The organism is Ketobacter sp. (assembly GCF_003671495.1).
Lineage (GTDB): Bacteria > Pseudomonadota > Gammaproteobacteria > Pseudomonadales > Ketobacteraceae > Ketobacter.
Genome location: NZ_RCHN01000043.1, coordinates 57,672 through 173,014, shown reverse-complemented (window position 1 = coordinate 173,014; position 115,343 = coordinate 57,672). Strand labels below are relative to the sequence as shown.

Sequence of the window (115,343 nt, the reverse complement as noted above, 5' to 3'; positions counted from 1 at the left end):
AGTTGATCGTACTGGATGGCTACTGCCCCCACATGGGTGCGGATCTGTCCCAGGGCTATGTGGAGGGCAACTCCCTGCGCTGCGCCATGCACGCCTGGCGCTGGGGTGAAGATGGCGTCTGCGACGATATTCCCTATGCCAAGAAGATTCCCGCCAAAGCCTGCATCAAACCCTGGCCAGTGCTGGAGCGCAACGGCCTGGCCTACGTCTATCACGACCCGGAACACAACCTGCCCATCGCAGACCAGCTGCCGCCGGTGATCGAGGAATACGGCAATGGTGAATGGTCGGACTGGGAGGTGGTCCTGATTCCCATCGAAACCAACTGCCGTGAGCTGGTGGACAACATGGCGGACAAGGCCCACTTCGGCCCGGTGCACGCGTCCGCCGCCCTCAAGTTTGAGAACACCTTCCACCGGCACATGTGTGTGCAGCACATGGAAGGCAAGAGTCCACGCCTGGCTGGCGATTCCATCCTCACCACCACCGCCACCTATTACGGCCCCGCCTACATGATCACCGAGATGAGCGGGGAGATGAACGGCGTTCCGGTGCATTCCAAACTGCTGGTGAGCCACATTCCCACCTCCACCGAAAGCTTCGACCTGCGCTTTGGGGTCATGGTGAAACTGTTTCCCGGCATGAGTCAGGCGGATTCCGATGCCATGGTGCGGGGTTATGTGGAGCTGACCCAGCAGGCGTTTTTTGAAGATGTCCAGTTCTGGCATACCAAAGTGCGGGTGGATAACCCGGTGTTGTGTGATGGCGATGGCCCGATCCACAAACTGCGGCAGTGGTATAACCAGTTTTATGTGGACATCGCGGAGGTGCCGGATACCTGGAACGAGAAGAAGACCTACAGTGTGGATGCGTTCAACCCGATTCCAGAGCAGAAGCTGGCGCAGCCGGTGATTGCCGACGGCACCGAGCACGAAGCGAACACGGCGCTGGAAGCCTGATATGACGAGCGCGTTCTCGACCGCCACCGACGGCGCTGACATTGCAGCCTCAGCATCCCCGGCATCGCCCGCGCTGCGGCTGTTTGCCCTGGTGCTGAAGCTGCTGGGCTTGAGCCTGTGGGGAGTCTATCTGTTGTATCTGCCCAGGCCGCAGTGGTTTCAGTCAGAGGCGGCCCTGAAGCTGGCCGGATTGATTGAGCCGGGTATGATTTTCTACAGTCTGGCCACGGCGGGGGCGGCGTTCTTTGTCTGGGGCTCGCTGGTGGCTGCGACCTGTGCGGGGCAGGGCATCAGCCGCCGGCAATTGCTGCGGGCATCGGCCCTGGGCATGTTGATGCTGGCCCTGATGCGCTTGGGCACTACCCTGTTTCCCCACGGACCGTTCCAGCAACTGCTGGCGTTGCCCATTGCGGAGTTTGTGGTGTTCACCCTGATCGCCCTGTTGCTGCTGCGGGCATCCCGATCATGACCGACGACCTGGTTTTTAACAGTCTGTTGATCGGCGTCTTCGCCAGTGCCCTGCTGACGGTGCTGGTGCTGTTGTTCGTCAATGCGCCCTATGGTCGCCATCAGAGCAGCGGCTGGGGGCCCACCATTCCGGTGCGGCTGGGTTGGGTGCTGATGGAATCCCCCGCCAGTCTGGTGTTCTTGTATTGCTACTTCAGCGGAGCCCGGGCCTTTGAACTGGCGCCCATGATTCTGCTGGTGCTGTGGCAGCTGCATTACCTGCACCGGTCTTTTATCTACCCGTTCCAGATCAAAGTGAAGCCCGGGGCCCGCACCACGGTGCTGGTGATCGCCCTGGGGGCCCTGTATTGCGGCATCAACGGCTATCTGAATGGCACCTACATTACCCACTATGGAACCCATCTGAACCGGGACTGGTTGAGTGATCCACGCTTCGTAATCGGGGTGGGGTTGTTCGGCTTTGGTTATTACCTGAATAAAAAATCCGATCACATGCTGCAGGCATTGCGGCAGCAGCGTCCCGGTGAATACCAGATTCCCTATGGATTCGGTTTCCGCTGGGTGTCCATGCCCAATTATTTAGGGGAGATCATCACCTGGAGTGGTTTTGCCCTGGCCAGTTGGTCGCTGGCGGGCCTTTCCTTTGTAGTGTTCACCATGGCCAACCTGGTGCCGCGGGCGTTGGCGAATCACCGTTGGTATCGGGAAACCTTCACCGATTACCCCAAAGACCGCCGCGCAGTGATTCCCTATATTCTGTAACGGACCTTGCTGCTCAGGTCTCCGGTCTTAACTGATCAGGCCCAGTTCGCGGCCCCGGGCCACCGCCTGGGTGCGGCTGGTGACCGACATCTTTTCATAGATATGGCGGATGTGGGCCTTGGTGGTGGTGAGGGCAATGTGCAGGGTGTCGGCAATGGCCTGGTTGCGGTGGCCCACGGCGATCAGGTTCAGCACTTCCAGCTCGCGGCTGGTGAGCTGTTCCGGCAGGTTCACCAGGGTGGCGTCCCGTTGTTTGAGCAGTGCCTTTTCCCACCAGCCACTGTGGCCGCGGGCCTGCAGTCGTTGCAGGGCAGGTTGCAGAAACCCGCGCCCATCGAACAGCATCTGGTAGTAGCCGGCGGAATCGGCCCATTGAATCGCGCAGTGCAGGGCGTCCGCCGCCAGGTCCACCTCGTCGTAGCGGCAGTGCACCATGGCCATGGTCAATAACGCCCGCACCCGGTTGATCAGGCGGCCGTGGCGGGTGGCCGTTTCCAGCACCAGGTTCAGTTCTTCCAGTGCCGCCTCTTTCCGGTGATCCAGCGCCAGGCAGCGGGCCAGTACAATGCGGTCTTCCTCGTTGGTGTAGCGCCGGTTTTCCCGCAGCCTTTTCTCATTGCGGCGGCACCAGGCCAGGGCCTCTTCCAGTTTGCCTTGCTGCAGCATGATGCTGGCTTCAATCATGCCAGCATTGGGGGACATGGCGGACCAGTGGCTTTGATCCTGCGCCATCTGGCTGGCGGCGGAGCGGGTCAACGCCAGGGCTTCATCCCATTGGCCCTGGGTGGCCTTCAGTACCGCCTGCATAAGGTTGATCAGGGCGCTGTGACCGTTTTCGGCCCCTTCCTGCTGGTGCTGCAGCAACGGTTCGATGGCCTGCTTGGCTTGGTCCAGCTGCCGGGTCTCACGGTAAATCGTGAAATACATGATGTTCTGCCAGCGGTCCAGTTGGTCCTCACACTCCCCGTTGGTTTGTATCCAGTGCCGGACCTGGTTCAGGGTGGCCAGCGCCTTGTGGGTCAAGCCACACTGGAAATACACATGGGAGAGCAAGACCGATACCGACAGCCCGCAGAAGTAGTTTTCCTCGCTGTAGGACGCTTCCATGGATTGCTCCAGGTAAGCGCGGGCGGATTGCTGTTGACCGCTCTGGAACTGTTCCAGCCCCATGGCGAACAGGGTCACCGCGTTGAGCTGCTGGTGCTTGTCGGTGGAATGCTCCATGGCCAGCTCGGACCAGCGGGTGGCTTCCTCGTGCTGGCCGCGGAAGCGGGCGATGTGGGCCCGAAACAGAAATATCTGCATGCGCAGGGCTTCCTGGTCCCGGCCCTGCAGGGAACGGTCCGCCTGATCCAGATAGGGCTCGGCCTCCAGCACCCGCTCGGTGCAGAACAATGTCCAGGCCTTGGTCAGGGCCAGTTTGGGGCGCTGGGTCACCACCGCAACCGGCAACCGGTTCAGCCACCAGTTGAGGGATTCGTTTTTGCCCGCCAGCATGCGGGACACCCCCAGGGTTTCGATCAGATCAGCGGCCTCATCCCACAGCTGGGCCTGCAACAGGCACACAATGGCTTCTTCCTCGTCCCCGGCCTGCACGTACCACTGAGCGGCCTGACGCGGAAACAGGGTGAGGGATTCCGGGATCAGTTGCCGCGCCAGGTTCTGGATGTTTTCCCTGAACAGGTCGTGAAACCGGAACCAGGTGCCGGTGGCATCCAGGGGAATCAAAAACAGGTTGTGTTTGATCAGGTGCTCCAGGCTGTCCTTCACCGGGCATTCCGGGAGCTCCGCCAGGGCCTGTTCGCACAGGGGCAGGCTGAAGCGGCGCAGCTGGGTGACGTGCAGCAGAAACTGCTGGATGGGCTCCGGCTGTCCGGCCAGTACCTCTTCCGCCAGGTAATCCATCATGGACTGGTTGTGTTTTCGTTCCAGCAACGGCTCGGTGGCCTGCTCCCCGCCTTTGAGGCTCAACCCCGCCAGCTGCAGGGCTGCCGCCCAGCCCTCGGTTTGATTGTGCAGCAGGTCGATGCTGTGGGTGTCCAATTGCAGGCTTAACGTGTTCTCCAGAAACTGGCGTGTCTCTGTGGATTGGAAACACAGCTCCTGGGCCTTCACCTCGGTCACCTGCTGCTGCACCCGGCGTCGCGGGATGTGAATCGATGGCTGGTTGCGGGCGGTGATCACCACGTGTAATCCGGCGGGCAGGCGGTCCAGAAACCAGCTTACCTGGCCCAGCACGGTTTCATCCTGAATGCAGTGAAAGTCGTCCAGCACCAGCACATGCAGCGGCCGCCCGCTGGCGGACTGGTCCTGCCAGTGGTTGATCAGGTGCACGATGTGGTCTTCGGGGGCCGCTGTCAGTTCCCCCGGCGGTAACGGTCGCTCCAGGGCAAAGCCCACGTAACGCCAGAAGCGCTGGGGGTCGTTATCCTGGTGATCCAGGGACAGCCAGGAATGGGGGCAGTCCAGCTGATCCAGCCATTGTTTGGCCAGGGTGGTTTTGCCGTATCCAGCGGGGGCGTGGATCAGCGTCATGCGCCCGGGCGCCGGTTGGCCAAGGCGCTGCAACAGCCGCTGCCGGGGTATGGCACCAGCCCGGATTGGGGGGGCATAGAATTTGGTCTTCAGCAACATGGTCAGTCTGATTGACTCTTATTGGCTCTGCTTGTGTCTGTTTTTGTTGTTAGTCAGGGGCAAATTGGACGTCAAAGTCGTCTAACTTGTCCTAAAAGCCAGCCATTGTGGCCGGTTTTTACAAGATTTGGTCTTGAGAAGGAGGATAACGGAAATTAGTGTGACGGTGTGAAACAATTTATTGCAGAAAGCAGGGGCCCTGGCCCCGGGGCAGGCGAGGCCTTACTCTTTGAAGGCCTCGATCAGGTCAGCGATGACGGTGGCGTTCACCATATTCAGCAGGTTATCCATGATGTCGGTGGAACTGGGGACCCAGGGCTTCATCCCGGTGAGGAATTCGGTGCGCTCACTCAGGTAGCGGGCCAGATCCTGTTCAGCCTGTTGCGTATCTTCCTGCTCCAGCATGTTGAAGATGAGTTCCAGGTGTTCCAGCATGATGCGGCCATAGAGTGCGCTTTCGCCGTAGGTGCGCATGGCGTCCACCAGCCCGCCTTTCAGGTCCAGCTCTGACTGGAACTTGGAAACCGCCTTCCGCGCCTGGCGCCGCAGGCTTTCCGCTATGTCCAGGCTTTCTTTCAGATCCATGATGGATACTCCGCTGTTGTCGTCCCTGGGTTAAAGGATAGACCATGCCGTCGCGGCCATCGTAAGTATTTGCCGGCCTGTCAATCTGGCCTGTCTGTCTATACTGAAATGGTCACACTTTCCAAAAGACAGTTGAGGTAGTTTGATGCACGCACTGTTGGCTCCGGGTATTGCCCTGATCTCACGGGTCAGTTTCGCCAAGAAATTCATCCTCATCAGCTTGCTGTTCTACGTACCCCTGATGACCTTCAGCGGCATGATGGTGCGGGATTCCCTGATCGAAATTCATAATGCGGAGCGTGAGCAGGACGGCTTGGCACTGATCGGCGAAATGCTGGCGGTGAAACGACTGCTGGAGCAGCAGCGGGATCTGCGGGTGGTGTCGAACATCCATCGCGAAGCGGCTGTGCGGTCCCTGGAGAACAAGGTGACAGAACAGGCGTTGAACGCCATTGACCAGTTACTTGAGCGTCCGGGCCCGCTGGCCGAGGATGCGGACTTCCGCGCCCGGCTCAGTGAGATTCGCCGGGAAGCCGCGGGTCTGGCGGCGGTGGGTGTCAACAACGAGGAGGGGCCGGAATTCACCTATCTGGCCATGGCTGGCCCAACCGGTAAGCTGCAGACCCTGATCAAAACCGTGTTTGAGACCAGCGGCTTGAACCTGGAAAGCGACAAAAGTGTGCTGGGCATGCTGGACCTGCTGACCCGGCACCTGGCCCGATTGAATGACATCAACAGCCGGCTGCGCGCCATCGGCGCCTATGGCCTGACCTACACCTATCTGGATGGTTACACCCTGGAGGCCCTGGAAAAAGCCCTGGGTAACCTGGACCTGTTCCGCCAGGAGTTTCCGCTGACCTTCGCCAACGCGCTGCCCGGCGCGGCCGGCTCGACGCTGGAGGCGGAATTGGCCAACCTGGAGCAGGTGCTGCAGGCGGAGCGGCGTTTTGTGGATGAGAATGTCCTGCTGGCCACCACCTTTGAGCTGGGCTGGCGCGAGTACTTCGAGCAGCTGACCCAATTCATCCAGCAGCAACAGGTGTTCAGTCAGCTACTGCTGACCGGAGCCGAACTCAAAATTGAAGACAAAAAACGCGCCCTGTGGGCCGGTACAGTGCGGATTGTGGTGGCGTTGGTGGCGTTGTTGCTGATCACCGCCTATGCCTACAGCGCCTTTTATGTGTCCCTCAATGATGCCATCGAGCAGGTGCGCGGTGCAGCGGCGCGGATGGCGGAAGGGGACATGACCGTGCGCCTGGAGCAACGCAGTAATGATGAGATGGGCCGCCTCATCATGCGCTTCAACCTCAGTACCGAGCGGGTGCGGGAGCTGGTGACCCATGTATCCGCCAGTGCCGACCAGGTCACCGAGCTGGCGCAGAACGTGAAAGGCTATTCCCGGGACAGCAGTTCCGGCATGGCGGCGCAAACCCAGCGCACCCAACAGGTGGCGGCGGCCATCAGTGAATTGACCAACACCGTGCAAGGGGTGGCGGACTATTCCAAGCGGGCGGAGGATCTGGTGGCTTCCACCAGTGACAAGGCCCGTCGTGGCAGTGAGCAGGTGGGGGAGACCCTGCGTCAGGTGAACTCGCTGTCTGAGGACATCGGGCTGACCAGCACCACCATCAACGAGTTGGCCCAGGACAGCCAGAAGATCGCCCAGGTGATTGATGAGATCAAATCCATTGCGGCCCAGACCAACCTGTTGGCCCTGAATGCGGCCATTGAGGCTGCCCGCGCCGGTGAACAGGGGCGGGGCTTTGCAGTGGTGGCCGATGAAGTGCGTTCCCTGTCCCAGCGCACCCAGGATTCCACCGGCAATATCGAAGCCATCATCGACAACTTCCTGAAAAAGATCGAGCAGGCGGTGGGCGCCATGGCCCACAGCAGTGAGGTGGCCGCGGGCACGGTGGAGGATTCCCGGGCGGTAGGGGCGGTGTTCGATGAAATCCGGCAGGACCTGGCCAGCGTGGTGGAGATGACCAGCCAGATTGCGCTGTCGGTCAATCAGCAGGCCCAGGTGGCCCATGAAATCGACCAGAACATCCACGACATCCGGGATTCCGGCGATCAGGCCACCCGACAGGCGGAAGCCACCGCCCAGGCCAGCGAGGCAATGGCCCTGGAGGCCAGCCAGCTGAAAAGCATCCTGGGTGCCTTTAAGGTATAAGATACGGTGTGAGCCGGGCCGCTTGAACCGGCTCCCGCTAAAAAATTGTTACAGAAAAAGTTTCCCCAACAGGGCCGGCACCGCAGTCTCCACCTTCAGGATTCTGGGCCCCAGGCTGATGCATGCAAACCCCGCCCGCTGCAGCTGTTCCACTTCATAGGGTATAAAGCCCCCCTCCGGGCCCACCGCCAACAGACAGGGGGCGGTGACCCCGCTGGGGCAGGGGCCGGCGTCCGCCGTGGGGTGGGCAAGCCAGGCCGGTTTGCCCGTCACCAGTGCCGGCAGTTCGTCCTCCACAAACGGCTTGAAACGCTGCCGCAGATGCACCTGGGGTAACACGCTGTCCCGGGCCTGTTCCAGCCCCAGCAGCAAGGTTTCCTGCAGCGCCTGTTGCTGCAGGAACGGTGTCTGCCAATAGCTCTTTTCCACCCGGAAACTGTTGATCAGAAAGATTTCTTTCACCCCCAGGGTGGTACACGCCTGCAGGGTGCGACGTAGCACTTTGGGGCGCGGCAGGGCCAGCAGCAAGGTGACCGGCAGCGGCGGTGGAGGCGGGGTGTCCAGGGTGATATCCAGGGTCACGCTGTTGGTGTCCAGCGTCACCACTCGGGCCATGCCCAGCGGCCCCCCCAGCAACCCCACCCGCAGCCATTCCCCGGGCTTGGGTTTGATCACCGAAACGAGATGATGATGGCGCCGGTCAGCGATCACCAGGCGGCCGCTTGCGGTATTTTGTCCCCACTCCCGGGGGTGGATCAGGATCACATTCATGGCGCGGATTATGGGGCTTCGGGCGGCGAAAATCCAAAGCTGAAAATGGCGGTTAACTGTGGGATAATGGCGGCCCTTTTTGTCCTTGGGGGGGCTTGGGGTGACGTAAAATGCCCGTAAATTCAATAGGGTATTGAGCAGCCTCCATTTCGCATGTCCAGTGACATCCGTGTTGTTTTTCATCAATGTGAATGAGCGTTAAGGTGATTGACTCAGCGGTCGCACGATTGAATAATGCAGCACCCTCAAGATACAGATTTTTAATATCGGCACACAACTCGCTGATCTTAAATAGGTTTTTCTGCTATCCCGGTTTTGGCTTGAGGTGATCCCTCGCCCAAGACAGCTGAAAAGCCGCCAACAGTTCCAGCGATTCAACCAAAGAGCGTGTAACAGCATGGGAATACAGAAGAAGCTTGTTCCATCATTGGAAAACCCCTTTCACGAACCGGAAACCAAAGAATTCAAAATTCCCGGCGAGATTGCCCGGGAACCCGGTATCTATGAAGAATCCCTGAAAGAAGGCTGGGAGATCATGCAGCGTCCCGAGACCGCTGCCGGGGTCAAAGCCATTGAGAAGCAGCATCTGAAAAAACGGATGACTGTGTGGGAACGGATTCGAGTCCTCACCGACAAAGATCCCATCGTGCTGTACCAGAACTGGGGCAAGAACCTGGACGGTGCCTCCATCGTCACCGCCATCGTCAACATCGACGGTCGTGATGTGGCCCTGTACGGCCATGACTTCACCGTCCGCGCCGGCTCCATGGACGCCACCAACGGCCGCAAGCTGGCCAGCCTGATCAAAATGGCCGGTGAGCGGGGCATTCCCCTGATCGGCATGAACGACTCCGCCGGTGCCTTCGTACCGGCCGGTGTGGGTGGCCTGGACGGATACGCCGAAGCCTTCACCGCCCTGCGCAAAATCAGCGGTGTGGTGCCCAGCATCATGTGCATGTTCGGCTATAACGCCGGTGGTGGTGCCTACCTGCCCCGTCAGGGCAGCTTCATGATCCAGCCCCAGGATACCTTCTACGGTCTGACCGGCCCCGGCGTTGTGAAATCGGTGCTGGGCGAAGACGTGACCGCTGACGAGCTGGGTGGCCCCGGTGTTCACGGCCAGTCCGGTGTCACCGATTTTGTGGTGCCCGACGAAGTGTCTGCCCTGCGCAAGGCCAAAGAACTGCTGCGCTACTTCCCGGACAACAACAGCTCCATGGCGCCCTACCTGGAAACCTCCGATCCCCTGGACCGTAAAACCTGGGACGCGGACATCCTGTTCAAGAAGGCCTTCAACTCACCTTCCGGTTACAACACCCCCATTGATATCCGCATCCTGATCCAGCAGATCTGCGATCACGGCGACTACACTGAATTCCAACCCGACCGTGCCCAGAACACCATCTGCGCCTTCGGCCGGATGGGTGGCAACGTGGTGGGCATCGTGGCCAACAACAGTGCGGTGGCCTCCGGCCAGATTGATATCGCGGCGTCTTACAAGAACGCCCGTTTCATCCGCTTCTGTAACGTCTATAACATCCCCGTTGTCTTCATCGAAGACACCACCGGCTTCCTGCCCGGTACCGACCAGGAACGCAACGGTATCGTACAGGCCGGACGCGCCATGCTGGACTCCATCATCGACCTGCGTACGCCCCGCATCCTGCTGATCGTGCGCAACGCCTTCGGTGGCGCCTACGCGGCCTTCAACAGCTACGCCACCGGTGCGGACGTGGTGCTGGCTCTGCCCACCACCCGCCTGGCGGTAATGGGTAACGCCGGTAAAGAGTTCGTTTACAAGAAAGAGCTGGCGGCGGTGCGGGCAGCGGTGAAAGGCAAAATTGCCGAGCGCACTACCCAGTTGCTGGCCGCCGGCGGCACCGAAGCCCAGGCCAAAGAGCAGGCTCAGGTGGAAGTGGCCGAGTGGGTCAAGCAGCAGGAAGCCATGTATAACCAGAAATACGAAAAAGCCCTGATGAACCCGAAAGAGGCCTTGAGCCTGGGTTCCATCTCGCAACTGGTTATGCCGTACGACCTGCGCTCCAGTCTGGCCCAGAATCTCAACTTCCTGTTGCGTCATTATGAAGCCAAGCCCATGGGCGGCGTGCAACGCGAATTCCATTAATCGGCCGCCTGCAAACAGGTAGAAGAGAATTTATAGGATTTAGAAGATGAGCAACGAAAACTACACCAACAATCCTCTGGTGAACAAAGACCGCCGCCGCAAGCCCACCGATTCTGCGTGGGTCAGCCAGTTTGATTGCAGCGATATGAAACCCCTCATCATCTGTCGTGGTCCGATCCGGAAGGAAGTGATGGATGTGTGGGAAGAGATGGGCATTACCGATTACGGTATTCTGCTGTCCGAGAAGGACTCCATCACCTACAACAACGCCCTGGCCCCGGAACTGCGTCAGATTAAAAACCCGGATCGCGTGCACCGGGTGCCCGATTACACCGGTATGGACAAGGATGAGCGTACCCAGCGCATCCAGCAGATCATCAGCATTGCCAAGGAAAACGGACACGACTCCATTTTCGCCGGTTACGGTTTCATGGCGGAAGACGAAGCGCTGGTCAGTGCGCTGGAGAAAGCCGGTTTGAACTTCATTGGCCCCTGCTCCGGCACCGTGCGTGGCGCCGGCGCCAAGGACGAAGCCAAGCGGACTGCGTTGTTGAACGATGTTTCCACCACCCCCGGTATCGACAACCTCACCAGCCTGACCCTGATCCGCAAAGTCGGTGATCGCGCCGGCCTGAAAGCCCTGGCAGCAGAGAAAGGCCTGGACGTAGACGCCGCCAACTGGGAGGAAAGCGTGGCCCTGGAAGACGCCGCCGACGCGGTGCTGAACGCCTCCTATGCCAAATCCATGGACATCATCACCACCGATGAAATCTGCGCCGAGGCGATCACCCGGGTGGCGGAAGTATTCGGTCGTTACCCCGAGAACCGGGTGCGCCTGAAGGCCATCGGCGGCGGTGGCGGTAAAGGCCAGCGTATCCTGCAATCCCCGGCCGCCTTTGAAGGGGATCTGGATGCACGCATCCAGAAAGCGTCCTCCATTGCAGCTGAAAAGCTGATCGAGATCCTGCAGGAAGTGAAAACCACCGGTGTGGGCGACAACAAGAACGTGTTGATCGAGCTGAACATCGAAACCACCCGTCACCAGGAAATCCAGGTGATCGGTAACGGTGAATGGTGCACCACCCTGGGTGCCCGCGACTGTTCCCTGCAGATGCACGAACAGAAACTGCTGGAAATTTCCAACACCAGTGAAATGCTGGAAGAAGCCATTGCGGCTGCAGAAGCGGCCGGCAAAACCGGTGAAGTGGAAGCCCTCAAAACCGATCTGTCCATTCTGCAGCGCATGGAGCAGGAATCCGAGCGCTTCGGGCTGGCGGTGGGCCTGGATTCGGTGTCCACCTTCGAGTGTATCGTGGACAAAGACAGCCACTTCTTCATGGAGATGAACACCCGGATTCAGGTGGAGCACCGTGTTTCCGAACTGTGTTACACCTTGAAGTTTGTGAATCCCGAAGACCCCAACGATTTCCTGCTGGTGGACTCCCTGGTGGAGGCCATGACCCTGTTGGCCCGTCACGGCAAGAAGTTGCCCAAGCCGGAGCGTATCCCCCGTGAGCGCGCGTCGGTGGAAGCCCGTTTGAATGCCACTAATGCGGCGTTGAAACCCCACGCCGGCGGCATCATCGAATACTGGTCCAGCCCCATCGAAAACGAGATCCGTGACGACCAGGGCATCAGCGCCCGTAATCCGGACACCAACCAGTTCATCAAGTATCACCTGGCCGGTGCTTATGACAGTAACATCGCCCTGTTGTTGTCCGTGGGTCAAAACCGCAAGCACAGCTACGAGGAAATGGCGGAGCTGCTGCGTCGTACCAAAATGAGCGGGGAAAACCTGGCCACTAACCTGCAGTTCCATTACGGGCTGGTGCATTGGTTCCTGGCCGAGAACGTACACGCGAAATCCACCACCAAGTTCGTCATGCCCTATCTGACGTTGGTGGGCAAGCTGAAGGCTGCGATCTCCGATTTCGACCTGGAGTACGCCTTTAACCATGCCAAGGGTATCTACAAAAAGCAGATCGCCGAAGCCCACGGTGCCGGCGAAGCGCTGCAATCTGCCATGCAGGCCATTGATGCCGCCATGGAGCGCAAGCACACCCTGTTGCTGCGGGCGCTGGACATCCTGACCCGCGATCCGCACATTTTCTCTGGTTGGGTAAGCCTGAACAAAGCCAACGTGAAGTTCGACGGCGATAAAGTGGTATGGACCCGCAACCCGATCCAGGTGCTGGATGAAACCTACCACTACCTGAACATGGATTACCGTGCTGACCTGCCGGCCGCTGAGTGCATCTGGAAACACGACAACGAGGTGCTGCAGAAAGGCCTGCAATTCTATCGTGACCTGGAGGCCAAGCTGGGCCAGTCCGACTGGGTACAACTGAATGCCCTGCTGGCGGAATCCACCCCACAGGGTGGTCTGGACGCCGATACCTGGACTCAGGTGCAAGCGGCTCACCTGGGCTTCCAGGCGGGTATGGAAGTGGTTTCCGCGCTGCCCAAACTGGCCAATCAGGTGGGCTTCTACGACCTCAAGGTGAACGACGACCTGACCGTCTACATCCCGGAAGAACTGCATGACGAAGCCCTGCAGGGTCGCATGATGAAAGTGTTGGTGCCACCCCCGGCCACCAAAGCGGACGAGATCGTGGCGGTGAGCGGTGGTATGTTCTACGGCCGCGAAGTACCGGGAGCCCCTCCGTTTGTGGAAGAAGGTGCCCATGTGGAAGCCGGTCAGCCCATCTACATCATCGAAGTCATGAAGATGTTCAACAAGGTGGTGGCGCCGTTCGCCTGTACCATCGACAAGATTCTGCTGGAGAACACCGACGGTTCCATCGTCAAGCAGGGGCAACCCCTGTTCAAGGTCACTCCGGATGAGAAAGTCGTGGAACTGGACCCGGCGGTGGAAGCCCAGCGCCGTCGTGATTACACCGATTCCCTGCTGAACGGTTTGATCTGAAGGACCGCTGTTTGATGGATAAGCTCGATCACGTTCGCACCAAGCTCAAGGAGCAAGTGCCCCTGATCACCCATATGGGTATCGACGTGATCTCCTGGGACGGCTCCACTGTCGTGGTGGAGGCGCCCCTGGAGCCGAACCTGAATACCCACGGCACCGCTTTTGGTGGCAGCCTGTATTGCGTCGGCGCCATGACCGGCTGGAGTGCTCTGCACCTGACGTTGATGGACGCCGGGCATCTGCCCAGTGTGTGGTTGGCCAAGGGCGAAGTGGCGTACCTGAAGCCGGTTCGGGGTGTGCTGCGGGCACAAACCACCATCACACCGGAGCAGCGCCAGCAGATCCTGGAGGGTTACGAGGGCAAAGGCCGGGTGAAAACCACCATTGAGGTGGTGATCCATGAAGGGGACGCAGAGGCGGTGCGCATGAGTGCATTGTACGCTGCCATGAAGCAGGACCCTTGAAGGCTGACCGGCTTGCTCTGCGCCCTTCTTGATCTGTGTCCTTATAAACGAGTAAGTGCGCCGATCAAAACCAGTCAGCAGTTCAACAAAAAAGGAAGCCGGTGGCTTCCTTTTTTTGTACAAACTGACACCAAATCTGTCATTGATCTTGTGGAAAAAGAGAGTAATGTTTATACGATACCGGTGGTGACTGTATCCTGCAGCGCCCATCGTGCACCCTGATCATGCCAATAATAAGGAATAATAATGCAACGCTGGTTCTCCTCCCGTCGGGTAATGATCCCGGTTTTCTTCGCCTTGTTTCTGCTCGGTTGTTTTGCCACCCAGGCCCGTTGGATGGCCTATGTGATGGTGAACCCGGATGCCTTGAACGAAGTCCTGTTGGACGCTAACGGCAACGCCGTACACCTGTCGCAACACAGTGATGGGGTTCATATTGCCACCTATGACAACGCTGGGATGGTGATGCTGGAAACCGTCCTCGAGGTGACTCTGTCGGGCATCACTCAGGCTGTGACACTGCCCAATCAGCAATTGTTGCTGGTGGGCCCGACCCTGGCCGGCTCCTGGGTGGTGGACGCCAACCTGCACCAGATAACCCCCTTTGATGTTGCCTCTCTGGCGTTGGGTATGGGGGATCGCCCCATTGGTGGGGTCAGCCCCGTTATGGGCGAGCAGATCGCGGTGTACGGCAGTTTTGAAAACCAGGGTTGGGCCCTGCTGCTGGATTTGGCGACGGCCACCAGCCAGGCGCTGGATGTCACGGCCACCCAGTCCGTGGTGGCGGTGTTCGGATATGAGGGTCTGGTGCTGGAAGTGGCTACCGAATCCGGCCGTCAGGTGATTTCCTTTGGCGCCGACCTGTTGGAATCCGGCCGCTTCACCCTGGGCAGCAACGACGAGTTGATCGGGGATTCCAATGGTCGCCCTGCCTTGTTCAATAAAAACAACCACGATGTGCGGGTGGTGGATTCAACAGGTACCACGCAATGGACTTTTGTGAACAACGAACTGGAACAGGTGGACGGCAAATCCGTGGGCCCCGATGGCAGCATCGTGCTGTGGGGGGATAACGCCAGGATGAACTTGCTGGGGGTGGTGTTCGACAACGTGCACCTGCTGCGCATCGATGCGGATGGCCTTTTGAGCTACCACTATCTTGGTGGCGACAGCATGGTGAACATCGCATACAGCAACGTAAAGCAGTTTGAGAACGGCCTGGTTCAGATCAGCTTTCAGGGCTGGACCGGCGAAGTCAGTGGCCTGCTGCTGGGGTCGAACCTGGGCACGCCGTTTACCGTGACCAAGCGGGTGTATCATGACTTCGTCACGGCCAAGGGCAATAAAACCAAATGGATGCTGGAACCCACACGGGTGGAAACCTACGCGCAATGCGGTTCCCTGTGTGTCAGTATCGTCAGCTCAAATGAAGGCCATTGCGCCAGCCTCGATGTCTTTAACATCGGCGGCACCGACCTGCTGACCCTCAGTCGGGTGTGTGGTTACACCAGTGAGGATGGATTGCCACAAACCAACGTGGTCAAACTCGCCCGCTACTAATCTTCGCCCCATCGGTTTGCCTGCAGGGTCGCTGGATCGATCAGCACCCTGCGTGTTTTAGTCATTATTCTCCCCGCCGTTTGCTGCTAGTGTTGCCCCATACAACAAAACCAATATGAGGTGACACATGGCCAGCGCGTTTCAATCCAATCTGCTGCAGGGCAAAACCGCCCTGATTACCGGTGCCGGAAGCGGGATCAACAAGGGAATCGCCCTGCATTTTGCCCGTCATGGGGCCAAGGTGGTGATGGTGGGGCGGCGCCAGGAAAAACTCGACGCAACCCGCACCGAGATCGAAGCGGCGGGTGGCCAGGCCCTGGGTTGCTCCGCGGATGTCCGCGATTATGCTGCGCTGGCGGCGGCCGCTGACCAGGGTGCAGAGGCCTTTGGGCCGTACGACATTGTGGTGGCCGGGGCAGCCGGCAATTTCATCGCCCCGGCAGCGAGCCTCAGTGCCAACGGCTTTGGCGCGGTGATCGACATTGACCTGAAAGGCACGTTCAATACGTTTCGCGCCTGCAGTGATCATTTCGCAGCCGCCGATGTCAGTCTCATCGCCATTTCAGCGCCCCAGGCGGTCAACCCGATGCCGTTTCAGTCCCATGCCTGCTCGGCCAAGGCGGGAATCGAGATGCTGATCAAAACCCTGGCCATAGAGTGGGGCCCCAGGGGGGTGAGGGTGAACGGATTGTCCCCGGGTTATGTGGAGGACACCGTGGGCGGCAACCTGTTCATGTCGGAAGATGGCGGCGCTACATTGAAGCAGCGGATTCCCCTGCAGCGGGTGACCAATGTGCCGGAAATGGCCGAGATGGCCCTGATGCTGTGTAGCCCGGTGAGTGCCTATATGACGGGGCATGTGATTGCCCTGGATGGCGGTGTGTCCCTGGTGGGTGGGGGTATCTGGCAGAGCTAGGCGGATGCCCCGCGGGCGTAGCGGCGCTCACTGAGACCGGCGTTCACCAGAATCAGCAATAACAGGCACGACAGGCCCACTACGGCGTTCCAACCGCTGTGGGTATAGGCCAACCCGGACAGGGTGATGCCGGCCCAGCCGCCCACGTAATAGAACAGAACGTAGAGGGCGTTGGCCCGGCCCTGTCCACCTGAGAGCTTGCGGTTGATGGCGCCCACCGCGCCGGCGTGCACGGTGAAAAAGCCCGCACACATCAAAATCAGGCCCAGCACAATGGCCCAGGCCGCTGGCAGCAGCAAACAGCCCAGTGCCAGTGCCAGTACCGCGGTGCCCGCCAGCAAGGTGGTGCCGTTGCCCACCCGGTTGGCAATCCGCCCCGCCATGGGCCCCATAAAAATCCCCATGATATAGACCAGGTACACCAGGGTGATCTGTTCCGTGGAAAACCCGAACTGCGGTTCACTGAGGCGGAACGGCAGGTAGTTGAAGGTGGAGGAAAACAGAGCAAAGCCACCGGCACCGCAGGCGAACAGGGCCAGCAAATCCCGCCGCCGCAGCAATTCCATAAAGCCGGTTTTCACCTGTGGACCATGTTGCAACGGGCGCCGGGGTAATGACCACAGTGCCATTGCGCAGGCCACCAGCAGAAACACACCGGCAGAGACAAAGGCGTAGCGCCAGTGCAGCGGCGGGTGAATCCAGCCACCCAGAAGTCGTCCCCCCATTCCGCCCACCACGGTGGCGGAAACGTAATAGCCCATCACCACGTTGAGGCGGGCCGGGGGCAGAGCCTTGGCCAGGTAGGCCGCAATGCAGGTGGTGAGCGCAGGCACGAACAGGCCCTGCAGAAAACGGCCTGCGATCAGCAACCACAGGCTGTTGGTGAGCACGCAGACCAGGCCTCCGAGCAGCATGGCGCCAGTGCCCACGGCAATGATCGGGCGGATGGGCAGGCGGTCCGCCAGTACGCCAAAGGGCAGATTGGCCAGGGCAATGCCCAGCACCACCGCCGACACCGTAAAGGAAACCAGTACGCTGCTGGCGGCAAATTCCTGCTGCAGCACCGGCAACACCGGCTGGGTGATGTAAATGTTGGTGAAGCACGCCGACACCAGCGCGAACACCGCCAACTGCAAGCGCAGTAAGGCTGAATCAGACATGTTTGGGATACCGAGGGCTTTACTACCGGGTGCGCCCGGGAGGGGGTATGCTAGCGCAGATCGTCCGCGCGGGGAATGCGGCAGCGACCCTTCAGCGCTAACTGCTTGATTTATACCGTATCTGCTTTCAGCTAAAGGCGGATTAGGCTACAGTTAGTCCATATTCGGGTTGGAGTGAATTGAATGCAGGTACTGTACCCAGACATCAAACCCTACAAAGAGCACAGTATCATCGTCGACATGCCGCACCGGCTTTATGTGGAAGAGTGCGGTAATCCCAACGGACTGCCGGTGGTGTTCCTGCACGGTGGCCCGGGCGCAGGCTGCGAGGTGTTTCATCGGCGTTTTTTCGATCCGCAGAAATACCGCATCGTGCTGTTCGATCAGCGCGGCTGTGGCCGGTCCACGCCTCACGCCAGCCTGAAGAACAACTGCACCCAGGACCTGGTGCGGGATATGGAAGTGATCCGGGAACACCTGGGCATTGATCAATGGGTGCTGTTCGGGGGGTCCTGGGGTTCCACCCTGGCGCTGTTATACGCCCAGGCTCATCCGGAGCGGGTGCTGGGTATGATCCTGCGGGGTATCTTCCTCTGTCGCCGCAAGGACATCGACTGGTTTTACCGCGAAGGGGCCAACCGCATCTTCCCGGATCATTGGGAGGAGTTACTCAAACCCCTCAAGGGCCAGGCGGAACCGGATGTCCTGACCGGCTATCACCGCTTGCTGAATGGCGAAAACGAATTGCAGCGCATGGCGGCGGCCAAGGCCTGGTCCAGTTGGGAAGGCAGTTGTGCCACCCTGCGCCCCAACCAGAGTGTGCTGGGCCAGTTCACCGATGGCCATACGGCCCTCAGCCTGTCCAAAATCGAAGTGCATTATTTTATTAACAATGCCTTCATCGAAGAAAACCAGATACTCAATAACATGGCAGCGATCCAGGATATTCCCGGCATTATCGTGCACGGTCGCTACGACATGATCTGCCCCATGGATCAGGCGCAGGAGCTGCACCGCAACTGGCTCAACTCCGAACTGAACATCATCCGGGATGCCGGTCATTCCAGCATGGAGCCCGGCATCGTCAATGCCCTGATCAAAGCCACCGACGAAATGGCCCGTAAACAGAACAGTCGTGCCTGATCTCAGCGGGATCAGGTCTCGTTCCCCGCGTTAACCGGTTCACACCTTTTGCCATCCACATTGCGAGCTGTTCCTGGGCATCCTTTACTGACGGAGTAAGGGAGTTCGGTTCAACTAGACAAATTCATATTGGCCAAGTAATTGCTAGTTGCTCCGTAAATGTGCAGTTTAAACGTTAAGGATGTAACCCATGCCTCGAAATACTTTCTTTTCCGCCGTAGTTGCCCTGTTTGTGTGTCTTTTTTCAGTGCAGGCATTTGCCGAAGTGCTCACAATGGGTTCAGCCCTTAATAAGGCCGGTCGTCAACGCATGCTCACCCAGAACATCATGAAGAACTACCTGGCGTTGGGGCTGGATGTGGATGTGGTGCGGGCCCGGGAAGAGCTGGACCGCAGTGTTGCCTTGTTCGAGGAGCAGTTCCAGGAGCTGACCGAGTACGCGCCGTCCAAACAGATCAGCGCTTCCTTGTCTCAGGTGGAAGACCTGTGGTTTGAATACCGCTCTTTGGCCATCGGCAAAGTGAACCGGGAAAACGCAGCAAAAATCATTGATCGCAACAATGCCATTCTGGCGGCCTGTCATCAGGTGGTACTGGATCTGGAGGCGTTTGCCGGCCGTAAGTCTGCCAAGATGGTGAACACCTCCGGCCGTCAGCGCATGCTGTCCCAGCGCATAGCCGCCTATTACTTTGCCCACGCCTGGGGCTTCCGTGATGGTGAGTTCGTGGCAGAATTCGAGAAAGCCAAGCGGGAATACGGAGCGGGCCTGGATACCCTGACCGCATTCGACAACAACACCAACGACATCAACCTGGCGTTGAAGAAAGTGCAAGCCCAGTGGGCATTCTCCAACACCGGTTTTGAACAGCTGGACGATGGCAATTACGTTCCCCATGTGATTTCGGTAACCACCACCGGTATGTTGAAGCGTATGGATGCCATCACCCATCTGTATGAGGATCTGGATGTATCCCTGTCCAGTGGTGCCGTGGCCGCCAACAGCATGGAACACTGATCGCGCTTGATTCTTCCCCGCTGAATCTTCTACGCTTTGCATCCACTACGATGAACAGGGATGCAAAGCGTATGAACCCCCCCAATCTACTGATAACACTTCTGCTGTTGGTCGCGTCACCGCTGTCGGCGGCCGACCGTGGCTGGGATCACCTCAGCTTCAACAACCCTGAGCAGGTAGTGGAGTATTTCAACAGCATCCAGTACACCCTGGCCAATTGGCAGGCCGGCGATCGCAGCGTGCCCAGGGTGTATCTGTCGACCATTCCAGACCGCTGGCGCGCCCATTACGCCGGTGAGCTGTCCACGGCGGACAAAAAGCGTTACTTCTTCTTCATCCTGGCACCCATGGTGTTGCGTGCCAATGAAACCATTGCCCGGCAGCGGGCCTTTGTGGAAGGCATGCAACAGGTGCCACAGTGGACGGACGCCGACACGGCCCAGCTGCGCGCCATTGCGGAAGAATACGGTGTCGCGGCACCGGCTTCACCCGGGGACAGCGCGGCCTTCGCTGCCTTATTGGCACGGGTGGATGTGGTGCCGGCCTCGTTGGCCATGGCCCAGGCGGCAATAGAAAGCGGCTGGGGCACATCGCGCTTTGCCAGTGAGGGGAATGCCTTGTTTGGGCAGTGGACCTGGGGTGAGGGCGCCATCGCACCGGAACGGGTGCGCACCGAGCTGGGCAACTATGGAATCAAGGCGTTCAAAACGCCCTTTGAATCCATCACCGCCTATATGCACAACTTGAACACCCATCAGGCCTATGCAGAACTGCGTCGGATGCGCAGTGCAGCCCGCAGCGCCGGTGAGCCCCTGTCGGGCAAAGCGCTGGCAGCCGGCTTGTTGAAGTATTCGGAGCGTGGCGAGGCCTATGTCAAAGAGCTGCGCGCCTTGATCCGGGTGAACCGGTTAAGCGCGGTGGACCAAGCCTACCTGCGGGATGATAAAGCGGTGGTGCTGGAACCGGTGGGCGACGGCGTATGAAAGGGTTGATCCAACGGGTGTCCGGCGCCAGTGTGAGCGTCGCAGATGAGGCCGTGGGTGAGATTGGTGCCGGGATCTTGCTGCTGCTGGGCGTTGAAAAAGGCGATGATCATGCGCGGGCCGACAAGCTGCTGCACAAAGTGCTGCGCTACCGTATTTTTGAGGATGACAGCGGCCGCATGAACCGCTCCCTGCTGGACGTGGCCGGTGGTCTGTTGGTGGTGTCGCAGTTCACCCTGGTGGCGGACACCGCCAAAGGACTGCGCCCGAGTTTTTCCTCGGGCGCAGATCCGGAGCTGGGCGAAGCTCTTTATGACTATTTTGTGGCTCAGGCCCGGGACCAGGTGAGTGCGCTGGCGAGCGGGCGTTTTGGTGCCGACATGAAAGTCTCACTCACCAACGACGGGCCGGTTACGTTTTTGCTGGAGTCCTAGCAAGGCTGGGTATCAGGTACAGGGCCGACAGCAACGCCAGGCACCATACGATCAGGGGTGCCGCCGCCAGGTCCCAATACAATGAGGCCAAAAGCCCCAGCCAGTACGCAAGGATACCCACGGTCATCGCGGTGAGCAGGCGGTAACGCGAGCAGTTGACGGTGGCCAGGGCGGGAATCACCAGGCTGGCAAACACCAGATACACTCCCACCAGCTGCACGCTGAGGGTGATAATGACGGCAAACAGTGGGTAGAAAATGAATCTGGCGTAGCGTTGTCGTAACAGCAGCCACAATACCGTAGCCGGCAGCAACAGCAGGGCGCTGCTGTACACCTGATCCAGCGTAACCCAGAGGATCTGGCCTGAGAGTAATTCCTTCAGTGATTCGCCCCCATGGGGGTCCCCGGCCAACAGCAACAGCCCCAGCGTCGCCGCCAGGACAAACAACACACCGATGAGTGGCTCTTGGTACCGGCCTAACCTGGATTCAGTGAGGGTTAACAGCAGCGCACCACCGATGGCGGCGGTGCCGGCAATCAATTGTTGCCCCAGGTAGCTGGAAACATCCAGCATGCGCGCCACAATCAAACCGACGCCGGCGATTTGAGCGACCGCAAGATCAATGAAAATAATGCCCCGTTTCACCACTTCAATGCCCAGCGGAACGTGGCTGATGATGATGATCAGCCCGGCGATTAACGCCGGGCCGATGAGCGACCAATCCTGCCAGGACATGATCAGTCTCCCAATGCCTGCAGAAGCAGGGCCAGTGATCGGTCAAACAACGCGGTCAAGCTATTGCTGTGCTCGTCTCCCCCCACGGTAAAAGGCAGGGTGACCACCGGGATGTTCAGTTTATCCGCCAGCCAGCGCGCGGCTTTGTCATCCTGGTAGGCCGCCAGGATGATCAGCTCCGGAGGCTGGGCGGACAGGGTTTGCAGCAGGCGCTTCTGGTCTGCAGCACTGGGTGGTACGCCGGGTTTGGGCTCGATGGTGGCCACTTGCTCCAGTTGTAGCCACTCATTGAAATACAACCAGTCCTCGTGCTGGACCACAATGCGCCGGTTTCTCAGGGGGGCAGCTTCCGATTCCCATTGGCTGATCCGGGCATGCCAGTGGTCCTGGAATTGTTGCAGGCGGCCGGCATACTCAGTGCGCCCCGCCGGGTCCAGCTCAATCAGGCGTTGGCTCAAGGCTTCGGCAATGCGGAGCAGGCGCCGCGGGTCCAGATGGACATGGGGGTTGCCTGCCGCATGGACGTCGCCGTCCGCCCGGTCCAGAACGGTGGGAATGCCCAGGCGTTCCACCTGCATGGCAGCCTCAAAGTAACCGGGCTGGTGCATCTGCACTTTGGCATTGGCGGAGCGCCGCAGCAGCAATGGCAGCCAACCGACTTCCAGTTCGGCACCGGTGCACACCGCCAGGTCCGCCCGCCCCAGCCGGGCGATGAGGGAAGGGCGTGCTTCCACGTGGTGGGGGTCCTGCATGGCGGTGGTGGCGCTGAACACCGACACCCGATCCCCGCCCAGTTGCTGAGTCAACGCTGCCCATTCCGGCTCGCAGGCGAACACCGATAGTTCACCCCGGGCCAATATTGGCGTCAGTAGGGTAATGATGATAATCAGAGTCTGTCGCACGGTTGCCCCCTCAGTAACTGTGGGCGCCGTGGCTGCCCAGGCTCATGGTGTATTGAATTACCCAGAGATCATCGCGGTCTTCGCCCCAATCCCGGTGGTTGTACTGCAAGCGGATGCGGGAGAATTCGCTGGGGGTGTATTCCAGCATGGCGCTTTGGCGGGTAATGGTTTCATCACTGCCCAGTTCGGTTTCCTCCAGAAACTCTTCCAGGTCGATGCCGTTGGCATCGAGTTCGCTGAATTCGTTGTCCGGGGTGATGGCGTCATAGCGCAGGCCGCTGCTCCATTGCGGGTGGAAGCGATAGACGGCCTGCACATAGTAGCCGGATTGCTCGCCGTCGTAATCCGCCTCAAAGTAGTTATCCTCTTCGCTGAAATGGGACAGGGCGGTTTCCTTGCGTTGAAAGTACTCGGCCTGCAACACCAGTTGCTGGCGTCGGGGCTGGCCACCGGGGGCCCACTTGAACACTGCATCCACGCCGATGATGTCCACGTCGCCGTCTTCCATCACCAGTTCAGAGGCATGCTCTTCCTCCTCCCCATGGCCATGGGAATGGCCCTCGCCGCTGCGTTCGTTGAAGCGGGTACTGTAGCCCGAGGCTCCCAGTTGCCAACTGGCGGTCTGGCCCAGGTCATTGCCCAGTTTGATGAACAGGGCTTTGCCGTCATTGCCGTCGTTCTCACCACCGGGGAAGCTGTCGCCCCGGGTCCACTCGGCGCCAACCTCCAGAAAAAAGTCAGCCGGTGCCAGCCAGCGGGCCTGCACACCGTCGTCGTACAGGGTTTTGCCGAACAGCGCGGTATATATGAGCGGAGCGTCGTAGAACGACCAGGCGTGCTCATGCTGGCTGTTCAGGTAGCCGATGCTCGACAGAAAGCGGCCAAACTTGAGGGTGGCGCCGTGGCCCAGTCCCAGGGTTTCCAGATAGGCCTCCTCCAGCTCGACCTCAGTGCTGCCGTCGTGGTCGGCGATCACCAGGCTGGCGCTGCCGTAGAACTGGTCATCCACATTGGCACTGAGGGTCAGTTCGGAATGGCCCAGGCTGAAGCCCTTGGCGGGCAATTCGGATTCGGGGCCCATTTGAAAGCCGGGCAACTCCAGGTCGTCGTGGTATTCGGTATAACGGCCGTCCAGGATCAGGCTGATGGCCGGGTTGAATTCATTGCCGCTGACATAACCGGTTTGCGCCAGGGCGGAAGTTGAAACGAAGGTGGTGGCCAGCGCCAAAACGCGGGCACGATGCAGTGTCATCATGATTAACTCCTGATTGAAAAAGTTCAGTTAGTTGGGAATTGAGTTAATCAGAACCGGGGCGGGCCACGGGCAAGGGGTGGGAGATAGGCTGTGCCTGTCCATTGGGTTGGCGCCAGGTCAGCAATAATCTGGGGAGGGAGAGGGGCTGCGGCGGCATCGAACACCGGTGCCAATGCCCCGGGATTGTGATGGGCCAGTTGCAAGTCGTCGCAGAGTTCGGTGCTGTCATGAAACCAGTGGGTTGCTTCATGGGCGAGCACCTGCATCTGGCTGGCCTGAAGCCAGCCCAGCAGAAGCAGTAACAGCAGTAAAGAACGTTGGCGGATCAGCTTCTGCAGCATAGCCTTTTACGGGTCCACCTTCGCGGGCGCCTTGGTGTCAGGGGCGTCGTCTTCTTCGTCTTCATGTTCTTCGTCCTGATGCCGCGGCTTGCGCTTGATCAGGCGGCCGAACAACAGGCCCAGCTCGAACAACATCCACATGGGGATCGCCAGCATGGACTGGGAGAAGGGGTCCGGCGGGGTCAGCAGCATGCCGAATACAAAGCAAAACAGGATCACATAGGGCCGCTTGGTGCTCAGGTCCTTGACGGTGGTGACGCCGGAAAGGATCAGGATCATGGTGGCGATCGGAATCTCAAAGGCCAGGCCAAAGGCGAAGAACAATTTAAGCGCGATGGACAGGTACTGGGCGATATCCGGTGTCACCGTCACGTTTTCGGGGCTGGCCATGACGAAGAAGTTCATGATCAGGGGGAAAATCACGAAATGGGCAAAGGCTATGCCCGCGTAGAACAGCAGCACGCTCAGCACCAGCAGCGGCAGGGCATAACGGCGCTCATGGGCGTACAGGCCGGGGGCGATAAACCGCCACACCTGACCCAGCACCACCGGCATGGCCAGGAAAAACGCCACCACCAGGGTCAGCTTGAACGGTGCGAAAAAGGTGGAGGTGACATCGGTGGCGATCATGGTGGTGCCTTCCGGCAGTTGATCCCGAATGGGCTTGGCCACCAGTTCATAGATGTCGTTGGCGAAGTAAATCAGACACAGGAATACCACCAGGATCGCCAGCAGGGACTTCATGATGCGATCGCGCAATTCGACCAGATGGCCGATCAGCGTCAGATTGGATTCCGGGGCTGCGGACGGCTGCTCTTTTTTCATGCTTTGGGGGATTCTTGTTTGGGTGCCACGTCCGGAGCGGGCTCGTCGCCCGCATTCAGTTCGGCGCTGGGCTCGGGCTCGGGCTCCGGCATGGGCTCAGCTTCGTTTTCCGGCGCGGTGGGGTTGTGACGGGTGTCCGGGTCGTCATCCGGGGTGCCCGCCAGGTTGCCGCCGATCTGGTTGCCTGGCTGCCAGGGGGACGGTGTGCTTTCCACCTGTTGCTTCAGTTCCTGCAAGGATTTCTGGGCTTCGTCCAGGCCGGACTCATCCAGCTGCTGTTTGATGCGTTGCTGCATCTCGTGCATGTTGACTTCGCGCTCGAATTCCTCCCGCACGCTGGACACCGCGCGCCGGATTTTCCCGATGTAGGCGGTGGTCATGCGCACAGCATGGGGCAGGCGTTCCGGACCCAACACCAACAGGCCCACCACGCCCAGCAGGACCAGCTCAAAAAAGCCAATATCGAACATGAAGCGTCCTCAGTCGATCAGGCCTGGTCTTTTTTCTTTTCGGCAGTGGCGTCGATGACGTCGCCCTGTTGTTTGGTTTCAGCCAGTTTCGCCTGCTCTTCTTTTTTCTCTTCGTCGCTCATGGCTTTTTTGAAGCCCTTGATGGCGCCACCCAGGTCACCGCCCAGGTTACGCAGGCGCTTGGTACCGAAGATCAACAGAATGATCGCCAGTACAATTAACAGTTGCCAAATTCCGATTCCACCAAAACCCATGGGGCTACTCCCGTTCTATTTATTTCGGTTCGCTTTCTCCACCAGCCCTGACAGATCAAAGCGGCGTTCCAGCTCTTGCAAAACATCAGCCGAGGACAAATCCAGCTTGTGCAGCATCACCAGGGTATGGAACCAGAGGTCAGCAGTTTCATAGACGACGTCCTGATACTGCTTGCTGTGTTCAGCGTCTTTGGCCGCCAGCAGGGTTTCGGTGGCTTCCTCGCCCACCTTTTCCAGGATCTTGTTGAGACCCTTCTGATAAAGGCTGGCCACGTAGGAGCTGTCCGCCTGTGCCTGCTTGCGTTCGGTGAGCACTTTGTCCAGTGCAGCTAATGTGTCATTCATATAACATTATATGAGAACAATATTACAAGCATGTAATTTGTTCTGCTTTCCGGTTAAAAATCATCAATCTTGTGACTGGCCCCGCAGCCGGGTCAACAGCAGTGCGCTGCCGATGCCGCCGCTGATCCAGGCACCCAGGGGAATCTGCTGCCAGTCCGGTAACAGATCCGGGTTCAGGCCCCAGCTGAGGCCAAAACCTAATCCGATCAGTCCCAGCAGGGTAATGATGCGGTCCCGCCGCAGGCGCCCCAGGTGACGTTCTTCCACCTGTTGCAGCAATTTCTGCTGGTTCTCACTCAGTTTACGCATTTCCTGCAGCGCATCCCATGCCAATTTCGGCAAATGGGGGATTTGTTCGATGAGGGCAGGGGCGTTGCGTTTTACCGTCTGCATGATGGCGGAGGGCCCGATCTGGTCACGAATCCATTGCTCCAGCAGGGGCCGGCCAATGGCCCAGATGTCCAATTCCGGATACAGCTGGCGGCCCAGGCCCTCCACGTGGATCAGGGTTTTTTCCAGCAGCATGAACTGGGGCAGGGCCTGCATCTCAAAGCGGCGGGCGGTCTGGAACAGGCGGATCAACACCGGGCCGAACTCGATTTCGTGCAGCGGTCGCTCCAGTACCGGCTCCAGCACCGTGCGCAGGGCGTTCTGGAATTCGTGGATCTTGGTGTGTTTGGGCACCCAGCCGGCTTCCACCAGCAGGATGGCGATCTGTTCGTAATCCTTGTCTAGCAGCGCCATCAGCTGCCGCGCCAGCAGGAACCGCTCTTCTTTGTTGAGGGTGCCGACGATGGCGTTGTCCAGAGACAGGTACTGGGGGTTCTGCGGGTCCGCCAGGTTCACCATGACGTTGCCCGGGTGCATGTCCGCGTGGAAAAAATTATCCCGGAAGACCTGGGTGAAGAAGATTTCCACCCCCATTTCAGACAGGTATTCCAGTTTCACCCCCGCGTTCAGCATGGTCTCGGTATCGGATACCGGTACGCCATAGACCCGTTCCATGGTCAGCACCTTGCTGGTGCTTAAATTCCAATGAATATCAGGCACATAGAGCAGGGGTGAGTCATTGAAGTTGCGCCGGAACTGGGCTGAGTTGGCGGCTTCCTGGCCCAGGTCCAGTTCCCCCAGCAGGATATGACGATAGTCTTTCACCACCTGCACCGGGTGGAAACGGCGGGTTTCCGGCACCAGTTTTTCCAGCCAGCGGGCACCGGTGAGCAGCAGCGCCAGGTCCCGCTCCACCAGTTTTTCCAGGCCTGGGCGGATCACTTTGACCACGATCTCGCGGCCGTCTTTCAGGGTGCCGGCGTGCACCTGCGCCACCGAGGCAGAGGCCAGGGGCTTGCGCTCCAGGGAGCCAAACAGATCGCTGATGGAGCCTTTCAGTTCCTGCTCGATGATGTCGAATGCCGCCTGCTCGCCGAAGGGGGGAACGTTGTCCTGCAGGTTGGAGAGATCCTCAATGGCCTCAGCCGGCAGCAGGTCATGGCGGGTGGACAGCAGTTGGCCGAACTTGATGAACACCGGCCCCAGCTGTTCCATGGCCAGGCGGGCCCGGCTCCAGGGGTGGTTGGCGGTGGAAGCACCCCAGGCCGCCGGGTGCAGGCGGATCAGCCATTTCAATGGGCCGGTGGCAGCGTGATCCGGCAGCAGCTCATCCAGGCGATAACGGGCCAGCAGGGTGAAGATGGTGAACAGTCGGGCTAGGCGTCTCAAGGCGTAGGCTCGTTTTCATCAGTAGGTGGATTCAGGCTGTTCTGCAGCCGTTGCAGGCGGGCCTGCAGGCGGTCGGTGTCCTCCCGCAGGTCCTCCACATCGCTTTGGAAGCGCTGGAATTTGCGCGGGGTCAGCACCCATTCCCGCTCTTCGGCGATCAGGTGCCGGGATTGCTGCAGCACGGTTTTGGCGGCACCCCGCAGCCAGCTGAACCCCACCTTCGCCACTTCCGCCACCTGGTGGGCGGCCACATCACCGATCAGGTCCCCCAGGGCGCTTTCCAGATCCAGGTCCAGATCCCGGATGACTTGCAGGAACTGCTGGGCCAGCTGCTGGTCCCCTTCCAGTTCAATACCCAGCCGCATCAGGTCGGCGGGGGTGGCATCCTCGCTGCCAATCTGGCGCAACAGGGCCACAGCGGGCCCGCGGATGGTGACGTCGGGTTCATGATCCCAGTGATTCTGGAAGCTGAGGCGGCGTTTACCCACTTCCATCAGCAGGCTGAAGTCCGGGCGCTGCAGCTCGATGCCCAGGGATTTGCCTTTCAGCCTGGTGAGCTGCAGGCGGGTCACCGGCGCGTAGTACAGGGCTCTGTTGGCGGCCCGCTCCAGTTGCTCGGTGAGGAATATCGGAATCAGGGACTGTCGCTGTGGGTCCATCAGTGTATGCCCATCAGTACTTGAAGCCCCGGTGCAGGGCCACCACGCCTCCGGTGAGGTTGTGGTAATCCACCCGGTCCAGTCCGGCTTTGCGCATCATGTGTTTCAGGGTCTTCTGATCCGGGTGCATGCGGATGGACTCGGCCAGGTAACGGTAACTGTCGGGATCATTGGCCACCAGCTTGCCCATCACCGGCAGAATGCTGAAGGAATAGCGGTCGTAGACTTTCTCAAAGGTGGGATTGGTGGGCTTGGAGAATTCCAGCACCAGCAGTCGGCCACCGGGCTTCAGCACCCGGGTCATGGACTCCAGGGCCTTCTGTTTGTCAGTGACGTTGCGCAATCCGAAGGCGATGGTGATGCAGTCAAAGGTGTTGTCGGCGAAGGGCAGGCACTCGGCGTTGGCCTGCACGTATTCGATATTGCCCGCGTAGCCGTGGTCCAGCAGTTTGTCCCGCCCTACGTTGAGCATGGAGGAATTGATGTCCGACAACACCACCTTGCCCTCATCCCCCACAATGCGGGAAAACTTCATGGTGAGGTCGCCGGTGCCGCCGGCCAGGTCCAGGATGGTATGCCCCGGGCGGGCGCCGCTCATTTCGATGGTAAAGCGTTTCCACAGGCGGTGGATACCCATGGACATCAGGTCGTTCATGATGTCGTACTTGGCGGCAACGGAGTGGAACACTTCGCCTACGTACTTTTGTTTTTGCTCGACCGGGACGTTTTTATAGCCGAAATGAGTGGTTTTTTCGTTGGACATCAGGGGCCTCCAAGTGCGGAGGCTATCTTCGCGGATTAGGCCGCCGGAAGCAAGACCGGCCGGGTTTCCCGCCCAGGCCGCGGCGGCAGGCGCCGGGGGAGGCATCAGGCCGTGATGTCAAGCCAGGATATGAAGGCACCTTTCACAAACGGTGACCTTTAGGGCATGGAAAATTACAGTACAATGGGTATATTCGAGGGCTATCATCGACCCATGAATTTGGGCAAGACAATCAGAATAACAATGAGTTGGCACCATGTTGAGCGACCTGTTTGATACTGTGAATTCGGTGGTGACCGGTGGGGAAAGGTACCTCAGCGCAACCCGGGTGGGGTTTGAGATTGAGCAGTCTTACCGGGCTTATCGCAACCGGTCCGCCGAGCTGTCTCCGTTGGAGCAGCGTAAATTGCTGGCACAGACCCACTACAAAGGGGCCCGCAAGCTGACTCAGCTGTTCCATGACAATGGGGCCATCTGGGTCAAGTTCGGTCAGTTCCTCAGTTCCCGCTCCGATATCCTGCCCATGCAGTATGTGGCGGAGCTGGGCAAGCTGCAGGATGACGCCAAACCGGTGTCGTTCCGGCGCATCGAGGAAGTGCTGGCGCGGGAGTGGGGTTCGGACTGGCGCGACCGCTTTGACCGTTTTGATGAGCAAGCCGTGGCCGCCGCCTCGGTGGCTCAGGTGCACAAAGCTGTACTGAAGAGCGGGGAAACCGTGGCGGTGAAAGTGCAGCTGCCCCATGCCCGCAAACTGTTCCGCCAGGATTCCATGGTTTTTAAAGCCCTGGGTACCTTCGGCGCGCCCCTGATCAGCCAGTTTGACCTCAAGCAGGTGACCGAACAGATCATTACCATGACCATGCAGGAGCTGGATTTTCTGGCGGAAGAGGCCAATCTGCGAAAGTTCTCCGCCTTGCCCCACGCCAACCTGATCTATGTACCCAGGATGCATGAGCAACTCAGTACCAGCCGGGTGTTGGTGACGGAGTGGATCGACGGGACCCGCCTGACGGATTACCTGAACCAGAATCCGGCCCGGGCAGAGGCGCTGCTGCGGGAGTTGCTGAGTTGTTATGTGCAGCAGATCACCCATTTCGGCTGTTATCACGCTGATCCCCACCCGGGCAATTTTCTGGTGATGGCGGATGGCCGGGTGGCGGTGCTGGATTATGGCGCCATCGGTGAGCTGACGCCGGAGGAGACCCAGCATTATGCGGTATTGCTGCAGGTGTTGTTTGGCCGCATACACACCGATCAGCCGCTGGGGGAGTTATTCCGCAAGGCCGGGTTTGTGGCCCGTAACCAGGCGGTGTTTGAAGAGGTGGCCGAACTGGTGCTGAAGGAAAATCTGCGCCGTCATGAAGCCACGGATGTATTGAAAGTGGCGCTGGACAAAATGCGCGATCTGAAAGTGCAGATTCCGGATTCCTTTGTGACAGTGGCCCGGGTGGTTTTGACCTTCGGCGGCTTGCTGAAAACCTATAAGGTGGTGGTGGACTAACTGCGGGAAACGGCGGCCAACTCCGCGCCGCCCTGCGCACCAGTGGGGGCCCCCTCGCCCACGCCGGCAACTGCGATGGCCGGAGCCCGGCGGTCCATAAAAGGCTTTTCCACCAGGGCAAACGCCAACAGGCTGAAGGGCATGGTCAGGGCCAGCAGTGCCAGGAACACCAGCAGGAACCAGTGGTGCTGATACACCAGGTCGGCCCCGTACTCCAGCTTCATCCATCGCGTCCATTGCCACATCAGGATCATGGCCAGCATGTAATGGAACAGGTACATGGAATAGGACAGTTGGGCAAAGGGATACCAGATCCTCGCACCCAGTATTCTCTGTAATGCGTAGCCCAGCCAACCCGGCGCCGAGCACATCAGGATCACCCAGCAGACGGCGATGCCGAACAGATTGCGGTCCAGGATCAACATCAGGCGCGCTGCGATCACCGAATCCCCCAGCCAGTGTTTGTTGCCGTTCACCAGAATGCCGGCCACAGCAATCAGTATGAACACCAGTGTCAGTCCGGCGGCCAATGGCCGGTGCTGGGTGATCCGTTGCAGCAGGGGTTGGTGGTGAACGCTGAGGTAGGCCAGAATCACGCCGCTGATTAAGGTGCCGAAACGGGTATGCAGATTCACATACAGCGTATCGAAATAGTGAAAAATGTTGTCTTTACCAGAGAAAATCGACAGATAGGGCTGATGCCAGAACACCGGGTCACCCATGGCGATGGCCGTGATGATCACGAACGAGGTGATGAACAGGCCGCATAGCCACACCAGGCGATGGCGCGAGGGTAAAATCAGCATGGTCAGCAGGAACGGCAGGAGGATGTAGAACTGCTCCTCCACCGCCAGGGTCCAGGTCCAGGGCATGGACATCCGTTCCAGGGGTAAAAAGTTGTTGATGTAGAGGGCATTGGCCCACAGGGTTTGGGAGAACTTGGGCCCTGCCAACAGAAAAAACACCACGATGGCAAACAGGTACACCGGAGTGAGGCGCAGGTAGCGGCGCCAGTAGAATGCTTTCAGGTTGATGCGCCCGGTTTGCAGCTGCTCCTTGAACAGCATGCGGCCGATCAGAAAACCGCTGATCACGAAGAACACATCGACCGTTTTATCCAAGCCCCAAATCCAGGATAAGTATAGAGGCGTGTCATACACGAACTGGGTAAAGGCGGCTTCAGGCACGAACATGTGCAGCAGGAAAAAGCTGTGATAGAGCAGAATGCCGATGCAGGACAGGGCACGCAAACCATCAATGTGGGCAATATTATTGTTCGGTCGCTTAAACGCACTGGCAACGTTGCGTTTGAAGCTGCTGGCCTTTTCCATGAGCTTGCTTTTGTTTTTCCCAGTTCGGTTGCAGCAGGTCAAATCATGGTAAAGCGGGCCAACGGCCAATGTAAACTGGCTAATCCGGACAAAATGTATGCGTTTGGTGCCTTGGCGTTACAGTTGTTCGATGCCGTGTGTACATATTTCCAGAAGGTAGAACACCAGCATACTGGCACTGAGGCCCGCGCTGCAGACCATCGCCAGACTCCAGGGCCGGGATTTGTGCTCATCCAGGAAATAAAAAATCGGAAAACTGGCAATGAAATAGGTGGCATAGATCAGGGAGCCGAAGGCCAGCATGGCGGGCATGTTGGTGTAGTAAAAACTGCTGGCCATCAGGGGGTTGGCCATGGCTTTGGTTTCCATCCAGGCCCAGGCGTAACCCACCAGCAGCGTCAGCGGCAAAAACAGCAGCCCTTTCAGGGGTAAGCCGGAACTCATCAGGCGGCGTAAGACCAGCACGGCGGTGGTGTGGTAGGTCATGAAGTAGGCGTGGGTATAAAAGTACATGATCACCGGCACCGGCTGGTCGTTGTGGCCCACCAATGCCGGGTCCAGGGTGGTGGTGGCGTTGGGGAAGTGATAGACCATGCCCAGCACATCGAAAAAGTATTCTGAACCGAAATAGTTGCCAAAGACGCTGAAAATGGCGATGTAAAGGTTGGCTTTGAGCCAATAGCTTTGCCGCCAGGGCGTGCCCAGCGCCTTTGGGTAAAGGAACATGGGCAACACCAGCAGCGGCAGTGCCACCGACAGTGAATGCAGCAGCAACGCGGTGTCGCTGAAGGTAGCCTGCCAACCGGTGAACATCATCATCGCCATGGACAGCATCCAGAGGGGACTGTAGGCCAGGAAGAATTTCTCTCCCCAGGCCCGGTCCGGATTGTCGGAAAACCAGCGCGGTTGATTGGAGGACAGGGGCAGCGTGCCCAGGGTGGCGGATGATGGAGTCATGAGTTCACTTCCCTGTGATGGCGATTTTGACCATGGCGATGAAGTTGCGGAATGTTTCCCAGCGGGATAAATCCGGGCGCAGTTTGCGGTGGCCGGGCAGCAGTTCACCCCTGGCCTGACGGTGAATTTTTTCTTTCACCACCGGTTCCAGCAATCCGGCCCCGGCCAATTCAAAGAACAGGGCTTTGGCGTTGCCCAGGTCGAAGAAATCCCGTTGCCACTTCCATTGAAAATTGCCGGCGTATTCAAACCAGCTGCCGCCGATGCCGGAGATTTCGTAATAGGTGCCATCCGGCCGTTTGAAGGGCGCCCGTTGTTTCCAGAATCCGATCACGGTGCCACGTTTCTCATCAATAATGATGTCGTGATACGGGTACTGCCATTCTTCAAAGCCTTTCATCTGATAGCCCAGGGCTATGTCGCAGATCTCCTTGCGGCCGTGGGCCACAAACTCTTCATTGGGGCCGATGTTCCAGCCGTATTCGGCGTCCTCGGTGTACATGGGGCCCAGGTACTTGGTCCAGTTGCCTTCCTGTTCGGCGTCGCGATTGGCCTGCAGCCAGCGCTCCACCATTTCCTCCAGCTCCTGGCGGGTGCAAACGGGGATATTGGTTTCCTGTGCGGTCATGGTGTGGTTCCCTTTTGGTATAAATCTGTTTGTTAAAGGTCAATTGGGTGTGTCATTCGGTTTCGATGCTGAGCGCCTGATTAGGGCAGTGGGCGACGGCCCGCTGTGCCTGTTCCAGATTGCGAAGCAGCGGGGTTTCCTCCACCAGGTGCAGGGTGCTGCTGCTGTCCACCTGGAACAGTTCCGGGGCTTCGCCCATGCACATGGCATGACCCTGGCACAGTTGCCGGTCCACTTTGATACGGAAACGCCCGGGTGCGGGGCTGCTCGCCGGAGTTTGTGACGGGTTCTGTAAAGCGTTGTGTATTGGACAGCCTCCGCCTGGCGCGGGCTCTGCGGTGGTTGCCACGGAGCGTTGCTGCACGCCTGCCCGCAACCGGTAGCGCACCCGGCAGGGGGATTTGGGTTGCACGATCATCTCGCCGTAGTCGTCCACGTAGGTGTGGGGCGGGTCCACCAGTTCGAAATCGTAGCGCCGCAGCAGTACCGCAAAAATGGCTTTGATCTGGAACATGGCAAAGGCGTTGCCGGAACACTTATGCTTGCCACCGCCGAACGGCTGGTACGCCATCAGGTTTTTATCCTGGCTGCGGGGTTGGGTGTAGCGGTCCGGGTCGAATACCTCCGGGTTGTCGAACAGGTGTTGCATGCGGTGGGTCACCGGCGGGCTGGCCCAGACCATGTCGCCTTTGCGAATGGTGTAGTCCTTGAATTGCAGGTCCTCGGCCACCTGGCGCATCAGCACGATCAACGGCGGATGCAGGCGCAGCACTTCCTTCAGGGTGTTTTCCAGTTTGGGGATTTCCCGCAGGCTTTGAAAATTGACCTCGCCATCGATGCCAAACAATTGGTCCAGCTCCTGGCGCACATCGCGCAGGATGTGGGGGTGCTTGAGCAATTCCAGCAACACCCAGGCTGCCGTGCCGGAACTGGTGTGGTGCCCGGCAAAAATAGCGGCCACCAGTATGCCGGTGATTTCATCGGTGCTCAGTTCACTGCCGTCGTCGTAGCGGGTGTCGATCAGCATCTGGAACATGTCGGTGGGTTTTTCCGCTTGTTGTTCCCGCTTGCGAACGATGTCCCGTACCAATTCATGCAAGCGTTGACGCGCTTTGTCCCGCTTGCGGAAGGAGGGCAGCGGCAGGTTGGGAAAACTGTAGGCCAGCGCGTTCACCCCTTTTTCCAGGTCATGGTAGATGGCGGCAAACTCGTCGGTGAGCTCGTAGCGGAACTCCCGCCCCAGCAGGCAATGGCTGGCGGTGTTGATGGTGAGCTGCTTCATGGCCGCCACCAGGTCCACTTCCCCTTCGCTGCCCCACTGGCGCGACAGATCTTCAATTTCGATCAGGATCTTATCCGCGTGGTTGCGCATGGCCTCGCCCCGCAGCGCCGGCATCAACATGCGCAGCTGCTGGTTTTTGCGGTCGATGGGGGCGTCGAACACGATGCCCTCACCGAAGATGGGCGTCATCAGCTTATAGGCGGCGGATTGATCCAGTTGCTCATCACTGGAGCGATAGAACAGGGTGCTGGCTTCATCCCCGGTCAACAGAATCATGCGTTGGTTGAAGATTTTGAACTGGGCGATCTCCCCCAATTCATCGGAGACCCGTTTCATGAACAGAAAAGGATTGCGGGCGAAGGGGACCATGTGCCCCAGCAAGGGCAGTCCGCCGCGCAGGGCCGGTGGCTCTTTGCCTGCCAAGTGATTGTTGTTTAAGGCTTCTACGTCCGCCATAAGCAATACCTCTGTGCCGTGATTCTTGTTATTGGGTACTGCGCTGCTCCCAGCATCGGGTTCGATACTAAACGACTTTACATATACTGTATAGGTGTAAAGTCATAAAAATATTGAAGCCTGGAGAAGGGCAAGAATCGGCAGGCGGCACGGAGTTTGAGGGGAAAGAAAACCGTTGTTGAGGTGTGGGAGGCGGCCGTGACCCTGTACTGAGTGCCGGCCAGGGACACTCAGTACAGGGTTGGCTTGAAGATTTTGAAAGGCTGGTGCTGGCGGGTTGGGTTTATCCGGCCAGATTCAGGGCGGTGATGCTGTCCGCCCGCACCGGCTGCGGGAAGGTCATGTGATCGCGGGTTACATAGGCCGCCATATCCCATTCCCGGATCATCAGTGCCAGGTACCAGACACCCGGGGGAGGAGTCTGCGCCTGCTGTTCATGGTAGAGGTTGCGGTAGCAGTTCTGGCCACTAAGAGGCTGCAGTGAGCAGCCGGCAACCAGGTGGCCGCCAAAAAAGGCGCCGCCCTGATACGGTGCAGGCAGGGCCCACAATTCCAGAGACAGGCTGCCGCTCAGGTTGCCGGGCGTGCGGTTGTTGGCGATCTCGTCGGCGTGCAGAGCAATCCGGTCGTTCACCAGGTTATATCCACTGTGTCCGTTGAGGGAGATTTCCCGAACCGGGCTGGGAATCAGCGCCAGACGGGTCGGCGGTAAAAGCAATTGGTTCGGTGATGGCTCCATGTTGGGCTCCCGGGATTCAAGTGACGGCAGACAGGCTGTCATAGCCGATCAGGGCAGGCGATTATATCCATCTGATGTGAAGATTCTATACTTTTCTGCCTGAATCAACGGTTGGCGATACTTTGTCGTACGCATCGCATGTTATTTCACCTAAGTAGCTGAGCGTGCCAGACGCATGTGTTGTGAATTGGTGGGCCGCGCTTTTTCTCCGCCGGAAAAATCATCTTCTAAACGACTTTACATATTGTGTATATATGTAAAGTGTGTAAGACTCCTTGCCATCGTCATCTTTCGTGCATCGAAGCAGTAGTGGGACAGCCTTATGAAGTCAGCCAAAAACACCAATCCGGATACCCAGCAACGTATCGTCGAGGCCACCGTACGTTGTGTGAAGAAGTGGGGAATCGCCAAGGTGACCCTCAACGACATTGCCAAAGAGGCCGGGGTGACCCGTCCCACTGTGTACAGCTATTTCAGCAATCGCGATGAAGTGGTGCAGTTTGCCATGTTGCAGTCAGCCTACGGTTTTGCCCAGAAGCTGTTGCGACACATCGAAGAGTATGAGTCGCCGGAGGAGCGCACCATTGAGGCGGTGATGTTTGCGCTGAAACGGCTGCCCAACGAACCCTACCTGGAGTTGATGGCCGATTCCGGATTGGCGGACATCATGAATGAAAATGCCCTGCGGGCAGAAGAGGGCAACGAGATACGACGTTCCATTTTCCGCTTGATATTCCGCGGGCTGGACGTTGAGGGTGAAGAGCTGGATGAGATTGTCGAGGTGTCCACCCGTTTTGTGCTGTCGCTGCTGACCGTGAAAAGCGAGAAGAAACGCAGTGACAAGGAGATGCGGGCGTTCCTCTGTCGGCGGCTGTTGCCCGCTCTGGGATTGGACCCCACTGCTGCGGCAGTGGTCAAACTGGTTAAAGGATAATATGGATACGGATGCATACGATTATATTGTAGTGGGAGGTGGTTCAGCAGGTTGTATTGCAGCGGCCCGCCTGGCGCAAGCCAGCTCACACCGGGTGCTGTTGCTGGAAGTGGGTGACCCCGCCAACATCAATCCGGAAACCCTGGCGGCGGATGGCTTTAAAGATGCATTTGCCAATGATCGGGTGATGTGGGATCGCATGAGCACCCGCCAACCGGAGTGCGGCAAACGCTCGCTGTATGTGGGCACCGGCACGGGTATGGGCGGCAGTGGTGCCGTCAACGGCATGGTGTACACCCGCGGTGATCGCCAGGACTTTGAGCAGTGGCCACCGGGATGGCAGTGGGCGGATGTGGCCCCGGCATTCGCTGAAGTGGAAGCCCTGCTCAAACCCCGTCCGCGCCCGGCCAGTGCGTTCACCGATCTGTTTATCCGCGCCGCCGGCAAGCTGGGCTTCAAGCGCAAGGACGGATTAAACGATGGAGACCTGAACGGCACCATCGGTTACAACGACATGAATTACGAAGGCGCGTTTCGGCGCCATTCCTATGCGGCGTTCCTGCGCAACCGGGAGTTGCCCAACCTGACGGTGCTGACCCAGGCCCGTTGCCACAAGATTCTGTTCGAAGACAAGCGCGCCGTGGGAGTGCAATATGAGCGCCATGGCCGCGTTGGCATTGTGCGGGCGCAACAGGAAATCATATTGTGTGCGGGCGCCCTGGAAACCCCCAAGTTGCTGATGCTGTCCGGCATTGGACCCCACTGGCAATTGCAACAACACAACATTCCGGTGGTGCACCGTCTGGACGGCATCGGCCAGAACCTGCAGGATCACCCCAACGTCTGTTTATTCTATCGAGCCAGGAATACCATAGATTTCGGTTATCCGCAGCTCTATGGCTTTCATCATGTGAGCCCGGCTTCCCACTTGCCGGACACGCAGCCGGACACCTGCTTTGTTTTGTTCTCTGCCCCTTCAGCGTTAAAACATTCCATGAAGCGTATGTTGCCCTTGATGCTGCTGCCGGGTGTGCTTTATCGCCAGCGCTGGTTGCGGCGCAGTATTCGAACGTTAATTGAGTGGGCCTTTTTGCTGCCGCCCCTGCAGCACTACGTGGAGCGCATCTACGGCATCGTGGTGATTTTGGGGAAACCTTTGTCCCGCGGATCGGTGACGCTGGCTTCCCGCAACCCGGAAGATCAGGCGCAGATTGATCCGGCCTACTATCGCCACCCTGCAGACCTGCAGACTCTGGTGGCCGGAGTGGAACTGGCGAAGGCCATCGCCCAGCAGAGTGAGATGGTGCAATGGGGTAACCAGGGTCTGGTACGGGCGGTGAACCGTCAGCATCCGCAACAGGTGGCCGACTGGATTAAAGGCGCCACCATGACCACCTTTCATTTTTGCGGCACCTGTGCCATGGGGGAGGACCCAGACAGTCCGGTGGATACCCAGTTACGGGTGAAAGGGGTGGCAGGCCTGCGGGTGGCCGACGCCTCGGTGATGCCGGTGATTCCGGTATCCGCCCTTAACGCCCCCAGCATGATGATCGGTTGGCGGGTGGTGGACTTTATTCTGAAGCCGAAAACATCACAACAACAACCCGAGCAGGAAGGTGCCGCAAAAAAACGTACAGCGCGCACTGGTCCGAAGAATAAGGGAGCCACTAATAAGGCAACCACTAAAAAGGGAAGCACGCCGATATCGGCGGAAGGATAAGGTATGACTGCAGAAGCGCTGATCAAACAACAAAGTGAGCGGCAGACCCAGGGTGCCGAGCCACCCGCGGAGCGGATTGCCTGTGTGAATCCGGCCACCGGAGAAATATTGGGGGAGGTGATGGCCACTCCGCCGGAGCAGGTGGCCCAGTGTGTGGAGCGGGCGCGTGTGGCGCAGCGGCGGTGGGCCCAAAGCTCGTTCAGGCAACGCCGGGCTGTGTTGGGGCATATTCTGGATTACGTGCTGGCCCATGCGGACGAGCTCTGTGACGAGATCGTCAGGGATTCCGGCAAAACCTATGAGAACGCCATGCTGGGGGAAATCCTGCCCATCTGCAACAAACTCAAGTGGACCATGAAGTACGGGGAAAAGTATCTGCAACCGGAAGCCGTTCGCTCCGGCATGCTGATGCACAAGAAAGGCCGTATTGAGTATCACCCGCTGGGTGTGGTGGCCTGCATTATTCCCTGGAATTATCCGCTGCAGAATATCTTGAGTTCGCTGGTGGCGCCCTTGATGGCGGGCAATGGGGTGGTGTTGAAGGCGTCAGAGATGGTGGCCTGGTCCAGTGCCCGTTTTCAACGCATCACTGACCAGGCGCTGGAGAAAGAAGGTTTCTCCAAAGACCTGGTGCAGATCATCAACGGCTATGGAGCGACCGGTGCGGCACTGGTCCGGGGTGGTGTGCAGAAAGTGCTGTTTATCGGCTCGGTCAACAATGGCCGCCGCATCATCGAAGGCAGCGCTGAGCATTTGACACCGGTGGTGATGGAGTTGGGCGGCAAGGATCCATTTATTGTCTGCCCCGATGCCGATATGGAGCGGGCAGTGCATTCGGCCTTGGGGGGCACCTTTATCAACCTGGGGCAGAACTGCATCGCCTCTGAGCGCATTCTGGTGTTCGATACAGTGTACGACCGTTTTGTGGCGCAATTGTCGCAGCAGGCTGCCGGACTGCGCCAGGGCGTGCCGGATCGCAACGGCTCAGTGGATGTGGGGGCGATTACCTCCCCACACCAGATCGCCCTCATCGATCGGCTGGTGTCCGCGGCATTACAACAGGGCGCGCGAGCGCTCGTCGGTGGCCAGATCAAGCCCATGGGCAACGGCCAGTTTTATCCACCCACTATTCTGGTGGATGTGACACCGGACATGGAAATCGCTTACAGCGAGGTGTTCGGGCCGGTGATGCTGATCTTCAAAGTGCGGGATGAGGCGGAGGCGGTGGCCCTGGCCAATGCAACGGAGTTTGGTTTGCACTCCACGGTGATGAGCAATGACCGGGCGCAGGCGGAGCGCATCGCAACGCAACTGGAGGCGGGGGCAACCTGCATCAACGACTTCGGGCTTTGTTACCTGAATCAGGATCTGCCGTTCGGGGGCGTCAAGTACTCCGGCTTTGGCCGTATGAATGGGCGGGATGGGTTGCGCGCCTACACCAACCAGAAAGCGGTGCTGACCGACCGCTTTGGCTTCGGCGTGCCACCCAAACTGTTTCCGGTCAAGCCCGGTGATTATGACAAGGGCCGGGAAACCGTACGCCTGTTGTTTTCCAGAAGCGTGCGTCAGCGCCTGCGCAGTCTGTGCAGCCTGGTGTGGCTGGCACTGAAAAAATAAGAAGGAGGGAACGGCAATGACCATGGGATTTTTTATCGCACTCGGCTGCATTCTGGTATTCGATGGCGTGGTAATGGCTTTTTTTGCCTGGGCGGTGCACTCACCCCGCTTTGCCCGCTATCGAATCCGGACACCGGACCGGCAGCGCATCAGCAACGGGCGCAAGGCCGTTAATATTGCGCTCAATGCCCTGTTGGCACTGTCATTCTTTGCTTTTGTATTTGTGTATTTCGGTGACAATCTGATTGCGGCCGAGTCCGTGCCCGGTGTGATGATCTTCGGCGAGGTGTTGGCCTCTTTGATGCTGTACGATTTCATGTATTACTTTCTGCATCGGGGTATGCATCATCCGAAGTTCATGAAATACGTGCATGGGGTGCATCATTATGTGCGCTTTCCCACGTCGGCGGAAAGCATCTTTCTGCACCCGGTGGAGAACATCGCGGGCCTGGGGTTGTTGTGCATTGCCATTGCCATCGTGGGGCCCATCAGCGCAGTGTCGTTCCTGATGGTGTTCTTTATTCATCACGTGGCCAATATTCTGGTGCATTCCAATCTGGTGCTGCCGCATCCGGCGTTCAAGCTTTTTAATTTCTGGGCCATCAAGCATGACATTCATCATGGCAAGCACCTGAACCGGAATTATGCGTCCATCTTTCCCTTCTGGGATCAGATGTTCGGCACCTACGCCTAATGAATGCTGATACAAAACCTGTAAATAAAACCCTGATAATAAGAAGAGAGCAGCCATGGACAAGCGAAATATTCTGGTGACGGGCGGTTGCGGATTTATCGGCAGCAACCTGGTGAACGGTTTGGTGGACGCGGGTCACCGGGTGACGGTGCTGGATTTCGGTGGCAAACCCTTTCGCGATGATGTGACGTTTCTGAACATCAATATCTGTGACCGGGATGCCGTGATCAAGGCCTGTGAAGGTATGGACACCATCGTACACAATGCCTCTATCGTGCACACCAAACACAATCAGGAATCCATCATCTGGGATGTGAATTACAAGGGCAGTTTGCATGTGATGGAAGCCTGTCGTGTGCATGCCATTCCACGCCTGGTGTACATCAGTTCCGCCAGTGCCGTCTACGAAGGGGAAGACATCGCCAACGGGGATGAAACCCTGCCCTATTCCTCCATCTCGCAGGCGCCCTATGCCGACAGTAAAATTCAGGCGGAGAAGGAGATACTCGCCTTCAGTGGCACCACGGTAACACAATGCTGTGCCATTCGCCCCCATGTGGTGTTTGGCGCTGGCGATAATCGTTTCATGCCGGCCATTCTGCAAAAGGCCCAGGAAGGTAAACTGAAACGGGCCATCGGCAATCGGGACAAACTGTCGGATTTCACCTATGTGTCCAACCTGGTGGATGCTGTGGTGATGGCGGAGGAGAAGCTGGTGGCGGGCGCGCCGGTGTGTGGGCAGGCCTATTTCATCACCAACGGCGAGCCGATGGCGTTTTTTGATTTTATCGAGAAGGTGCTGTTACAACTGGGCTATCCGGCCATCACCGGAAAAGTGCCTTATTGGCTGGCGTATTCGGTGGCGGCGATTGCTGAGGGCATTGATACGTTGAAGGGCGGGACACTGAATGCGGAAAATGGTCTTACCCGTTTTTCGGTGCGCTATATGGTGACCCATCATTACTTTTCCATTGACAAGGCGTGGCGGGATTTTGGCTGGAAACCGAAGGTGTCGCTGGAAGAGGGAATTCGATTGACGGTGGCCGCATTGAAACAGGAGCAGGTGCGGGCGGCTTGAAGGTCGTGGCGAGTTTGCGTCGCTTCGTAGATCGATCAGAAGAGGGCGAGCCTTCGTGAAACGCTGCAAGCACATCCCTGTGCGCTCGACAGCGGCCGTCCATGGCCGCTGACGTTCACGAAGGCTCGCCCTCTTCTGATCTTGTTCGTGCTACTGCGGCAAACTCAATCCGCCTTCCAAACCCCGATCATGCCCGGCTCCCGTTTCTCACCAGCCTTCTGCAGCTGGTCCAGGTAATCCTGCCACAATGCCGCCTTCTCCAGGCACAGCTTGTGCAAATAGCTCCAGGAATAAAGTCCGGAATCATGGCCATCGTCAAACGTGATTTTTACCGCGTAGTTGCCCACCGGCTCCAGATTGCGAATGGTCACAAAACGTTTTCCGGTTTGCAGTATGGGCTGGCCATGGCCCTGCACCTCCGCTGACGGCGACAACACCCGCAGCATTTCGTAACTCAGGCGATGGTGCTCACCGGCAAACACCAGCTCCATTTCCCTGGATTCGGTGTGCAGCTTGATTTCGGTGGGGACGGGTGTGGTCATAGTCGAATCCAATTACAGAATATAACGGCTCAGGTCTTCGTCACCGGCCAGGGTGCCCAGGCGCTCGTCCACATACTGTGGTGTGATGACAAACGGGTTTTGTTCTGTGTTCATGGACATGTCGGCCGCGTCAAACGAGATCTCTTCCAACAGCCGCTCCATCACTGTATGCAAACGGCGGGCGCCAATGTTTTCCGTGCGCTCGTTCACCTGCCAGGCCACCTCTGCCAGGCGGCGAATAGCATCCGGCTGGAACGCCAGCTTGAGGCCTTCGGTTTCAATCAGGGCCCGGTATTGCTCGGTCAGTGATGCATTGGGTTCCGTCAGGATGCGCTCAAAATCGTCTGCAGTCAGGGCCTGCAGTTCCACCCGGATCGGCAGGCGGCCCTGCAGTTCGGGCACCAGGTCCGACGGTTTGGCCAGGTGGAAAGCGCCGGAGGCGATAAACAGGATGTGATCGGTTTTCACCATGCCGTACTTGGTGCTCACCGTGCAGCCTTCGATCAAGGGTAACAGATCCCGCTGCACCCCTTCCCGGGACACATCCGTGCCGCTGGTTTCGGAGCGCTTGGCCACCTTGTCGATTTCATCCAGAAACACAATGCCGTTTTGCTCCACCGCTTCCACCGCTTTGATCTTGAGCTCTTCCTCGTTCACCAGTTTGGCGGCTTCTTCATCCCGCACCAGCTTATAGGCTTCACCCACTTTCATGCGGCGCTTTTTCTTTTTGCCGGTGTTGAGATTGGAGAACATGTTCTGCAGTTGGCTGGTCATTTCCTCCATGCCCGGTGGTGCCATGATCTCGACCCCAACGGAGGCAGCGGCCACGTCGATCTCGATTTCCTTGTCGTCCAGCTGGCCTTCCCGCAGTTTTTTGCGGAACATCTGGCGGGTGGTGGATTCGTCATCCTTGGATTCCGCGTTATTGCCCCATTGATCCCGGGCCGGTGGAATCAAGGCATCCAGAATGCGGTCTTCGGCGGCGTCTTCGGCTTTGCTGCGATTCTGCACCATCTGTTCTTCCCGCATCATTTTCACCGCACCGTCCACCAGGTCGCGGATGATGGATTCCACGTCACGGCCCACGTAACCCACCTCCGTGAATTTGGTGGCTTCCACTTTGATGAAGGGGGCTTTGGCCAGTTTGGCCAGGCGGCGGGCGATTTCGGTTTTACCCACACCGGTGGGGCCGATCATGAGGATGTTCTTGGGCGAGATCTCGCTGCGCAGCTCCTGGGGCAACTGCATCCGGCGCCAGCGGTTGCGCAAGGCCACGGCCACGGCGCGCTTGGCATCCTGCTGGCCAATGATGTGTCGATTCAGTTCGTCAACGATTTCCCGGGGTGTCATGTTGGACATTAGGCGCAATCCAGTTCTTCGATGGTTAGATTGTGGTTGGTGTAGATGCAGATGTCCGCGGCAATGCGCAGACCCTTTTCCACGATGTCGCGGGCTTCCAATTCGGTGTTGTCCAGCAGGGCGCGGGCGGCGGATTGGGCGAAGGGGCCGCCGGAGCCGATGGCGATCAGGTCGTCCTCCGGCTGGATCACGTCGCCGTTGCCGGTGATGATCAGGGAGGCATCCTTGTCGGCCACCGCCAGTAGGGCTTCCAGGCGGCGCAGGGCGCGATCGGTGCGCCAGTCTTTGGCCAATTCTACGGCGGCGCGGGTCAGGTTGCCCTGGTGCTTTTCCAGCTTGGCCTCAAAGCGCTCGAACAGGGTGAACGCGTCGGCGGTGCCGCCGGCGAAACCCGCCAGCACTTTGTCGTTATAGAGGCGGCGTACTTTGCGGGCATTGCCTTTCATCACGGTATTGCCCAGGCTGACCTGGCCGTCGCCGCCGATGACCACTTTACCATTGCGGCGGGCTGAGAGAATGGTGGTGCCTCGATATTGTTCCACGGAGATTCCTTGTACGGTCGATGGGGCGTTAGCACTGGGTGCGTTGTGTGCACTAAGCCAGTCATATGGGGGCGGATTCTACTTTTTCAAGCGCAGCACAATGTGCTCGATGTGGTTCTCGGCCAGGGTGGTTTTGGCGGCCTCGAGTTCCGAGGGGGTCTCGAATGGGCCGACCTGAACCCGATGCCAGGCTTCGCCCGGGCCCAGCTCCACTTTCTGGATCTTGACGTCCAGCCCCATGAGGATCAGCTCTGCGCGGCGATGGTCGGCTTCCTGGGCTGAGCGGAAGGAGCCGGTCTGGATCAGGAACCGGTCCTGGGGGCTGGGGGTGGGAGCGGCCTTGCCGGGCTCAGGTTCCTCCGGTGCAGGGGCCACCACTTCCCGGTCCGGCAACAGGGTGTAAAAATCGAACTTGGGGCTCTCTTTGCCGGATTTGGGAAAACCGGGGGCGCTGACCTCGATCTCCTTCATCTGCCGGTCGGTGGGCTTGATCCCGGCCAGGTAGTACAAAAAGGCCAGAAACAGGCCAGTGACCACTCCGGTGAAAAGCCAGACCCAGGCCGGTAATGTGGAATCGGATTTTGCCAACGGTTCATTCCCCCTGTTGCAGATTATTGATTGGTTGGCGGTTGTGTGACTTCCTGATTGGCGCGGGCGCAGAAGAATTCGTGTGTTTCATCCGGCACGGACTTGCGCAGATCACCCAGGCATTTGGCGTAAGATTCAAATGGCTTCACTTTGAAATCGTTTTCCCGCATATCCAGTTGATAGATGTAATCGTAACCGGCAGCAGGATGCCAGGCTGAGATGTTATAGCTGGATGTACGGCAGAAATAGTTCATATTGGCGGACAGGCCTTTGCCTTTGTGCACCACATGACCATAGTATTGCCACTGACCCATGCGACCAAGATAAATCTCTCGTTCGCAGGTTTTGATATCGGTAACCGCCCGATCATAAAAGAACACCACCTTAGTGTAAGTGGTGCCTTGAATGTTGAGTTTTCCCAGCAGGAAAACCGGGTTTTCTGCCAGTGCCGTAGTTGATATGAAAAAACTCGACACCAACAGGATCAGTGAGCCCGATACCCTTTTAAGCATGTGAAATCCTTGATTCTTTGTTCTACATTTTTTCCGGCGCACTCACGCCCAGCAGGCTGAGTCCGTTGGCAATCACATTCTTCACTGCAATGGCCATGGCCATGCGCCCGTTGCGCAGGGTGTCGTCTTCCACCAGAACCTTGTTGCCGTTGTACCAGGTGTGAAAATCCTGGGCCAGGTCGCGCAGGGCATAGGTCAATTGATGGGGGGCCCGGTTGCGGGCTGCGTTGGCCACGGCTTCCGGCCAGGCCGCCAGGCGCTTGGCCAGATCCTCGATATTGGATTCCGGCAGTTCCGGTAAGGCGGCCAGGCCGGCGCTCTGATCATAGCTCAGGTTGCGCTCTTCCAGCTCCCGCATCATGCTGCACACCCGGGCGTGAGCATACTGCAGGTAGAACACCGGGTTGTCGGCAGTCTGGGAGCGGGCCAGGTCGATGTCGAACTCCAGGTGCTGCTCCGGCGACCGAGTCAGATAAAAGAAGCGAGTGGCGTCGTTGCCGGCTTCCTCAATCAGTTGCGACAGGGTGACGAAATTGCCGGAGCGCTTGCCCATGCGGCCGGAGGACAGGGTGACAAACTGGATCAGGGCCACATGGAACAGGTCGCCCTTGCCGGTGAGGGCCTCGATGGCGGCTTTGACCCGGGCAATATAGCCATGGTGGTCCGCACCCCAGACGTCGATCAGGTTCTCAAAGCCCCGGTCCAGCTTGTCCAGATGGTAGGCCACATCGGCGGCAAAATAGGTGTGCAGCCCGTTATCCCGGATCAGCACGCGGTCTTTCTCATCCCCCAGCTCCGAGGTGCGCAGCCAGATGGCGCCGTCCTGTTCGTACACGTGACCCCGCTCCCGCAGACGCTCAATGGCTTTTTCGATGGCGCCGGTCTGTTCCAGGGTACGCTCGGAAAACCACTGGTCGAATTCCACATTGAAGGCTTTGAGCGTGGCGCGGATGGCATCCAGTTGCGCATTGAGGCCAAAATCCTGCACCGCGCGATAGCCGTCTCCCAACAGGTTACGGACCTTGTCGATAAGGGCGTCCAGATGCCTTTCCTTCGCCATCTTGATCGCATCCCCTTCACCGTCGGGGTCTTCCGGCAACCCCGCCAGTACGGTGCTGTAGGGGTGGAAATACTGCTTGCTCACGGCATTGAACAGATTGCTGCCACACTCCTGCACATACTCCCCCGGGTAGGCACGGGACGGAATCGTCACGCTTTCGCCACAGGCTTCCAGATAGCGCAGGTACACCGACACCGCCAGCACATCCGCCTGGCGTCCGGCGTCGTTGATGTAGTATTCCCGGTGCACCGCATAACCGGTGACCCGCAGCAGGTTGGCCAGGGCCGAGCCGTAGGCCGCGCCGCGGCCATGACCCACGTGCATGGGGCCGGTGGGGTTGGCGGACACATACTCCAGCAGCACCTTCTCACCCTGGCCCACGTTGGGGGAGCAGAAAGCCTCGGTGTCGCTCAGCACCTGCTCCACCACGGCAAAGCGGGTGGCGTCGTTCATGAAAAAGTTGATAAAGCCGGGGCCGGCGATGTCCACCTGGGTGATGGCATCGTTCTGCGGCAGGTGATCCACGATCAGCTGGGCCAGGTCGCGGGGCTTTTTACCCGCCGGTTTGGCCAGAATCATGGCCAGGTTGGTGGCAAAATCCCCGTGACTTTTGTCTCTGGTGCGATCCACCTGAATTCGCCGCGGCGCGTCCTCCGGGATGACGCCCTGGGCAATCAGGTTGTCAAAGGTGGCTTCCAGCAGGGCTTGTAGCGCGTCTTTCGTGGGAACTGTCATGGGAACTGTGCTTCGCTCGATAGATGGATGTTGGCGGATTCGGAAAATAGCCGCGTATTATGGCGGTTTGGCGCGGTGAATGCCAGAAGGCCGGCCCCGCCGCCAGACGGGCACGCTGAGCTAACTGGTTAAGTTAATTACAGATTGTATGCAAAGGTAGCGCTGCGTAACGAATCGTATTATGACGTTGTCCGCGCTGGCTACCGGCTTGTCAGTATGCAAAATGAGACGAACGTCCCCACGATTATAATAATACGGACACCCCATGTTGCAGATCATCCGCAATTTCCTGATCCACGCCACCCCGGCCCAGCGCTGCATTCTGGTGGTGTGCCTCGACAGTCCGTTCCTGCTGGCGTTCATGGGGGCGCAGAGCGCCGGTTTGTTCGTGGAGGAATGGCGGCAACTGCTGGTGCCCAAATACATCATCGCCGCCAACGTGGTACTGGGCACTGTGTTGTTGGTGTACCTGATCACAGTGCTGCGCCTGTGGCGGAACCGTAAAAATCCGACCCCCTTGCCCAAAACCACCATCCTGGTGGCCACCTGTGCCGGCATCGGCCATGCCTGCGAGGCGTTCCTGGGGGGCAATCTGACCTATCCCTCCAACCTGGTGATCGTGGGCATTATTCCCATCGGCATCCTGATTCTCGATCTGCGCTCGGTGATCATCGGTGCTGCGGTGGGGCTCAGCTTCTACGCCGTCAATGATATGGCCATCTACGCCGGGTTGCTGGACTACGCTCCCGGTTACAGCCCGCAGGCCTTTGCCGGTGGCAGGCACCATGTGATGGCCGAAGTGATGCGCTCCGGGGTGCTCTATGTGAGTGTGGTGGCCTATGTGCTGATCGCCTGGGTGATGTTCGATCAATACGACTATCACCGTACCCGTCTGTCGGCGCTGTCGCGGCTGGACGCCCATACCGGCCTGGCCAATCGACGCCATTTTTTCCAGCGCCTGGAGGAGGAATGCGAACGCCAGCGCCGTACCGGTCAGCCCCTGTGTCTGGTGATGATCGACGCCGATCACTTCAAGCGCATCAATGATACTTACGGCCACCTGATGGGGGATGTGGTGCTGCGGGGCATCGCCGAAGTGCTGGCGCGGCACATGCGGGTGCCGGCGGATCTGCCGGCCCGGGTGGGTGGTGAGGAGTTTGCCATTCTGCTGCCGGAAACGGACCTGGACGGTGCCTTGCGGGTGTGTCGGCGGGTGGAGAAAAGCCTGCAGACCCTGCCGTTCTTCTGTTCCGGCAAGAGCTTCACCGTGACCCTCAGCATGGGGGTGGTGGAAAGCCGGGACCTGCTGGCGGAAAACCTGGTGCATTACGCCGACGCCAACCTGTACAAGGCAAAAGCCCGCGGGCGGGACACCGTGGTGGCGACCGTGGAAGAGGAGGTGCTGCCCCGTGCAAGCGTGGCTTCTCTGGCTTGAAAGCTGGTTTCGTCAGCAACGGGATATCACTGCCTGCCTGGTGATGTCCCTGTTGCCGTTTCCACTCTACCTGGTGTTTCTGTTGATGCCGTTCGTGGCCATGGCGGACCCGGAATACCAGGGCATCTATAACTGGGAAGTGGTGCCGTTCATCCAGATCATTGTACTGCTGTGTGCGCTGGTGCTGGCGGGCGTTGCGGTGTACTGCTGGTCCCGCCGTCGTTCTGACGAAGATCATCCCTGGTTGAGCCTGATCACCGTCACCGTCACGTTTCTGGTGGTCACCTCCATCAGTGTGGCCTACGGCTACAAGGATTCCCCCCTGATGCTGTTGTGCCTGGGCCTGATGCTGCTGGTGCGGGCCCTGTTCAAAGCCGAGGTCTACAAACCCATCTCGGTAGTGCTGGGATTGATGTTCCTGTTCTATGAGATCGGCTTCTGGACGGAATCCCTGGACTACGCCCCCATGCTCACCCAGCCGATTTTTCTCGGTGACGGTCTCAATGCCTGGTGGGCGTTCTGGTTGCGGATTATTTACTTCGGCGTGGCCATTCCCATGCTGATCATGTTCATGGTGCTGGGCTATTTCATGAACCGGGAGAAGCAGGAGCTGGAACGGCTGGTGGTGATGGATTCGCTCACCGGGATTCATAACCGCTCCCATTTCATCGCCTGCCTGGATCAGGAAGGGCGTCGGCACAGCCGCCGGCAGCAGCCCATGTGTGTGTTGATGTGCGACGTGGACCACTTCAAACAGGTGAATGACACCTGGGGACACCCGGCGGGGGATGAGGTGTTGAAAGCCGTCGGTCATATCCTCACGCAGAGCACCCGGGCCACCGGCGATGTGGTGGCGCGATTCGGGGGCGAGGAGTTCGTGGTGCTGTTGCCCAATACCCGCTTGTCCCAGGGGCAGAAAGTGGGGGAGAAAATCCGCAAATACCTGAGCCATCATATTTTTGGCGAGGGGGATGAATCCTTTCAGGTGACCATGAGCATCGGTGTCGCCCAGGTCAATGACGGGGATGGCGAACTGGCCCTGAAGGTGGCGGACGATAATCTGTATCAGGCCAAAGCCCGGGGGCGGGACCAGCTGGTGGCGGGGCTGGCCCATCAGCGCGGCAGCCTGGAATGCCTGTAGCGGAACACCCGGACACGGTGTCGAAAGCTTTTACATTGGCCACCGGTCCTGACCCTGTGGTTTTGTTTAAGTTATTGTAATTTAACGATATGTTGAAGTTGGTATCGCGCTTGCTTAGTTCAGGGCAGGAAATGGTACGTTGTTTACTACCCTGTTGACAGCACACCGTTTTACCTTCAAGCGTTAAGTAGCCCGCAGAGTATCAGCCTGCGGGTTTTTTTTTGCGCCGAACTTTGTGGGTTGCAGGTTTGCGGCAGGGTTGCTGCAGGTTTGTTGGTTGTGGAAAGTGGGCAACCCGCAATAAGTGAGTTAGGGTTAAGGTATCACGCTGAGCAGAACAGGATACCCCCCCCGGTGAGCGCACCTCCGGAAGACAAGGGACACACCCGGCCGATCCCCACCCGGTCTACCAAAACGCACTTTACCGACAGCACGACCGACAGCACGGTCGAGCCCATCCCGGTGCCCGCGTACCTGCCCTCACGGCGCCAAAGTGCAGAGCGTATCAGTGACCAGGACCGCCTCAATCGGAGCCGCCTGGTGGAGGCGCTTGCCACTGTACTCACCGGGGACAACGACCACCACCAGACCATCGGCTTGCTTGGGGATTGGGGGGTGGGCAAATCCACCACCGTGCACCTGCTCAAACAGGCCCTCTGGCAGCGGCGCCGGCAGCAACCGTTTATCTTTGGCACCTTCAACGCCTGGGAATACGAGCACACGGATAACCTGCAGGCGGGCATGGCCCAGGAAATGCTGAAGGCGCTCACCAGTTTTCCCCAGGCCCCGGACACCGGTTTTCGGGCAGGATGGCGCCCGCTGCTGTGGTGGTGCGGCGTGCGGCTTCCGTTGCTGTTCCGCTTTGCGGTGGCGTTGCATGGTCCACGCCTGTTGCTGTTGGCGGTACTGCTGTTATTGGCCCTGTGGAATCTCAGTTGGCAGGATCTGGAGAACATGGCCAGCGCCACCATGGCCGCCGGTGCCGGCGCGCAAGTGATGGTGGGCGGCGGCGCCCTGGTGCTGGTGGTGATGCTGCTGCGTCAGGCCAAGGCCCTGCTGGCCATGCCCCTGGCCAAGGAATGGATGACTTATCTGAAGCTGCCGGATTATGGCCAGCACCTGGGGTCCATTCCAGTTATGCGCAAACACATCCATACCCTGTGCAAGGTGCGGCTGAACCCCTGGTTCGGGCCCCGCCAGCGCCTTTTGTTTCTGGTGGATGACCTGGATCGCTGTGGCCAGGAAGGGATCGTGAAAGTATTCGAGGCCGTGCGGTTGGTATTGGATATTCCCCAGGTGACGGTCATCATAGCCGTGGACCAGCGCATCGCCCTGGCGGCACTGGCCCTGCACTACGAAGCGCTGGCCGAGCATCACGAGCTTAGCCATCCCCAGGCCATCGCCCGGGACTATCTGGCCAAAGTCATACACATGCCCATCACCCTGACCCCGGCGGATGCCCGCTCCATCGATGCCTTTCTGGAATCCATCTGGGAGGAAACCGCAGGCGGGCCGCGCCCAGGTACACCGGTCACTCCGGAATCCCCAGCCCCGCCAGCAGGCGCTGCCGTCGGCCTCAGCGATGCCCAGAAAAAGTTGTTCAAACGCTGGGTGCAGCACTTCGGCTTCACCAACCCCCGACAACTGAAACGATTGCATAACAGCTACAATCTGTTGCGTCACTACTACGGTGACGAGGGACGGGTCAGTGGCGGCGAATCCAGCCTGCTGGATGGTTTCACCTCGGATCTGGGTTCCCCCATGCTGATCACCCTGTTTGCACTGGAATACATCCACAGTCTGGAGCACGCCGAGTTACGGGGGCGTTTGCTGCAGCGGGTAAACCAGGCGCGGGAACGTTCTTTTCAGGAGGAAGGGGATGAGGCGGTCGCTGATGCGGACCCCCAGGGCCGAATTACGGCGGACGTACTGCAGGTGATCACCGGCAAACTGAATCAGGAGGTTTCCCTGGTGCAGGCAGTGCAGCCTTTTGTGCTGCCCAGTATCGTGCAAGAGCACGCTGGGGAGCCAGAGACTCCTACCGTAGAATCCCGCTGAGGTTGCAAACCCCAGCCCGGTAGAATCAATCCAGTGTCACCGGGTCGACATCCACACTCCACTTCAGGCGATTGCCGGCTTCCTGTTCGATTTTTTTTACCGCTTGCTTCAGCAGCTGTTGCAGGGCCGGGCGTTGTTCCCCCCGCAGCATCAATTGAAAGCGGAAGCGGCGGGCCTTCTTCGGCATCAGGGCCGGTGCCGGCCCCCATACCTCCACTCCCAATGCCTGCGCCATGGGTTGCAGCCAGCGCTCCACCTGATTGAGAAACTGCGAGGCCTGCCGTGGGTCCTGACTTTCCGCCCGCAACAGCGCCAGGTAACCGAACGGAGGCATGCCCATCAAGCGGCGTTCGTTGCACAGCTCGGTGGCGAATTCCCCGTAGCCAGCGCTGAGCAGCGTCTGCAGCAGGGGGTGGCCCGGCTGGTGGGTTTGCAAAAACACCAGACCCTGATCAGCGCCCCGGCCGGCCCGGCCGGCCACCTGCAGCAACAGCTGCGCGGTGTGCTCGGTGGCGCGAAAATCCGCCGCGAACAACCCGGCATCAATGTCACAGACCGCCACCAGGGTGACCTTGGGAAAGTGGTGGCCTTTGGCCAGCATCTGGGTGCCCACCAGAATGCAGGGTTCGCCGGAATGAATCCGCTCCAGGTGTTTGGCCATAGCCTGTTTGCGTTGGGTGGTGTCCCGGTCGATGCGAATCACCGGAAACTTGGGAAACAGGCTGGTGAGGTTGTCCTCCAGGCGCTCGGTGCCCATGCCGATGGGGCGCAGATCGGTGCTCTTACAATGACCGCAGTAACGGGGGATGGCCAGTTGGTGGTTACAGTGATGGCAATGCAGGTGCGCCGGGTTGGCGTGGCAGGTCATGCGGTGATCGCAGTGGGGGCATTCCTTGAACCAGCCGCAGTCATGACACATCAGTACCGGTGCATAGCCGCGGCGGTTGATGAACACCAACACCTGTTGACGGGCCTGCAGGCGGCTCTCCATTTCGGTCAACAGTTCCGGCGCCATGCCGTGGGTGAGGGCTTTCTGCCGGATATCCAGCACCCGGAAGCGGGGCGGCATGGCGTCTCCCGCGCGGCGGCTCAGGGTCAGGTGTTCGTAACGTCCGCTGCGGGCATTGTGCAGGGATTCCAGAGTGGGGGTCGCACTCCCCAGCACCACGGGAACGCCCAGTTTCTGCGCCCGGATCACCGCCAGGTCGCGGGCATTGTAGCGGAAGCCTTCCTGCTGTTTGTATGACAGGTCGTGCTCCTCATCGACAATGATCATGCCCAGGTTTTCCATGGGGCAAAGCAGGGCAGAGCGGGTGCCGAGCACGATGGCCGCCTCCCCGTTGCGCACTTTGCGCCAGTTGGTGAGCCGTTCCCGATCCGTCAGGTGCGAATGGAAGCTCACCACCGGCACCGCAAAACGATGCTGAAAACGCTGCAGGGTCTGGGGGGTCAGGCCGATTTCCGGCACCAGCACCATGGCCTGCTTGCCCTGCTGCAGGCAGTGATGAATGGCCTGCAGATAGACCTCGGTTTTGCCGCTGCCGGTCACCCCTTCCAGCAGGAAGGTGCGAAATCCTTCGCACTGGACGATGGGTTGCAGGGCATGGCGTTGTTCCTCATTGAGGGTCAGCGGACTTTCCGCCAACAGCCGCTCCCGTTGCCAGTGCTGGCGCGGCGGGCGATCCTCATGCTGGTCCACCAGGCCTTTCTCCTGCAGGGCCCGCAACGTGGCCGCTTCAATGTCGAAGCCTTTCAGCAACGGTTGATGCAGCCCTTCCGGGTGCTCCCGCAACACTTCAATGGCGTGCAACTGACGCTTGGCCCGGCCCAACTGGTCCAGCCCGATGAGGCGGCCTTTCTGGGTCAGCTTCCAGCGTGTGGTGATCTCTTCCCAGGATTCATCTTTATTGCGCAGCAGGGTGGGCAGGGCGTGGGCATACACATCTCCCAGGGGGTGGTGGTAGTAGTCCGCTGCCCAGCGACACAGTGCCACCAGGTCTGGCCCCAGGGCGGCTTCATCATCCAGCAACCCGGTGATGGTTTTGAGGTTGTCGTCACCGTAGCTGGAATGGGGGATGACCCCATGCACAATACCGATCAGCTGGCGCTTGCCGAACGGTACTTTCACCCGGGTGCCCGGCTGCAGCAGGTTGACCGGGGTGTCCGGCTTGGGCAGGTAATCGAAAGTGCGCCGCAGGGGCACTGGCAAAGCCACTTGAATGATGGTGTGGGGTCCGGGCTTGGCCATAAAAAACGTAGCAATTCCAGAGGGTTAGTGTGTGTTGATCTGAAAAGGGCAGTAAAGGTTAATGCTTTGCTTGCCAATTTGCCACACTTTGGTATGATTCGCGCCCTTGTATACGATACTCGTATTGCGAATATTCAATTAATCCATGCGGTACCCGGCACCGGATCGGGCGGCGGCATGCACTGAGAGAGATCAGGTGACACCATGAAAGAAGGCATTCATCCAGCTTATAACGACATCAAGGCCACTTGCACCTGCGGCAACGTGATCGAGACCCGTTCCACTCTGAAAGAAGACATTCACCTGGACGTATGCTCTGCCTGCCATCCGTTCTACACCGGTCAGCAGAAAGTGGTGGATACTGGTGGTCGTATCGACAAATTCAAGAAGCGCTTTGGCGCGGTGCGTCGCTCCAAGTAAGCGAACCGCGATTCCAGTCCATGGAAACACGGCAAAAGACGCTGAAAAAGGCTCCCATGGGGGCCTTTTTTATTGCCTGTCTGTTCAGTATGCAGGCGTTTGCCCTGTGTGCGCTGGAGCCGGATCTGGCGGTGGAAACCGTTCAGGTGAAGGACGTGTTCGACGGGGATACGGTGCGGTTGGTGGATGGGCGCAAGGTGCGCCTGGTGGGCATCAATACACCTGAGGTGGCCCATGGCGGCAAACCGGCAGAACCCCTGGGGGACGATGCCAGGGTCCAGCTGCAGTCCATGCTCAAGCAACAGCCCATCCGGCTGCTGGTGGGGAAAGACAGCCACGATCACTATGGCCGCGTACTGGGGCACCTGTTCGACGGCCAGGGCAACAGCATCATTGCAGGATTGTTGCAGCAGGGGGCCGGATTCCAGGTGGCTATTGTGCCGAACCTGCGGTATGTGGATTGCTATCAAGCGGCCCAGCAGCAGGCCCGGGAGGCCCGGCTTGGGGTGTGGGGCGAACCCTATTATGACCCTATTGCGGCCACCAGTGACGACCTGAAAGGGGGGTATGCCCGGATCAAAGGGCAAGTTGAATCGGTTTCCCTGAGCAAAAAAGCCATCTTTGTGGAGCTGGAGGGGCAGGTGTCCCTGAAGATCGAACGCAGTGCCGCTCCTTATATAGACGAAGCCCTGTTGGACCGGCTGGTGGGGTTGTCCAGGGTGACCCGGCCGGATGCGGCACTGTGGCTGGAGGCCCGGGGCTGGCTTTCGGATCGCCTCACCTGGAGCGGAGCCGCTCCGGAAAAAGTCCGGAAAGGCCAACAGAAGCGCTATCAAATGAAGATTACCCACCAGGTTGCCTGGCAGATCCTGTAATCTGTCTAATCTTTTATTGAGAGGCTCCAGTGATTTCGATATGCTACACCACCCTCGCTGAAGCCGGCTTCAGCAGGGGGTTTGAGGCATTTTCGGCATCCTGGCAGCACCGACGTCAGCGCCGTTCAAGCACCGATAAAATGGGGCGGAAGCCTTATTCCAACCCAAAGTAGTATCGCCAACCCATCAATGGGAAGCAGAATTTTATGTCAGATTTGAAACAAGCTGCACTCGACTATCATGCCAAACCGCGTCCTGGCAAAGTCAGTGTGGAGCTAACCAAGCCTACCGAAACCGCCCGTGACCTGTCCCTGGCGTACAGCCCTGGTGTGGCTGAACCGGTACGTGAGATCGCCCGTGACCCTGAAACCGCCTACCGCTATACCAATAAAGGTAACCTGGTGGCCGTGATCAGTGATGGCACAGCAATTCTCGGCCTGGGGAATCTGGGCGGGCTGGCCAGTAAGCCGGTTATGGAAGGCAAGGGCGTTCTGTTCAAGCGCTTTGCCGGTATCGACGTGTTCGATATCGAGGTGGACGCAGAAAGCACGCAAGCCTTCATCGACACGGTAAAACGCATTTCCCCTACTTTTGGTGGCATCAATCTGGAAGACATCAAGGCGCCGGAATGCTTCGAGATCGAACGGGTGCTGGTGGAGCAGTGCAATATCCCCGTATTCCACGACGATCAGCATGGCACGGCCATCATCGCAGCGGCCGGCCTGATCAATGCGCTGGAGCTGCAGAACAAGAAAATTGAGGATATTTCCATCGTCTGTATCGGTGCCGGTGCCGCTGGTGTGGCGACCCTGAAACTGATCATGGAAATGGGTGCCCGTAAAGAGAACATTTATGTGTTGGACCGTAACGGTGTGATTCATTCCGGCCGTACCGACCTGAACCAGTTCAAAGCTGCGTTTGCCCACGACACCGAAAAGCGTACCCTGGAAGATGCCCTGGCCGGTGCGGACGTGTTTATCGGTGTGTCCAGCGCGAATCTGCTGACCCCCGAGATGCTCAACCTGATGGCGCCCAACCCCGTGGTGTTCGCCCTGGCCAACCCTGATCCGGAGATTCGTCCGGAGCTGGCCTATGACACCCGTGACGACGTCATTGTAGCCACCGGTCGCAGCGATTACCCCAACCAGGTGAACAACGTGCTGGGCTTTCCTTATATTTTCCGGGGAGCCTTGGATGTGCGTGCTGCGCGCATCAATGAAGAGATGAAGATCGCGGCGGTTCACGCCATCAGCCAGCTGGCAAAAGAGCCGGTTCCGCAGGTGGTGAAAGATGCCTACGACGGTATCGAGCTGGAGTTTGGCCGGGATTACATCATTCCCAAGCCCACTGACCCCCGATTGTTGGGTGCGGTTTCTGCCGCGGTGGCCCGTGCGGCGGTGGACAGCGGTGTGGCCACCCGGCCCTATCCAGCCCATTATCCCCTCAATACGTTGGATGATATCCAGTACATCTAAGGTGCGCTGCCCGCCAGGGCACCTCGAGACGGTAACGAAAAAGGCCACCCTGAGGTGGCCTTTTTCGTTTTGGGGTATGCGCTAGCGAGTGCCGTACACCACCATGGTTTTGCCTTTCACCTGAATCAGTCCTTGCTCTTCCAGGCTTTTCAGTACGCGGCCCACCATTTCCCGGGAGCAGCCCACGATGCGACCGATCTCCTGCCGGGTGATCTTGATTTGCATGCCGTCGGGGTGGGTCATGGCTTCCGGTTGTTTGCACAGGTCAATCAGGGTGCGGGCCACCCGGCCGGTCACATCCAGAAACGCCAGGTCACCCACTTTGCGGGTGGTGGCACGCAGGCGCCCGGCAATCTGGGCGCTTACCGCGAACAGGATGTCGGCGTCTTCCTTGGCCAGTTGCTTGAATTTGTTGTAGCTGATTTCCGCCACTTCGCATTCGGTTTTGGCGCGGATCCAGGCGCTGCGACCGGCGGCTTCGTCGAACAGTCCCATCTCCCCGAAGAAGTCCCCTTCGTTCAGGTAAGCCATGATCATCTCGCGGCCGTCGTCATCCTCGATCACCACCATCACCGTGCCCTTGATGATGTAATAAAGGGCGTCGGAGTCATCGCCTGCGTAAATCAGCGTGCTTTTGGCAGGATATTTACGGCGGTGACAATGTGCCAGAAAGTTTTCCGTGTCTGGAATCAAGCGATTTGGTTTTAACGTCATTTCATGACCCGGTAATTGTTGTGATGGTTCGAGCGCGCTCGATGATGACTAATGAGCATCCGCTGATGAATGTCAGCTAAGTTATTCATATATTCATTATGGCCCTAAATACCATGTGTCGCTACTTTTGCGCGTCTCGGTGGCGTGCAGCATGGGGGGCAGCTTGGTTAAAAATTGAAAACCAATGCATATCAAACAATTATAACGTAAATTTCAAGAAGCATGTGTGAACCGCTCCGCCGTTTTTCTGCGCACAAAGACCGTTTGGCCGGTCAGGCTCAAAATTGATCAAAATGTGATCTGTGGTGGGTGAATTTTTTTGCCCATTCGCGGAAGCTTTATGTTATCTTGCGCGCCTGACAGGTCCGGGGCCACCCGGAACAACACGCCTTGCGGGAGCGCGCGATGAAAGCAACCATTCGCTGGGCCGGCGATGTAAAGTTCGAAGCAGAGTCCGGGTCCGGTCACACCGTTACCATCGATGGTCCACCGGACCATGGTGGCAAAAACCAGGGGGTCCGCCCCATGGAGTTGATGCTGCTGGGTGTGGGCGGCTGCTCGTCATTCGACGTCATGCACATCCTCAAAAAATCCCGCCAGGACGTAACCGGCTGCGTTGCCGAAGTGGAGGCGGAGCGGGTGGACGAAGTGCCGGCCGTATTCAAATCCATTCATTTGCACTTCATTGTGACCGGACGGGCCCTGAAAGAAGCCCAGGTCAAGCGGGCAGTGGAGCTGTCAGCAGAAAAGTACTGTTCAGCATCCATCATGCTGGGTAAAGCCGGGGTGGACATCACCCACAGCTACGAAATTCATGAGGCGGCGGAGTAAGATCCGCCAGCCTGTCACTTTGGGACTCTACCTTTCGAGATTTGAGTAGATGCACGATAACGAAATCCCCCACAAGTTGAAATTGCACGGCTTCAACAACCTGACCAAGTCCTTGAGCTTCAATATCTACGATATCTGCTACGCCAAGACCCCTGATCACCGTCGTGAATACCGCGAATACGTGGACGAGCTCTACAACGCCGAACGTCTGACCCAGATTCTGACCACGGTGACCGACATCATCGGTGCCACCATCCTCAATATTGCCCGCCAGGATTACGATCCTGAAGGGGCCAGTGTCACCATGCTCATCGCAGAGCATCCGGTGGCGCCGGACGAGGACCCCTCCAAGGAGGAGCCCGGTCCGTTGAAGGAGTCCGTCGTGGGCCATCTGGATAAGAGCCACGTGACCGTGCACACCTATCCGGAAACACACCCGGATAACGAAAACGGCATCAGTACCTTCCGCGTGGACATCGACGTGTCCACCTGTGGCGTAATCTCCCCGCTGAAGGCATTGAACTACCTGATTCACCAGTTTGATTCCGACATCGTGACCGTGGATTACCGGGTGCGTGGTTTCACCCGTGATGTGGATGGCGTTAAGCACTACATTGATCACGAGATCAACTCGATCCAGAATTTCTTCCTGGATGAAACTCTGGATCTGTACGAGATGATCGACGTGAACGTGTATCAGGAAAATATTTTCCACACCAAGATGCTGTTGAAGGACTTCGAGTTGGACAACTACCTGTTCGGCACCGGGGTGGATGAGTTGTCGGAAGACGAACAGGAGCAGATCAGCCGCAAGCTGCGCCGCGAGATGCTGGAGATCTTCTACGGCCGTAACATGTCCAATTGACACAGCTTGAGCGGTGGAATGAAAGGCGCCTCGGGGCGCCTTTTTTAATGTGCGGTGTTTCGGTTTGAGCCTGGGTCTACTTGAGTTGCATGCTGTTCAGGGCAGAATCCAGTCCTTCCAGATGGGCCACGCAGTTGAAGCGCAGCAGTTTGGGCTCCTGGCCGATGGCCACTTCGGTGACCGAGGTGTTGAGGAAGTGGTACTTGTCCCAGGCATACCAGTCGTTGTCGAACAGGCCCGCCAGTCCCAGCGCCAGGGCGGCACCGTGACTCACCGCAACCACTTTCTCGCCCGGGTGGCGGCTGAGGAAGGATTGCAGGGCGGTGCTGACCCGATCGCCCACCTGGGCAATGGATTCGCCCTGGTCAGGCGCGTAGTCCGGGTCGGCATTGACCTGGTTGAAGAAATTGAACTTCTTGTGCAGGTCGCTAAAGGTTTCCCCTTCCCATACGCCGATGCCGTATTCCTTGATGCCGGGCTCTTCAATCACGTCCAGTTGCAGGATGTCGGCGATCTTACGGGCTGTGTTGAAGGTGCGTTGCAGGGGGCTGGCGTAGATGGCGCTCACGTCCGGATGCTCCCTTTGGATGCGTTCGGCGACCCGTTCCGCCTGGCTGATTCCGGTCTGGGTGAGGGCGCTGTCGGTCCAGCCGTGCCAGCGTTTGTCCACGTTGGCCTGGATTTGCCCGTGCCGGATCAGGATTAAATGGGTTGTGCTCATAACTGCTCCACTGATAGCTGCCCTGATAATAGATCCACGATAGTGTACCAGTTCCTGCTACAGTTAAGGTATCGGCTGTGTCCGGCAGCCGTTAGCCGTCGGAAACTGTGATCTGTAACCTGTAGTATGCGAAAAATCAAATCAACCACCACCCACCTGCACAGTGCCCTGGTTCTTTCCGGTGGCGGCGCCCGCGCGGCCTACCAGGTGGGGGTGCTCAAGGCCATCGCCGACATAATGCCGGAATCCACCCGCAATCCCTTTGGCATCATCTCGGGGACCTCCGCCGGCGCCATCAATGCGGTGGCACTGGCCTCTCACGCCGACAATTACCGTAATGCCGTATACAACATCGAGAGCGTGTGGAAGTCTTTTCGCCCGCAGCAGGTCTATCGTTCCGATCCGGTGGGGGTGTTCAGCAATGCCATGCGCTGGGTGGCCAGTCTGCTGTTTGCCTCCCGCAACCGGTCTTCGCTGCTGGACAACGAACCCCTGGCGAATCTGCTGGGCAAAATGATCCGTTTTGATCATCTGCAGCAGGCCATTGATGACGGGTTTCTGCGGGCCATTTCGGTAACGGCATCCGGCTACAGCTCCGGACATTCGGTGGCTTTTTTTCAGGGGTCACCGGATATCAGCGCCTGGAAACGGTTTCAGCGCATCGGCCTGCGCACGCACCTGAAACTGGAGCACCTGATGGCATCCTCGGCCATTCCCATGGTGTTTCCGGCGGTGCGCATCAACCGGGAGTATTTCGGTGATGGCGCGGTGCGGCAACTGGCACCCCTCAGCCCGGCGCTGCACCTGGGGGCGCGCAAGATTCTGGTGGTGGGTGTCAGCGGTAACCGCTCCGCGCCCCAGGTGCAACGTCCGCTGGATGACTATCCGTCATTGGCCCAGATCAGCGGCCACCTCATGAACAGCATATTCCTGGACAGCTTGGAGTACGATGTGGAGCGAATGGAGCGCATCAACGATATGCTGTCGGTGATCCCGCCCAATGTGCGGGCCAAATACCAGTCTTCACTGCATCCCATTGACAGCCTGGTGATCTCCCCTTCCCAATGCCTGGACCGGATCGCGTCCAAATACCTGCATGTGTTGCCGGTCAGCATCCGGGTGTTTCTGCACGGCATCGGCGCTACCCGCAGTTCCGGCTCCAGTATTCTCAGCTATCTGCTGTTTGAGCGGCGATTTTGTCAGGAGCTGATCGCCCTGGGGTATCACGACGGGATGGCGAAAGCCGCTGAAATTGAAGCCTTTATGGCTAGTGATTAGCGGCCTTGCGAAGCGGGGTAACCAGCGGCGGAGGCTGGGTGGAAGCCTTGTTGAGATCATGGCGGGCGTAGTCGGTGGAAGCCGGTGAGTTGCCGTCGATGTATTTGAACAGCCGGGATTTCTGGTTGCAGTATTCCCCCCGCCAGATACCGGGAAGGTAATGATCGTTGAGCAGGTGTCCGGTGCGGTCCGGGATGCTGAACACCGCGCCGGCAGTGTGTTCCAGATGGGCCAAGACTCCGATGCGGCAGAAGAAGTCCATACCGTTGGCGAAGTGTTCCACATAAGGTACGCCACGACCGAAGTGCTCGCTCAATTCCGGATCGATGCGAAAGCTGTCCGCCACCCCGGCGATGCAGTAGATCTCCAGTTTGGGGGCGTGATGGCGGTAGCGCTTGTCCTTGAGTAATTTGCGGGCGATGTAACTGCTGACGATGGTGCCCTGGGAGTGGCCGATCAACACCACCTTGTCGTGGTGGGCCAGCGCCTCTTTCACCACGTCGTAGGCCGGGCGGGACAGTTTGCCATCCTTGCGCAGGGTGCGGGCGGTGATGGAATCCCACAGGTCCCATACTGCGCCATAGGTGGGGGTGTGGATCAGGTGGATGGGGCGGTGAAAGGCTTTTGCCAGTTCCAGGCCGTTCAAGATGGCGATGGGTGGTGAGGTGCAGATGCCGTTGATGAAGAACCATTTCTCCCGTCCGGCGGTGCTGGCATAGTGTTCCGGATAGCAACCGATGGTGCCCGGGCTGTAGGTCCGGCGCTCCATGGGCACCAGGGTCTGCAGGCTCAGGTTGATGATGTCGCCCCAGTTGTTGTAACTGCCGGGATGGAGCTCGGACTGGGTCAGGGCTTCCGCGTTCCAGGGAGTGGCCAGGAATGGCAAGGTCCAGGCGTGGTGCGCTGCCAGGCGCAGGTCCTGCAGAATATGAGCCCGATTGTGCACCACTCGGGACGTGAATTTGGCCACCTGGCGACGAATACTGAACATAAGCTACCTTCATTAATCCAATATCAGTATAGGTGGAATCTGTGGCTTCGTGGCTTGCGTTCCATCAATTTTTAGGCAGGATTCAGTATGAATATCATAAAGTTGGGCTTGTCATAACAAGCTGATATGCTACTGGGCACTAACCGATTATGAGTTTATGAAACAAACAAGGTGATGGATCGGATATGAAAACAATAAAGCAAAGTGTGGTGATCTTGGTAATGAGCCTCCTGTGTTCCAGTGCGTGGGCGTTCAGTCTGGAGCGTTATGTGGAGGGCGTTCACTATCAGAAAGTGCCTGATACTAAGCACCAACCCAATACAGTGGTGGAGTTTTTCAGCTTTGGCTGCCCGCACTGTAATCACGTGGAGCCGCTGGTGGAAAAATGGTTGGAGAGCAAGCCCGAGGCGGTGCAGTTCAGCCGGGTGCCTGCCACCTGGAACGCCAAGTTCCGCGATCTGGGCCGTTTGTATTATGTGATTGAAAAGCTGGATCTGGTGGATCGGGCCATGCCGGTGGTGTTCGATTATCTGCATGGCCAGAATAAAACCGTGGACGGCCCCAAAAGCGCCTTTGACGCGTTGCAGGGCCTCGGAGTGAGCGAAGCTGAAATCAACGCAGCCTGGACCGACAACACCGTGGAAACCAAGACCAACACCGCAGGCAAGATCTACGGCCAGTACCAGATTCGTGGCGTACCGGCTTTCATGGTCAATGGCCAGTACACCACCACGGTGAAGATGGCCGGCTCCGAAGAGGAATTGTTCGAGGTGGTGAACTTCCTCCTGGGCAAATAATCCTTAGCTGTCCATATCCTGGAACGGCTCAGCGGATTCGGTGGGTGCGATGGGCGGGGAACTCATGGAGTCGCCGTTCTCGCTCTCCAGCTCCGGCTCTGTCACCTTGGCGGGAATGGGCTCGGACAGCTGTGCTTCTGTGGCGATGATGCCGATGTGGAAGGTGGCAAAACCGGGGCTGACCACCTGATCCAACGCCTTACCCAGAACGATACCATCCAGCGGTGAAATGATGTCACTGCTGGTGTTGGTAATGGGGTCGATGACCTTGCCCAGGAGCTGTCCCTTCTTCACCTTCTCATCCAGTTCCACTTTGGAGAGCATGATGCCCCCCTGGTTGGAACGCACCCACGTAGACTGATAGAACACCGGTTGGGGAATCAACCACAGGCGCACGGTTTTATACATGTCCAGGTTGTGCAGCAGGTTCTTCACCCCTTTCACCCCATGGGACACGGCTTCCTGATCCAGGGAGTGGGGGCCGCCGGTTTCCATGGTGATGGCGGGAATGCCGGCATCGGCTGCGGCTTTACGCAACGTGCCGCCGCCCCCACCATGGTGCAGTACACCCATACCGCCAAAATGGCGGCTGAATTCCAGAATCATCGGGTTGGTGAGGTTGCCCCGCAATTGCGGCAGGTTGGTGCGCAGGAACGAGCCGGTATGGATGTCCAGCAAATAGTCACAGTGCAGGATCACCTTATGGAAGAGGGAATGAGCCACCCTTGATGCGTAGCTGCCTGAGGGGTTGCCCGGGAAGTACCGATTCAGATCCCGCCGATCACTCATATAGCGGGAGGCCCGGCGAAAGCCGTCCAGGTTGACGATGGGCATGCCGATGACCGTGCCCCGCAGGTTGTCCGGTTCCAGCTGATGCAGCACCCGGCGCACGATCTCAATGCCATTCAGCTCGTCACCGTGGATTGCCGCTGTCAGGCACATCACCGGCCCAGGCTTGACACCGTGGGCCACCAGCACCGGCACCGGGGTATTCAGGCTGGTCATGGACAGCCCCGGAGACCAATGCAGGGTGCGGAACGTGCCAGGGGCGATGGTGTTCTTCAGAAGGGTAATGGGCTGGGCCTGATCCGGTGGCGGCTCATCCTCGCCGCTGACGGTGACCGGTTCTGTGCTCTGGGAATGGGGTTCCACTGGAGCCGGTGCGGGCTCATCGGGTTCGGCTTCGTTGGCCAAGCTGTTGCCTGTCAGCGTGTACAGCAGGATCCAAAGGGGCAAAAAGCGTTTCATTGATAAGGCAGCCTTGTGTCGCGCGTCGCTGATACAGGGTACGGGATTCGTTTGCCGTTTTCGTGACCTTGGCTCCACCACCATCGTTGAAATCCCAAGCATGAAAATGGCTTACGGATATCGGGTTGTATTGGCAGCGTTGACTATACTGAATGAATCCGCCGTCGAACGCTGGGAGCCTAATGCGTTTTGTCACACAGCAAGGTCGATAATTTAACCACTAAGATAGCTAAAAATAATAAAAGTTTCAGCCTGTTATTGGCTGTGGGCGGGCTCTTTGCGGCTTTTTTCAGTGGCGGTGTCCGGGCAGAAACCATAGAAATTCTGTATGAACAGGGTGATGCTGGCGGTTTTGTCACCAGCGACTGGATCTGGATACTGTTCTTCCTGTTGGCCGCTTTTGGCGTGGTGTTGTGGTTGGTGCGCAGCCATTTCCTGCAGCTTCTGGCCAACAAGGAGGAGGACCTGGATCGGGCTCATATGCGTCTGCACGAAGCCCAGCGCATCGCCCGCATCGGCAGTTGGACCCGCAATTTCGAAACCGGTGAGACCTTCTGGTCCAATGAAGCCAAGGTGGTGCTGGGCCTGGATGAAGCCGCAGTAGAGATTCCCCATTATGAGAGCCTGATCCACCCGGATGACCTGGACCGGGTGACGGAAGTGGTGGCGTCGGCGTATTTTCAGGGTGGCAGCTATCAATGTGATCACCGTGTTGTCGGCAAAGACGGGTTTGAGAAACACATTCGCCTGGCAGGACAGGTGGTGCTGGGTGAAGCCAGCAGTCCGGTTCACGAAACCGGCACTGTGCAGGATATTACCGATCGCAAGCTGGCGGAAATGGCGCTGCAGCGCAGCGAAGAGCGGATGCGCTCGATCCTCAATGCGGCACCCTATCCCATTCTTATTCTGGAGTTGGCCGAGGAGTACCCGGTGCTGTATGCCAACGCCAGCGCTTACAACCTGTTCGGCCTGAATGAAGCCATCGTCTGTGAGGAGCTGAAGTCGAAGGAGTTCTGGTCCGTGCCGGAAGACCGTATGACCTTCATCGACACTGTGCAGAACGATGAGCACGTGTTTGAAACGGAAATGGTGATGAAATCCCAGGGTAACCGTACCTTCTGGGCATCACTCACCGGCAGTCAACTGGAGTTCGGTGGCATCCGTTCGGTTTTTATTTCGGTGATGGACATCACCCAGCGCAAGCGCATCCAGCAGGAGCTGGAGCGCCTGGCCACCACGGATTCCCTGACCGGACTGTACAACCGCCGCAGCTTTTTTGAGTTTGCCAATAAAGAACTGCGGCGGGCGGTGCGCTACAAGCAGCCGATGGCGTTGCTGATGCTGGACCTGGATCACTTCAAAGCCGTCAACGACAGTTATGGCCACCAGGCGGGGGACAACGTGCTGCGGCGCTTCGCCGAAATCCTCAAACAAAACCTGCGGGAAGAGGATTTGATGGGGCGTATCGGGGGTGAGGAATTCTGCGCCATTCTGGTGTCCTCGGAGGAACAGGGCGCCTACCTGGTGGCAGAGCGAATCCGCAAGCGCTGGATGGAAGAGACCTTTGACTTGGAGGAGCGGCCGGTGGCCTTCACCGTCAGCATCGGCATTTCCATCATGCTCAATGAGCGGGAAAGCATTGAGGACGTCATGGAGCGGGCGGACATCGGGCTGTATAGCGCGAAACGGTCCGGTCGTAACTGCGTCATTGTGCAGGGGGCGGATGCGGGCACCCACAACCAGGCTGAACAGTTTCGCTAGCACTGGGATAAGTGCAAGTAATTATTGAAGAAAGCACATATGTGTACTTTTATTAGAGTTGACCGGTAGAAATGTGCCCGTCAATGCGGGCGAGTTCAGGGAAACCGATAACAATGAGAGGAAGAGGAAACAACATGAGAGCGCAGAGAGTGCTGTTGATCTGGAGTTTGTTTTTTTGGGGCATCCAGTCGGCCTCCTCGGCCAGCGGCGAACTCGCGATTATTGTTAACAATGCCAACGACGTCCGGGAAATCAGTGTGGAGGATGTGGCCAGCATCTTTCTGGGAAAAACCCGTCAGTTGCCCGATGGAACCAAGGTGATCCCATTGGATCAGTTGGAACGGGAAGGGTTGAAAGAAGAATTCTATCTGAAGGTGGTGAAAAAGAGTTTGCCTCAATTGAACTCCTATTGGTCCCGGTTGATCTTCACCGGCCGCGGCCAGCCACCGTTTGCGGTTTCCGGTGACAACGAAGTGTTGGAATTCGTTGCTTCCAACCCGAACATGATCGGTTATGTGGATGTCAGATCACTGCAGTCGGCACAAAACCTGGCCAACATTAAGGTCCTGTTGACCATTCAATAGAGCGACCTTCGTTCCAGCATCAAGGATGAACATCGGTGAAAACCAGGGCTGTTGTCATTGTAGGAGCCGTATTGGTCAGTGCGCTGCTACTGGCGTTCTGGATGAGCCGTACCTTCCAGCAACAGCAGGTTGAGACCACGACCCAACTCCGCTCTACCCTCGACACGCAGGCACGCATTTCACTGCTGTTGCACCAGCTTGGCTATTCCGGCTTTATTCACAATTTCAAAAACTACGTATTGCGTGGTGAGGAACCCTATTACAACGCCACCCTGGATAACCTGAAGCGACTGGAAATGATGTTCCAGAACAGCAGGAATGCGTTCGCAGAAGAGCCGGTGGCCAGCCAGGTCCGGTGGATTGAACGCACCATCAGGGACTATCAGCTCAAGCTGGAAATGGCGCGTCAACTTCATAACCAGCAGGTTCCGGTGCAGGAAATCGACAGGAAGGTCCACGTGGATGACGCGGCAGCAGCAGAAGCCTTGCGCGGGCTCATCGCCCAGTTGCAGATCAAGGCGGCAGGGCTGCTGCGTGAAGATGTCCAGCGTGAGCAACGGCGGGATGATTTTCTTAACCTGATCCTGCTGTTGTGCCTGGTGCTGACGATCGTGCTCTGCCTGCTGTGCGCGGCGGCAGTGGCTGGTTTGCAACGGCGCCTGCAGGAACAATCAAATATCACCTCCCGTCAGAAGCTGTTGGATGCAGCGCCGAATCCCACTCTGGTGGTGGCAGAGAGCGGTGAAATACTGGTGGCGAACCAGGGGGCGGCGCAACTGTTGGAATGTGATACGGATGCCTTGGTGGGGCGGCAGGTGGAAGTCTTTGTGCCGGAATCCGATCGCGTTGACCATGCCGGCTATCGCCAACTGTTTTTTAACAGTGAAGGTGCCAGAACCATGCGCAATCCGGTGAGTATCGCCACCGCGCAGGGCAACAGTAAAAAAGTCGAGGTGCTGATTGGCCTGTATCAGGTGGAGCAGAAACGCTATGCCATCGTAAACCTGATGGATGTCTCCAATGTGGAAAGCATCGAGCGCCACGCAATCCAGATGGAACAGCATTTCCGGGTCACGTTTGAGTTGGCCCCGGTGGGCATTGCCCAGATCAGTCTCGAAGGGCGGTTTATCAAGGTGAACCGGCAATTATCTTCAATTTTGGGATATGAGCGCCTTACCCTGGAGGAGATGTCGTTGGATGACCTGACGCCGGTGTCGGAGCGCAATTCCAACCGGCTGACCCTGAAACGGCTGTTGAGCAATGAAGTGGAACATCTGCGTTTTGAGAAGCGGCTGCTGGACAGTCGATCGCGGGATGTCTGGGTGACGCTCACCATGACCGTGTACAGGGATGAAAGCGGTCGCCCGGAATATCTGATCGCCATCATCGAAGACATTTCCTACCGCAAGCAGTACGAAGAGGAGCTGTTGGCGTCGGAAGCCAAGTTCAAGAGTATTGCCAACCATGTTAATGCGGTGGTGTGGATGGCATCCCCCGGCATTGAAAAAGTGATGTTTGTCAGCGATCGCTATGAAAGCCTGTGGGGGCGCACCATCGCCAGTTTGTTGCACGACCCCAAAAGTTTTATGGAATCCATTCTGCCGGAGGATCGAGCGTTGGTGGAGAGTGAGGTGGCCAACCATCGTCAGGGTGTCTGGAACGTGAATTACCGGATTCGGGACAAGGAAGGCAAGGTGCGCTATATCCATGATGAAGGCGTGCCGGTGCGTTCTGCCAAGGGAGATCTGCTGTTTCTGGTGGGCATGGCACGGGATGTGACGGATGAACGTATGGCGCGGGAAAAACTGGAACAAAGTAACCGGCAATTAGAGCAGCTGGCCAAATTTGATCCGTTGACCATGGCCGTCCGTCGCCCCTATGCCATCAGCGATCTGGATGAATGTATCGCGCTGTTCCAACGTTACCAAACCAGTGCCAGCCTGATCTTTATCGACCTTAATGATTTCAAAGCGGTCAACGACAACCATGGCCATGAGGCGGGGGATCAGGTGTTGATCGAGTTCTCGCGCTGTATGCGGCAGAACATTCGCCAGACCGATGGATTTTATCGTTACGCCGGCGACGAGTTTTTGTTGTTGTTGCGGGAAACCGATGTGCGGGAGTCGGACCGCTTTCTGGAAAAACTGGAAGCGCTGCTTATTGGTACAGAATCAGAGGGGGGAGAACCGCTTCAGGTCACTTTGTCCTATGGCGCGGTGGCGTTGGGAGAGGTGGAGGTGATGGACGCCAATCACTGGATTCGCCTCGCCGATGACCGCATGTACGCCCATAAAAAGCGTCACAAGGCCAGGCGCCTGGTGCTCGATTAGTGGAATAATTGTTTGCACAGATCAAGCCAGGCATCGATGCTGCTGTTGCGGTATTTCTGATGATGCAGAATAAAATAAAATTCCCGTTGCAGATTGCGCTGTGGAATGGGCAGAGGAATCAGGCTGCCTCGGGCGAAGGCCTCTTTCAGCGCCACCCGTGACAGACAGCCAATGCCCAGCCCCGCTTCCACGGCCCGCTTGATGGCCTCCGTGTGTTGCAACTCCAGCAGCACCTGCAGCTGGGGCAGAATCCCGTGCATGGCCCAATCGAAAGTCTGGCGGGTGCCAGACCCCTGCTCCCGCAGAATCCATTGAGCCTGCAACAGATCCCGGTCGCTCAAGCGTTTTTTGCGGGCATAGGGGTGTTGCGGAGCGCAAAACGCCACTAACTCGTCTTTCATCCAGGGCGTGATTTCCAGGTCCGGATCCGACAGCTCACCTTCAATCAGGCCCAGGTCCAGCTCAAAATTTTTCACTTTGCGGGCGACGCTGGCGGTGTTGGCGACATCCAGCTCCACCCGGGCATTGGGTTTGTCCTGCAGAAAGCGGCTCATGATGTGCACCGCCAGGTAGTTCCCGATGGTGAGGGTGGCCCCCACCTTCAAGTGGCCGATGGCGGAGTGTTGCTGAAAGGCCACCTGCAGCTCTTCCGCCTGGCGCAACAGGGCTTCGGCCTGTCCGCGCAGGGCGTGACCCAGGGCGTTCAGTTGCAGGCGTTTGCCTACCCGGTCAAACAGTTTGATGTCGAACTGGGCTTCCAGCTCGGCCAGGGCACTGCTGGCGGCGGACTGGGACATGGCCAGGCTGTTGGCGGCCTTGGAAATATTCTCGTAATGGGCGGTGGCCAGGAACACCTGCAATTGGCGGAGGCTGTATTTCATATCGGCAAAATCGATTAAATATATCAATATTACCCATTTTACCAATAACTGGCCTGGCGTCTATAGTGGTGGCCATCTCAACCTGCATGGAGTATTTGCTATGGCCAACCTGATCACAGAACGCGTTACCAGTGTCCACCATTGGAACGATACTTTGTTCAGCTTTACCACCAGCCGTGATCCGGGGTTCCGTTACAAGAATGGTCACTTCACCATGATCGGGTTGCAGAATGAAGGGCGGCCCCTGCTGCGGGCGTACAGCATCGTCAGTGCCAACTATGAGCCGGAGCTGGAGTTTTTCAGCATCAAGGTGCAGGACGGCCCCCTCACCTCGAAGCTGCAGCACTTGCAGGTGGGGGACGAGGTCTTTGTCAGCACCAAGCCCACCGGAACCCTGATTGTGGATCACCTGCTGCCTGGGCGGAACCTGTACCTGCTGAGCACCGGCACCGGACTGGCGCCGTTCATGAGCATCATCAAGGACCCGGAAGTGTACGAAGCCTACGATAAGGTGATCCTGACCCACGGTGTACGGCACGTGGCAGACCTGGCCTATGAGCAGTACATTCTGGACGAGCTGCCCAACAATGAATTCTTTGGGGATGTGGTGCGGGACAAGCTGATTTACTACCCCACGGTCACACGGGAACCTTTCCGCAATCAGGGGCGGCTCACAGATCTGATGGAAAGTGGCAAGCTGTTCAGTGATATCGGCCTGCCGGAGATGTCGCCGGAGCAGGACCGTTTCATGTTGTGTGGCAGCCCTTCCATGTTGAAAGACACTTGCCGTATCCTGGATGAGCGGGGCTTTAACGAGGCCCGTCACGGTGACCTGGGTCACTATGTCATCGAACGGGCCTTTGTTGAAAAGTAAGGTTGAAAAATAGGGTTGAAAAATAGGGTTGAAAAGTAAGGTTGAAAAGTAAGGTCAAAGGTTAAGAGGCAGTCGCCGCCCGGCGACTACTTCCCGCGCCAGTTCAGGCTGTACAGGTCGTGACGCCGATCCAGCAGGTTTTTGACCGTCCCGTTGTTGCGGGCCATCATCAGGGTTTCCGGCCTTAGATCCGCAAACGCAATCATCTCCACGTTCGGGGTGGTGTCGGCGGCGATGCCGTCCCGGGCGAAGGGGAAATCGCACGGCGTCAGGATACAACTCTGGGCATACTGGATGTCCATGTTGTTCACCTTGGGCAGGTTGCCCACGTTGCCGGACATCACCACATAAATCTGGTTTTCCACCGCCCGGGCCTGACAGCAATAGCGCACCCGCAGGTAGCTCTGGCGTTCGTCGGTACAGAAGGGCACGAACAGAATAGAGATGCCCTGATCCGTCAGGTGACGGGCCAGCTCCGGAAATTCCGAGTCGTAGCAGATCAGTACGCCAATGGGGCCACAATCGGTTTCAATGGCTTTCAGGGTATTGCCACCCTCGATATTCCACCAGTACACCTCGTTGGGGGTGGGGTGGATCTTCGGTTGCTCGTGGATGGAGCCATCCCGCAGGAAGATATAGGCAATGTTTTCCACTCGCCCGTTGGGCATGATGGTGGGGTGGGAGCCGCCGATGATGTTGATGTTGTAGCGGATGGCCATTTCCCGCAGGGCTTCCTTGAACTGGGGGGTGTATTTGGTGAGGGCTTCCATGGATTCCATGGGGGAAAGTGCCTGATCCTCAATGGACAACAGTTGCAGGGCGAACAGTTCCGGGAACACCACAAAATCCCCTTTGTAGTCCGCCACCACATCCACAAAGTATTCCACGATGGAGAGGAATTCCTCAAACGAGTGGACCCGCCGTTGCATGTACTGCACCGAGCCTATACGGATGGAATCCGGCACCCGCCCGCCGTACTTTTTCTTGTTGGATTTGGTTTCCTCGGCGGGCACCTTGGGGTTGCGCCACATCAGGTGCACCGCGTAACCCAGGGATTGCACATCGGCATCCAGGTAGTGGGGAATGATGCCGATCACCTCAAAACCGTTGTGCAACTGGAACGACAATACCTGGTCCCGCTGTTTCTTCTGCACCACCTGCTCCACGTATTCCTCCACCGAACCGAACTTCTTGAGTCTGTGGGTGAGGCTGGGCAGCCGGCCGCCGAAGACGATGCCTTTCAGGCCCAGGCTTTGGCAGAGGCGTTTGCGCTCGTTATAGAGACGTTGCCCCAGTCGATAGCCCCGATATTCCGGGTCCACCGCCACTTCCATACCGTACAGCCAGTCGCCGTCGGGATCATGGCGTGAGGCATAGCCGTTGCCGGTGATTTCGGTCCAGTTGTGGGATTTCAACGCCAGTTCCTCGCTGATGCGGAACGTGGCGCAATAACCCACCACCTTCTCGTTGATGAGGATGACAAACTGGCCCTGGGGAAAGTGATTGATCTGCCCGGTAATCGCCCCTTCGGAATATCCGTACATGCCGGTATTGGCATAGACCCTTGAACTGAGATCACAGATGGCGGGAGCATCTTTCAACGTGGCATTACGGATGACGATCTGGCTTTTCGGGTTAGAGAGGCTGTTGTTCGAGGACATATACTTCCCTTTGAGTGGCGTAGATAAGGGAAGTATATGTCTTTTTAAGTCGTAACTCGATGCCTGGTGGCTATTCGTCCAGGGGTTTGATCAACCGGCCGTGGAAACCGATCGCCTGGGCGGTGGCGCAGAAGCGGTCGAAGTCGCCCACGTCCACATCTTTCTGTTCCTGCAGCACCAGGGCCTCCACCAGGCAGCCGGGAATGGCCCGGTTGTTCCAGCCCGGCATCCTGGGCCACATGGAGAAATCTTCATGATGAAGGACGATTTTTTCCACCGCGATGTCCAGGGTTTTCATTTCCTGGCGGGTTTCGTAACTGATGCAGGGATGGGTGTCGTCGGCAATCATGGAGCCGGCGGGGATGTGGGGCATCAGATCCCGCATGGCATCGCCGTGATGGGTGAGGCCGATGAAGAGTTTGCTGCGTTGCAGCATCTCGGGGTTGCCGCTGCGGATGATTTTGCCGATGGGGGTGTACACCTCTTCCTCTTTTTCATAACGGGGGTCGAAGGCGATCACCGTGCGGTAAACCCGGGTCAGGTCTTCGCACACCATGTTGCCGATGCGGCCGGCTCCCCCCAGCACCGCAATGATGTCTTCATTGCGGTAGCGTTCCAGCTGCTGCATCTGCCGGCCCACGTCCCAGATCATGTAGCGGGTGCCCATGGAGCCGTCCACATAGGGGGATTTAATCTCGAGGCCGGCTTTCATGACAAAGTTGGGCAGACGGCCGACCAACGCCACGGTTTCGATGTCCGGAAACTCCTCCTGCAGTTGTTCCAGGTAGGTGCGTACCTTGTCGGAATCCTGCGCCAGCTCATGCTCATAAAATTTGGAAGCCACCATGATGCCGGTCTGGTTGCGGTTGCGGATGATGCTGCCGATCATCAGGGGAGGAATCAGCTTGGCCATTAACGGCGTGTAGTAGGTGCCCACATCTTTTTCGTTTCCGTACACGGCAAAAATAAAACTGGGCTTGAGCATTTTCAGCAGGGGTTTACGCAATATGGTATTGGTGATCAATACCGCCAGGCGCCGGGTGTTTTTCCAGAAAGCACGTTTGACCGCCACTTTGGCCCGTTGGTGCCAGGGCGACGTGCTGACAATGCCGGTAAGATCCTGTTCGCTGAAACGCACGTGGTCCAGTGCCAGACCGATCTGGTGATCCGACACCCGAATGATGGTGGCGGGCACCGACAGGTTGGACATGCGATTGAAGGTGACGTTTACGGTCTGGCCTAGTTTGAGTATGAGTTCAGTGGGTTTGGCAATGCAAAGACCGCTTTCTGAAACGTCCCGGGTTTTGGTAGCCAGTCCATTATCATCGAGGCTGACGGAAACCGGTGTTTTGATGTTGGTGCGCGAATGACGGCGATACTCTCCGTGTAGTGTGCTCATTTCCAAGTTCCATCTATAATAATCACTTAGGTATTGGAAAGTCTGGACCAGAATTCTGATTCGTCAAAAACAGAGTGCGGAATATTGAACGGATTCAAATTGACTGCGAGAACTCCTCCGGGGTCTTGCAAACAGCACCGGCTGAACATGATTGATCTTTTTGTGATCAGCTTCATGTTATTTTCCGTACAGACTGCAATGGCAATGGGGCACCCCCACAGCAGTGGGGAATCTTTCGAAAACCACAAGCTGAACGCCTTCACCAGTTACTACATTGATCCGGGCAAGCAGTTGCAGGCAGACGACATGCTGCAGGTGCAGGAATGGGTACGCAATACCGACGGTGACGTGCTGAACTTTGGTTTTGTGGATTTTGCCGTGTGGTTGAAGCTGAACCTGAACTTTCATGAATATCCCCGCCGCAACTGGCATCTGGTGATTACCTATCCGTTGCTGGAGCAGGTGGACCTGTATTTTTATGACATTGAGAGTGGTGCCTTGTTGTGGCACACCGACCTGCCCACCCTGCGCGCGGATGCTGCCGCGTTTCGCAGTCACAACATTAACTTTCCTGTGCCCGAGCAGGCCCTGGGTAACGTCCAGGTGCTGGTCAGGGTGGCGTCCACCACGTCCCTGCAGATTCCCATCGAGCTGTGGAGTGTGGAGTATCTGGTGACCCGACAGAACATGGAGGCATTGTTCTGGGGCGTGTACTTCGGTGTGATTGTGGCGCTGCTGCTGTACAACTGCTTTCTGTTTATCTCCATGGCGGATGTCACCTACGCGTATTATGTGATGACCCTGGTGTCGTTGGTGGGGTTGATGTTGTCCATCTCCGGCTTGGGTGGCCGCTATTTTTGGGAGGATGTGCAGGTCACCCACTATATGCTGCCGCTGTCGGCCTGCATGACGCTGTTCTGGCTATTGTGTTTTACCCTGAGTTTTCTGCAGCAGAACAGTCTGGGTAACGCCTTGCGGCAGGTGTTGCGAACCATGTGTGCGGTGAACCTCCTGGTGGCCCTTTACGTAATCTATACACCGGATAAAGGCGCCTTCCTGGCAGGGTGTGTGGGGGCGGTGTCCATGTTCCTGGTACTGGCCGCCGGCATCAGTGCGTTGCTGTCCGGGGTGGAGATCGCCCGTTATTTTGTCTTCGCCACCGCGGCGTTTGTGTGTGGCACAGCGCTGTACCTGGCAAACATTTTTGGATTGGTGGAACCTTCCCAGTTCACCAATCATGCGTTTCAGGCCGGCTCCATGCTGGAGGCGTTGCTGTTGTCCTTTGCGCTGGCCCATCGCATCAAGGAGGAGCGCCGCCACAAGCTGATCGCCATGGAAAAAATGAAGGCGGCCCAGAACGCCATTGTGCAGGTGCAGGAAGAAGCCCTGCAGCAGGCGTTGCATGATCCCATAACCAAGTACCCCAACGATTCACTGCTGTTGAGTCGCCTGGGGGAGATGATTGATCACCGTTCCGGTTACGATTCCTTTGCCCTGGCGATTCTGTACTTTCCCCAGTTCAAGGAAATCTCGTCGTCATTGGGGCGGCGCCTGGCGGAAGACCTGTTCGCCCAGGTCAGCGGCCGGTTGAATCACGAGTTATCCAGCGACATCCAGGCCGTTGCGGTGGAGAAGAGCGCGCGGGTCTATATTGCGGTGCCGGAGTTCGGCAGCCTGGCGTTTCTGGCCAAAGTGGGGGAGGGCTACCGCTCCATTCATGATCTGGTGGGCCATGTCATGCAATTACATGAGACGGCCATTGAAGTCGGAGGCACCGTAACGCGGCTGAAGGCACAGTGCGGTATTGCCATTTACCCCAAACACGGTGATCGGGCGGATCTTTTGATGCAGCATGCCAGTGCGGCCCGTGATTATGGGTTTCGGGCATCGGAATCCATCACCATCTACAGTTCCGATATTGATGCGTTCGGTCGGCGGCGCCTGGCCATTGTGGGGGAACTGCTGAACGCCATCCGGGTGCGGGAGCTGGACCTGTATCTGCAACCCCAGTTTGATTGCCGCTCCAATCGCCTCACCGGTGCCGAAGTGCTGCTGCGTTGGCACAGCGAAAAATTCGGGGTGGTGTCGCCGGTGGAATTCATTGAGGTAGCTGAGGAGGCGGGCCTGATGCCGGAGCTGACCCGCTATGTGATAGAGGAATCCTTTTGCCTGCTGCACAGTTTTAACGAGGGTGGCCATATCCTCACCTTGAGCATCAACCTGTCCATCAAAAATCTGATGGAAGCCAAGCTGATCTCTTTTGTGACCAATACGGCGGAACAGCACATGGTGAACCTGAGCGACATTGTGTTTGAGGTCACCGAAACTTCCTCCAGCGAAAACTTCGAAACCGTGATCGAAAACCTCAACCAGCTGGCCTCCACCGGTTGTAGCATTGCCCTGGATGATTACGGCACCGGCTATTCCTCCCTCGCGTATCTGAGTCGCCTGCCGGTGCATGAACTGAAGATCGATCGCAGTTTTATCAGTCAGATGTCACGCACCGACAGCGATTACCGGATTGTGGAGAACACAGTGAAACTGGCCCGGGCCCTGCAAATTCAGACGGTGGCGGAAGGGGTGGAGGATCAGGACACCCTGACCGCCGTCACCCGCCTGGGCTGCGACCGCGTGCAGGGTTTCTACCTGGCCAAGCCGATGCCGGTCTCTCAGTTCAGGGATTGGGTGCTGCGCCGCGCCAGTTGACCCTGCATATAGCGGTGGAACTCATCACTGCCCTGTTCCAATAGCGCACGCCACTGCTGTACCTGCCGGGTAACGGTATCCATGACACTTTGAAACGCCTGTTGGCGTTGCTCTGCTGAGTCGAGGATTTTGGACGGGTCCGGCAAAGCCCAGTGAATCATGGGGGTGTGCTCCATCCAGGCCGGACAGGCTTCGCCCGCTGCCTGCTGGCACACGGCGATGCTGTAATCCGGTTGGAAGCCCGCCATCTCATGCCAGGATTTGCTGTGCAGACCGCGGGTGTCCAGGCCCCGTGCGCGCAAATGCTGCAGGGTGTCCGGATGCACTTTGCCTTCCGGTTGGCTGCCGGCGCTGGCGCTCTCCAGCAGCGGCGATCCCAGGTGACGGGTGATGGCTTCCGCCAGAATGCTGCGGCAGCGGTTGTGGGTGCAGAGGAACAGGATGCGAACGGGTTGTGGGGACATGGATTGCCTTATTTTGTATGCCTTGGTTGAGGGGTGTTGCACAGTTTGATGCATCGCATCAGCATTTGTTTCAGCCTCAGCTATTATTGTACCGGGGAGTTGGGATAACTCACGGAATTATAAAGACTAATAAGGCGCAGTCATGAAGAGAATAGCAATTTATGTGGTGGCGATAGGGGTTGGGGTTCTGCTCAGTTTTCCGTTGGTAACCGGTTTTGCCCTGGAACGGGCTTATCAGAGCCGGGTGGCCAGTATGCCACAGCAACCCGGGGTGGAGATCACCGCCGAATCCTATGATCGGGGCTGGTTTGCTTCCCAGGCCCTGGTGCGGGTGCGCTTGCATCCGGCCGAATGGCTGGGTGACCCGACCCTGGCCAACGAGTCGTTTGATCTGCTGGTGAAATCCGATTTGCAGCACGGTCCGGTCTTGTTCACCGACCTGGGCGTCCGCTTCGGGCTGGGTTATGGCAACCTGGGGTTTGCAGGAGACAACCCTGAAGGACTGGCCCAGACCCTGTCGGAGTGGCTGGCAGCCACGCCACTCACCATCCAGACCATTATCTACTTTGATCAGTCTGCCCATACTGAGCTCGAGATCCAGGCCTATTCTGCAGACGAGGGCGAGGACCACATTCGCTTCGGTGGCCTCAGCGCTTCCTTGCTCACCAGCGCCGACCTGACGCGGTTTGACGCGTCCTTCCTGATCCGCCCCAGCAGTGTGTTGACCACGGACCTGGCGCTGGATATGACGGAAGCCTCCGGTGCCATGAACTACCAGGGTAACAATCCCTATACCCTGGTGGGTGAGAGTGTGTTTGCCCTGCCGCGGCTGGCACTGAACAGTAAGGATTTTTCCCTCATCCTGGAAGACATCAAACTGAATCATGGCAGTCAACTGAACCAGGGCAAAATGGATTTCTTCCAGACCCTGGAGATCGGTCGCCTGGAATCCCCAGTTCCCGTGGAATCCGCCCGTTGGCATATGGAGGTGCTGGGGGTGGCCCCAGAAGGGCTGGAACAGTGGTCAGAAGTGAGCCTGGAGATCCAGCAGGCGGTCAGCACCGGTACCCTGCCCTTGGATGCCATGGGGGAACCCCAGTTGACGCCGGAGCTGGAGAGCCGCTTGACGCAGGTGATGCAGACGTTGCTGCAGCCGGGCCTGGGCATCGTGCAGCGTTTGGATGTCGGTGCCCTGGGCGCCCCGCATCACGCCCACCTGAATCTGGAGTTTGTGGGGCTGCCCGCCGGTGTCAGCTGGGATAGTCTGGAGGACCCCATGCAATTCCTGCCGGCCTTCCGCGGCGGGCTTGACCTGGAATTGGATGAAGCTGCAGTGATGGGCGGTCAGTTTGCTGCCATGGTGCAACCCTACCAGCAGCAGGGTCTGTTGCTGACGGAGCAGGGTAAGCTGGTGCTGCGGGCAGCATTGGCGGACGGTGTGTTGATGTTGAACGACAATCCCTTGCCTCTGGAGGCCATGCTGCAATCCGCCATGGCGCCTGAGCCGGGTTCTGAACCAGGTTCTGAATCCGCTGCGGAGCCCATGGGGTCCACGCTGACGCCGACAGAATAAACCTAGGTGCGGGTATCCAGTCTGGCCAGCAGGGGCGTGAAGTAACGCCCCAGGTAGATGGCCCGCAGCAACACAAAGCCGACAAAGGCGATCCACAATCCCCGGTTGCCCCACAACGGGATGCAGATCCAGCATAGGAGCATGAAGCTGGTGGTGGCGAGGATCGCCGCATTGCGTAATGGGGCCGTGCTGGTGGTGCCGATGAATAACCCATCCAGCTGAAAGGCCGCAAACGAGAGGCAAACGTAGAGGGCGCAGAATGGCAGGAAACGCAGAGCGGTTTCCTGCACCGGCGGCAGGTCCGTAAGCCAGCTCACCAGGGTTCCCCCCATCAGCAGAATACCCAGGGCGAGCAGCAGCGCGGTGGTTGCGGCCAACGCCGTGGTGCGCCGGATCACCAACAGGAACAACGTTCGATTGTTCTGGCCCAGGGCTTTACCCGCCATGGATTCACAGGTGAACGCAAATCCATCCAGAAAAAATGCACTGAACGAAATGAACTGCAACAGGATATGGTTCGCGGCCAGCACCTGGTCACCGAACCGAGCACCCTGATCGGTGAACACCGCAAAACCCAGCAGCAGAAACAGCGTGCGGATCATCAGGTTCAGGTTGGCGTGCAACACCGGTTTGAACTTGTCCGCCTGGAACAGGGTACGCCAGGGCAGGGTCTTCCAACTCAGGTCCGGTGTTGAGTTCTCACCCTTGAAATGCCGGATCACCAACCCCAGCGCCAGGCAGAAGACCGTCCATTCCGAGATCGCCGTTCCCAGTGCGATGCCGGTGGCACCCAGTTTGAAAGCGCCGGCCAGCAACAGGTCGAGGGCGATGTTCAGTCCATTGAGGCTAAGCTGCACCAGCAGTAAGTGACGGCTTAAACCCTGGCCGATGAAATACCCCATGAGTACGTAGGAGCCAAGGGTGGCCGGTGCGCCCCAGATGCGGACGGAAAAATACTGTGCGGCGATGGTTTCCACTTCGGTGCTGGCGCCGAACAGGGTCAGCGTCAGTTCAATGAGCGGCCATTGCAGCAGCCACAGCGCGGCCCCGATCAGCAGCCCCATGCACAGGGCGCGCAGGGTGGTTTCGAGGATCGCGTCCTGATCATTGCGACCACTGGCCTGGGCCACAAAGCCGGTGGTGCTCATGCGCAAAAAGCCAAAGCCCCAGTAGATGAAATTGAACATCAGTGCGCCCAGGGCAATGGCACCCAGGTGCGCGCTGCTGGCCAGATTGCCGATGATGGCTGTGTCCACCAGACCCAGTAACGGCGTGGCGCTGTTGGCAAGAATAATGGGCCAGGTCAGGACGAGTATGCGGCGATAGCCGGGATCAGGCTGGGTCGGCACGGGTAAATCGGAGCAAGGTGATCTCGGCAGGGGCGCCGAAGCGTTTCGGTGGCCCCCAATAACCGGTGCCCCGGCTGACGTAGATCCACATGGATTCAAACCAGTGCAAGCCGCTGGTGTAGGGTTGCTGCAACGGCACAAAATGATTCCAGGGCCAGAACTGGCCTCCATGGGTGTGGCCGGACAGTTGGACATGGGCACCGCAACCCCGGGCCTGAAAAATGGAGCGGGGCTGGTGCGCCAGCAGTATTTTCAGATCAGCCTGTTGCGGTGCGTGGCGCAACGCCCGCTGCGGATCACTTTGATGTCCGGGATCAAACTGGTGGGCGGAATAATCGGTGATGCCGGCCATCACCACCGTCCGTTGGTTGTGTTGAATGATCTCGTGTTCATTGAGCAAGACCCGTAACCCCAGGGATGTCAGCCGCTCGATCCATTCGTGGGCATTGGAATAGTATTCGTGATTGCCCGTCACAAAATAAGTGCCGTAGCGGGAACGCAGCTGCGCCAGTGGTTGTACCTCCTTGCCCAGTTGTCGCACCCGGCCGTCCACCAGATCGCCGGTGATCACCACGGCATCCACCTCCAGTTGGTTCACCCGTCGTACCACTTTCTCAAGGAAACGCCGCTTGATGGTGGGGCCGATGTGGATGTCCGTCAGTTGCGCCAGGCTGAAACCCTGCAACGGGGCGGGCAGGTTTGCAATGGGAATATCCACTTTAACGACGGCCGGGCCCAGTAGAATGCTGAGCAAGCCCAGGAGGCTCAGCAGCAAACCGGCGACCAGCACCACCACGGCGCTGGTGCTGATCCAGGCCGAACTCAACAAGCTGGTTGCGAACCATGAATCAGTAAGCCACAGGCTCAGCCATAACAGGTCCCGCAGGGCGGTAAAGACGAACAGGCTGGACAGCAACCCCATGAACAGCAATCCGCACCAGATGATCAAGGTGTTGAGCCGGTTGTGTTCGCGCCGGCTTCTGATCATGGCCGTGGGGATAAAATACGCAGAGGCCAGCAGGAGCAGCAGCAACAGCAGGTTGGCTGCCGGCGGAAAGGGCAATGCAGGCAGCAGGCGGGCTCCTACGTAAGCGTGCATCAACGCAGACAGCGTATACAGCGCCAGGATCAATTGACGGGTGCGACCCACGAACAAACACTCCCTTCACTCAGGCTTCGAGCGGTTTAGTGTATACTGGCGCAAATTATCGGGACAAACAGTTTATGAACAAGCCGCAAGCCAATGAAGTTTTTGATTCCGGTTATCCGGTGAATCTCATGCAGTTGTTACTGGTGTATTACGACTGGTTTGATGCCAGCCTGCAGAAAGTGTTGGAGTCCAGCGGCGAGAAAGCCTTCAGCAAAGCCCAGTCTTCCATTTTTATGAATCTGGCGGAAGGTCGGAATACAGCGGTGGAAATCGCCCGTCATATCGGTGTGAGCAAACAGGCGGTGAACAAAACGGTGAATGAGCTGGTGGAGCGGGGTTTCCTGACACTGGTCACCGACAGTGAGGACAAACGCAGCAAGCGGATTCTGCCCACCCGCGCCGGGCTGGAAAAAGGCCGGCAGGCGGCCAAAGCGCTGCATGAGTTGGAGCAGGAACTGGCCCGCCGTATCGGGCGCGACAAGGCAGAGGCCCTGCGCGCCATTCTGGAGGTGTCCCCTGGTATGGTGTACGAGCAGCGCTAGGGTAAGCGATTCACAAAAACGCGGGTTTCACGATGGCCAGAAAAATCACCAGGGGCATAAAGATTGTGATCAATGGCGTGGTGATGCGGAAGAAGCGCCAGTGGTGCTGAATGTAGCGTTGGTATTTTTCCGGTGTACCGCGGGTGCGAATCCGATATTTATTGCCACCCATATGGGATAGCCAGTAATCCGCCACTTCAATGGGAAAGAACACCAGCACCACAATGGACAGTTTCAGCAGCAGCCAGTGAAAATCCAGATTCCAGTTGCCCAGCACAAACAGCAACCCCCCGCTCAGCAATAACACGGGAAACGCCGTGTGTTCCACCACCGCGCCCCGGTCAAACTGTTCGAAAGCCCAATCCCGCCGTTGTCTCAAGGCCGCATCATCGGGATTCTTACGCCATTTCACATACGCCGGTTTCAGGTACGAGGTATAGGCAATTGCGGTGCTCCAGGACCAGGCCATCACCGCAAACACATGCACAAATTTCACCACCAGATAATGGGGCCCCAAGGTCTCGCGCAGGAATTCAATCATCATTTACGTCCCATTGTTCTTGTTGGGAGTAGTCTAGCGGGGTCTGGCAACATGGTCAACCAGTGTTGACTATATTCGGGTGAGTTTGCCGGGGAGTATCCTGCTGGGCGTGCCGGGGCTGCCGTTGACGCCCGGCGGCAGAGCCATTGAGTTGTCCGCTGAATTGGCATAGGGTTCGCTACATTGAAGACTGACCCAATAGATGGACCGAACATGGAACAGACAATCGATAAAAGCAAACCGATTCTGGTCACCGGGGCATCCGGTTACATTGCCAACTGGATCATCCGCTACCTGCTGGAGGCCGGCTGCACGGTACACGGCACGGTGCGCAATCTGAACAACGAAAAGTCCGTTGGGCCCCTGCGCCAGATAGAGGCAGCTGCCCCGCAGGGTACCTTGAAACTGTTCCAGGCGGACCTGTTGGCCGAAGGCAGTTTTGATGCGGCCATGGCCGGTTGCGAAGTGGTGATGCACACTGCCTCGCCGTTTCTGGTGCGCGGCTTCAAGGACCCGGAGCAGGCCCTGATCAAACCCGCGGTGGAGGGCACCCGTAATGTGCTGGAGGCGGCCAATCGTACCACCAGTGTGAAGCGGGTGGTGTTGACCAGCAGCGTGGCGGCGGTGTTCGGTGATAACGCCGATCTGCGTAAAAACCCCCGTGGCTACTTCAATGAAGAGGACTGGAATTTCTCCAGCAGCCTGGATCACCAACCCTATTCCTATTCCAAGTTTCTGGCGGAAAAAGAAGCCTGGAAAATCCACGCTGCCCAATCCCGCTGGCGCCTGGTGACCATCAACCCCAGCATGGTGGGTGGCCCGGCCCTGACCCGCTACAGTCAGTCCACCAGCATTGATACTCTGCGCAGTCTGGGTAATGGCAAGCTGTGGCCCGGAGTGCCGCAGATGCGGTTGGGGTGGGTGGATGTGCGGGATGTGGCGCGGGCGCATGTGGAGGCCGCGTTCCGCCCGGACGCAGAAGGCCGCCATATCATTTCCAACGGCGAGCCCACCATGCTGGAGATTGCTACGATCCTGAAACGGCATTTCGGCAGCCGCTACAAATTTCCGTTCTTCGAATTACCCAAGTTCATTGTGAAGTGGTTCGGCCGTCTGTTGGACGCCAGCGCCAAGCCCCGCTTCATTGAGCAGAATGTGGGGCATGCGCTGAAGTTCGACAACAGTCGCAGCAAGCAGCGCCTGGGGCTGCAGTACCACCCGCTGGAGCAGACCTTTGTGGATCATTTCCAGCAGCTGATTGACGACGGCATGATCCGCTAACGCACAGGCGCCCTTAAAACTTGCGATCGATGGACACGGCCACCAGGTAAGCGTTCACCTCATTCTCGAACGGCGTGGCAAAGTAGGGGTTGTACACCACATCCCCTTCCTTACAGCTGTTGGCGTTGCGGGATTCGCAGGCATCGGTTTTGGTGTGGGAGTACAGGTAGCCCACAGCGGCTTCCACCCGGGTGATGTGATCGTATTGCCAACCCACCCCGGCGCTGAACAGCTCGGCGTCGCCGATGGGGAACAAGAGGTCGGTGCGGTCATCGGGAATGGCGGAGCTGCGGGGCTCATAACCGGCCCGCAGCACCAGGTTGTTGTTCCACTGGTATTCGGCACCAATGGCCCAGGACCAGGTGTCCTCGTAGCCCCGGGGGATGCGCAGTTCATCGGGGTCGGCATAGTCCAGCCCGGCAAGGGTGTTGATCACGCTGGCGAGGGTCAGGAAGTCGTTGTTCTGGCTGAAACTGAAGGTCAGTTCGTCCCAGCGGCTGTATTCGATCCACTTGGCGTCCAGGTTCACCCGCAGGCGCGGCAGCAGTTGCACGGATGCTCCGAACGCAACCGATTGCGGCACAATATACTCTGACTTCACTGTACCTTTTTCCACCGCCACGGCATTCACCAGGCCGCCGTCCAATACCGCCAGCACCGCATCCAGGCCGCCTTCCTGCAAACCCTCCATGGTGTGGATAAAGTTATCCGTGTATTCCATGGAGTAATCCCCTTCCAGTTCGGCAATGGATTCGCTGCGATAGCTGAAGCCCAGGGTCAACCAGTCATTGGCTTCCCACAGCAGACCGAAGTTAAATCCCACCGAGAACAGATCCTCCATCTCCATGGTGAGCAGGCCCACGTTGTCGTAGGGCCCCAGGTCAATAGCGGGCAACGGGCTGTCGGGAATGGAATTGAGATTGCGCAGGTAGCCCAGGGTAAGGCCGGAGGCGCGGAAATTGGTTTTGATGCCCAGGCCATGATAGGAAAAGGTGATGCCAGCCCCGGCAGACAAGCGGTCGGTGATGCGCACGGCCACAGTGGGGGAGAAGTAGGTGAGCCGGGTGAGCCCCACCTCCTGACCCTGGTAGGCGCCACCGCTGTCGATGTCGCGACTGTAGCCGATGCCTTCCGGTACATACACCGCAGAACCGAAAGCCCAGTCGCCGGACGGCCCTTCGAAGGCCATACCGCCCATGGGCAACAGCAGCACCGGGCTCTCCTGCAGCCCCATAAACGGCACCATCAGCACCGGGTTGCCGGTGGTGGTGATCGTGTTGGCCACCGGGTCTTCACCCCAGCACAGGGCGTGGGCCCGGGCCACCTCATCAATGTCCGTGGGGTCGGCAATGGGATAGTCATCCTGGCACTGCTGGGTCAGGTTGTAATAGAGCTGCTGGTCGCTGATGGGATCGGGGTTGGGGTCATTGGGATCAAAGGGAACGTCATAGACGTCGGTCGGCAGGGTGGGTTCGCCGAAGCGGGACTCAATCTCCACGTTGGCCAGCAGGAACTTGAGATTGGCCTGGCGCCCCTGAATCTGCACCAGCCCCGCCGGATTAAAGTGAATGGAATCAATGCCCGGCGGATCGGCTGTGACCGCGTTGGCCAGACCGAGCGCTTTGGGGCTGCCGATGGACAGGTTGTTAAGAAGCTGGGCTGACGCTTCCGTGGCCATGAAGCTGCATGCCATGGCCAGCATTGGGGTTACCGCTGATTTTTTCATTGTTGTTGTTTTTATTGTTGGTTGGGTGAATCGAAACACTGCCACCGACCTTGTTGGTACTTTAGTGCTAAATGGGGTCGACGGTCAATAGATTGAACAATACAAATCAATCGGCGGGGAAATGCTAGTAAAATAAGGACAAGTTTTGGGCGCTTGGGGCAAAGTGGTCCAGCGCCCGGGGTGGTCAGCTATTCTGGTGCGATCAGCTATCCTGGTTGAGTTCGGCGATAAAGGCTTCGGACTGGGCGATGGAGGCTTCCATATCCTTAATCAGGCGGGCCACGTTGGTTTCGATGCTGCGCAGCTCGCCTTTCAGGCCATCGATGGCGCGGGCGTTGAGGTTGTGCTTGAGATACAGAACCTGATCCTGCAGTGCTCCCAGCACCGGTTGCATGCGGGATTCTGCCTGGCGCATGGACTTGATCAGAACATTGTATTTCTTTTTGGTGGCCGCCAGCTTTTGTGCGCTCTGTTTACGCAGGTTGCTGTTGGTATAGAGGGAGAGCTCCTCTTCCCATTCCTCGAACAGGGCTTCGGATACACTCTGCACGGCGTTGATGCGTTCGCTCACCGCTTCGGCGGCTTTTTTGCTGCCTTCGTACTCGTCATTGAGGGCGTTGTATTTGTCCAGCAGATCCTGGTCTTCGATTTTGATCAGTTGCTGGTACTGCTCCAGGGCAGAGGCAAACTGCTCCTTGGCGTCTTTCTGGGCGTCCTGCACGTCTTCCACCCGGTCCACCAGAATGTCCCGCTTGTGGTAACCCACCTGTTCCATGGCATCGTAATACATGCTCTGGCAGGCGCTGAGCAGCACGGCGATCAGGCTCAAGATAAACAGGCGTATGGGGGACTGCGTCATGGACATAGGGGCTGGCTCTCGCAGGCAGACGTGGAAAATTGGCACTCATCATAACAGCTGATGCCGATATTGCCAGCGCATCACGGACAGGGTCTGGGGCCGGGCGCGGTGGGTCCGGCCCGGCACATGGGGGGCGCTTTTAGCTGGCCGCCTGCAGGTCGGCCTGGGGGATGCCGTAACTGGCCGGACGCACCTTGGTGACGGTGACCGGGACGCCGCCCTGGGGCTCGGTTTGACCGCTCACCTGTTGTTGCCCCGGCCATGCTTCGGTGTGGGCATAGGGTGAATCGAATTCCACCCGGCGGGCAAGCTCCGCGAAGATGATGCGCAGTTGTTGTTTGGCCTGGTTGGAGCCCACGCAGGCACGACGACCTCCGCCGAACGGGTAGTACTCAAACGGGCTCGGCAGTTTGCCTTCCAGCCAGCGCTCGGGGCGGTATTCCAGCGCATCTTCACCCCACACATCCTTGCGGCGATGGGTCAGGTAGGCGGCCGCCAGTACGTTGGTGTTGGGCGGCAAGGTCAGTGGGCCGATCTTGGCTTCCTTCACCAGGCAGCGCATGGTGCCTACGGCGGAGGGGGTCAGGCGTTGTGATTCCGACAGGCAGGCGTTCAGATACGGCACTTCTGTGATCTTCAGGGGATCAAAACGGCCTTCCGCCGCCACTGCGGCCAGTACGGTGTCGTGCATTTTCTGGTACACGTCCGGTCGCTTCAGCAACCACAGCATATACCAGGCGGAGGTGGCGGCACTGGTCTCATGCCCACCCACCAGCATGCCCATGGACTCGGAGATCACTCGTTCCTCTGACAGCAGTTCGCCATCCTCGTAGTGCGCGTGAGAGACCGTGTAGAGCAGGTCGGTGCGAGCGCTGTCTGGATGCTGGCGTGCCTCGCGAATGTCCTGGCGCATCAGGTCCGCCAGTTGTGCTTTCAGTTCGATGGAGTGGGACCAGGGCAGGATGCCTTTTTTACCGCTGCCGAAGTTGCCGGAGGCGGTTTTCTTCAGGTAGGCGGAATGCAACCGGTTACGCCATTTTGATGGGCCGTACATGGTGCCCAGCAAAAACATGGTGTTGTTGGTGGAGGCCTGAATCCATTGCAGCATCAGATCCCGGTAGCGGTCTTTCTTGGGGCCGTCGCGCAGGCCCAGCAGGGTGTAGCAGGCGATGTCCAGGGTCATGTCCCCCACCAGGCGGGGCACATCGAACTCGTCGCCTGGTTGCATGGCATCAATATGCCGGGTCACGATCTCGTGCATGACCTGGGCGCGGTCCTGCAGGCGCTTTGACACCAGGGTGGGAATCACCACCTTGCGGGAATGGGCGTGCTCTTCGTTATTGAGGAAACCGGTCTGGTTGTCACCGATGTCGATGGGGATCGCCAGTTTTGATTGGTCGATCTGATCCGGTTTCAGGCTGAAAAAGCTTTTCACCATATCCGGTCGGCTTACCCACACCATGGGCTCCATACCGGGCAGGTTGAGGGTGAACGCGTCACCGAATTCATCGGCACACTGTTGCAGATAGTCGTAGATGCTGAGGCCCATTTTCAGGCCCTGTCTGAATTTGAATTCCTTGGGGCCGGGTGGCAATTGGGGGTGGCTGCTCATGGGGTGGCTCCTTGGGTGGCGGTGATCTGTGGTTGATTTTTGTTATTGGTTGGTGCAATCTCGTGAGTATACGCCGTATACTAAAATGGAAGCCGGGGACAATGCAAGGTGCAATTCGACGAGGTGGGGGTCAGGTCTCGGTCAAAACACCGCCTTCTGCCCGGATAACAACAATAAAAAACAGGCAATTCAGAGAGATAGAGCAATGAAATTCGATCCTTTCCGGGGCCCGGGCTGCGACCACAATACACAGCCGGATCTGGTGCAGCGGGCCCAGCTGTTTATCATCAACCACCCCTGGTTCTGCATCCTGTTTTCCCTGGCCTGGGTGGTGGTGTCCGGCTTCGGTCTGCAATATGCCGAGATCAACAACGACTCCAGAGCCCTGTTTGCGGCGGATAATCCGGGTCTGCAGCGATTGTTGGCGGTGGAGGATCAGTTCAGCAAGGACGACAACGTCATCATCATCGTGCGCCCCCAAAATGGCGACGTATTTACCCGTGAGCATTTGCGCCTGTTGCTGGATCTCACCGAGCAGGCCTGGACCATTCCCCAAACGCAACGGGTGGATTCCCTCACCAACTTCCAGCACACCGAGGTCAGTGGCGATGAGTTGGAGATCCGGGATCTGGTGGAAGACCTGGATGCCCTGAGCGACGCGGACCTGCTCAACATCAAGCGCATCGCACTGCAGGAGCCCAACCTGGTGAACAACGTGGTCTCGGAATCCGGCCATGCCGCCTCGGTGTCAGTGACCGTGATTACGGAAGACCGACGGGCTCAGGATGCGCCCAGGATCATGGCCTATGTGGATGCCATGCGGGATGAGTTTGAACGGCAGTATCCGGACGTGGATATCATGTTGACCGGTACGGTGTCGTTCAAAAGCGAATCCAACGCCACCACCGAACGTGAACTCAGTTCCACCTCCATCTACAGTGCGGTGGCCATCCTGATTTGCCTGTTCATCATGTTGCGCAGTGTGGTCTCCGTGATTCAGACCATGCTGGTGATCACCATGTCCATCGTCATTGCCATGGGCACCATTGTCTGGCTGGGCGTGGAGGTGACCCCGGTGATGGGTGGGGCACCGGCCATCATCCTGACCTTGGCGGTGGCAGACAGCATTCACCTGCTGATCACCTATCAGCACCAGATCCGGCAGGGGGCAGACAAATACCAGGCCACCTACGAAACCCTGCGCGTCAACGCCCAGCCGGTGTTCCTCACCAGTCTGACCACCGCAGTGGGCTTTCTGTTTTTGAACAGCTCCGAATCCCCACCCTTCGCCGACATGGCCAACATGGTTTCCATCGGTGTAATGGCGGCCTGGTTTCTCAGCGTGGTATTCCTGCCAGCCCTGTTGGTGATTCTGCCCCAGCAACGTTTTCGCGGCGGCGATCACGATCACCGCATCATGGACGGCTTTGCCGACTTTGTGGTGGATCATCGTAAGCCGGTGTTCTTCGTCTCGTCGTTGGTGTTTCTGGGTTTGGCTCTGCTCAGTTCCAAAAATGAATTCAATGATGTGTGGATGGAATACTTCGACGAATCCTACGAAGTGCGCCGGGCCACGGAATTCATGGTGAACGAACTGACCGGGAATCATCGCCTGCAGTTTGCGTTTCCCTCCGGCGCGGCGGCCGGGATCATGGAACCGGAATACATGCAGGGACTGGATCGGTTTGCCCGCTGGGCCCGGGCCCAGCCGGAAGTGGAGTATGTGTCCACCTTTTCCGACACCATCAAACGGCTGAACCGGGATATGAATGGTGGCAATGCAGACTACTACCGCATTCCCGAGCAGCGGGATCTTATCTCCCAATATACCCTGATGTTTCAGATGTCGTTGCCGTTCGGCCTGGGCCTGGAAAACCAGATCGATATGGATCAATCCACCACTCGGGTCAATGTGCTGCTGGGTGGGGTGACCTCCAATCAGATTCTGGATTTTGAGGCGCGGGCGGATCAGTGGATTCAGCACAACCTGCCGGCGAATATGCAGGTGCGCGGGGTGGGATTTGATTTGTTGCTGGGGGAACTGTCCTATCAGAACGGGCAGGGTATGCTGGTGGGTACGGCACTGGCCCTGGTGGTGGTGTCGGTGCTGCTGATTATTGCGCTGAAATCAGTGAAATACGGTCTGTTGAGCATGTTGCCCAATCTGTTCCCAGCCATCATCTCGTTCGGCATCTGGGCACTGATTGACGGATATATTGGCATCTCGGTCAGTATCGTGGCCTGCATGACACTGGGTATTGTGATCGACAACACGGTGCATTTTCTTACCAAGTATATCCGCGCCCGTACAGAGGCCAACCTGCCCACCATAGAGGCAACCCGTTACGCTTTCAAGACAGTGGGCATTGCGCTGGTGGCCACCACGCTGGTGATCTCTGCCAACTTCGGCATGATGTCTTTTTCCCACTATTATCCCAACGCCAGCATGGGGCTGTTGACCGCCATCACGGTGGCGGTAGCGTTAGCGGTAAATTTTTTGTTTTTTGTCCCGGTACTGTTGTTTGTGGATAGCCGAAATTCACCGGATCAAACCCGGGGTGCGCCGGTACCCCACGCAGCGCCACCGAATTCCAAGGGGATTTCCCTGCAGCAGACCGTTTAACGCAAAACATGAACACGGACAACGGAACGGTTACATTAACCTGGGCCGCGTTGCTTTCGTTAACCAAATAATGTTTGGCAAACAATTAAAAAAGTGATTAGATTATAAACATCGTTACCGTGGCTGACCGATGGGGATGCGGTGTCAGCGGGTATTGAATACGTAATCCTAAGCAACCTGAAAAGACGTAGCCTATATGGAAACCATCGTTAAGTTTTCATCTAGGGAAGGGCGCCGCATTGTGCGGCAACAATTGAATGGAAATCATGGGGTGGATGCGACTTGGGTTGCCGGGTCGCTCCGGGTACCGGCAACATTACTGGATATTTCAAGTTTGGGCTTTGCCTTGTTGCTGCCGGCAAAATTCGAGGCCCAGTTGAAAGTGGGTGAAGCCGTTCGGCTGATTGTGAGCCCATTGCTGGGCGTGTCATACAACGTTAATGGTTTGGTGATTGATAAACAAACCAGCGGCGATACGCTTAAACTGTCGGCCGTCATCGAGCACGAGACCAGTCACGGTCACTCGACGCTGACGCCGATTGAACTGTCCCCGACGCACCGCATTCGCGGTCAGTTTCAACATCCGTTTTTCTATCGGCAAAATTTCTATTTTGATGTGGAAAGTCTCTCCGCCCGCGGGTTTTCGATCAGTGGTGTTGACGCCGGCTGCGTGTTGTTCAGTGGTATGCGCATCACCCTGCGCCTGGGGGTGTTTGACAGCGACCGAACCATCGAAGGTGTGGTCTATGATGTGTCATCCGATGACAGTAGCGGGCAACGTTGCTTTGTGCGCATAGAGGCAATGACCAGTGAAGTGGAAAAGCAATTGGCGCAATATTGTTTTCACTACTTGCGGAAAACACCACGGGATTTGCGTAGATCGGGTTTACGTTCCTACTTCGTGAAAGGCTTTGTGCAATTCAAGTTTGTCGAAACTCAGCAGGAATACGAAGATGTGCTGGCCCTGCGTCGCCGTAATTACGCCGCGGTCCGCAAAGTGGATTCCGACGTGCCGTTGAAAAAGCTGTCGTATTTTTTTGATCGCTACAGCCGCATTCTGGTGGTGTATCACCAGGGTAAAGCCATCGGTTCGGCCACCATCATCATCGGCAAGCGCGGCCTTGAACCCATGGAAGTGGAAGTGCTGATGTCCGAAGGGGATTTTCAGCAGCTGCCGCCCTATGAAAAAACCTTTGAAGTGGCGGCCCTGTGTCTGGATAAAGGCTATCGTGATACCGACATCCTGCATGGTATGTTTGAACATATCTACAAATACGCCATGATGCACGGTCGCAATTACATTGTGATCAGCACCGACAAGTACTTAATGGATATGTACAAAACGGTTGGGTTCCAGGATACCGGATTCAGCTTTGTACAACCCAAATACCGCAACCTGAAAATGAGCGTCATGATCATGGATGACCTGACCACCAAATGGGGCAAGGGCATGAACCCGGTGACCTGGTGGGGGGTGTGGGGTAGTGTCAGTCTGTACCTGTATAAACGTCGGGTCATACATTACACACTGCCGGAAAAACTGCGGGTGTATGGCAGTCGCTGGCTGTTTGGTGTGACCCTGAAATACCGACAGTTTGCCGCTTATGCGCGGGAGCGGTACGGACAGCAACGCCAGTCGGTTTATCATCATTGGAAACGGGCCAACAGCCGTTAACGTGCTGATGTAACAGGGCAGCAAAAAAAGGCCGCTGGATGCGGCCTTTTGTGTGTTCTGGCGTGAAGTAGGTGGTTGGTTACTCCACCAGATGATTCACCGGCACTTCCGGGTCCACATCCGCCGCGTAGTCCACACCGTCTACATTGAACCCGAACAGCTGCATGAACTCCGTGCGGAATCCCCTGAAATCGCTGATCTCGTTCAGGTTCTCGGTGGTGACCTGGGGCCAGAGTTGCTCGATCTGCTGTTGCACCTCGGGGGTGATTTCCTTCTCGTCCACCCGATTGCGACCTGCGTCATCACGGCGTGGTGCGTCGTTGTACAGGCACTCACTGAACAGGCGATAGATTTGCTCGATGCAGCCTTCGTGTGTGCCCTGTTCTTTCATGATGCGGAACAGTAACGCCAGGTACAGGGGCATTACCGGAATCGCCGCGCTGGATTGGGTGACCACCGCTTTCAATACCGATACGCGGGCGTCGAAGCCCTGCTCCCGCAGCGCGCTGGCGGCCCTGTCCAGGTCTTTCTTGGCGGCGCCGATGGTGCCATCCCAGTAGATATCCCGGGTGACCTTTTCCCCCACATAGGTGTAGGCGGTGGTTTTGCATCCATCAGCTAGGGCTCCGGCTTTGCTCAGCGCCGCCAGCCACATTTCCCAATCCTCACCACCCATCACGGCTACGGTGTTGTCGATTTCGTCCTGGCTGGCGGGCTCCAGAGTGAATTGCTTGATGATTTCCTTGTCGGTGTCCAGGCCGGTCTGGGTAACGGCTTTGCCGATGGGCTTGAGGGTGGAGGAATGCAGCTCACCGGTATCCGGATGCTGGCGGCGGGGCGACGCCAGGCTGTACACCACCAGATCCACCTGGCCCAGATCCTGTTTGATCAGGTCAATGGCCTGTTCCTTGATGGCATGGGAGAAAGCATCGCCGTTGATGTTCTTGCTGTAGAGACCGGCGCCATCGGCGGCCTGCTGGAAGGCGGCGGCGTTATACCAGCCGGCGGACGCGGTGCGTTTGCCCTGGGCCGGCTTCTCGAAAAAGATACCGATGGTGCTGGCCCCGCCACCAAACGCCGCAGTTATGCGGGATGCCAGACCGTATCCGGTGGAGGCCCCGATCACCAGTACCCGCTTCGGCGCATCTGCAATCTTCCCCTGCTGCTGCACAAACTCGATTTGCCGGGCGACATTGGCCGCGCAACCGGCCGGGTGCGATGTGGTGCAGATGAATCCTTTAACCCTTGGTGAAATGACCATTATGAATACCTTATATTCTGTTTGTTCTGTGCTTTGAAGTCGATGCTGTCGCGCCATTTTAAAGGGCTGTCCCGGGGTTTGGCCAGTTGCGGCCCGGCCTGCCGGGGCAAATATTATGTTTGCTTACAATTTGCCGTTGCTTGAGCCAGAGCAAGTGCAGCACCCGGCGGCAGTGCTAGAGTAGGCGGAAATAACCTGATACAGGACAACGGGAAGAGGATGAGGAACCTTACCATTGCGATGACCGGCTCCGGTGGGACGGGGGTGGTGGCGCTGGGCGAAATGCTGTTGCGGGCGGCGGCAGGCGCTGGTTATTACGGTATTTTGCGCAAAACCTTCGGCCCTCAGATTCGGGGGGGAGAGTCGGCGGCGGTGGTGCGTCTGGGCCCCCGGCCCCTGGCCAGCTTTTGCGGTGAGATCGACCTGCTGCTGGTGTTGGATTGGAGTCACTTTCAACGCTTTGCGGACGAGATCCCGTTATCTGCATCCACACTGATCATTGAGGATGTTGCGGCCGGTGCACGCCCACAGCAACTTGCCTCTGAGCTACTGGCTCGGGAGCAGGGCGTGCAGGTGCTGGACTTCAGCGGTCTGGCGCAGGCACAGGGCTCGGCCCACAGTAACATTGCCCTGCTGGGCTATGTGGCCGCCTGGCTGGGTTGCGATGGGGAACCTTTGCAATCCGCCATCGACCACCGTTTACATAAGCAGGGGGCCGAGGTGGTTGCCCTCGCCCACAGCGTTGCCCGGGCCGGAGCCGAACTGCTGCAACAGGCCCCCATCAACCTTCAGCCACCGGATGCCGGCGCTGCGGCAGAATCCCCCTGGCTGGCCACCGGCAATCAACTGGCGGGCTTGGGGGCGCTGGAGGCCGGTATCCGGTTTGTGGCGGCGTATCCGATCACGCCCGCCTCGGACGCGCTGGAGTGGATGGCGGGCCGGATCGAGTCCCTGGGTGGACGTCTGGTGCAGGCGGAAGACGAACTGGCGGCGGTGAACATGGCCATCGGTGCCGGCTTTGGTGGAGTGCCGGCCATGACCGCCACATCCGGGCCGGGGTTGGCACTGATGAGTGAAGCCATGGGGCTGGCGGTGGCCAGCGAAACCCCGTTGCTGGTTCTGGATGTGATGCGGGGAGGGCCGTCCACCGGCATCCCCACCAAAAGTGAGCAAAGTGATTTCAATCTGGCGGTGTACGGCCTGCATGGTGACGCTCCCCATGTGGTGGTGGCCGCTTTATCGCTGGCGGATTGCCACTACAGCGTGGCCTGGGCGACCCAATTGGCCAGTGAGCGACAGACCTTGGTGCTGGTGTTATCCGATCAGTTCCTGGGGCAGTCCATGCAGGTGCTGCCGCCGCTGCCGTCGTTGCCGTTTCACGCCGAGCTGTCCCGGGCCAGTTTGCCGCCGCCGGCGGGTGCTGACTATTTTCGCTACCTGGATACCGATTCGGGCATTTCGCCCATGGCGCTCCCCGGTCAACCCGGTGGTGAGTATACCGCCGATGGGTTGGAGCACTCCCAGAGTGCGGTGCCCTCGGCGCGGGCGCAGGATCATGAGCAGCAGTTGGCCAAGCGCCAGCGCAAGCTGCAGAGCCTGGCCGCCAGCACCCAATGGGGGGAAGTATCGGCGCTGCCCCAGGCGCGAATCCTGATCCTGTGCTGGGGGTCATTGTTCCCCGTTGCCCTTGAAGCGCAGCAGCGTTTGCAGGAGAGGGGCACGCCGGTGACCGTGGTGGGCGTGCGCCTGCTGGCGCCGCTGCCACTGGAATCCCTGCTGCGCAGTATGCAGGACATGGCGCAGGTGTTGCTGGTGGAGCAGAATCATCAGGCCCAGTTCGCTCACTATCTGCAGTCTCAGCTGACGCAGGCGCAGCGTGCCGGGTTGCCGGAGTTGACATGCTACAGTCGGCCCGGGCCGCGCTTGTTTACCCCGCAGGAAATCATGCAACAGGTGGAGGGATTGCCGCGTGCTTAAGGCCAAACAGTATAAATCCGGTGTGAAACCCATCTGGTGCCCCGGCTGTGGTCACTACAGCGTATTGAACGCCATCACCAAGGCCTTCGCTGCCCTGGAACAGTCACCGGAGCAGGCAGTACTGGTGTCCGGCATTGGTTGTTCCTCGCGTCTGCCGGCGTACCTCAACAGTTATGGATTCCACGGTGTCCATGGGCGCGCGCTGCCGCTGGCGACGGGCTTGAAAGTGGCGCGACCGGATCTGAATGTCATTGCCCTGGGGGGCGATGGCGATGGCTTTTCCATTGGTGGAAACCACTTCCTGCATGCCTGCCGACGCAATGTGGATCTGGTGTATGTGGTGATGGACAACGAGGTCTATGGCATGACCAAGGGCCAGGCTTCACCCACCACCCCCGAGCACTGGCAACACAGCAAGCTGACGCCCCATGGTCCGGAAGTGCGTCCGTTCCAGCCCTGCGCGTTGGCGTTGGCGGCGGGGGCCGGCTTCATTGCCCGGGGTCACTCCGGTGATCCCAATGGCCTGGCGCAGATGCTGTTTGCTGCGGTCAAGCATCCGGGCTTTGCGTTTGTTCAGGTGTTGAGTCAATGCGTGACCTTCTGCCCGGAGCAGGTGCAGTGGAAAGAACAGGTTCACGCAGAATCCGTGGGTACGGATAATCCGGCAGAGGCCGCCCATTTCCTGCACAGCGATGACGGCTTTGCCAAGGGCATTTTCTATTGCAATCCGCGCACTCCCTGGCCGCTGCCCCATGATTCGCAGGCCACTGACCTGCGGGAGGGTTTTCGACTGTGAACACGGCACTCTACGAAGATGAACTGCTGTTCCTGGCCCACAGTGTCACCTTGGAGCAGGAGGCCGCCGAGCGGCTCTACGAACTGGCCGATACGTTGGAGGTGCACAACAACCGTCCCCTGCATGCCTTGTTTCTGGAGCTGGCCCAGCTCAGTGAGCGGCATGCCAGCGACGTCCTTGCCCACTGTCAGGGCCGCCAGTTACCCGCCCTGCAGGCTTGGGAATACAGCTGGCCGGATGCAGAGTCGCCGGAAAGTTTTCAGTACAGCCAGGTGCATTATCTGATGAGTGCCGAGCAGGCATTACAGGTGGCGCTGGAGGTGGAGCAGAACACCCTGGGCTTCTATTCGGATGTGGCCCGGCGCACAACGCAGCCTTCATTGCGGCAGCTGGCAGAGGGCTTCGCCCGGGAGGAGGCTGAACACGTCAAGGCGGTGCAGGCCCGATTGCAGGCGTTGCAGTGTCCGGCGCTGAATAACCTGGATCTGGACCCGCCCCACAGTCCGGAATAGCCTGGGCAGCATACAGCTTATTGTGCCAGTAGCTGGCGTTTGTATTGCCCTGGTGACAGCCCGGTCCAGTTTTTAAACGCGCGCACGAAAGACGCGGTTTCGGTGTAACCGCTTTTGACCGCGGCTTCCTTCACCGACGCGTTCTGGCTAAGCCAATAAATGGCCCGCTCCCGGCGCACTGTGTCTTTCAGGGTTTGGAACTGGGTTCCTTCAGCGGTGAGTTTGCGGCGCAGGGTGCGGGAGGTCATGTGCAGTTGCCCGGCCACGTCCTCCACCGAAACCTGTTGCAGGTCGGCACTGTGTTTCAGCAAATGAGTTACCCGTTCCGTCAATTGCTCCACAAACTGCAGTTTGCGGAACCACACCAACGGCACTTTGGCCAGGTAGCGCCGCAATTGTTCGCCGGTGCGCTGTATCGGCCGATCCATCATGTAGGTGGGCCACACCAGGCAGTTTTCCGCTTGCCGGAAGCGGGCCGGGCAGGGGAACAGCAGCGGGTACTCGTCCCGATGTCGGGGCTCCGCCATGGCCATGTGCACGGCATTCAACGGGATCACTTCAGCGATCAGCCAGGAGGGAAACCGGTGCCAGATCAGCATCAGCAGTTCGGTCATCACGCAATCCGGGTCTTTGTCCGGCTGGCTCATGCGCAGGGACAGGCGGGTCACGTCTGCCGCCTCCTGGATGTCGAACCATACCGATCCGGTCACCAGCCGGTAAAAGCGCCGGGTCTCCACCAGGGCATCCCGCAGGGTGGCACAGTGGATGAGCCGTTCTGCCAGCAGGGTAAACACCCCAAAGCGGGCCCGCTCGGCCGCCAGCCCCATGAATTCATCGTCGGAATCCACCATCACCTTGTGCAACAGCCTGGCCAGTTGATAGGGCGCCAGACGGCTGTGATCGTCCTGCAGCAGGGCAGGGGTGAGGGCTGCGTACGCCATCAGGGCACCGCAATCGAGCTGCAGGCGCCGCCCCCGCTCCAGATACGCGCGGGCAAAGTGAATGGAGACCGTATGATTGGTGTAATGGGCTTTCATCAGAAAGGCGTAAATGTCCGAAATAGGTAAGTATAGTGGGCAGAATCCCTAAGTAAACGGCTAAAATTTACGTATTTGGCCAATTTGGGTCCGTTATTGCTAATTAAATGGCTTCATTGATCATTGAGGGATGGCGTCGCTTGGTCCACACTTTTAACCCTTGTGCAGCCCAATCTGCAGCTTGCCCCGATCCGTTGCTGGATCGGGGTTTTTATCCTTCATCACCTGGAAGAGGCCTCTCATGAGCGAGCAAAACGAAGAATTGGATCTGTTTCGTGACATGGTTCTGCGGTTCCTGGAGCAGGAAATCGAACCCCATTTTGAAGAGTGGGAAAAGAACCATATGATGCCCCGCGAGGTGTGGAACACCATGGGGGCCGCCGGCCTGCTGCTGGTGGACATGCCGGAAGAATACGGCTCCGCCGGTGCCAGCTTCGATGTCACCCAGATGATCATGTGGGAGATGTCCCGCCTGGGTTATGCCGGCCTGGCCACCGGTTACAACATCCACGCCAACATCTGTGCGCCCTACATCAACAACATCGGTACCGAAGCGCAAAAAGCCAAGTGGTTGCCGAAAATGGTGAGTGGTGAGGTGGTGTCCGCCATCGGCATGACTGAGCCTGGTGCCGGCAGTGACCTGGCAGCCTTGCGTACCACCGCGGTGAAAGACGGTGATGAGTATGTGCTGAACGGCTCCAAGGTGTTCATCACCAACGGCATCCACGCCGACCTGGTGATTGTCTGTGCCAAGACCGACCCCAAAGCCGGGGCCAAGGGTATCTCCCTGTTCCTGGTGGACACCTCCCTGCCCGGCTATTCCACCGGCAAGAAGATCGAGAAAATCGGTCAGCATTCCAGCGACACCGCCGAGTTGTTTTTCAGCGATTTGCGGGTGCCGGCGGATGCGCTCCTGGGTGAAGAAGGCAAGGGTTTTGTTTACCTGATGGAAGAGCTGCCCCGGGAGCGTCTGGGTTGTTCCACCCAGGCGGTAGGTGCAGCCCAGGGTGCCCTGGATCTGGCTGCCGCCTATGTGCAGGAACGGCAGGCGTTCGGTCAGCCCATTGCCAAATTCCAGAATACCCGCTTCAAGCTGGCGGACGTGAAAACCGACATCGAGCTGAGCCTGGCCTTGCTGGAAAAGAACATCGCAAAATTCAAGCAGGGCAAAATGACGGTGGACGATGCAGCGGTCCTGAAACTGGCCACCACCGAAATGCAGTTGCGGGCGGTGAACGATTGCCTGCAGATGTTCGGCGGTTACGGCTACACGGTGGAGTATCCCATCTCCCGCTTTTATGTCGATGCCCGTATCCAGACCATCTATGCCGGCTCTTCCGAGATCATGAAAGAGGTGATCTCCCGCGGCATTGTGGGCCGTTAAGGCCGCAGTAGCTGCTGGCGGCAGTGGGTTGCAGAGTGTCCCGTTTGTCTTCGGGCTTTTAGAAGAGGAGGGGATGCTCTATGATGAAAGACATGACTGTTTTTGTGGGCTGACCCATGCCGGGATATTCCTCTGTGACATACCTGATCCGGTTCACCCTGATGCTGTTCGGCATCTGGGGAGCCGGTGCGTTGTTGAGCACAGCCCAGGCAGCAAACTGTCATGAGGCCAAAACCGGACATCAAACCCAAGTCGGGCAGGTTGTGCATGACGTTCACGCCGAGCAGGTTGACGCCGTGCCATCACCGCCGCTGCGGCATCAGGCTGTCCGCGCTGAACAGGATTGCTGTGCCCCCGGTGCCTGTCACTGCCCGGCCGCGACCTGTGGAGCCGGGCACGGTGTGCCGTTGGCGGCACCGTTGACCTTCGCCCTGTTCGGTGCCACGGAACGCATCCACTTTACCCACCAAGTTTATTCCCTGCTTCCCCCCTCTCTGCCCAAGAAACCGCCGATGGCGGCCTGACCCAGGATAAATCCGTCTGCCCGATGGGTTCGGGCGTACCGTTTAACTTGAGTCGGGGCCGTTATGAAACCGCCGTATTTTCAAATCTGTCAACGCACGGTGTTGGTGTGCAGCCTGTTGGCCAGCCTTACTGTGCAAGCACAAATCCTGTCATTGGACGAGGCGGTGAGCCTGGCCCGGGAGCAGGATGCCTGGCTCCAGGGGAGCCGTCATGCCCAGCGCGCCATGGAGGACATGAGCGTGGCGTCCGGAACCTTGCCGGATCCGAAGGTCAGTCTCGCCTTCGCCAATTTACCCACCAACACCTGGGATTTTGATCAGGAACCCATGACCCAGTTCAAGGTGGGCATCAGCCAGATGTTTCCCCGCGGTGAGCAGCGGGCATTGAAGCGCAAGCAACTGCAACTGCGCAGTCAGGTGATGCCGTTTGAACGCCAGGAGCGGGCGGCGCAGATCCAGCAGCAGGTGAGCCACCTGTGGTTGGAGACCTGGAAAAGCCAGGCCACCATCGAGCTGATCGAGCGTAACCGTTACCTGTTTGAGCAGATGTCCGCCATCACCCAAAGCAGTTATTCCTCCGCCTTGGGCCGCACCCGCCAGCAGGATCTGATTCGGGCCCAGTTGGAGCTCACCCGCATCGACGACCGTCTGACCCAGCTGCAGCAGCAACGGGACACGGGCCTGGCCAGCCTGGGGCAATGGCTCGGGCAGGTGGAGGATGTACAGGTGCGGCGGCCGCAGGTACAGCTGCCTTCATCAGAGCCCGAGACTCTGCCGCAGATCGCCCTGGTGGCGCCGGCTTCTGTGCTGGAAAACGATGTGGACTGGCAGGCATTGACGCCTTATTTCCTGCAACACCCCTCGGTGCGAATGTTGGAACAGCAGATCGTGGCTACCGCGACGGATGTGGATCTGGCCCGACAAAAATATCAGCCGGAATGGGGTTTAAACGCCAGCTACGGCTATCGTGAGGATGATCCCATGGGCAATCCGCGGGCGGATTTTTTCTCCGTGGGGGTGTCCTTTGATCTGCCGGTGTTCACCGGTAATCGCCAGGACCGTGAAGTGTCCGCCGCGGTGGCGAAGGTGGAATCCATCAAAACCCAGAAGTGGCTGCGCCTGAAAGCCCTGCTGGCGGAGTTTGAAGCCGCCCGGGCTCAGTGGTTGCGCCTGGGGCAGCGTCATCGGCTCTATCAGGAGACTCTGCTGCCCCAGATTCATGAGCAGGCGGAAGCCGCGCTCACCGCCTATACCAACGATAACGGCGACTTTGCCGAAGTCATGCGGGCACGCATTGCGGAACTCAATGGCGAAATCGATGCCTTGGCCATTGCCGTGCAACAACAGCAGACCGCAGCCCAATTGAATTATCTGTTTACTGCGGTGGATTCTGAATATGACTCCGCACAGGGAGGGACTGAGCATGAATAAAGTCGCATTAGTGCCTGCCGTATTGGCCGGTGTGGTGGTTGGTGTTGTGGCGGGGGCCGCCCTGACCTGGTTGCTGGTGCCACAGCTTGGTCTGTCGGGGGCAGGCAACCAGAGCAGTGAACCGCAGCCGTTGTACTGGGTGGCGCCCATGGACCCCAACTACCGCCGCGATAAACCGGGCAAGTCCCCCATGGGGATGGACCTGATTCCGGTCTACGCAGAGGATGAAGCTGGTCAGGGCGAAGGTCCGGGCACCATCACCATTTCCCCCGAGGTGGTGAACAACCTGGGAGTGCGCACCGCCACCGCCCACAGCGGAGTGCTGCTCACCGAAATTCACACCGTGGGCTATGTGCAATACAACCAGGACAAACTGATCCATGTGCATCCACGGGTGCAGGGGTGGGTGGAAAAACTGTATGTGAAAGCCGAAGGGGATCCGGTGGCGAAAGACCAGCCCCTCTACGATTTATATTCGCCGGAGCTGGTGAATGCCCAGGAAGAGTATCTGCTGGCCCTGGAGCGCAACAACCAGCGCCTGATCAGTGCCGCCCATGACCGCCTCAAGGCGCTGCAGATCAACGAGGCCACCATCAGGCAGTTGCGTGAACGGCGTCGGGTCAGCCAGACCATCACCCTGTACTCGCCGCAAAAAGGGGTGGTGGACAATCTCAATATCCGCGAAGGCTTTTTTATCCAGCCCGGCACCACGGTGATGTCCATCGGTGCCCTGGATGAAGTCTGGGTGGAGGCGGAGGTGTTTGAGCGCCAGGCCTCCCTGGTGCAGGTGGGGGCAGAGGTCACCATGACCCTGGATTATCTGCCCGGGCGCAGCTGGAGCGGCAAGGTGGACTACGTGTATCCCACCCTGGACAAGCAGACCCGCACCATCAAACTGCGGATGCGGTTTGCCAATCCGGATGCCGCCCTCAAACCCAATATGTTCGCCCAGGTGATGATTCATGCCCGCACCGACAGCAGCAATGTGTTGATTCCCCGGGAAGCCCTGATCCGCACCGGTAAGAGCGACCGGGTGGTACTGGCCCTGGGGGGTGGCCGCTTCAAATCCATCGAGGTCAAAGTGGGGCGCATGGCAGAGGAGCGGGTGGAAATCCTGGAAGGGCTGGCCCCCGGCGAAACCGTGGTGACTGCAGCCCAGTTCCTGCTGGATTCGGAATCCTCGAAAACCTCTGACTTCAAACGCATGCATCACGAAGAACCGCCGTCTACTGATGCGGAGGCGGACCGACGTGCTGATGTGATGGGCGTCATCAATGGGGTGGATGTGGATAACCGCGTGCTGAATATTTCCCGCGAGGCCATTCCCAAATGGGGGCGGGAGGCGGCCACCATGGACTTTGACGTGGCGCAGTCGGTGGACATGACGGCCCTCAGGCCCGGTATGCAGATTCATTTCGAGTTTGAAATTACACCGGACTGGTCGTTTGTGGTGACCCAAGTGCATGTGTTGGAGCAGGGGACGCAGCAGGGGACGCAGCAGGAGAGCAGCCATGATTGAAGCCATCATTCGCTGGTCGGTGTTCAATCGGTTTTTTGTGCTGCTGGCCACGCTCATCATCCTGGGCATGGGGGCCTATGCGCTGAAGCACACGCCGGTGGATGCCATACCGGATCTGTCCGACGTGCAGGTGATCATCAAAACCAGTTATCCCGGTCAGGCGCCCCAGGTGGTGGAGGACCAGGTCACCTATCCATTGACCACGGCCATGTTGTCGGTGCCCGGTGCCGTGACGGTGCGGGGCTATTCCTTTTTCGGTGATTCCTATGTGTATGTGATCTTTGATGAGAACACGGATCTGTATTGGGCCCGCAGCCGGGTGCTGGAATACCTGAGCCAGGTGGCCCCCAATCTGCCCGCCAATGCCAATCCACAATTGGGCCCGGATGCCACCGGCGTGGGCTGGATCTATTTGTACGCCCTGGTGGATCGCAGCGGTCGCCACGACATCAGCCAGTTGCGCACGATTCAGGATTGGTTTTTGAAATTCGAACTGCAGACGGTGCCCGGTGTGTCGGAAGTGGCGTCCGTGGGCGGCATGGTGAAGCAGTATCAGGTGAAGGTGAACCCGGACAAGCTGCGGGCGTTCGCCATTCCCCTGGCGCACATTCAAAACGCCATCCGTCAGGGCAACCAGGAGGTGGGGGCGTCCGTGGTGGAAATGGCGGAAGCGGAGTATATGGTGCGCGCCACCGGCTACGTGCAAAGTGCCCAGGATCTGGAAAACATTCCCCTGGGCGTGAATCAGAATGGCACGCCCCTGTTGCTGAAAGACGTGGCGGAAGTGGCCCTGGGACCGCAGATGCGACGGGGCATTGCAGAACTTAATGGTGAGGGTGAAACCGTTGGCGGTGTGGTGGTGATGCGCTTTGGTGAAAACGCCCAGAAAACCATTGACGGGGTGAAGGCCAAACTGGAGCAGTTGCAACAGGGGCTGCCCGATGGTGTGGAGCTGGTGACGGTCTATGACCGCTCTGCCCTGATTGCCCGGGCGGTGGAAAACCTGTGGCATAAACTGGGGGAAGAGCTGCTGATGGTGGCGCTGGTGTGCATTGTGTTTTTACTGCATGTGCGTTCCTCCCTGGTGGCCATCATCAGTTTGCCGGTGGGCATACTGGTGGCTTTTATCATCATGTACTGGCAGGGCCTGAACGCCAACATCATGTCACTGGGGGGCATAGCCATTGCCATCGGTGCCATGATTGACGGTGCCATCGTGTTGATCGAGAACATGCACAAGCATATGGAGCGCACGCCGTTGACGCCACAAAACCGCTGGCAGGTGGTGGCGGATTCTGCTGCGGAAGTGGGGCCGGCGTTGTTCTTCAGTTTGTTGATCATCACCGTCAGTTTTATTCCGGTGTTCACCCTGGAGGCACAGGAAGGGCGTATGTTTGCGCCTCTGGCGTTTACCAAAACCTATGCCATGGCGGCTGCGGCGGCGTTGGCCATAACCCTGGTGCCGGTGCTGATGGGCTATTTCATCCGTGGCAAGGTGATTGCCGAAAAGCGCAACCCCATCAACCGGCTGTTGATTGCCTGCTACCGGCCGGTGATCCGCGTGTTGCTGCGGTTTCCGGTGAGCACCGCGTTGGTGGCGCTGCTGGTAACGCTGTTGGGCATTATTCCCCTGCGCCAGATTGGCAGTGAATTCATGCCTCCCCTGGATGAGGGGGATTTGATGTACATGCCCACCACCTATCCGGGCATTTCCATCGGCAAGGCGCGGGAACTGTTGCAGCAAACCGATAAGCTGATTCGCAGCGTGCCGGAAGTGGAGAACGTGTTCGGTAAGGTGGGCCGGGCGGAAACCGCCACCGATCCGGCACCGCTCACCATGATCGAGACCTTTATTCAGTTGAAGCCGCGGGATCAGTGGCGGCCGGGTGTCACCACCGATTCCCTGAAAAAAGAACTGGATGGTCTGGTGCAGTTGCCGGGCCTGACCAATGCCTGGGTGATGCCCATCAAAACCCGCATCGACATGCTGGCCACCGGCATCAAAACCCCGGTGGGCATCAAGGTGGCGGGACCGGATCTGGATGTGATCCAAGGCATCGGACAGCGTCTGGAAATCCTGCTCAAGGACGTGCCTGGCACGGCCTCGGTGTATTCCGAGCGGGTGGCCGGTGGCCGCTACATCAAAGTGGACATCCAGCGTGAGCAGGCCGCCCGCTACGGCCTCAACGTGGCGGATATCCAGCAGGTGGTGGCCACCGCAGTGGGGGGCATGAACGTGGCGCAAACGGTGGAGGGCCTGGAGCGTTACCCCATCAACCTGCGTTACCCCCAGGACTATCGGGACAGCCCGGAGAAACTGGCCCTGCTGCCCATCGTCACTCCCAGCGCCCAGCTGGTGACCCTGGGGGACGTGGCCCGGGTTTATATTGAGCAGGGGCCGCCGGGGATCAAAAGCGAGAATGCCCGCCTCAATGGCTGGACCTTTATCGATATCGACAACGTGGATGTGGGCCGTTACGTGGAGCGGGCACAGGCGCGGGTGAAAACCGAGTTGGACCTGCCCGCCGGCTATTCCATTACCTGGGCGGGGCAATACGAATACATGCAGCGGGCCAAGCAGAAGATGACCTATGTGGTGCCGTTGACCTTCATGCTGATTGTGGTGTTGCTGTACATGAATTTCCGCAGCTTCGCCGAGGTGACCATGATCATCGTCACCCTGCCCTTGGCCATGGTGGGGGGCGTAGTGCTGATGTGGTATGAGGGCTTCAATTTTTCTGTGGCCACGGCGGTGGGGTTCATCGCATTGGCGGGGGTGGCGGCAGAAACCGGCGTGATCATGCTGCAATACCTGAAGCAGTCGTATGCGGAATTGAAGCGCGGGCCGGAGTCGGGCATCCACGATCCTTCGGCACTGCAGGCGGCGGTGGTGGAGGGGGCCAGTCTGCGGGTGCGCCCGGTGATGATGACCGCCATTGCCACCATCGTGGGCCTGATTCCGGTGATGTACGGCTCCGGTACCGGCTCAGAAGTGATGAGCCGGATCGCCGCGCCCATGGTGGGGGGTATGATCACCGCGGTGTTGCTGACTCTGTTGGTGTTGCCGGTGTTGTATTTTCTGTGGCTGCGCTGGTTTGCTGAACGTGCGGCCTGAAAAAAAGGGCTGGCAGCAGCCAGCCCTTCAAATGTCGGCACCGTGGTGCCGAAAACCGGTTAGATAAAATAAACCGGGGGCGTAATGTGCGCCTCGGGGATGTTATTGGTTTTTTGTAATGCGGTATTCAGCATCTGGTCGGTTTTCACCGGGCCGTACAGATGACAGCTTTCCACGTAACCCAGATTGAACAGTTTGCGCAATAAACCCAGCTCGGCGCGGTTGGGCATGGCTTTGGGGCCACCGCGCAACCACTCCATCACGTTGCGAATGCTGGTGGAGTCGTACTGATTCTGGGCCTGGATGCCATCGAACTGGGCCTTGGTGATTTTCATCCGGTCTGCCGGCTTGGCCAGCGCGGTGAATTCATCCTGCAGCGCCTGATAGACCACCAATCCGTTCTTGTCGATCACTTCTGTGGCGTCTGGCTCCAGGGCGCTGGCGCGCTCCGGGCGGCTGGCGCCGGCGGCGGACATGGTCGCCCGCGACAGTTCCCGGAACAATTGGCCCTTCTTGATGGGGATGCTGTATTTGCTGTACAGCTCATCGAGAAAGGCGCTGACACCGAACTGCGGGCGGGTGGAATATTTTTCTTCCCAGAAGGTCATGACCTCGTCCCGAACCCCTTTGTCCAGGTTGGCCGCCAGAACATTCAGAAAAGCATGCTTTCGATCCTTGAGCGACATGGCTCACCTCCTTTCTTATTTGTAGCTTTGGGTGAGTTGATGGAATTCGGGATAACCCACTTCGTGATGCTCGGTGAAGTCCAGGCCCCGCTGTTCGTGCTCGCTGTCCACGCGCATGCCCACGGCCAGGTTGATCAGGTGGAATAGCACCAGGCTGCCGAAGAAGGCCCAGGCGAATCCGGCACCGATGCCCACCAGCTGGGTCAGCATGCGGTCAATGTTGTAGAGGTCGCCCTGATAGAACATACCCGCCGCCAGGGTGCCCCAGGCGCCGCCGATACCGTGTACTGGAATTGCACCTACAACGTCGTCGATTTTGAAGCGCAGCAGCAGGTGGACGCTGGGAATCACCAGCATGCCGCCGATGAAACCGGTGAGTACGGCAAATTGCGGGTCCATGGTGGCGCAGCCGGCGGTGATGCCCACCAGTCCGGCCAGGGCACCGTTCACGCAGGAGGTGAGCAGAATGGGCTGACGGGCCAGAATGGCGAACACCACCGTACCCACGGCGCCAGCGCAGGCGGCCAAGTGAGTGTTGAGGGCGATGGTGCCGAGGTTTTCAGAGGCTTCCAGGGTGGAGCCGGCGTTGAAACCGAACCAACCCATCCACAGGATGAAGCCCCCCAGCGCCACCAGGGAAAGATTGTGACCGGGGATCTCGCGGGGCGCGCCGGTGGTGCGATCAAAGCGACCCAGACGGGGGCCGATGACAATGGCCGCGGCCAGGGCACACCAGCCACCCACAGAATGCACTACAGTGGAACCGGCAAAATCCACAAAGCCTTTTTGCGCCAGCCAGCCGTCACCGTTCCACACCCAGGAGCCGTATATTGGATAGATGGCCGCAGTAACCACCACCGCGCAAATAATGTAGGCGGTGAACTTGGTGCGTTCGGCAATAGCACCGCTGACGATGGTGGCGGCGGTGGCGGCAAACATGGACTGGAACAGCAGCACGGTGTAGTCCTGATGAGAGGCGTCATTCATCATGAAATTGGACTCCCCGAACCAGCCGGTGCTGCTCTGGCCGAACATCAGGCCGTAACCCACGGTCCAGAACACCAGGCTGGCCAGGCACACGTCGATAAAATTCTTCATCATCACGTTGATGGAGTTTTTGGCCCGGGTGCTGCCGGATTCCAGCAGGGCGAAGCCCGCCTGCATGAAAAACACCAGCACGGACGCGGTGACGATCCAGAGAGTGTTCATATTGACGGTAATGGACTGCTCTCCTGCAAAAGCGCTACCGGAAATCGCAGACAATAAGAGTCCTGCGCATGACAGAATGATGCGTTTCACGGGCTGTTCCTCATTGAAAGTGTGACGGAGTTAAATTTAAAAGTGTCAACTACAGGTTTAGTAACCGGGGCAGAGCCGGTCAAGAATCAGGCAGTGGTGGGGCCGTCAGGGGGACTCAATAAAACACTGTCATCTACAGGGGCGCTTATTTGGTGCACAAAATAGGTTCGATTTTCAGTGGATTATTTAAGCTGCCTGATGATGGTGCAGTGCTGAGATAAATGTAGCTTTTTGTAATATCTCCACCCGTGGCAGAGCCTTGCGACGGGGGGTGGCCGGGATAACAGAGCGTTATTGTGCCGGTGTCTCCTGCGGGGTGTCCATGGTCTCCAGGGCGTCCACCCGATCCAGAGTGCCCACATCCAGCACCGGGGAGGCATCGATGTCCTGGGCATCCATCATTTCCGCCACCCGCTGCAGCGCCGAGATGATCATGGATTGCTCCCATTCCTTCAGGTTCAGAAACTCCCGGGTGAAGTGATCCTGCAGGGGCAGGGGGGCGGTTTTAAGCACTTCGTGGGCCGCCTCGGTGAGGTGGGCGTGGACCTTGCGCTTGTCCTCCTGGGAGCGTTGGCGATACACCAGCTCACGTTTTTCCAGGCGGTCCATGATGCTGGTGACCGTCGCCTGGCTCAGGCTGATGTCGTTGGCCAGCTCGCCGATGGAGGCCTGCCCCTTATCCCGAATGGCCTGCAACAACATGATCTGGGGGGCAGTCAATCCGGTGGTTTTGGCCAGATGCTTGGAATGGAGATCCGTGGCCCGGATCACCCGGCGCAGGGCAATCAGTACTGCTTCAATTTGGCTCAACGTCCATACCTTTCTTGTTAGTACCCTTTCTCATTAATACCGCGTTTCATTACGGGTCTTACTCGCCCATGCCCTTCTGTTGCCGGGTTGCCATCTGGTTCCACCCAGCCGGCAAGGCGCTCAGCCGGTCAAGTATACGTGGCGTGGGCGGCGGGGAACAATCAATGTGACGGTGTACGCGGATGTGCCCATGCATCCAACCCGTAGTGTTCAAAATACATGCCATGTCTGTGGCGGGCTGGACATTATATTTATTTTGAGTACAATGTATATCGTGTTTTTGAATCAAGCCAGTAATATGCCTTTAAAAGACAAATATACGATTGTCTCAGCCAGCCTTCTTGCTATTGCATCTCTAAATTATTTTGTATTCAAATAAATAGTAGCGTAATTACTTATGACTTCTCGAACTTCACGTCAGATGGATCTGCGCTTCCGCGCGCCCGATTCCCGGGATGGTGCGGACGTCCACCGCCTGATCAGCCAATGTCCACCTCTGGATACGAATTCCCAATACTGCAACCTGCTGCAGTGCACCCACTTTGCCGACACCTCCGTGGCGGTCCACCATGGCAGCGAGATGGTGGGCTTTATATCCGGATATCGGATTCCGGAGCGCCCGGACACCCTGTTTATCTGGCAGGTGGCGGTGAGTGCTGCCGCCCGCGGCCAGGGCCTGGCGGGGCGTATGGTGCAACACATCCTGGCGCGGCCCGCCTGTGCCGGTGTGCGCTATCTGGAAACCACCGTAACCCCGGACAATGACGCTTCCTGGGGCCTGTTTGAGGGGGTGGCCCGGCGCCTGGAAACTGAGTTGAGGCGAGCGGTGTTGTTTGATCGCGACCAGCATTTCCGCGGCGATCACGACAGCGAAATGTTAGCCCGCATTGGCCCATTCGAGCGCGATGCCTTACCGGACATCGAAACCCTGTCCAACGTTACCCAATTCACCGGAGCAAAAAACATGAAAATTTTTGAAGAAATCGAATCCGAAGTACAAAGTTATGCACGGTCCTTCCCCCGGGTATTCAACAAGGCCCAGGGTGAGTATCTGTTCGATGAGGAAGGCAACCGTTACCTGGATTTTCTGGCCGGAGCCGGCACACTGAACTACGGTCACAACCATCCGGTGTTCAAGGAAAAACTGATGGAATACATCCTGCGGGATGGCATCACCCACGGGCTGGACATGCACACCCGCGCCAAGGGTGAATTCCTGGAAAGCTTTAACGAGAAAATCCTCAAGCCCCGGGGGCTGGAGTACATGGTGCAGTTCACCGGGCCCACCGGCACCAATTCGGTGGAGGCGGCCATGAAGCTGGCCCGCAACGTCACCGGTCGTCATAACATCATCTCCTTCACCAACGGCTTTCATGGTGTCAGCCTGGGGGCGCTGGCGGCCACCGGCAATTCCCACCACCGTGGCGCCGCCGGTGTCAACCTGGGGGGCACCAGCCGCATTCCCTATGATGGCTACCTGGGTGAAGGTTTCGACACCACACACTATCTGGACAAAGTGCTGTCGGATTCCAGCAGCGGCATCGACAAGCCGGCGGCGGTCATTGTGGAAACCGTGCAGGGTGAGGGTGGCATCAACGCCGCCAGCATCGAATGGTTGCAGCACCTGGAGCAGGTCTGTCGCAAACACGATGTGCTGTTGATTGTGGATGATATCCAGGCCGGCTGTGGCCGCACCGGCACCTTCTTCAGCTTTGAAGAAGCCGGTATCCAGCCGGACATCGTCACCCTGTCCAAATCCCTCAGCGGTTACGGGCTGCCCTTCGCGGTGGTGCTGATCAAACCGGAACTGGATCAGTGGAAACCCGGTGAGCACAATGGCACCTTCCGCGGCAACAACCTGGCCTTTGTCACCGCCAAAGCCGCCATTGATCATTTCTGGTCGGATGACCGCTTCGCGCAGGAAATCCAGCGCAAGGGTGAATACATTCGCCAGCGCCTGGAGTCCATCGTGGAACAGTACGGCGAAGGCAACTTCACCAGCCGTGGGCGGGGCATGTTCCGTGGCATCAACTGTGTCAACGGAACCCTGGCGGAAAAAATCACCCGCAAAGCGTTTCGTAATGGTTTGGTGATCGAAACCAGTGGTGCCGACGATCAGGTGATCAAGTTTCTGGTGCCGCTGATCATTGGCGATGAATCCCTGAAACAGGGTATTGATATTGTGGAGCAGGCGATCAAGGAAGTCTGTGAAGAGGAAGGCCGGATTCCAAAAGAGCGTCAGTTCTATGTGGTGAAAAAGGCCGCCGGCTGAAGCCGCGGTTGTGCACAGCAAACAGTAGCGACTCAAACCGATAACAGGCATCAACATGATTGTTAGAACATTACAGGCGGCTGAAAACAGCAGCCGCAAAATCGTCGACCCCAAAGGTAACTGGGACAGCACCCGACTGCTGCTCAAAGACGACAACATGGGGTTTTCGTTTCACATCACCACCATTTACAAAGGTGCGGATTTCCAGATGCACTATCAGAATCATCTGGAGTCGGTGTTCTGCATGTCGGGCCGGGGCGAAGTGGAAACCCTGGCTGACGGCAAGAAGTACCCCATCGAGCCCGGCACCATTTATATCCTGGACCAACACGACCAGCATGTGTTGCGCGCCTTTGAGGAAATGAAAATGGCCTGTGTGTTCAATCCGCCGTTGACCGGCAAGGAAGTGCACAATGCCGCAGGGGCCTACGAGTTGGACGCTGAAAAAATAGAGGAATAATCTGCAATGTCTTTTCACAGTGTTGAGAAGATTGGCGGCACTTCAATGAGTCATTACGCCGCTGTTCGTGACAATATTATTCTGGGGCCCCAAGGTGGGGAGACGGAATACAATCGGGTGTTCGTGGTTTCGGCCTATGGTGGCGTGACCAACCAGCTGCTGGAGCACAAGAAAACCGGCCAGCCGGGGGTGTATGAGCTGTTTGCCCGCGGGGTCAGCGAAGAGGGCTGGCGGGATGCGCTGGTGGCGCTGAAGCAGCAATTACTGAGCATCAATGCCGAGCTGTTCACGCAGCAATGGATGCGGCAGGAAGCCAATGCCTTTGTGGTGCAGCGCCTGGATGACGCGGAACGCTGCCTGACGGATCTGGGGCGCCTGTGCCAGCACGGCCACTTTGCCCTGGATGCCCATCTGCATACCGTGCGGGAAATGCTGGCCAGTATCGGTGAGGCCCACAGCGCCTGGAACATGGCCAAACTGCTGCAGCAGGACGGGGTCAATGCCTGTTTTGTGGATCTTACCGGTTGGCGCGCAGAGCAACACATGTCCCTGGATGAACGCATTGAATCGGCGTTTCAGGGCATAGACCTGAGTCGCCAGCTGCCCATCGTCACCGGCTATGCGCACAGTGAGCAGGGCCTGATGTCGACCTTCGACCGTGGCTACAGTGAGATGACGTTCAGTCGGATTGCTGTGCTGACCGGTGCACGGGAAGCGGTGATCCATAAAGAATTTCATCTCAGCAGTGCCGATCCCCGTCTGGTGGGTGAGGCGAACGCGGTGCCCATCGGGCGCACCAACTACGATGTGGCGGATCAACTGGCCAACCTGGGCATGGAGGCGATTCATCCCAAGGCCGCCAAGGGATTGCGCAAACACAATATTCCCCTGCGGGTGAAAAACACCTTTGAGCCGGAACACGGTGGCACCCTCATTACCCGGGATTATGTCAGTGAGTCACCACGGGTGGAAATCATCGCTGGCTGTCGTGGTGTGTACGCCATCGAGGTGTTCGACCAGGATATGGCGGGCAACATCCACCAGGTGGACCGGGATACCCTGGCGGTGATCGATCGGTTTCATGGGCATATTGTTTCCAAGGATATCAACGCCAATACCATCACCCATTACCTGGCCACCAACCTGAAAACCGTCAAGCGCATCTGCACTGTACTGGAACAGCGCTTTGCCGATGCCGAGATCAAGCAGAAAAAGGTGGCAGTGGTCTCTGCCATCGGCAGTGATATGCAGGTGCCCGGAATGCTGGCGCAGACGGTGGCGGCCCTGGCGGAATGCAATATCAGCGTGTTGGCCATGCACCAGTCCATGCGTCAGGTGGACATGCAGTTCATTGTGGACGAGGATGACTACGAGGCGGCCATCAAAGCCTTGCACAGTCAGTTGGTGGAAGTTCACGATCACGGGCGGGCTATTTGCCTGGCGAGTTAACAGGGCCAACTGAACTCTGGGGAGTGTGCCGGTGGTGGTAACCAGTTTTCTGCTGTTTTTGGGGGTGTTTGTTGCCATCGGGCTGAGCTCGGTACGGCGCAGTCGTCACACCAAGCAGGACTATTACCTGGCCAGCAGCTCGGTACACCCGGCGCTGGTGGGTCTGTCGGCGGTGGCGACCAACAACAGCGGCTACATGTTCATTGGGGTGATCGGCTACACCTATGCCACCGGGCTCGCTGTCATCTGGATCATGCTGGGTTGGATTCTGGGGGATTTTCTGGCGTCCCTCTTCGTGCATCAGCGGTTGCGCCAGGCCACCCAGCGCAGTGGCGAAGTCAGTTACGCCGGTGTCCTGAGCCACTGGTACAAAGGCGCACCGGGTGCGCAGCGTCGTGACGGACTGCAGCGCCTGATCGGCGTGATATCGCTGGTGTTCCTGCTGGCGTATGCCAGCGCCCAACTGGTGGCCGGCAGCAAAGCCCTGCATGTCCTGTTCGACTGGCCGACGTGGGGGGGCGCCGTCATGGGGGCAACCCTGGTGCTGGCTTATTGCTGGGCCGGGGGCATTCGGGCCTCCATCTGGACCGATGCCGCTCAATCGGTGGTGATGATCACGGCCATGGGCGCGATGCTGTGGGTGGCCACTGCCGCCTTGGGGGGTGTATCGGAATCCCTGCATAGAATGTCCACCGTGGACGGCTTCCTGGATTGGTTTCCCAAAGACCTTGTCTTGCCGGGCTTGGCCGGTGGGGTGCTGTTTGCGATCAGTTGGTTGTTTGCCGGCATGTCGGTAATCGGTCAGCCGCACATTATGATTCGATTCATGGCATTGGATGATCCGCGGCGGATGCAGCGGGCGCGGCTTTGGTACTACCTGTGGTTCCTGGCGTTCTATGCGATGGCCACCGGGGTGGGCATGTTGTCGCGGGTTTACCTGGGTGATCCGGCGGCGTTCGATGCCGAACTTGCCCTGCCCACCATGGCGCAACAACTCTTTCCTCCGGTGCTGGTGGGGTTGATGCTGGCAGGCATTTTTGCAGCCACGCTGTCCACCGCCGACTCCCTGATTCTGAGTTGCTCTGCGGCGCTCACCCACGATGTGCTGCCGCAGCGCATTGAAAGCACCCGTGCCATCAAATGGGTGACAGCGTTGGTCTGTATGCTGGCACTGGCTTGGGCATTGCTGAATCGCGAGTCGGTGTTCAGTTTGGTGATCCTGGCCTGGTCAGCGTTGGCGAGTGCGTTTGCGCCTTTGCTGCTGGTGCTGTGTAGCGGCCGCCATCCAGGGCAAACACTTTCTATGATTGCGGTTATAGCGGGATTGGCGGTTTCATTGATCTGGCGTTTCGCCGGATTACACAGTTTTATGTATGAAGGTATGCCCGCTATCCTGGTGGGGCTGCTGATCCTGCTGGTGGGCCAGCGTCTGTGGCCTGACCGACGCCCCGCTTCTGTCTGACCTCTTCACTGACTGCTTCGCCAGTTATCCCATTCCGGTTATCTTGCCTTTCATCGAGACAGGATAAAAACCATTTAAACTAAATTCGTGGCATAGTGTCTGACACTGTATTCCCTGCGTTCCTGAAACTGGAGATCCGTTCATGCGGACTGTGCGTTGCCTTTGGCTGAGTGTTTCCTTGGTGCTGTTTTGCCTTTCATCCGGGCTGTCCTGGTCGGCCGTCGCAACGGTGGGTGTGGTGGTGAAACCGGTGACGGTGGAGCCCATTGCCGATCCGCTGGAAGCCCTGGGCACCCTGAAGGCCAACGAGTCCGTGGTGTTGACCGCCAATGTGGCGGAGATCATCCGCGCCATTCATTTTGAAAGCGGGCAGCGGGTGGCCAAGGGCGATGTGCTGGTGGAGTTGGATAGCTCTGAAGAACAGGCCGTGTTGCAGGAAGCCAAATACACCCTGAATGAAGCCCAGTCCCAACTGGATCGTATCAAAGCGGTGGCCAAGCGCGGAGATGCCTCCCAATCCCTGCTGGATGAGAAACAGCGTGAATTCTATGTGGCCCGGGCCCGTGTGGCGGCCATTGAATCGCGCCTTGAAAACCGACTGGTGCGGGCACCCTTTGCCGGCGTGGTGGGCTTGCGCAACCTGAGTCCGGGGGCTTATGTGTCCCCCGGCGATGCCATTACCACCCTGGTGGACGACCGGCGTATGAAACTGGATTTCAGCGTGCCTTCCCTGTTTCTGACCTCACTCAAACCCGGCGTGGCGATCCAGGCCACTGCCCGCGCCCTGAACAATGCAGTGTTTGAAGGGGTAGTTCAGTCAGTGGATAACCAGGTGGACCCGGTGTCCCGCTCGGTGACGGTGCGTGCCATCCTGGATAATGCGCAGGGTCAACTCAGGGCTGGCCTGCTGATGGAGGTGAAGCTCCTCAGCAACCCCCGCCAGGCCATGGTGATTCCGGAATCCGCGCTGGTACAGGAGCGCGACGAGCATTACGTGTTCGTGGTTGCCGGGTCCGGCGATGCGGCCCAGGCCCAGCGG

At 58.3% G+C, this 115,343-nt stretch carries 98 protein-coding genes and 1 pseudogene (2 of these 99 cut by a window edge); 53 read left to right on the top strand and 46 right to left on the bottom strand.

The annotated features are described in order from the left end of the window. The 3 genes in view from D9N14_RS19890 to D9N14_RS19880 are tightly spaced (at most 1 nt apart) and all read left to right on the top strand, a layout consistent with a single transcriptional unit that may run on beyond the window. Positions 1–959 carry the 3' portion of a Rieske 2Fe-2S domain-containing protein gene (locus D9N14_RS19890; RefSeq protein ID WP_290583050.1) on the top strand. It extends 154 nt beyond the left edge of the window, so 959 of the gene's 1,113 nt are visible here — the last part of the coding sequence; the start codon falls outside the window, past its left edge; it ends in the stop codon at positions 957–959. Position 960: 1 nt separating this feature from the next. Beyond that, positions 961–1,428: a hypothetical protein gene (locus tag D9N14_RS19885; protein WP_290583048.1), complete on the top strand. Its 468-nt coding sequence runs from the start codon at positions 961–963 to the stop codon at positions 1,426–1,428. Continuing rightward, the gene (locus D9N14_RS19880) at positions 1,425–2,189 is read left to right on the top strand and encodes a methyltransferase (RefSeq protein ID WP_290583046.1); all 765 of its coding nucleotides are present in this window, start codon (positions 1,425–1,427) and stop codon (positions 2,187–2,189) included. The genes D9N14_RS19885 and D9N14_RS19880 overlap by 4 nt, the downstream gene beginning before the upstream one ends. A gap of 27 nt (positions 2,190–2,216) precedes the next feature. On the opposite strand, the gene D9N14_RS19875 is transcribed toward D9N14_RS19880, so the two are convergent. Both D9N14_RS19875 and D9N14_RS19870 read right to left on the bottom strand, forming a co-directional pair. Continuing rightward, complete coding sequence (locus D9N14_RS19875) at positions 2,217–4,823, bottom strand: LuxR C-terminal-related transcriptional regulator (protein WP_290583044.1); 2,607 nt, start codon at positions 4,821–4,823, stop codon at positions 2,217–2,219. A 222-nt stretch (positions 4,824–5,045) separates the two neighbouring features. After that, positions 5,046–5,408, bottom strand: coding sequence for a hypothetical protein (locus tag D9N14_RS19870; protein ID WP_290583042.1), 363 nt, complete (start codon positions 5,406–5,408; stop codon positions 5,046–5,048). A gap of 145 nt (positions 5,409–5,553) precedes the next feature. Between D9N14_RS19870 and D9N14_RS19865 the strand changes: the two genes are divergently transcribed. Further along, positions 5,554–7,581: a methyl-accepting chemotaxis protein gene (locus D9N14_RS19865; RefSeq protein WP_290583040.1), complete on the top strand. Its 2,028-nt coding sequence runs from the start codon at positions 5,554–5,556 to the stop codon at positions 7,579–7,581. Between the two features lie 48 nt (positions 7,582–7,629). Here the strand turns inward: D9N14_RS19865 and D9N14_RS19860 are convergent, their stop codons facing one another. Beyond that, complete coding sequence (locus D9N14_RS19860) at positions 7,630–8,352, bottom strand: 16S rRNA (uracil(1498)-N(3))-methyltransferase (RefSeq protein WP_290583038.1); 723 nt, start codon at positions 8,350–8,352, stop codon at positions 7,630–7,632. 397 nt (positions 8,353–8,749) lie between these two features. Between D9N14_RS19860 and D9N14_RS19855 the strand changes: the two genes are divergently transcribed. The 5 genes from D9N14_RS19855 to D9N14_RS19835 all read left to right on the top strand — a co-directional run bounded on the left by D9N14_RS19855 (position 8,750) and on the right by D9N14_RS19835 (position 16,343). Then, on the top strand, positions 8,750–10,477 hold the full coding sequence (locus tag D9N14_RS19855) for an acyl-CoA carboxylase subunit beta (protein ID WP_290583036.1): 1,728 nt from the start codon (positions 8,750–8,752) through the stop codon (positions 10,475–10,477). A 46-nt stretch (positions 10,478–10,523) separates the two neighbouring features. Next, on the top strand, positions 10,524–13,403 hold the full coding sequence (locus D9N14_RS19850; RefSeq protein WP_290583034.1) for a biotin/lipoyl-containing protein: 2,880 nt from the start codon (positions 10,524–10,526) through the stop codon (positions 13,401–13,403). A 14-nt stretch (positions 13,404–13,417) separates the two neighbouring features. After that, positions 13,418–13,867, top strand: coding sequence for a YiiD C-terminal domain-containing protein (locus D9N14_RS19845; protein ID WP_290583032.1), 450 nt, complete (start codon positions 13,418–13,420; stop codon positions 13,865–13,867). Positions 13,868–14,113: 246 nt separating this feature from the next. Further along, positions 14,114–15,427 carry a hypothetical protein gene (locus D9N14_RS19840; protein ID WP_290583030.1) on the top strand — a complete coding sequence of 438 codons (1,314 nt, stop codon included), beginning with the start codon at positions 14,114–14,116 and terminating at the stop codon, positions 15,425–15,427. A 127-nt stretch (positions 15,428–15,554) separates the two neighbouring features. Further along, positions 15,555–16,343 (top strand): SDR family oxidoreductase, encoded by a 789-nt coding sequence (locus D9N14_RS19835; RefSeq protein WP_290583028.1) that lies wholly within the window; start codon positions 15,555–15,557, stop codon positions 16,341–16,343. Here the strand turns inward: D9N14_RS19835 and D9N14_RS19830 are convergent. Next, the gene (locus D9N14_RS19830; RefSeq protein WP_290583027.1) at positions 16,340–17,503 is read right to left on the bottom strand and encodes an MFS transporter; all 1,164 of its coding nucleotides are present in this window, start codon (positions 17,501–17,503) and stop codon (positions 16,340–16,342) included. The two genes, D9N14_RS19835 and D9N14_RS19830, sit on opposite strands and share 4 nt — an antisense overlap. Positions 17,504–17,686: 183 nt before the next feature. Between D9N14_RS19830 and pip the strand changes: the two genes are divergently transcribed. The 4 genes from pip (at position 17,687) to dtd (ending at position 21,078) form a co-directional block, all read left to right on the top strand. After that, the gene (gene pip, locus D9N14_RS19825; protein WP_290583024.1) at positions 17,687–18,646 is read left to right on the top strand and encodes a prolyl aminopeptidase; all 960 of its coding nucleotides are present in this window, start codon (positions 17,687–17,689) and stop codon (positions 18,644–18,646) included. Between the two features lie 190 nt (positions 18,647–18,836). Then, complete coding sequence (locus tag D9N14_RS19820; RefSeq protein ID WP_290583022.1) at positions 18,837–19,661, top strand: type IV pili methyl-accepting chemotaxis transducer N-terminal domain-containing protein; 825 nt, start codon at positions 18,837–18,839, stop codon at positions 19,659–19,661. Between the two features lie 71 nt (positions 19,662–19,732). After that, positions 19,733–20,644 (top strand): glucosaminidase domain-containing protein, encoded by a 912-nt coding sequence (locus tag D9N14_RS19815; protein WP_290583020.1) that lies wholly within the window; start codon positions 19,733–19,735, stop codon positions 20,642–20,644. Beyond that, on the top strand, positions 20,641–21,078 hold the full coding sequence (gene dtd, locus D9N14_RS19810) for a D-aminoacyl-tRNA deacylase (protein ID WP_290583018.1): 438 nt from the start codon (positions 20,641–20,643) through the stop codon (positions 21,076–21,078). The genes D9N14_RS19815 and dtd overlap by 4 nt, the downstream gene beginning before the upstream one ends. Here the strand turns inward: dtd and D9N14_RS19805 are convergent. From D9N14_RS19805 to ubiE, 11 genes are all read right to left on the bottom strand, one after another. Then, a complete protein-coding gene (locus D9N14_RS19805; RefSeq protein WP_290583016.1) occupies positions 21,056–21,814 on the bottom strand; it encodes a metal ABC transporter permease in 759 nt (252 codons plus the stop codon). The genes dtd and D9N14_RS19805 overlap by 23 nt on opposite strands. Before the next feature lie 2 nt (positions 21,815–21,816). Continuing rightward, a complete protein-coding gene (locus D9N14_RS19800; RefSeq protein WP_290583014.1) occupies positions 21,817–22,716 on the bottom strand; it encodes a metal ABC transporter substrate-binding protein in 900 nt (299 codons plus the stop codon). Between the two features lie 10 nt (positions 22,717–22,726). Continuing rightward, positions 22,727–23,971 carry a hypothetical protein gene (locus tag D9N14_RS19795; protein ID WP_290583012.1) on the bottom strand — a complete coding sequence of 415 codons (1,245 nt, stop codon included), beginning with the start codon at positions 23,969–23,971 and terminating at the stop codon, positions 22,727–22,729. Positions 23,972–24,018: 47 nt separating this feature from the next. Beyond that, the gene (locus D9N14_RS19790) at positions 24,019–24,312 is read right to left on the bottom strand and encodes a hypothetical protein (RefSeq protein WP_290583010.1); all 294 of its coding nucleotides are present in this window, start codon (positions 24,310–24,312) and stop codon (positions 24,019–24,021) included. A 6-nt stretch (positions 24,313–24,318) separates the two neighbouring features. After that, a complete protein-coding gene (tatC, locus tag D9N14_RS19785) occupies positions 24,319–25,137 on the bottom strand; it encodes a twin-arginine translocase subunit TatC (RefSeq protein WP_290583007.1) in 819 nt (272 codons plus the stop codon). Then, the gene (gene tatB, locus D9N14_RS19780; protein ID WP_290583005.1) at positions 25,134–25,607 is read right to left on the bottom strand and encodes a Sec-independent protein translocase protein TatB; all 474 of its coding nucleotides are present in this window, start codon (positions 25,605–25,607) and stop codon (positions 25,134–25,136) included. Before tatB ends, tatC begins: the two co-directional genes overlap by 4 nt. A 17-nt stretch (positions 25,608–25,624) precedes the next feature. Further along, the gene (tatA, locus tag D9N14_RS19775) at positions 25,625–25,861 is read right to left on the bottom strand and encodes a Sec-independent protein translocase subunit TatA (RefSeq protein ID WP_290583003.1); all 237 of its coding nucleotides are present in this window, start codon (positions 25,859–25,861) and stop codon (positions 25,625–25,627) included. A gap of 15 nt (positions 25,862–25,876) precedes the next feature. Next, the gene (locus D9N14_RS19770) at positions 25,877–26,206 is read right to left on the bottom strand and encodes a phosphoribosyl-ATP diphosphatase (RefSeq protein ID WP_290583001.1); all 330 of its coding nucleotides are present in this window, start codon (positions 26,204–26,206) and stop codon (positions 25,877–25,879) included. Positions 26,207–26,269: 63 nt separating this feature from the next. Continuing rightward, positions 26,270–27,925 carry a 2-polyprenylphenol 6-hydroxylase gene (gene ubiB / locus D9N14_RS19765; protein WP_290582999.1) on the bottom strand — a complete coding sequence of 552 codons (1,656 nt, stop codon included), beginning with the start codon at positions 27,923–27,925 and terminating at the stop codon, positions 26,270–26,272. Next, positions 27,922–28,584, bottom strand: a complete 663-nt coding sequence (locus tag D9N14_RS19760) for an SCP2 domain-containing protein (RefSeq protein ID WP_290582997.1) — start codon at positions 28,582–28,584, stop codon at positions 27,922–27,924. The genes ubiB and D9N14_RS19760 overlap by 4 nt, the downstream gene beginning before the upstream one ends. A 13-nt stretch (positions 28,585–28,597) precedes the next feature. After that, the gene (gene ubiE / locus D9N14_RS19755; protein WP_290582995.1) at positions 28,598–29,347 is read right to left on the bottom strand and encodes a bifunctional demethylmenaquinone methyltransferase/2-methoxy-6-polyprenyl-1,4-benzoquinol methylase UbiE; all 750 of its coding nucleotides are present in this window, start codon (positions 29,345–29,347) and stop codon (positions 28,598–28,600) included. A 256-nt stretch (positions 29,348–29,603) separates the two neighbouring features. On the opposite strand from ubiE, the gene D9N14_RS19750 reads away from it, so the two are divergent. Continuing rightward, on the top strand, positions 29,604–30,848 hold the full coding sequence (locus tag D9N14_RS19750; RefSeq protein WP_290582993.1) for an ABC1 kinase family protein: 1,245 nt from the start codon (positions 29,604–29,606) through the stop codon (positions 30,846–30,848). Here D9N14_RS19750 and D9N14_RS19745 read toward each other — a convergent pair. From D9N14_RS19745 to D9N14_RS19725, 5 genes are all read right to left on the bottom strand, one after another. Beyond that, positions 30,845–32,179, bottom strand: coding sequence for an acyltransferase family protein (locus tag D9N14_RS19745; RefSeq protein ID WP_290582991.1), 1,335 nt, complete (start codon positions 32,177–32,179; stop codon positions 30,845–30,847). The two genes, D9N14_RS19750 and D9N14_RS19745, sit on opposite strands and share 4 nt — an antisense overlap. 117 nt (positions 32,180–32,296) lie before the next feature. After that, the gene (locus D9N14_RS19740; RefSeq protein ID WP_290582989.1) at positions 32,297–33,136 is read right to left on the bottom strand and encodes a hypothetical protein; all 840 of its coding nucleotides are present in this window, start codon (positions 33,134–33,136) and stop codon (positions 32,297–32,299) included. Positions 33,137–33,140: 4 nt separating this feature from the next. Next, positions 33,141–33,764: a hypothetical protein gene (locus D9N14_RS19735; RefSeq protein WP_290582988.1), complete on the bottom strand. Its 624-nt coding sequence runs from the start codon at positions 33,762–33,764 to the stop codon at positions 33,141–33,143. 52 nt (positions 33,765–33,816) lie between these two features. Then, entirely contained in the window at positions 33,817–35,502 is a 1,686-nt protein-coding gene (locus tag D9N14_RS19730; RefSeq protein WP_290582987.1) for a cytochrome P450, read from the bottom strand. Positions 35,503–35,785: 283 nt separating this feature from the next. Then, a complete protein-coding gene (locus tag D9N14_RS19725) occupies positions 35,786–36,241 on the bottom strand; it encodes a hypothetical protein (RefSeq protein WP_290582985.1) in 456 nt (151 codons plus the stop codon). 322 nt (positions 36,242–36,563) lie between these two features. Between D9N14_RS19725 and D9N14_RS19720 the strand changes: the two genes are divergently transcribed. From D9N14_RS19720 to D9N14_RS19700, 5 genes are read left to right on the top strand one after another with little or no spacing between them, the layout of a single operon-like run. Further along, a complete protein-coding gene (locus D9N14_RS19720; protein ID WP_290582983.1) occupies positions 36,564–37,175 on the top strand; it encodes a TetR/AcrR family transcriptional regulator in 612 nt (203 codons plus the stop codon). Between the two features lies 1 nt (position 37,176). Then, complete coding sequence (locus tag D9N14_RS19715) at positions 37,177–38,895, top strand: GMC family oxidoreductase (protein ID WP_290582981.1); 1,719 nt, start codon at positions 37,177–37,179, stop codon at positions 38,893–38,895. A 3-nt stretch (positions 38,896–38,898) separates the two neighbouring features. Further along, on the top strand, positions 38,899–40,512 hold the full coding sequence (locus D9N14_RS19710) for an aldehyde dehydrogenase family protein (protein ID WP_290582979.1): 1,614 nt from the start codon (positions 38,899–38,901) through the stop codon (positions 40,510–40,512). A 16-nt stretch (positions 40,513–40,528) separates the two neighbouring features. Then, positions 40,529–41,206, top strand: coding sequence for a sterol desaturase family protein (locus D9N14_RS19705; protein ID WP_290582977.1), 678 nt, complete (start codon positions 40,529–40,531; stop codon positions 41,204–41,206). Between the two features lie 55 nt (positions 41,207–41,261). Then, entirely contained in the window at positions 41,262–42,284 is a 1,023-nt protein-coding gene (locus tag D9N14_RS19700) for an NAD-dependent epimerase/dehydratase family protein (protein WP_290582975.1), read from the top strand. 164 nt (positions 42,285–42,448) lie between these two features. Here the strand turns inward: D9N14_RS19700 and D9N14_RS19695 are convergent, their stop codons facing one another. The 6 genes from D9N14_RS19695 to argS all read right to left on the bottom strand — a co-directional run bounded on the left by D9N14_RS19695 (position 42,449) and on the right by argS (position 47,622). Continuing rightward, positions 42,449–42,826, bottom strand: a complete 378-nt coding sequence (locus tag D9N14_RS19695) for a DUF971 domain-containing protein (RefSeq protein WP_290582973.1) — start codon at positions 42,824–42,826, stop codon at positions 42,449–42,451. A gap of 12 nt (positions 42,827–42,838) precedes the next feature. Then, positions 42,839–44,185, bottom strand: a complete 1,347-nt coding sequence (gene hslU, locus D9N14_RS19690; protein WP_290582971.1) for an HslU--HslV peptidase ATPase subunit — start codon at positions 44,183–44,185, stop codon at positions 42,839–42,841. Continuing rightward, positions 44,185–44,727, bottom strand: a complete 543-nt coding sequence (gene hslV / locus D9N14_RS19685; RefSeq protein ID WP_290582969.1) for an ATP-dependent protease subunit HslV — start codon at positions 44,725–44,727, stop codon at positions 44,185–44,187. The genes hslU and hslV overlap by 1 nt, the downstream gene beginning before the upstream one ends. A gap of 78 nt (positions 44,728–44,805) precedes the next feature. Then, positions 44,806–45,315 carry an SPOR domain-containing protein gene (locus D9N14_RS19680; protein ID WP_290582967.1) on the bottom strand — a complete coding sequence of 170 codons (510 nt, stop codon included), beginning with the start codon at positions 45,313–45,315 and terminating at the stop codon, positions 44,806–44,808. A gap of 23 nt (positions 45,316–45,338) precedes the next feature. Beyond that, complete coding sequence (locus D9N14_RS19675; RefSeq protein ID WP_290582965.1) at positions 45,339–45,827, bottom strand: hypothetical protein; 489 nt, start codon at positions 45,825–45,827, stop codon at positions 45,339–45,341. 22 nt (positions 45,828–45,849) lie between these two features. Continuing rightward, a complete protein-coding gene (gene argS / locus D9N14_RS19670; protein ID WP_290582963.1) occupies positions 45,850–47,622 on the bottom strand; it encodes an arginine--tRNA ligase in 1,773 nt (590 codons plus the stop codon). A 265-nt stretch (positions 47,623–47,887) separates the two neighbouring features. Between argS and D9N14_RS19665 the strand changes: the two genes are divergently transcribed. The 3 genes from D9N14_RS19665 (at position 47,888) to D9N14_RS19655 (ending at position 52,256) form a co-directional block, all read left to right on the top strand. After that, positions 47,888–49,057 carry a GGDEF domain-containing protein gene (locus tag D9N14_RS19665; RefSeq protein WP_290582961.1) on the top strand — a complete coding sequence of 390 codons (1,170 nt, stop codon included), beginning with the start codon at positions 47,888–47,890 and terminating at the stop codon, positions 49,055–49,057. Then, positions 49,032–50,198 (top strand): GGDEF domain-containing protein, encoded by a 1,167-nt coding sequence (locus D9N14_RS19660; protein ID WP_290582959.1) that lies wholly within the window; start codon positions 49,032–49,034, stop codon positions 50,196–50,198. The genes D9N14_RS19665 and D9N14_RS19660 overlap by 26 nt, the downstream gene beginning before the upstream one ends. A gap of 354 nt (positions 50,199–50,552) precedes the next feature. Continuing rightward, positions 50,553–52,256 carry a P-loop NTPase fold protein gene (locus D9N14_RS19655; protein WP_290582957.1) on the top strand — a complete coding sequence of 568 codons (1,704 nt, stop codon included), beginning with the start codon at positions 50,553–50,555 and terminating at the stop codon, positions 52,254–52,256. Between the two features lie 25 nt (positions 52,257–52,281). Here D9N14_RS19655 and D9N14_RS19650 read toward each other — a convergent pair whose 3' ends face one another. Next, on the bottom strand, positions 52,282–54,504 hold the full coding sequence (locus D9N14_RS19650) for a primosomal protein N' (protein ID WP_290582955.1): 2,223 nt from the start codon (positions 54,502–54,504) through the stop codon (positions 52,282–52,284). 204 nt (positions 54,505–54,708) lie between these two features. Between D9N14_RS19650 and rpmE the strand changes: the two genes are divergently transcribed. The 3 genes from rpmE to D9N14_RS19635 all read left to right on the top strand — a co-directional run bounded on the left by rpmE (position 54,709) and on the right by D9N14_RS19635 (position 57,274). Then, positions 54,709–54,924: a 50S ribosomal protein L31 gene (rpmE, locus tag D9N14_RS19645; protein ID WP_290582953.1), complete on the top strand. Its 216-nt coding sequence runs from the start codon at positions 54,709–54,711 to the stop codon at positions 54,922–54,924. A 20-nt stretch (positions 54,925–54,944) separates the two neighbouring features. Further along, positions 54,945–55,799, top strand: a complete 855-nt coding sequence (locus D9N14_RS19640; RefSeq protein WP_290582951.1) for a thermonuclease family protein — start codon at positions 54,945–54,947, stop codon at positions 55,797–55,799. 206 nt (positions 55,800–56,005) lie between these two features. Then, positions 56,006–57,274 (top strand): malic enzyme-like NAD(P)-binding protein, encoded by a 1,269-nt coding sequence (locus D9N14_RS19635; protein ID WP_290582949.1) that lies wholly within the window; start codon positions 56,006–56,008, stop codon positions 57,272–57,274. Positions 57,275–57,355: 81 nt separating this feature from the next. Here D9N14_RS19635 and crp read toward each other — a convergent pair whose 3' ends face one another. Then, the gene (crp, locus tag D9N14_RS19630) at positions 57,356–57,988 is read right to left on the bottom strand and encodes a cAMP-activated global transcriptional regulator CRP (RefSeq protein WP_290582947.1); all 633 of its coding nucleotides are present in this window, start codon (positions 57,986–57,988) and stop codon (positions 57,356–57,358) included. 405 nt (positions 57,989–58,393) lie between these two features. Between crp and D9N14_RS19625 the strand changes: the two genes are divergently transcribed. Together D9N14_RS19625 and speD are read left to right on the top strand one after the other, a co-directional pair. Next, positions 58,394–58,819 (top strand): OsmC family protein, encoded by a 426-nt coding sequence (locus D9N14_RS19625; RefSeq protein WP_290582945.1) that lies wholly within the window; start codon positions 58,394–58,396, stop codon positions 58,817–58,819. A 64-nt stretch (positions 58,820–58,883) separates the two neighbouring features. Then, complete coding sequence (speD, locus tag D9N14_RS19620) at positions 58,884–59,684, top strand: adenosylmethionine decarboxylase (RefSeq protein WP_317622650.1); 801 nt, start codon at positions 58,884–58,886, stop codon at positions 59,682–59,684. A 76-nt stretch (positions 59,685–59,760) separates the two neighbouring features. On the opposite strand, the gene D9N14_RS19615 is transcribed toward speD, so the two are convergent. After that, positions 59,761–60,405 (bottom strand): histidine phosphatase family protein, encoded by a 645-nt coding sequence (locus tag D9N14_RS19615; RefSeq protein WP_290582941.1) that lies wholly within the window; start codon positions 60,403–60,405, stop codon positions 59,761–59,763. Between the two features lie 126 nt (positions 60,406–60,531). Between D9N14_RS19615 and D9N14_RS19610 the strand changes: the two genes are divergently transcribed. Continuing rightward, positions 60,532–61,683, top strand: a complete 1,152-nt coding sequence (locus tag D9N14_RS19610) for a patatin-like phospholipase family protein (protein ID WP_290582939.1) — start codon at positions 60,532–60,534, stop codon at positions 61,681–61,683. Here D9N14_RS19610 and D9N14_RS19605 read toward each other — a convergent pair. After that, the gene (locus tag D9N14_RS19605; RefSeq protein WP_290582937.1) at positions 61,673–62,674 is read right to left on the bottom strand and encodes a hypothetical protein; all 1,002 of its coding nucleotides are present in this window, start codon (positions 62,672–62,674) and stop codon (positions 61,673–61,675) included. The genes D9N14_RS19610 and D9N14_RS19605 overlap by 11 nt on opposite strands. 185 nt (positions 62,675–62,859) lie before the next feature. Here D9N14_RS19605 and D9N14_RS19600 point away from each other — a divergent pair, with 185 nt between their 5' ends. After that, on the top strand, positions 62,860–63,471 hold the full coding sequence (locus D9N14_RS19600) for a thiol:disulfide interchange protein DsbA/DsbL (protein ID WP_290582935.1): 612 nt from the start codon (positions 62,860–62,862) through the stop codon (positions 63,469–63,471). A 3-nt stretch (positions 63,472–63,474) separates the two neighbouring features. On the opposite strand, the gene D9N14_RS19595 is transcribed toward D9N14_RS19600, so the two are convergent. Further along, complete coding sequence (locus D9N14_RS19595) at positions 63,475–64,719, bottom strand: succinylglutamate desuccinylase/aspartoacylase family protein (RefSeq protein WP_290582933.1); 1,245 nt, start codon at positions 64,717–64,719, stop codon at positions 63,475–63,477. 264 nt (positions 64,720–64,983) lie between these two features. On the opposite strand from D9N14_RS19595, the gene D9N14_RS19590 reads away from it, so the two are divergent. From D9N14_RS19590 to D9N14_RS19580, 3 genes are all read left to right on the top strand, one after another. Next, on the top strand, positions 64,984–66,480 hold the full coding sequence (locus D9N14_RS19590) for a sensor domain-containing diguanylate cyclase (protein WP_290582931.1): 1,497 nt from the start codon (positions 64,984–64,986) through the stop codon (positions 66,478–66,480). A gap of 134 nt (positions 66,481–66,614) precedes the next feature. After that, positions 66,615–67,064: a phosphate ABC transporter substrate-binding protein gene (locus D9N14_RS19585; RefSeq protein ID WP_290582929.1), complete on the top strand. Its 450-nt coding sequence runs from the start codon at positions 66,615–66,617 to the stop codon at positions 67,062–67,064. 35 nt (positions 67,065–67,099) lie between these two features. Then, positions 67,100–69,394: a PAS domain S-box protein gene (locus tag D9N14_RS19580; protein ID WP_290582927.1), complete on the top strand. Its 2,295-nt coding sequence runs from the start codon at positions 67,100–67,102 to the stop codon at positions 69,392–69,394. Here the strand turns inward: D9N14_RS19580 and D9N14_RS19575 are convergent. Next, positions 69,391–70,275: a LysR substrate-binding domain-containing protein gene (locus D9N14_RS19575; RefSeq protein WP_290582925.1), complete on the bottom strand. Its 885-nt coding sequence runs from the start codon at positions 70,273–70,275 to the stop codon at positions 69,391–69,393. The genes D9N14_RS19580 and D9N14_RS19575 overlap by 4 nt on opposite strands. A gap of 100 nt (positions 70,276–70,375) precedes the next feature. Here D9N14_RS19575 and D9N14_RS19570 point away from each other — a divergent pair, with 100 nt between their 5' ends. Next, entirely contained in the window at positions 70,376–71,149 is a 774-nt protein-coding gene (locus D9N14_RS19570; protein ID WP_290582923.1) for a ferredoxin--NADP reductase, read from the top strand. Between the two features lie 86 nt (positions 71,150–71,235). Here D9N14_RS19570 and D9N14_RS19565 read toward each other — a convergent pair whose 3' ends face one another. Continuing rightward, positions 71,236–72,810, bottom strand: a complete 1,575-nt coding sequence (locus tag D9N14_RS19565) for a bifunctional GNAT family N-acetyltransferase/carbon-nitrogen hydrolase family protein (protein ID WP_290582921.1) — start codon at positions 72,808–72,810, stop codon at positions 71,236–71,238. 70 nt (positions 72,811–72,880) lie between these two features. Continuing rightward, on the bottom strand, positions 72,881–74,209 hold the full coding sequence (locus D9N14_RS19560) for a PilZ domain-containing protein (protein WP_290582919.1): 1,329 nt from the start codon (positions 74,207–74,209) through the stop codon (positions 72,881–72,883). A gap of 147 nt (positions 74,210–74,356) precedes the next feature. On the opposite strand from D9N14_RS19560, the gene D9N14_RS19555 reads away from it, so the two are divergent. Next, entirely contained in the window at positions 74,357–76,915 is a 2,559-nt protein-coding gene (locus D9N14_RS19555; RefSeq protein ID WP_290582917.1) for an EAL domain-containing protein, read from the top strand. Here D9N14_RS19555 and D9N14_RS19550 read toward each other — a convergent pair. Beyond that, the gene (locus D9N14_RS19550) at positions 76,879–77,379 is read right to left on the bottom strand and encodes an arsenate reductase ArsC (protein WP_290582915.1); all 501 of its coding nucleotides are present in this window, start codon (positions 77,377–77,379) and stop codon (positions 76,879–76,881) included. The two genes, D9N14_RS19555 and D9N14_RS19550, sit on opposite strands and share 37 nt — an antisense overlap. A 142-nt stretch (positions 77,380–77,521) precedes the next feature. On the opposite strand from D9N14_RS19550, the gene D9N14_RS19545 reads away from it, so the two are divergent. Beyond that, on the top strand, positions 77,522–78,952 hold the full coding sequence (locus D9N14_RS19545; protein ID WP_290582913.1) for a DUF945 family protein: 1,431 nt from the start codon (positions 77,522–77,524) through the stop codon (positions 78,950–78,952). Between the two features lie 2 nt (positions 78,953–78,954). On the opposite strand, the gene D9N14_RS19540 is transcribed toward D9N14_RS19545, so the two are convergent. Both D9N14_RS19540 and D9N14_RS19535 read right to left on the bottom strand, forming a co-directional pair. After that, positions 78,955–80,301 carry an MATE family efflux transporter gene (locus tag D9N14_RS19540; RefSeq protein WP_290582911.1) on the bottom strand — a complete coding sequence of 449 codons (1,347 nt, stop codon included), beginning with the start codon at positions 80,299–80,301 and terminating at the stop codon, positions 78,955–78,957. Continuing rightward, complete coding sequence (locus tag D9N14_RS19535) at positions 80,285–81,451, bottom strand: metallophosphoesterase (protein WP_290582909.1); 1,167 nt, start codon at positions 81,449–81,451, stop codon at positions 80,285–80,287. The genes D9N14_RS19540 and D9N14_RS19535 overlap by 17 nt, the downstream gene beginning before the upstream one ends. 74 nt (positions 81,452–81,525) lie before the next feature. Here D9N14_RS19535 and D9N14_RS19530 point away from each other — a divergent pair, with 74 nt between their 5' ends. Next, positions 81,526–81,993, top strand: a complete 468-nt coding sequence (locus tag D9N14_RS19530) for a MarR family winged helix-turn-helix transcriptional regulator (RefSeq protein ID WP_290582907.1) — start codon at positions 81,526–81,528, stop codon at positions 81,991–81,993. Between the two features lie 10 nt (positions 81,994–82,003). Here the strand turns inward: D9N14_RS19530 and D9N14_RS19525 are convergent, their stop codons facing one another. After that, positions 82,004–82,537, bottom strand: a complete 534-nt coding sequence (locus D9N14_RS19525) for a hypothetical protein (RefSeq protein WP_290582905.1) — start codon at positions 82,535–82,537, stop codon at positions 82,004–82,006. Between the two features lie 210 nt (positions 82,538–82,747). On the opposite strand from D9N14_RS19525, the gene D9N14_RS19520 reads away from it, so the two are divergent. Further along, positions 82,748–83,815 carry an SDR family oxidoreductase gene (locus tag D9N14_RS19520; protein WP_290582903.1) on the top strand — a complete coding sequence of 356 codons (1,068 nt, stop codon included), beginning with the start codon at positions 82,748–82,750 and terminating at the stop codon, positions 83,813–83,815. Between the two features lie 13 nt (positions 83,816–83,828). Here D9N14_RS19520 and D9N14_RS19515 read toward each other — a convergent pair whose 3' ends face one another. The 3 genes from D9N14_RS19515 to D9N14_RS19505 all read right to left on the bottom strand — a co-directional run bounded on the left by D9N14_RS19515 (position 83,829) and on the right by D9N14_RS19505 (position 88,012). Further along, on the bottom strand, positions 83,829–85,517 hold the full coding sequence (locus D9N14_RS19515) for an OmpP1/FadL family transporter (protein ID WP_290582901.1): 1,689 nt from the start codon (positions 85,515–85,517) through the stop codon (positions 83,829–83,831). 226 nt (positions 85,518–85,743) lie between these two features. Next, positions 85,744–86,406: a DUF2959 domain-containing protein gene (locus D9N14_RS19510; RefSeq protein WP_290582899.1), complete on the bottom strand. Its 663-nt coding sequence runs from the start codon at positions 86,404–86,406 to the stop codon at positions 85,744–85,746. A 133-nt stretch (positions 86,407–86,539) separates the two neighbouring features. Then, on the bottom strand, positions 86,540–88,012 hold the full coding sequence (locus D9N14_RS19505) for a cytochrome P450 (RefSeq protein ID WP_290582897.1): 1,473 nt from the start codon (positions 88,010–88,012) through the stop codon (positions 86,540–86,542). 205 nt (positions 88,013–88,217) lie between these two features. Between D9N14_RS19505 and D9N14_RS19500 the strand changes: the two genes are divergently transcribed. Beyond that, positions 88,218–90,635, top strand: coding sequence for an efflux RND transporter permease subunit (locus D9N14_RS19500; protein WP_290582895.1), 2,418 nt, complete (start codon positions 88,218–88,220; stop codon positions 90,633–90,635). A 196-nt stretch (positions 90,636–90,831) separates the two neighbouring features. Next, positions 90,832–92,310 (top strand): N-acyl amino acid synthase FeeM domain-containing protein, encoded by a 1,479-nt coding sequence (locus D9N14_RS19495; RefSeq protein WP_290582893.1) that lies wholly within the window; start codon positions 90,832–90,834, stop codon positions 92,308–92,310. A 79-nt stretch (positions 92,311–92,389) separates the two neighbouring features. Here the strand turns inward: D9N14_RS19495 and fabV are convergent, their stop codons facing one another. Further along, positions 92,390–93,571, bottom strand: a complete 1,182-nt coding sequence (gene fabV / locus D9N14_RS19490) for an enoyl-ACP reductase FabV (RefSeq protein ID WP_290582891.1) — start codon at positions 93,569–93,571, stop codon at positions 92,390–92,392. A 219-nt stretch (positions 93,572–93,790) separates the two neighbouring features. Here fabV and D9N14_RS19485 point away from each other — a divergent pair, with 219 nt between their 5' ends. The 3 genes from D9N14_RS19485 to D9N14_RS19475 are packed head-to-tail and all read left to right on the top strand — an operon-like array spanning position 93,791 to position 96,856. After that, the gene (locus D9N14_RS19485) at positions 93,791–95,548 is read left to right on the top strand and encodes a 2-oxoacid:acceptor oxidoreductase subunit alpha (RefSeq protein ID WP_290582889.1); all 1,758 of its coding nucleotides are present in this window, start codon (positions 93,791–93,793) and stop codon (positions 95,546–95,548) included. Beyond that, complete coding sequence (locus tag D9N14_RS19480) at positions 95,541–96,344, top strand: thiamine pyrophosphate-dependent enzyme (RefSeq protein ID WP_290582887.1); 804 nt, start codon at positions 95,541–95,543, stop codon at positions 96,342–96,344. The genes D9N14_RS19485 and D9N14_RS19480 overlap by 8 nt, the downstream gene beginning before the upstream one ends. Next, on the top strand, positions 96,341–96,856 hold the full coding sequence (locus D9N14_RS19475; RefSeq protein WP_290582884.1) for a ferritin-like domain-containing protein: 516 nt from the start codon (positions 96,341–96,343) through the stop codon (positions 96,854–96,856). Before D9N14_RS19480 ends, D9N14_RS19475 begins: the two co-directional genes overlap by 4 nt. A gap of 17 nt (positions 96,857–96,873) precedes the next feature. On the opposite strand, the gene D9N14_RS19470 is transcribed toward D9N14_RS19475, so the two are convergent. Continuing rightward, complete coding sequence (locus tag D9N14_RS19470; RefSeq protein WP_290582882.1) at positions 96,874–97,893, bottom strand: AraC family transcriptional regulator; 1,020 nt, start codon at positions 97,891–97,893, stop codon at positions 96,874–96,876. A 241-nt stretch (positions 97,894–98,134) separates the two neighbouring features. Here D9N14_RS19470 and D9N14_RS19465 point away from each other — a divergent pair, with 241 nt between their 5' ends. The 5 genes from D9N14_RS19465 to D9N14_RS19445 all read left to right on the top strand — a co-directional run bounded on the left by D9N14_RS19465 (position 98,135) and on the right by D9N14_RS19445 (position 105,866). After that, positions 98,135–99,277: an acyl-CoA dehydrogenase family protein gene (locus D9N14_RS19465; protein WP_290582880.1), complete on the top strand. Its 1,143-nt coding sequence runs from the start codon at positions 98,135–98,137 to the stop codon at positions 99,275–99,277. Between the two features lie 134 nt (positions 99,278–99,411). Next, complete coding sequence (locus D9N14_RS19460) at positions 99,412–99,801, top strand: hypothetical protein (RefSeq protein ID WP_290582878.1); 390 nt, start codon at positions 99,412–99,414, stop codon at positions 99,799–99,801. Positions 99,802–99,864: 63 nt separating this feature from the next. After that, positions 99,865–101,232 carry a TolC family protein gene (locus tag D9N14_RS19455; RefSeq protein ID WP_290582876.1) on the top strand — a complete coding sequence of 456 codons (1,368 nt, stop codon included), beginning with the start codon at positions 99,865–99,867 and terminating at the stop codon, positions 101,230–101,232. Then, positions 101,225–102,751, top strand: a complete 1,527-nt coding sequence (locus D9N14_RS19450; RefSeq protein WP_290582874.1) for an efflux RND transporter periplasmic adaptor subunit — start codon at positions 101,225–101,227, stop codon at positions 102,749–102,751. Before D9N14_RS19455 ends, D9N14_RS19450 begins: the two co-directional genes overlap by 8 nt. Further along, positions 102,744–105,866: an efflux RND transporter permease subunit gene (locus D9N14_RS19445; RefSeq protein WP_290582872.1), complete on the top strand. Its 3,123-nt coding sequence runs from the start codon at positions 102,744–102,746 to the stop codon at positions 105,864–105,866. The genes D9N14_RS19450 and D9N14_RS19445 overlap by 8 nt, the downstream gene beginning before the upstream one ends. A gap of 59 nt (positions 105,867–105,925) precedes the next feature. Here the strand turns inward: D9N14_RS19445 and D9N14_RS19440 are convergent, their stop codons facing one another. From D9N14_RS19440 to D9N14_RS19430, 3 genes are all read right to left on the bottom strand, one after another. After that, positions 105,926–106,552, bottom strand: coding sequence for a hypothetical protein (locus D9N14_RS19440; RefSeq protein ID WP_290582870.1), 627 nt, complete (start codon positions 106,550–106,552; stop codon positions 105,926–105,928). A gap of 15 nt (positions 106,553–106,567) precedes the next feature. Next, complete coding sequence (locus D9N14_RS19435; protein WP_290582868.1) at positions 106,568–107,851, bottom strand: ammonium transporter; 1,284 nt, start codon at positions 107,849–107,851, stop codon at positions 106,568–106,570. A gap of 291 nt (positions 107,852–108,142) precedes the next feature. After that, a complete protein-coding gene (locus D9N14_RS19430) occupies positions 108,143–108,661 on the bottom strand; it encodes a MarR family winged helix-turn-helix transcriptional regulator (RefSeq protein ID WP_290582866.1) in 519 nt (172 codons plus the stop codon). Positions 108,662–109,058: 397 nt separating this feature from the next. Here D9N14_RS19430 and ectA point away from each other — a divergent pair. The 6 genes and pseudogenes from ectA to D9N14_RS19400 form a co-directional block, all read left to right on the top strand. Beyond that, positions 109,059–109,550: pseudogene (gene ectA / locus D9N14_RS19425) on the top strand (diaminobutyrate acetyltransferase); the annotation flags it as partial. A gap of 75 nt (positions 109,551–109,625) precedes the next feature. Continuing rightward, positions 109,626–110,933, top strand: coding sequence for a diaminobutyrate--2-oxoglutarate transaminase (gene ectB, locus D9N14_RS19420; protein ID WP_290583117.1), 1,308 nt, complete (start codon positions 109,626–109,628; stop codon positions 110,931–110,933). Between the two features lie 55 nt (positions 110,934–110,988). After that, positions 110,989–111,393, top strand: coding sequence for an ectoine synthase (locus tag D9N14_RS19415; RefSeq protein WP_290582864.1), 405 nt, complete (start codon positions 110,989–110,991; stop codon positions 111,391–111,393). A 6-nt stretch (positions 111,394–111,399) separates the two neighbouring features. Further along, positions 111,400–112,842 carry an aspartate kinase gene (locus D9N14_RS19410; RefSeq protein WP_290582862.1) on the top strand — a complete coding sequence of 481 codons (1,443 nt, stop codon included), beginning with the start codon at positions 111,400–111,402 and terminating at the stop codon, positions 112,840–112,842. Positions 112,843–112,873: 31 nt separating this feature from the next. Next, positions 112,874–114,304 (top strand): sodium/proline symporter, encoded by a 1,431-nt coding sequence (locus D9N14_RS19405; protein WP_290582860.1) that lies wholly within the window; start codon positions 112,874–112,876, stop codon positions 114,302–114,304. Positions 114,305–114,446: 142 nt separating this feature from the next. Then, positions 114,447–115,343 carry the 5' portion of an efflux RND transporter periplasmic adaptor subunit gene (locus tag D9N14_RS19400; RefSeq protein ID WP_290582858.1) on the top strand. 168 nt of this gene lie beyond the right edge of the window, so only the first 897 of its 1,065 coding nucleotides appear in the window; it begins with the start codon at positions 114,447–114,449; the stop codon falls past the right edge of the window.

Excerpts from the sequence above, each read along its gene's own strand:
- D9N14_RS19885 (WP_290583048.1), top strand. The coding sequence starts at position 961 with ATGACGAGCGCGTTCTCGACCGCCACCGACGGCGCTGACATTGCAGCC.
- D9N14_RS19880 (WP_290583046.1), top strand. The coding sequence starts at position 1,425 with ATGACCGACGACCTGGTTTTTAACAGTCTGTTGATCGGCGTCTTCGCC.
- D9N14_RS19875 (WP_290583044.1), bottom strand. The coding sequence starts at position 4,823 with ATGTTGCTGAAGACCAAATTCTATGCCCCCCCAATCCGGGCTGGTGCC.
- D9N14_RS19870 (WP_290583042.1), bottom strand. The coding sequence starts at position 5,408 with ATGGATCTGAAAGAAAGCCTGGACATAGCGGAAAGCCTGCGGCGCCAG.
- D9N14_RS19865 (WP_290583040.1), top strand. The coding sequence starts at position 5,554 with ATGCACGCACTGTTGGCTCCGGGTATTGCCCTGATCTCACGGGTCAGT.
- D9N14_RS19860 (WP_290583038.1), bottom strand. The coding sequence starts at position 8,352 with ATGAATGTGATCCTGATCCACCCCCGGGAGTGGGGACAAAATACCGCA.
- D9N14_RS19855 (WP_290583036.1), top strand. The coding sequence starts at position 8,750 with ATGGGAATACAGAAGAAGCTTGTTCCATCATTGGAAAACCCCTTTCAC.
- D9N14_RS19850 (WP_290583034.1), top strand. The coding sequence starts at position 10,524 with ATGAGCAACGAAAACTACACCAACAATCCTCTGGTGAACAAAGACCGC.
- D9N14_RS19845 (WP_290583032.1), top strand. The coding sequence starts at position 13,418 with ATGGATAAGCTCGATCACGTTCGCACCAAGCTCAAGGAGCAAGTGCCC.
- D9N14_RS19840 (WP_290583030.1), top strand. The coding sequence starts at position 14,114 with ATGCAACGCTGGTTCTCCTCCCGTCGGGTAATGATCCCGGTTTTCTTC.
- D9N14_RS19835 (WP_290583028.1), top strand. The coding sequence starts at position 15,555 with ATGGCCAGCGCGTTTCAATCCAATCTGCTGCAGGGCAAAACCGCCCTG.
- D9N14_RS19830 (WP_290583027.1), bottom strand. The coding sequence starts at position 17,503 with ATGTCTGATTCAGCCTTACTGCGCTTGCAGTTGGCGGTGTTCGCGCTG.
- pip (WP_290583024.1), top strand. The coding sequence starts at position 17,687 with ATGCAGGTACTGTACCCAGACATCAAACCCTACAAAGAGCACAGTATC.
- D9N14_RS19820 (WP_290583022.1), top strand. The coding sequence starts at position 18,837 with ATGCCTCGAAATACTTTCTTTTCCGCCGTAGTTGCCCTGTTTGTGTGT.
- D9N14_RS19815 (WP_290583020.1), top strand. The coding sequence starts at position 19,733 with ATGAACCCCCCCAATCTACTGATAACACTTCTGCTGTTGGTCGCGTCA.
- dtd (WP_290583018.1), top strand. The coding sequence starts at position 20,641 with ATGAAAGGGTTGATCCAACGGGTGTCCGGCGCCAGTGTGAGCGTCGCA.
- D9N14_RS19805 (WP_290583016.1), bottom strand. The coding sequence starts at position 21,814 with ATGTCCTGGCAGGATTGGTCGCTCATCGGCCCGGCGTTAATCGCCGGG.
- D9N14_RS19795 (WP_290583012.1), bottom strand. The coding sequence starts at position 23,971 with ATGATGACACTGCATCGTGCCCGCGTTTTGGCGCTGGCCACCACCTTC.
- D9N14_RS19790 (WP_290583010.1), bottom strand. The coding sequence starts at position 24,312 with ATGCTGCAGAAGCTGATCCGCCAACGTTCTTTACTGCTGTTACTGCTT.
- tatC (WP_290583007.1), bottom strand. The coding sequence starts at position 25,137 with ATGAAAAAAGAGCAGCCGTCCGCAGCCCCGGAATCCAATCTGACGCTG.
- tatB (WP_290583005.1), bottom strand. The coding sequence starts at position 25,607 with ATGTTCGATATTGGCTTTTTTGAGCTGGTCCTGCTGGGCGTGGTGGGC.
- tatA (WP_290583003.1), bottom strand. The coding sequence starts at position 25,861 with ATGGGTTTTGGTGGAATCGGAATTTGGCAACTGTTAATTGTACTGGCG.
- D9N14_RS19770 (WP_290583001.1), bottom strand. The coding sequence starts at position 26,206 with ATGAATGACACATTAGCTGCACTGGACAAAGTGCTCACCGAACGCAAG.
- D9N14_RS19760 (WP_290582997.1), bottom strand. The coding sequence starts at position 28,584 with ATGGACCCACAGCGACAGTCCCTGATTCCGATATTCCTCACCGAGCAA.
- ubiE (WP_290582995.1), bottom strand. The coding sequence starts at position 29,347 with ATGTCCAACGAAAAAACCACTCATTTCGGCTATAAAAACGTCCCGGTC.
- D9N14_RS19750 (WP_290582993.1), top strand. The coding sequence starts at position 29,604 with ATGTTGAGCGACCTGTTTGATACTGTGAATTCGGTGGTGACCGGTGGG.
- D9N14_RS19745 (WP_290582991.1), bottom strand. The coding sequence starts at position 32,179 with ATGGAAAAGGCCAGCAGCTTCAAACGCAACGTTGCCAGTGCGTTTAAG.
- D9N14_RS19740 (WP_290582989.1), bottom strand. The coding sequence starts at position 33,136 with ATGACTCCATCATCCGCCACCCTGGGCACGCTGCCCCTGTCCTCCAAT.
- D9N14_RS19735 (WP_290582988.1), bottom strand. The coding sequence starts at position 33,764 with ATGACCGCACAGGAAACCAATATCCCCGTTTGCACCCGCCAGGAGCTG.
- D9N14_RS19730 (WP_290582987.1), bottom strand. The coding sequence starts at position 35,502 with ATGGCGGACGTAGAAGCCTTAAACAACAATCACTTGGCAGGCAAAGAG.
- D9N14_RS19725 (WP_290582985.1), bottom strand. The coding sequence starts at position 36,241 with ATGGAGCCATCACCGAACCAATTGCTTTTACCGCCGACCCGTCTGGCG.
- D9N14_RS19720 (WP_290582983.1), top strand. The coding sequence starts at position 36,564 with ATGAAGTCAGCCAAAAACACCAATCCGGATACCCAGCAACGTATCGTC.
- D9N14_RS19715 (WP_290582981.1), top strand. The coding sequence starts at position 37,177 with ATGGATACGGATGCATACGATTATATTGTAGTGGGAGGTGGTTCAGCA.
- D9N14_RS19710 (WP_290582979.1), top strand. The coding sequence starts at position 38,899 with ATGACTGCAGAAGCGCTGATCAAACAACAAAGTGAGCGGCAGACCCAG.
- D9N14_RS19705 (WP_290582977.1), top strand. The coding sequence starts at position 40,529 with ATGACCATGGGATTTTTTATCGCACTCGGCTGCATTCTGGTATTCGAT.
- D9N14_RS19700 (WP_290582975.1), top strand. The coding sequence starts at position 41,262 with ATGGACAAGCGAAATATTCTGGTGACGGGCGGTTGCGGATTTATCGGC.
- D9N14_RS19695 (WP_290582973.1), bottom strand. The coding sequence starts at position 42,826 with ATGACCACACCCGTCCCCACCGAAATCAAGCTGCACACCGAATCCAGG.
- hslU (WP_290582971.1), bottom strand. The coding sequence starts at position 44,185 with ATGTCCAACATGACACCCCGGGAAATCGTTGACGAACTGAATCGACAC.
- D9N14_RS19675 (WP_290582965.1), bottom strand. The coding sequence starts at position 45,827 with ATGCTTAAAAGGGTATCGGGCTCACTGATCCTGTTGGTGTCGAGTTTT.
- argS (WP_290582963.1), bottom strand. The coding sequence starts at position 47,622 with ATGACAGTTCCCACGAAAGACGCGCTACAAGCCCTGCTGGAAGCCACC.
- D9N14_RS19665 (WP_290582961.1), top strand. The coding sequence starts at position 47,888 with ATGTTGCAGATCATCCGCAATTTCCTGATCCACGCCACCCCGGCCCAG.
- D9N14_RS19650 (WP_290582955.1), bottom strand. The coding sequence starts at position 54,504 with ATGGCCAAGCCCGGACCCCACACCATCATTCAAGTGGCTTTGCCAGTG.
- rpmE (WP_290582953.1), top strand. The coding sequence starts at position 54,709 with ATGAAAGAAGGCATTCATCCAGCTTATAACGACATCAAGGCCACTTGC.
- D9N14_RS19640 (WP_290582951.1), top strand. The coding sequence starts at position 54,945 with ATGGAAACACGGCAAAAGACGCTGAAAAAGGCTCCCATGGGGGCCTTT.
- D9N14_RS19635 (WP_290582949.1), top strand. The coding sequence starts at position 56,006 with ATGTCAGATTTGAAACAAGCTGCACTCGACTATCATGCCAAACCGCGT.
- crp (WP_290582947.1), bottom strand. The coding sequence starts at position 57,988 with ATGACGTTAAAACCAAATCGCTTGATTCCAGACACGGAAAACTTTCTG.
- D9N14_RS19625 (WP_290582945.1), top strand. The coding sequence starts at position 58,394 with ATGAAAGCAACCATTCGCTGGGCCGGCGATGTAAAGTTCGAAGCAGAG.
- D9N14_RS19615 (WP_290582941.1), bottom strand. The coding sequence starts at position 60,405 with ATGAGCACAACCCATTTAATCCTGATCCGGCACGGGCAAATCCAGGCC.
- D9N14_RS19610 (WP_290582939.1), top strand. The coding sequence starts at position 60,532 with ATGCGAAAAATCAAATCAACCACCACCCACCTGCACAGTGCCCTGGTT.
- D9N14_RS19605 (WP_290582937.1), bottom strand. The coding sequence starts at position 62,674 with ATGTTCAGTATTCGTCGCCAGGTGGCCAAATTCACGTCCCGAGTGGTG.
- D9N14_RS19600 (WP_290582935.1), top strand. The coding sequence starts at position 62,860 with ATGAAAACAATAAAGCAAAGTGTGGTGATCTTGGTAATGAGCCTCCTG.
- D9N14_RS19595 (WP_290582933.1), bottom strand. The coding sequence starts at position 64,719 with ATGAAACGCTTTTTGCCCCTTTGGATCCTGCTGTACACGCTGACAGGC.
- D9N14_RS19585 (WP_290582929.1), top strand. The coding sequence starts at position 66,615 with ATGAGAGCGCAGAGAGTGCTGTTGATCTGGAGTTTGTTTTTTTGGGGC.
- D9N14_RS19575 (WP_290582925.1), bottom strand. The coding sequence starts at position 70,275 with ATGAAATACAGCCTCCGCCAATTGCAGGTGTTCCTGGCCACCGCCCAT.
- D9N14_RS19570 (WP_290582923.1), top strand. The coding sequence starts at position 70,376 with ATGGCCAACCTGATCACAGAACGCGTTACCAGTGTCCACCATTGGAAC.
- D9N14_RS19565 (WP_290582921.1), bottom strand. The coding sequence starts at position 72,810 with ATGTCCTCGAACAACAGCCTCTCTAACCCGAAAAGCCAGATCGTCATC.
- D9N14_RS19560 (WP_290582919.1), bottom strand. The coding sequence starts at position 74,209 with ATGAGCACACTACACGGAGAGTATCGCCGTCATTCGCGCACCAACATC.
- D9N14_RS19555 (WP_290582917.1), top strand. The coding sequence starts at position 74,357 with ATGATTGATCTTTTTGTGATCAGCTTCATGTTATTTTCCGTACAGACT.
- D9N14_RS19550 (WP_290582915.1), bottom strand. The coding sequence starts at position 77,379 with ATGTCCCCACAACCCGTTCGCATCCTGTTCCTCTGCACCCACAACCGC.
- D9N14_RS19545 (WP_290582913.1), top strand. The coding sequence starts at position 77,522 with ATGAAGAGAATAGCAATTTATGTGGTGGCGATAGGGGTTGGGGTTCTG.
- D9N14_RS19530 (WP_290582907.1), top strand. The coding sequence starts at position 81,526 with ATGAACAAGCCGCAAGCCAATGAAGTTTTTGATTCCGGTTATCCGGTG.
- D9N14_RS19525 (WP_290582905.1), bottom strand. The coding sequence starts at position 82,537 with ATGATGATTGAATTCCTGCGCGAGACCTTGGGGCCCCATTATCTGGTG.
- D9N14_RS19520 (WP_290582903.1), top strand. The coding sequence starts at position 82,748 with ATGGAACAGACAATCGATAAAAGCAAACCGATTCTGGTCACCGGGGCA.
- D9N14_RS19515 (WP_290582901.1), bottom strand. The coding sequence starts at position 85,517 with ATGCTGGCCATGGCATGCAGCTTCATGGCCACGGAAGCGTCAGCCCAG.
- D9N14_RS19510 (WP_290582899.1), bottom strand. The coding sequence starts at position 86,406 with ATGTCCATGACGCAGTCCCCCATACGCCTGTTTATCTTGAGCCTGATC.
- D9N14_RS19505 (WP_290582897.1), bottom strand. The coding sequence starts at position 88,012 with ATGAGCAGCCACCCCCAATTGCCACCCGGCCCCAAGGAATTCAAATTC.
- D9N14_RS19500 (WP_290582895.1), top strand. The coding sequence starts at position 88,218 with ATGAAATTCGATCCTTTCCGGGGCCCGGGCTGCGACCACAATACACAG.
- D9N14_RS19495 (WP_290582893.1), top strand. The coding sequence starts at position 90,832 with ATGGAAACCATCGTTAAGTTTTCATCTAGGGAAGGGCGCCGCATTGTG.
- fabV (WP_290582891.1), bottom strand. The coding sequence starts at position 93,571 with ATGGTCATTTCACCAAGGGTTAAAGGATTCATCTGCACCACATCGCAC.
- D9N14_RS19485 (WP_290582889.1), top strand. The coding sequence starts at position 93,791 with ATGAGGAACCTTACCATTGCGATGACCGGCTCCGGTGGGACGGGGGTG.
- D9N14_RS19470 (WP_290582882.1), bottom strand. The coding sequence starts at position 97,893 with ATGAAAGCCCATTACACCAATCATACGGTCTCCATTCACTTTGCCCGC.
- D9N14_RS19465 (WP_290582880.1), top strand. The coding sequence starts at position 98,135 with ATGAGCGAGCAAAACGAAGAATTGGATCTGTTTCGTGACATGGTTCTG.
- D9N14_RS19455 (WP_290582876.1), top strand. The coding sequence starts at position 99,865 with ATGAAACCGCCGTATTTTCAAATCTGTCAACGCACGGTGTTGGTGTGC.
- D9N14_RS19450 (WP_290582874.1), top strand. The coding sequence starts at position 101,225 with ATGAATAAAGTCGCATTAGTGCCTGCCGTATTGGCCGGTGTGGTGGTT.
- D9N14_RS19445 (WP_290582872.1), top strand. The coding sequence starts at position 102,744 with ATGATTGAAGCCATCATTCGCTGGTCGGTGTTCAATCGGTTTTTTGTG.
- D9N14_RS19440 (WP_290582870.1), bottom strand. The coding sequence starts at position 106,552 with ATGTCGCTCAAGGATCGAAAGCATGCTTTTCTGAATGTTCTGGCGGCC.
- ectB (WP_290583117.1), top strand. The coding sequence starts at position 109,626 with ATGAAAATTTTTGAAGAAATCGAATCCGAAGTACAAAGTTATGCACGG.
- D9N14_RS19415 (WP_290582864.1), top strand. The coding sequence starts at position 110,989 with ATGATTGTTAGAACATTACAGGCGGCTGAAAACAGCAGCCGCAAAATC.
- D9N14_RS19410 (WP_290582862.1), top strand. The coding sequence starts at position 111,400 with ATGTCTTTTCACAGTGTTGAGAAGATTGGCGGCACTTCAATGAGTCAT.